The sequence below is a fragment of the Nocardioides immobilis genome, assembly GCF_003515065.1.
GTDB lineage: Bacteria > Actinomycetota > Actinomycetes > Propionibacteriales > Nocardioidaceae > Nocardioides > Nocardioides immobilis.
The window spans coordinates 107,414-194,804 of sequence record NZ_QXGH01000017.1; the positions used below are offsets into that span (position 1 = coordinate 107,414).

The window sequence follows — 87,391 nt, forward strand, 5'->3', positions numbered from 1 at the left end:
GACACAGCTATCGGCGGCTCGGGTCCTGCGCCCACCGGCATCGGTTGCGACATGACCGGCGGGTCGAGCGGCGGTTCGTGGCAGATCGGCTGGGGCGGATCCAGCGGAGCCTCCCCCGGCTTGATCAACGGCCACAACGACTACAAGTACACGAGTAGCCAGCCGCTGGCGATGTACTCCCCGTACTTCGACACCCTGGCCAACACCGTACGCTGCGCGATCCAGCCGCGAGGGTCGACCGGCTGCCCCGCATAAGGAGGAACTCCACCCAGGAGTGGGGCGGCATCGGGGCCGTCCCACTCCTGCATGCGTTGAGCACCTGCGCGGCATGGCGAGCGAACTGCAGATGGCACCCGTCGAGGACCAGGTCGCGCTGACCCTGCAGAGCGACACCCGCCGCGGCGCCGTACTCCAGGAGGTCGCGCGGCTCGAGCCCGAGCTGAAGCGCTTCCTGGTCAAGGTCGTCCGCACCGAGCTCTCCAAGCCCTACGTGCGCCGCGCGACCGACTTCGACATGGCCGAGCTCATCGACGACGCCTGGCCCGGGATATCCGCGGTCATCCTGCCGCGCGGCCCGGAGGACCGGGTCGCCCTACCGGAGCCGACCTCGCCGCGCCACGTCGAGTCCTGACCGTCCGGCGCCGAACTACTCGCCAGTCACCCCTCGCGTCATCGGGTTCGCCGTCCTAACGTCGAAGACATGACCACTCTCGATGCTCGTGACACCGCCATCAGGCCGGAGCCGCCGCTCGCCGGAGACGAGACGGAGACTCTGCTCGGCTCTCTCGAACGGCAGCGAGCAACGTTCGCCTGGAAGGTCGGCGAGCTCGACGACGAGGCGCTCGGCCTTCGGCTGGGTCCGTCGGCGATGACGCTCGGTGGCCTCATCAAGCACCTTGCGCTGATCGAGGACCAGGTCTTCACGCACGCCCTCCTCGGTCGCCCGCTGCCGGCGCCGTGGGACGCGGTCGACTGGGAGAGCGACGTGGACTGGGAGTGGCAGAGCGCCGCGACCGACTCTGCCGCCCAGCTCTACGCACAGTGGCGGACGTCGGTCGAGCGGTCGCGCGCCGCCGTACGACGCGCGCTGGGTGACGGCGGTCTCGAGCACTCCGCCGACGTGGTGCTCGCCGGCGGTCCGCCGAGCCTGCGGCGGCTGCTCGTCGACGTGATCGAGGAGTACGCCCGGCACACCGGTCACGCCGACCTGATCCGGGAGTCCATCGACGGACTGGTCGGCGAGGATCCACCGGCGCACAACCCGACCTGGCCGGCTCCGAGGGCGTGACGGCCGTGGTCGAGCAGATCACCGGCGAGCAGTTCCTCGCAGCAGACGGGGTCGACGACTGGCGCGTGCTCGACAGCGGGGAGGTCGGCGCCGTCTTCGATACCGGGTCCTTCGCCAAGGGCGTCGACCTGGTGTCGCGGATCGGCGCGCTGGCCGACGCCGCCAACCACCATCCCGACGTCGACCTTCGCTATCCGAGTGTCACCGTGCGGATCTCCACCCACGAGGTCGGCGGCCTCAGCGAGCGGGACGTCGCGCTCGCGCGCGAGATCTCGGCTGCCGCGTCCGAGCTGGGGATCGAGGCCGACGCGGGCTCGGGCTGAGGTCACAATCGTGCACGGTGCACGGGAGTGACGACTCAGGCGGTCCAGCTGCGGTCCTAACCTTGCGAGATGCATGGTTCTGACGACTGTCTGCAGTTCCGGCGCGCAGTCGCGGCCGACCTGGAGGAACTCGTCGCCTTCCAGGAGGAGGCGGCGGTCGTCGGTCTCGCCAACATCTTCCCGCAGGACCAGCACCCGTTCCCGCGGGCAGCGATCCTGGCGCGGTGGCGCGAGGAGATCGCTAACCCGGGCATCGCCGTCTACGTCTCATCCACGTCCGACAATCAGCTCACTGGTTTCGCCGCCCGCCGCGGCGACGAGGTGCTCCACTTCGGCACTGCCCTCGCGACGTGGGGCTCGGGGATGGCGTCCGAGCTCCACGAGGCGCTCGTTGCGACCTTCCCGCCCGAGGTCGGCAGGATCAGGCTGCTCGTTTTCAAGGAGAATCATCGGGCGCGCCGGTTCTGGGAGAAGCACGGCTGGGAGGCCACTGGCGAACGGATGAGATCGACGTATCCGCCGTACGCCGTGCTGCTGCGCTACGAACTCATGCTCGCCGACCGCACGCCCGGCTCTTAGCCCACGCTCAGAGAAGGCTGTCACTCTCCGATGACATGACAGCTCCCGAACAACGTCGGCCGAGCCAGCGCCGTACGGTCCTCGTCACCTCCGCGTCGAGCCCCGACGTCAGCGTCAACATAGATCCGGCGAAGGCGTGACCTACCCGGCCGTGTGACCCTGATCGACGGTCAGGATGCTGCCGTGCACGGCTGACGCCTCGTCCGAGGCGACGAACGCGACGACCTGCGCGACCTGCTCGGCCGACATGAAGCCGCGCAGCGCGGCGACGCGCATGATCAGCTCCCAGTCCGCACCCTCGGGTACGTCGATGGTGTGGGCCTGCGGCGTGTCCATGCCGCCGGGACAGACGCAGTTGATCCGGACCGGTGTCCGCGCGTACTCGACGGCGAGCGCCTTGGTCATCCCGACCACGCCGTGCTTCGCCGCGGTGTACGCCGCCGAGTAGGCCTCGCCGAGCACCCCCGCGACGGAGGCGACGTTGACGACATTGCCGCTGCTCTCGAGGAGATGACGGAGTGCGGCCTGGCTGGTGAAGAAGACGCTGTCGAGGTTGACGGCGAGATCGCGCGACCACTGGTGTGGTGTGACGTCCGTGGTTATCCGGAAGTCGTGCCGGCCTGCGTTGTTGACCAGGACGTCGAGCCGGCCCAGCGCGTCGACGCATGCCGACACCGCCCCTGCGCACTGCTCCGGATCCGCCAGGTCGGCCACGTGGGTGGTCACGCCGCCTTCCGCGCTCGCGGCCACCGCGGCCAGGCGTTCCTTGTCGCGCGCCACCGCGAAGACCTGCGCCCCCTGGGCGCAGAAGAGTCGCGCGCACGCGGCGCCCAGACCTGACGACGCGCCGGTGACCAGCACGACCTTGCCTGCGAATCGATCCACCGTCCGCACAATAACGTGTTCTAGTTCCGTCGGCCGGCCAGCAGGACGGCCAGAAGAGGAGTACCGTCAAAGGCGCACGACAAATCCCGAACGAGTTGGACCAGGCTCGACTGGTTGGTTCGGAGCGAGGCCCCAGTCCTTGGCAGCGCGACTCTTCACCGAGCGCCTACAGCCAGGAGCCCATGATGGGCAGTTATCAATACCCCTTCCGCCTTGCCGAACCCCCGATCGCCGTACTGGAGAATGACGCTGACCGATGCGTGGTGCGGCTGTGCGGCGAGCACGACATCTCGACCGAACCTGAGCTCCGGGGACTTCTGGATCGGGCCATGGGGCTTGGTGCACCGGCCGTCGTCGTCGATCTGGGTGGGGTGCAGTTCATGGACGCCTCGACCCTGCGAGCCATCGTCGACGCCAGCAACACGGCGCACATCAGGGGACGCGCGCTCACCGTCCGGGCCGCCGCCGGACCGGCGCTGCGTCTGATCACCATGTGCGGGCTGCACGCCCTCATGGAACGCGAGGTTGCCCGGCCCGCTTGATGGACCGCCTCCATCAGCGGCGCTCGGTCGGGCGAGTGATACTGAGCCATGACCGTGACCATCCGCGTCGGCCCCAGCCCCGGCGACCTCGGGCGCGTGCTCGAGCTGCACGGTCGGCTGTACGCCGAGGAGTTCGGCTACGACGAGGACTTCGAGTCCCATGTCGCCTCGGGACTGGCCGGGTTCGCCGCCGCCTTGAGCCGGCGCCGCGAGCGCCCGGCGCTGCCGGAGCCGGGGTGGTTGTGGATCGCCGAGGACGACGCCGTCGACGAGCTTCGCCCGGATGTCGTCGGGATGGTCGGGCTGACGGTCGAGGGCGACGGGATCGGGCAGGTGCGGTGGTTCCTGGTCGCTCCGCACGCGCGCGGCGGTCTCGGCCGCAGCCTGATGACGACCCTCCTGGTCCAGGCGCGGTCGGCCGGCCTGCAGCACCTGCGGCTGTGGACGGTCGACGGGCTCGACGCGGCGGCCCGCCTCTACGCCAGCCTCGGGTTCCGCCGTACCGAGGAGGTGCCCGGCCACCGCTTCGGCCAGGACCTGGTCGAGGTCCGCTACGACCTCGACGTCGCGAGCGCCGTCCGGTTGCTCGACGGCCGGTAGGGGCCGACAGGCTCGACCAGCTCGAGGCATGGGCCGCCGCGCTGCGGACCGTGCGCACCTGGCTGACCGGTCCGTCACTTCTCGCGGAGCACGGTCCTGCGGGCGCGGTAGTCCTCCTCGCTGATCTCGCCGGCGGCGTACATCTCTGCCAGCCGGGCCTCACCGGCACGCCGGGGCATGCCCTCGCAGCTGCGGCGGCGGAGGACCACGACGGCGGCGATGATCCCGGCGATCACCAGGAACCACAGGATCGGGAAGATCGGCCAGAACGCGGGCGGCCCGTCGCCGTCCCAGCGGTCGGCGGTAACGACGAGCGTGGTGATGCTGTCGGTGACAGACATGGTTGCCTCCTCAGGCTGGTTCGGATGACTCCACCGTCGCCCGAACCAGCGCGCCGCACATCGGACGGGAAGCGTCATCGCCGTACGACGAGAGGCGTACGCCGCCCCGACCCGACCCCGAGGCGTCCGGCCGGTCAGTCCGAGGCGGCCTCGACGTCGAGGGCGCGTACGGCGGCGATCAGCTCGTCGAGCGCGGACGCGGGAAGTGCGCCGGCCTGGCGGAACACCAGCTGGCCCTTCTTGAACGCCATCAGGGTCGGGATCGAGGTCACCTGGGCCGCCGAGGAGAGCGCCTGCTCCTCCTCGGTGTTGATCGACGCGAAGACCAGGTCCGGGTTGCTGGTCGAGGCTTCCTCGTAGATCGGAGCGAAGTTGCGGCACGGGCCGCACCACGACGCCCAGAAGTCCACGAGGACGATGTCGTTGTCGAGCACGGTCTGCTCGAAGGTCTGGGCGGTCAGGTCGATCGTGGACATGATGAGCCAACGGTCGCACGCGGAGCGCTATTCCAAAAGTCATCCTTGCGGACGATCACGGCGTCAGCGCCACCTCACGTTGACGTCGACCGGCCCGCTGATGCCGTCGACGGAGCCGGCGTCGGTCTGCTGCCAGATCCACCACGGCCGGTCCGGCCGCTGCCCGAGGCTCCGCACCCACTGGCGGTAGTCGCCGAGCTCGGCGGCGAAGCCGTACTCGGCCTCGAACTCCGGGTACAGGTAGACCACCGGCTCCCGCTCGGTAGCCGCCTCCACCTGCTCGAGGAATGCCCGCACCTCCGCCAGCAGTACGGCGCGCGGGGGTGGCGTCGTACAGCTCCCCGCCAGCTCGAGGTCGACGGCCGGCGGCAGGTGGCTGCCCGCGCTGATGGGCCCCAGCACCGAGGCGAAGTGCGCCGCCTGCTCGACGCCCGGGGAGCACAGCTGGAAGTAGTGGTAGCCGCCGACCTGGATCCCGTGGTCCTGGGCCGCGGCGCGATGCCCGGCGAAGGTCGGGTCCGTGTACGACGTACCCTCGGACGCCTTCAGGTAGGCGAACGAGACTCCGTCGCCCGCCACCGCCTGCCAGTCGATGGCGCCCTGGTGGTGCGACGCGTCGATGCCGCGCTGCCGCACCCGCTGCTTCTCCGGTTGCGGCGGCCGAGTCGTATCGGTGGTCGTCTGCGTGGTCGTCTGCGTGGTCGTCGACGGCAGCTCGGACGTGTGCGTCGACAGCGGGCTCTGCAGCGGGGTCTTCGGCGCATCTTCCGCCGGCCCGCAACCGGTCACGACGAGGAGGGCGGCAACGACGACCGGCGGCAGGAGGCGCCTCATCCCAGCGCCCGCTCCTGCGCGACCGGCACCATCGCGGCCGCCACGAGCCCGAACCCGGCGGCGAGCGCGAAGGCGGCGCCGTACCCCCAGGCCGTGATCACGATGCCGGCGACCGGCGGCACGGCGGAGGCGACGAGGTACTGGCCGGTGTTCTGGATGCCGAGCGCCCGACCGGACCAGAACGCGCCGGCGCGCTCGGCGACGGCGGCGTAGGCGAGGCCGTTGTCGGCGACGGTGACCGCGGAGGCGACGACGAGGAGGAGCACGGCGAGCCCGACGACGGCCGCCCCGGACCCTGATGCCGCGGCGCCGAGCGCCAGCATCGTCGCGGCGGCGGCCCAGGCGATCCACTGCATCGGCCGGGTGCGGCTGCGGACCAGGTCGGAGAGGTGGCCGGACCCGATCCGGCCGAGGGCGCCGATCAGCTGGGTGCCGGCGACGACGATGCCGGCGAAGCCGGCCGCCCAGCCGAGCTCGTCGACGAGCCAGGTCAGGCCGAACGTCCAGACGACGAACTGCGGGACGACGAGCAGCATCGAGGTGCCGTGCACGCGGGCCAGGTAGCGGTCCGCCCGGTACGGGTTGGGCGCTCCGGCGCGCTCGGCGGCCGGCGGCCGCGGCGGGTCGATCACCAGCGCCGCCACCAGGACCAGCGCCACGGCGGCCGCGACCAGCGGTACCCAGAGCGCGGCCGTGATGCCGTGCGCGTCCGCGAGGAACGCCATCGTCAGCGCGCCGAGCCCGACGCCGAGCGGCTGCGCGCACTGCCGGATGCCCATCGCCAGGCCACGCCGCTCGGGCGGGAACCAGCCGACGACGATCCGGCCGGACGCCGCGTTGGTGGCCGACGAGCAGGCGCCCGCCACGAAGAGCGCGGCCGCGACCAGCCACGGACCGTCGACGAGTACGGCGACCAGGCCCGCGAGGACGACGCCGGTGATGCCGGTCAGCAGCGCGAGCCGCTCACCGCGCCGGTCGACGACCAGGCCCCACGCGACCAGCGTGCACATCAGGCCCGCCATCGGCGCCGCGGCGACCAGCCCCGCCTCGGCGAGGGTCATCCCCTCGCGGGTGTGCAGCACCGGGATCAGGAACGCGGGCCCGTGCACCATCGTCGCGGACGAGGCCTGCGCCGCCGTGCTGACCGCGAGCATGGCCCAGCGTCGCCGTACCGAGACGGTGGCGGCGGGCGGCGCCGACTGCTCGTCGGCGCCCATCAGCGGGGTGGGCACCGGCACAGTCAACGCCTGCCACGCCCGGACCGCCGAAATGATCTCGTCAAACGAGGAGTGAGATCCGTCTCAACCAGCGGCGGCGTCGGGGATCGGCTGCTTGGGCAGCTTCTTCACCCGCGAGCGCCGCTTCGGGCGCTCGGGGATCATCGACCGCATCTCCTCGAGCCTGCCCCAGCACAGCAGCCGGTCGCCGTCCTCGAGGACGTGCCGCGGGCGGGGGTTCGGGATCACCAGCACGCCGCGGTGCAGCGTCAGCACGGTGATGTCGCGCTCGCTCAGGCCGGAGTCGCCGAGGGGCTTGCCCACCAGGTCCGCGTCGCCGTGGACGACGATCTCGGCGACGCCGTACCCGGTCGAGACGCTGAGCCGCTCGCGGACGTCGATGTGGGGGAACGCGACCTGGTTGTCGATGTAGTCGATGATCGCGCCGGCCACGTCGAGGTTGGTGGCGGCCTCGATGCCCTCGAGGCCGGGGGAGGAGTTGACCTCCATCACCAGCGGGCCGGCGTCGCTCTCGAGCATGTCGACACCGGCGACCTTGAGCCCCATGATCTGTGCGGCCCGGACCGCGACCGCCTCGAACGCCGGCTCGATGTCGACCTTCTCGACGCTCCCACCGCGATGGACGTTGGAGCGGAACTCGTCGCCCTGGGCGGATCGTCGCATCGCCGCGACCACCCGGTCGCCGACGACGAGCGCCCGGATGTCGCGGCCCTTCGACTCCTTGACGAACCGCTGGATCAGCACGTTCTGCCGCGTCGACTGCAGGGTCTCGATGATCGCCTCTGCCACCTTCAGCGACGGCGCGAGGATCACGCCGATGCCCTGGGTGCCCTCGAGCAGCTTGATCACGACCGGCGCGCCGCCGACGCGCTCGATCGCGGGGATCACGTCGGCGCGGTCCTGCACGAACGTGGTCGCGGGCATGGCGACGCCGTGCCGCGACAGGATCTGCGTCGCGCGCAGCTTGTCGCGCGAGTTGGTGATCCCTCCGGCAGTGTTGGGCGTGTAGACGTCCATCTGCTCGAACTGCCGCACCACCGCGGTGCCGTAGTAGGTGATCGAGTTCCCGATCCGCGGCAGCACCGCGTCGTACTGCGAGAGCGGCCGGCCGCGGAACTGCAGGTCCGGCTCGTCGCCGGAGAGGTCGATGCCGAACCGCAGCGTGTTGAGCACCTTGACCGCGTGGCCGCGTTGCGCAGCCGCCGCGCGCAGTCGCTGGGTGCTGTAGCTGCGGGGGGCGCGCGAGAGGATCGCCAGCTTCACGTCAAAAGCCTGCTCGGTCGGGGACGGGACATGCAGGCCAGGAGGAGAACGGCCTGCTTGGATGGGGGTTGTGCCGAGATCCCATCTAACCAGCGTCGCTGGCTGGCGCGAGTGGGTGAGTCTGCCCGACCTCGGGGTGGACTGGATCAAGGCCAAGCTCGACACGGGCGCGCGGACCTCTGCGCTGCACGCCTTCGACCTGGAGGAGCTCGAACGCGACGGGGCGCCCTGGGTGCGGTTCTCGATCCACCCGTGGCAGCGCAATGCGGAGGACGCCGTGACGGCGGAGCTCCCGGTCCACGACGTGCGACACGTCAAGAGCTCGTCGGGCCACGTCCAGGAGCGGTACGTCGTGCTCGTCGCGATCCGGATCGGCCTGCGCCGGGTCACCACCGAGGTCACCCTGACCCGGCGTGACGAGATGGGCTTCCGGCTGCTGATCGGCCGCGAGGCGCTGCGCCAGGGGTTCGTCGTCGACCCCGGCAGGTCCTACCTCGGCGGCCGGCCCAAGCGCGTCGTACGACGTCGCAACCGGGGGAAGGGCGGGGCCTCCTGATGGCCCGCGAGTCCTTCGCCATCGGCAACGTCCGAGTGCGCGCCGGCGCCGCCCGCGACGTCGAGCTGCCGATCACGCGGCTGGTCACCGGCGGCGACGTCAGCCTCCCGGTGCGGGTCGTGCACGGCCGCGAACCCGGCCCGGTGGTGTGGGTGAGCGGCGCGATCCACGGCGACGAGGTGATCGGGGTCGAGGTGATCCGCGAGCTGATCGCGGCCCTGGATCCCAAGAAGGTCCGCGGGACGCTGGTCGCAGTACCGGTCGTCAACGTGCTCGGCTTCATGGCCGGCGACCGCTACCTCCCGGACCGGCGCGACCTCAACCGCTCCTTCCCCGGCTCTCCCCGCGGGTCCCTGGCCAGCCGGATCGCCCACCTCTTCATGGCCGAGGTGGTCGCCAAGTGCGAGGTCGGCATCGACGTGCACACGGCCGCCGACAAGCGCGCCAACCTCCCGCAGATCCGCGCCGACCTCGACGACCCGCGCACCCGCGACCTGGCCGAGGCGTTCGGCGCCCGGGTCATGGTGCACGCGCGGCTCCGCGACGGATCGCTGCGACAGGCCGCGCTCGAGGTCGGTGCCAAGGTGCTGCTCTACGAGGCCGGCGAGGCCAACCGGTTCGACGACGAGTCGATCGCGACGGGCGTCGCCGGCATCCGGCGGGTGCTCGCGTTCCTCGACATGATCGAACCCGAGCCGGCAGATGACCTCCCGGCCCGCCTCGAGTCCCGCAGCACCGCCTGGGTCCGGGCCCGCAGCACCGGCATCCTCAACCTGGAGACCAAGCTCGGCGCGTTCGTCGAGGCTGGCGACCGGCTCGGCGGCCTCTCGGACACGTTCGGCCGGCGGGTGCGGCTGATCCACGCCGACCGCGACGGGATCGTCATCGGGCTCACCCGCGCCCCGATCGTCAACGCCGGCGACGCGCTCGTCCACATCGCCTCGGTCACGCAGTGACCACCGCCACAGAGACGGGCGCGCCCGCCGGCTGGTAATTACTACACCACTGTCAATAAATGAGAGGGGGCCGACATGGGACTCAACCCGGTCGGAGAGATCCTGAAGCGCGCGGACAAGACCTTGGCGAGCGCCAACGCGACCCTGACGACGGTCGGTGGCACGCTGACGACGGTCGAGGGCACGCTCGGCACCGTCGAGGGCACGCTCGCCAGCGTCGACCAGCGGATGACCACCGTCGACGCCACGCTGGCGGAGACCAAGGCGGTCCTGGGCGAGGTGCAGGGGCTGCTCGCCGAGCTCGCCGAGGAGATCGCGCTGGTGAAGCAGCTGCCGGAGATGAAGACCATGCTCGAGCAGATCCACGCGGCCGTCACGAACGCCTGAACGACAGCTGGGGCGCGCGTCGTACCTGAAGAAACGGCCCCGGAATGGCCGCAAAATGGGGCCGGAAGTTCAGGTACGACGACGCGAGCGCAGCGAGCCGCTACCGTCCGAGCATGATCCTCGCGACCCGGCTCAAGGCGGCGTACGCCGGCCTCGCCCTCCTCGACACCGCGCTGTCGGCGTCGACGCGGCCGGCCGCGCACCAGGCCCGGTTCCTGACGAAACCGCTGCTGATGCCGCTGCTGTCGGCCTCGCTGGCCACGACCCCGGGCTCGTCCTCGGCCCGGGTGCCGGTGCTCGCGGCGCAGGCCGCCGGCTGGGTCGGCGACGTCGCGCTCCTCAGCGAGGAGCGGAAGCCGTTCGTGGCCGGCACCACGGCGTTCGGGGTCGGTCACCTCGCCTACCTCGCAGCCTTCGTGCCGCGGCGTCGGCGCGAGCCGGCACTCGTCGCCGACCCGCGGGCCCGCACGCTGGCGGCGGTGTGGGCGGTGTCGTCGCCGATGGTCGCCTGGAACGCGCGCCGCAGCGGAATGGCGCCCGTGGTCGCGACGTACTCCGCGTTGCTCACCTCGATGGTCGTCGCGGCCACGCGTCTCGACCCGGCCCAGCCACCGGCCGGGCGCCGCCTGCTCGCCGCCGGCGCCCTCCTCTTCCTCGCGTCCGACTCGACGCTCGGCCTCCGGAAGTTCGTGCTCGACGACCCGAGCCCGTGGGTCGAGGGCGCGGTGATGGCGTCGTACACGTCTGCCCAGCTCCTGCTCAGCGAAGGCGCCGGCCGGCTCTGACGGAGCGTCTAGGCTGCCCGCATGACCGAGCCGACCGCCGTACCCGAGGGGCCCCTCTACCTCGACAAGGCAGCGCCGGAGATCTTCGCCGCGATGGCCGGCGTCTCGAAGATGATCGCCGCGGCTGCCGCCGATGCCGGGATCAGCCAGCAGCTGCTCGAGCTCGTCAACCTGCGGATCTCCCAGATCAACGGCTGCGCCTACTGTCTCGACGTCCACTACGAGAAGGCCGTCCGGCTGGGCGAGGACCCGCGCCGGCTCGCCGTGCTCCAGGAGTGGCAGGAGACCACGCTCTTCGACGACGCCGAGAGCGCGTCGCTCGAGCTGGCCGAGTGCATCACCCTCATCCCCGAACCGGCGGAGCGCTCGGAGATCGAGGACTGCGCGCGCGCCGTCCTCGGCGATGCCGGCTACGCCGTCGTCGCCTGGGCTGCGATCTCGATGAACGCCTTCAACCGGGTCTCGATCACCAGCCACCACCCGGTCAGCTGAGCACGCGCCACCCGAGTCGCTGCGCCGCCGCTCGGTCGAACGTGACGATGTCGGTCACGCCGAAGAGCTCCATCGCGCCATGGATCAGGGCGTCGGCGAAGTCGGCACCCTCTTCGGCCAGGCCCAACGCCCGCACCGCGCTCTCGCCGTCGTCGAACTCGAGCGTCGCGGTCGCGATGAGCCGGCGGACCACGGCCAGGCAGGTCTCGGTCGGATAGCGGTAGGTGCGCGCGAGCACCCAGTAGAACTCGGCCAGGGTGACCTGAGTGATGAATCCGGGTTCGTCGCGGGTGAGCGCCTCCAGAGCGGTCTCTGCCGCGGCGTACTGCTCCTCGTCGTCCCGGACGACGTAACGCACCAGGACGTTGGTGTCGATCCCGATCATCGACCCGCGCTCGGCAGGCCCTGTCGAGCGCTCTCCGCTGCCGCCTCGGCGATGCCGTCGTTGATCTCGTCGATGGTGAGCGGGCGCCGACCCGGCCTGTGCAGGATGCCTGCGAGGTCCTTCATCTGCCCGGTCCTGGCGACCAGCCGGTAGCTGCCGTCGCTCATCTTCACGAACAGCACGGACGAGCCCGTCTCGAGTCCGAGGTCGTCGCGGACCTCCTTGGGGATGGTGATCTGCCCCTTGCTGGTGACGGTCGACGCGGCCAACGACAATCCTTACTTCCGACGGGACTCCTTACTCAAGGGTAAAGGGCAAGGAGGCGACGCTCAAGCCGCGCGGTCGGACCGCCGCTACGGTGACACCCATGTCCCGGCCGGCCCGCAACCTGTTGCCGATGCGTCCCCGCGATCCGGAGGAGGAGGGGCGCTCGGCGAGCACGCTCGAGCTCTTCTTCGACCTGGTCTTCGTGGTCGCCGTCAGCGTGGCGGCGGGTTCGCTGCACCACCAGCTGACCCACGGGCACGTCGTCGACGGGGTGACGTCGTACCTGCTCGTGTTCTTCGCGATCTGGTGGGCCTGGATGAACTTCACCTGGTTCGCGAGCGCCTTCGACACCGACGACTGGCTCTACCGCGTGCTCACCGTGCTGCAGATGGGCGGCGTGCTGCTGCTCGCGGCGGGCGTGCGGGAGGCGTTCGAGGGCGGCGAGCTGGTGCTGGTCACGCTCGGGTACGTCGTGATGCGGGTGGCCATGGTGGCGCAGTGGCTGCGGGCGGCGCACGGCTCCCCACTCCGTCGTACGGCGCACGCCTACGCCGTGGGCATCGTCCTCGTCCAGGTCCTGTGGCTGCTGCGCCTGCTACTGCCGCCCGAGACCGACGTGGCGTCGTTCGTCGTCCTCGCGCTGGCCGAGATGGCGGTCCCCTTCGTGGCGGAGAAGGTCGGGGAGACGCCCTGGCACGCGCACCACCTGACCGAGCGGTACGGCCTGTTCACGCTGATCCTCCTCGGCGAGAGCCTGCTCGCATCGGCGAACGCCATCTTCGACGCGCTCGAGACCGGCGACCACGTGCCCGAGCTCGTCGCCCTGGCCGCGCTGGCACTGGTGGCCACCGCGGCCCTGTGGTGGATCTACTTCTGGGCGCCGCACCACCACGTCATCCGCAAGGCCAACTTCCTGTGGGGCTACGGCCACTACTTCATCTTCGCGGCCGCCGGCGCGTTCTCCGCCGGCATCGAGGTGCAGATCGACGCGGTCACCCATCACACGGAGCTGTCGGACGTCGAGGCGTCGTTCACGCTGACCATCCCGATCGCGGTCTTCGTGCTCGGCGTCTGGGCGCTCGCGGTCCGGCCGCACGCGGACCGGGTCGTGAACCTGGCCGTGCCCCTCGGCGCCGTACTGGTGCTCTGCGACCCGCTGATCCCGCTCCCGTCCACGGTCAGCGCGTTCGTGCTGGTGCTCGTGGTCGTCGTGCTCGTGCGGCACGATCCCCGCGAGGACCAACCCGGCGAGTCGGCCCCCGACGAGATCGTCTCGCCGTAGCTACCCGCCGTCGCCCGACGGAACGATCGCGGAGATCACCGTGCCGTCGGCGCGCTGGATGCCGGCCGGGTTGGGCGGGCCGCCCTCGAGCCTCGGACCCTGGTGCTCGAGGGGTACGACGACCGGCGGTCCGGGCTGCACCTTGACCTGCTCGCCGCGCACGTTGAAGCACAGCGGGCCGGGGCCGTCCTCGACGAACAGCTCCAGCTCGTCCGAGCGCACCGTGACCCGGACCCGGGTGCCGTGCAGCGTGATCCGGTAGACGAGCGAGGGCCACGACGCCGGCAGTCGCGGGTCGATCTGCCACTGGTCCTCGCCCTGGTCCGGGCCGTGGTCGCGGAAGCCGCCGAAGCCGCACACCAGCGCGCTCCACACACCGCCGGTCGACGCGACGTGCACCCCGTCAGCAGTGTTGTTGTGCCGGTCGTCGAGGTCGACGAAGAGGGCGGCGTGGAAGTAGCGGAGGGCGAGGTCGGCGTACCCGACCTCGGACGCGATGATGGACTGCACCACCGCCGACAGCGTCGAGTCGCCGGTGGTGATCGGGTCGTAGTAGTCGAAGTTGGCGCGCTTCTCCTCGGCGGTGAAGTCGTCGCCCTGCAGGAACAGCGCGAGCACCACGTCGGCCTGCTTGAGCACCTGGAACCGGTAGATCACCAGCGGGTGGTAGTTGAGCAGCAGCGGCCGCTTCTCAAGCGGCGTGTTCTCCAGGTCCCACATCTCGCGCTCGAGGAAGTGGGCGTCCTGCGGGTGGATGCCGAGGAAGTCGTCGTACGGGATGAACATCGACTGGGCGCACTCGGCCCACTCGTCCGGCTCGTCGGGCTCGAGGCCGGTGCGGCGCACCATCTCGACGTACGCCGCGGGGTCGTCGCGCTGGATCTGCCACACCTCGTGCGCCGCGATGCGCAGGTTCGCCCGCGCGAGCACGTTCGTGTAGAGGTTGTCGTTGACGACGGTCGTGTACTCGTCCGGGCCGGTGACGCCGTGGATGTGGAACGTCCGGCTGCCCCCGGGGCCCGCGCCGTCGTCGCGCCAGAAGCCCAGGTCGGCCCACAGCCGGGCGGTCTCGACCAGGATGTCGATCGCCTCGCGGGTGAGGAAGTCGTCGTCGCCGGTGGCGCCGACGTACTGGGCGAGGGCGTACGCGATGTCGGCGTCGATGTGGTACTGCGCGGTGCCGGCCGCGTAGTACGCCGACGCCTCGTGGCCGTTGATCGTGCGCCACGGGAAGAGGGCACCGCGCTGGGAGAGCTCGCGGGCGCGGGACCGGCCGGAGTCGAGCAGTGAGTAGCGGAACCGCAGGGCGTTCCGGGCCGCCCACGGCATCGTGTACGTGAGGAACGGCATCACGTAGATCTCGGTGTCCCAGAAGTAGTGGCCGCCGTACCCGGACCCGGTCACGCCCTTCGCCGCGATGCCCTGGCCCTCGGCGCGCGAGGCCGCCTGGCAGATCGAGAAGAGGTTCCAGCGCACGGCCTGCTGCAGGTCGGGGTGACCGGGGATCTCGACGTCGCAGCGCGACCAGAAGTCCGCCAGCCACTGCCGTTGCTCGGTGCGCTGGTGCTCGACGCCCTGCTCGTGCGTCCGGTCGAGGGTCCGCTCGCAGCGGTCGATCAGCTCGCGCGGCGGCACCGAGACGGCGGTGTGGTAGCTGACCAGCTTGGTCAGCCGGATCGGCACCCCCGGCTCCGCCGACACCCGGTAGATGACCTTGGCCATGTCGTCCTCGGAGTGCACCTGCAGGGAGTACGGCGAGGCCGTCTGCAGGTCGTGATCGGCCACCACGCCGATCGTCATCCCGCTCTCGGCGGTGCGGTAACCGAGCGCGATCCGGCCCGGGCGGCCGCCTGAGCCGGTGCCCTCGGCGGAGTGCAGGTCCGGCTCGAGCACCCGACGGTTGAACCGCTCGGCCTTGCGCGGGTCGGTGGCCCCGGGCTCGCTCATGATCAGCTCGACGGCGGCGTCCTGCCGGTTGAGCAGCTGGGAGGAGATCGCGACCGACGCCTTCTGGTCGAGCAGGGTGACCTCGAACGTGATGATCGCCAGGTGCCGCTGCGCGAGCGGCACCATCCGGGTGCTCTTGACCCGGACCTCCTTGCCGCCGGGCGTGCGCCAGACCAGGTCGCGCGAGAGCATCCCGCTGCGGAAGTCGAGCGCCCGCTCGTACTCGAGCAGGTCCGCCAGGGACATCTGGAACGGCTCGTCGTCGACGTAGAGCCGGATCACCTTGGCGTCGGGGGCGTTGACGATGGTCTGGCCGACCCGCGCGAAGCCGTAGGCCTCCTCCGCGTGGAGGATCGGCCAGGTCTCGTGGAAGCCGTTGATGTAGGTGCCGTCGACGTGGGCGTCGCGGCTCTCCGAGTAGTTGCCGCGGAGGCCGAGGTAGCCGTTGCCGACGGAGAAGAGCGACTCGGTGGTGCCGAGGTCCGAGGCGTCGAAGCGGGTCTCCACCAGGCGCCACTCGTCGACCGGGAACCGGCTCCGGTCGAGCGGGTCGGCGACCGGGGGAGCGACGTGGGACGGGCCGTCCGGCGGCGGCGCGTTCATGAGGACACCTCGCCCTGGCCGTCGCCCGCGTCGTCGGGGAGCAGCTCGACCAGGTCGGTGACGACCACGTCGGCCCCGGCCTCGGTGAGCGCGTTCGCCCCGGCGCCGCGGTCGACGCCGACCACCAGTCCGAAGTCACCGGCACGGCCCGCCTGCACGCCGCTGATCGCGTCCTCCAGCACGACCGCGCGGTCGGCGGTCGCGCCGAGGGTCTCGGCGGCGGCGAGGAACGTGTCGGGGGCCGGCTTGCCGGCGAGGTGCCGCTCGGCGGCGATCCCGCCGTGCATCACCGTCTGGAAGTAGTCGGTGACCCCGGCCGCCGCCAGGACCGCCGGGGCGTTGCGGGACGACGACACGATCGCCATCGGTACGCCGAGCTCGCGGAGCGCGTCGAGCAGCCGCACCGACCCCGGGTAGGGCTCGACGCCCTCGTCGGAGAGCACCTTGGCGAAGTAGTCGTTCTTGCGGTTGCCGAGGCCGATCACCGTCTCCGCCTCGGGCCCGTCCGTCGGCTCGCCCTCCGGCAGCGGGATCCCGCGCGCCAGCAGGAAGGTGCGCACCCCGTCGTACCGCGGCTTGCCGTCGACGTAGTCGAAGTAGTCCTGGTCGGTGTACGGCGGCTGCCCGGGGATCGATGCGAGATGGTCGTTGAACATCGCCGCCCAGGCGCGCATGTGCACCTCGGCGGTCGGCGTCACCACGCCGTCCAGATCGAACAGCGCGGCGTCGTACCGGTCCCAGAACACCTCGGCCACGGCATCAGCGTAACGACGCCCGCCCGCGGCGGGCATCAGGGAAGCCTCGGGGACGACTCCGGGTCGGCTAGGTACGAATACTCACGCGCAGGGCTGGGGGTGTCTGGTGGAATGGCGCCCATGGTTCTCCCCCTGGATCTGCTCGCTCCGGTCAAACGCCGGATCGGCCGGTTCCTCCTCGAGCGGACGATGCGCGACGGCATCGATCTGCGGAAGCTGCGCTTCCTCCCCGACTCCTTCACGCTTCCGATCAAGCGCGACGGTCTCGACCCGCTGCCCGCACTGATGACGGCGCAGACCGACGAGCCGGTCAAGAAGCTCGCCACCATGTTCGGGCGGGGCATCTGGCTGGTCAGTGGCTACGACGAGGCCCGCGAGGTCCTCGCGGGCGACCCGGCCGTCTGGTCCAACGACCTCGGCCAGTTCGTGTCGCAGGACGGGCGCGGCGAGGAGGAGCAGATCGGCGGCCTCGGCATGATCGACCCGCCTCTCCACACCCAGCTGCGGAAGTACCTCACCCCCGAGTTCACGATGCGCCGGCTGGCCCGGCTCCAGCCTGGCATCGAGGCGATCGTGCGGTCGCGACTGGACGCGATGGAGGCCGCCGGGCCGGAGGTCGACCTGGTCGAGGAGTTCGCGTTCGCCGTCCCTTTCGACGTCATCTGCGACCTGCTGGGCCTGCCGGTCGAGGACCGGGCCCGGTTCCTCGACCTCGGTGTGGCGCGCTTCGACCTCAGCGAGGGCGGCGCCGGCGCGTTCGGCGCGCAGGCGCACACCCGTGACTTCCTCATCAACGCCGTCCGCGAGCAGCGCCAGGACCCCGGCGACGGCCTGATCGGCGCGCTCCTCCGGGAGTACGGCGACGAGCTCGACGACGTCACGCTCGGCGGCATCGCCGACGGGGTGTTCCTCGGTGGCTACGAGACCAGCGCCAGCATGCTCGCGCTCGGCACCTACCTGATCGCGACCACGCCCGACGCCGGACGGATGCTGCGCTCGGACCCCGACTCGGTGAACAAGGTGGTCGAGGAGCTGCTGCGGCACCTGGCCGTCGTCCAGCTCGCCTTCCTGCGGTTCGCGAAGCAGGACGTCGTCGTCGGCGGCGTCACCATCCGCCAGGGCGACGCCGTGGGCGTGTCGCTGCTGGCCGCCAACCGCGACCCGCGGCTCGGGGCCGACCTCGACACCTTCGACCCCACCCGGGAGCCGGTCCGCCACCTCTCGTTCGGCTGGGGCATGCACCGCTGCGTCGGCGCCGAACTGGCCCGGATGGAGCTGCGCACCGCGCTCCGGATGCTGGCCGAGCGCTACCCCGACCTGTCGATGGCGGTCGCCATCGACGACCTCGACTTCCGCAAGCTGTCCGCCGTCTACGGCGTCGAGACGCTGCCGGTGATGCTGTACGGCGAGCTCGAGGAGACCGCGTAGGTCACTTGCTCGTCGACAGCCGGTACTGACGGGCCGAGAGCGGGGCGAAGACCGCGACGATCGCGATGACCCAGAGCAGGGTGTAGACCTCCGGGTTCTGCATCGCCCACGAGTCCGGCACGGCGATGCTCGGGTCGATGTTGCCGAACCGCTCGCGGCAGGCGAGAGCCACCGTCGACACCGGGTTCCACTCGACGAAGGTCTGCAGCACGCCGCTGAACTGCTCCTGCGGCACGAACGCGTTGGACACGAACGTGAGCGGCATGATCACGATGAACGACGCGTTGTTGACCACCTCGACGCTGGGCACCAGCAGCCCGACGTACGCCATGATCCAGCTGATCGCGTAGGCGAAGACCAGCAGGAGCAGGAACCCGAGCGCAGCGTCGAGGACCCCCTCGCGGATCCGCCACCCGACGAGCAGTCCGGTCAGGGCCATGATCACCAGCGAGATCACGTTGTAGGCGACGTCGGACGTCGTCCGGCCCACCAGCACCGCCGAGCGCGCCATCGGCAGCGACCGGAACCGGTCGATGAGGCCCTTCTGCATGTCGTCGGCCAGCCCGTAGCCGGTGAAGGTCGCGCCGAACACCACCGTCTGGGCGAAGATGCCCGGGACCAGGAACTCCTTGTAGTCCACGTTGCCGGGGACGTCGATGGCGCCGCCGAACACGTAGGCGAACAACAGCACGAACATGATCGGGCTGATCAGGACGAAGACCAGGATGTCCGGAACCCGCTTGATCTTGATCAGGTTGCGCTGGGCGACGACCCAGCCGTCGCCGAGGGCCTGGACCGCGTTGCTCATTGGGCCATCTCCTTCTCGCTGTCGTCGCTCTCGCCATCACTGGCTTCGGCCGCGTGGCCGGTGAGGGCCATGAACACGTCGTCCAGGGTGGGGCGGCGCAGGCCGACGTCGAGGACGGTGACCGTCTCGCGCTCGAAGCCCTGCAGCACCCGCAGCAGGTCACCGGTCGCGCTCCCGCTCACCGCGGCCGTCAGCTCGCGGCCGTTGTCGCTCACCCGCACCGTGTCGACGGCGACCTCGGCCAGCACGCGCACGGCGGCCTCGCGGTCCTCGAGATCGGCGAGGACCACCTCGATCCGCTCGCCGCCGGTCCGCGCCTTGAGCTCGTCGGCGGTGCCGTGCGCGATCTCGCGCCCGTGGTCGATGACCAGGATGTCGTCGGCGAGGCGGTCGGCCTCCTCGAGGTACTGCGTCGTCAGCAGCAGGGTCGCGCCGCCGGCGACCAGCTCCTTGATGACGTCCCACATCTGCTGGCGGCTGCGCACGTCGAGGCCGGTCGTCGGCTCGTCCAGGACCAGCACCGGCGGCTCGGCGACGAGCGCGCCGGCCAGGTCGAGGCGACGGCGCTGGCCGCCGGAGTAGGTCTTGGCCGGGCGGTCCGCGAACTCGGTCAGGTCGGAGCGCTCCAGGAGCTCGCGGGCCCGCTCCTGGGCACGCGCCTTCCCGAGGTGGTAGAGCCGGCCGATCATCACGAGGTTCTCGTAGGCGGTGAGGTGCTCGTCGACCGCGGCGTACTGCCCCGACAGGCCGATCTTCGCGCGCACCCCGGCGGGGTCGGCCAGCACGTCGACGCCGGCCACCTCCGCGGAGCCGGCGTCCGGCTTGATCAGGGTGGTGATGCACTTGACCGCCGTTGTCTTGCCGGCACCGTTGGGCCCGAGCAGCGCGAGCACCTTGCCCTCGGGCACTGAGAGGTCGAGACCGGCCAGGGCCTCGACGTCCTTGTAACGCTTCACCAGTCCGCTCGCGCGGATCATGTCCGTCATCGATGCTCCCTCGTTCGTAGCCCGCCGACCGTTGCCCCCCGACCCGTCACCACCAACCTAGAGACCGCCACCGACAGTCTGATTCATCGCCGGATCTACCCAAAGTCTGGCCGAAAACAGGAACCTGTTCCATCCTGTGCGGATGGGTTCCGAACCGACCACCGCGCGCTACGTCCCCGGCGGTGGCGCCGCGTGGCGGGACCCGTGGCCGTCGTACGCCGCCCTCCGCGAGCACGAACCGGTCCACCACGTCGTCCCTCCGGCGCATCCCGAGCACGACTACTACGTGCTCTCGCGCCATGCCGACGTGCTGGCGGCCGCGGTCGACGCCGCGACGTTCAGCAGTGCCCGCGGCCTCACCGTGACGTACGACGAGCTCGCCCGGATCGGGCTCGAGGACAACCCGCCCTTCGTGATGACGGACCCGCCGGTGCACACGGCGTTCCGGCGCCTGGTCGCGCGGGGGTTCACGCCGCGCCAGGTCGCCGAGCTCGAGCCCGCCGTCCGCGCCTTCGTCGTCGAGCGGCTGGAGCGGCTGCGCGCCGACGGGGGCGGGGACATCGTCGCGACGCTCTTCAAGCCGATGCCGAGCATGGTGGTCGCCCACTACCTCGGCGTGCCCGAGGACGACCGGCCCCGCTTCGACGAGTGGACCAACGCGATCGTCGCGGCCAACGCGGCCGAGGGCGTGGGCGGGGCGGTCGGAGGTGCGGCGGCCGCGACGGTCGAGCTGATGGGGTACTTCTCGGCGCTGATGGAGCGTCGCCGTACCGAGCAGGCCGCCGGCGTGATGGGCGAGGACACGGTCTCCCACCTGGTGGCGGCGGCCGGCGACGGCTCTGCCGACCCGGCGGCCCGCACCGACGCGATGGCGATCCTCGGGTTCGTCTTCACCATGGTCACCGGTGGCAACGACACGACGACCGGTCTGCTCGGCGGCAGCATGGAGCTGCTGGCCCGCCACTCCGACCAGCTCGAGGACCTGGCCGAGATGCCCGGGCTCGTGCCCGACGCCGTCGAGGAGCTGCTGCGGCTGACCTCCCCGGTCCAGGGCCTGGCCCGCACCACCACCCGCGACGTCGAGGTCCACGGCACCGTGATCCCGGCCGGGCGCCGGGTGCTGCTGCTGTACGGCGCGGCCAACCGCGACTGGCGCAGGTACGGCGCCGACGCCGAGCAGCTCGACATCCGCCGCCGGCCCACCCAGATCCTCACCTTCAGCCAGGGCCACCACCACTGCCTCGGTGCGGCCGCTGCCCGGCTCCAGGCCCGGATCGCGCTCGAGGAGCTGGTACGCCGGATCCCTCGGTTCACCGTCGACCCCGACCAGATCGTGTGGGCGCCCGGCGCCTACGTGCGGCGGCCGATGAGCGTCCCGTTCACGGTCGACTGAGGACGCCGCTGGTTGGCCCACCTGGGCGCGACGGCCCGGCGATGAAACCCGCCCCGTCAGACGGTCAGAACCCGCATGAACACTGAGAAGCACGGAGTCGGGCCACTCGACATCACGTTCACCGAGACCCTCCAGCTCAGTCCCGCCAAGGGCGGCTGGACCTACATCGTCTGGCCCGAGTCGGCCAGCTACTTCGGCACCCGCGGCCGGGTGAAGGTGCGCGGGACCATCGACGGCGAGCCGTTCGAGACTTCCTTCATGGCGCTCGGCGACGGCAACCACAAGCTCCCGGTCGCCAACGCGCTGCGGGTCGAGAGCGGCAAGCAGGCCGGCGACGAGGTCGTCATCCACCTGTCCGAGCGGATCGCTTGACCTCAGGCCACTGCCGGCCGGGCGAGCCGGTAACGCCAGAAGACCGGGATCGCGACCGCCGCCGCAGCGGTGAGTACGACGACCAGGACCCCTCCGCCGGCAGCGGCGGCCGCCGTACCGACCATTGCCGCGGTGGCGCCGTGGGCGACGTCGGCGATCCGGGGACCGCCGGCCACCACGACGATGAAGATGCCCTGCAGCCGGCCGCGGACCTCGTCGGCCGCCGACGACTGCAGGATGCTCTGCCGGAACGCCGCCGACGCCATGTCGGCGGCACCGCCGACGATCAGCATGACCACGGCCGCGGTGAGCATCCACGGGACCGCGCCGGGGACGTCGTCGGCGACGGCCACCGCCACGCCGAACGCCGCCATCGCCACGCCCCACACGACGATGCACCACACGACGGCCTTGCCCTGGGCGTCGATCCGCGACACCCACCCGGAGAAGACGCCGCCGATCACGGCGCCGGCCGGGATGCCGGCGAAGAGCAGCGCGAAGGCCAGTCCGCCCTCCTCGGGACCGGAGAAGCTCGCGTGCGCGATCTCGGGGAAGAGCGCGCGCGGCATCCCGAAGACCATCGCGATGATGTCGACGAGGAACGACATCATCAGAACCGGGTGTCCCCGCAGGTAGCCGATGCCTTCGATCACCGAACGCAGGCCGGGCGGCCGGCCGCTGGCACCCTCGACCCGGAGCGGAGGCAGGCGGAGCACCGCGCCGAGCGTCGCGAACAGGCAGAACGTGTCGATCAGGTAGAGCCACGAGAAGCCGATGAACGGGATCAGCGCACCGGCGACCAGCGGCCCCGCGATCGCGCCGGCCTGGAAGACCGTCATGTTCAGCGAGTTGGCGGCTGGCAGCAGGTCGTCGGAGATCAGCTTCGGCAGGATCGCGCTGCGCGTGGGCTGGTTGATCGCGAAGAACGCCTGCTGCATAGAGAACAGGCCGAGCAGCAGCCACACGTTGCCGCCGCCCGCCGCCGCCTGCAGCCAGAACAGCGCGCTGGTCCCGATCAGGCCGGTCGTGGTGACCACCAGGAGCGTGCGGCGGTCGAAGTGGTCGGCGAGCGCGCCACCCCAGAGGCCGAACACGACCAGCGGCACCAGGCCGAAGACCCCGGTGAGCCCGACGTACGCCGACGAGCCGGTCTCGGCGTAGATCTGCGCGGGCACCGCGACCACCGTGAGCTGGGCGCCCACGACGGTGATGATGTTCGCCGTCCACAGCCGGCGGAAGTGCGGGTTGGACAGCGGCCGCGTGTCGGCCAGCAGCCCCCTCATCCGTCGTACGGGACGTGCGGGGTCCAGTCGTCGTCGGCCCGCGAGACCGCCGTCCACATCGCCGCGGCGATCGGCGGCGGCGCGAAGGGCCCCTCCTTGCCGAGCACGCCGTTGATCTGCACGGCGACGGCGCGGATGCCGTCGAGCGCGAGGGTCGCGTCGAGGCTGGTGACGAGGTTGCGGACGGCCGCCTTCTGCACGCCGAGCGAGGCCGCTGCCGCCGACGGCTTGTCGGCCGCCGCGCTGCCGGTCACGAGCACCCGGGCGCCCGCCGACAGGTACGGCCGGGCCGCCTGGACCGCCGGCAGCAGCGCACCGGCGCCGAAGGCGACGTCCTCGAGCAGCTCCGCGACAGTGAGGTGCAGCGGGTCCTTCTCCCGCCACGCGCTCGGGTTGAAGTGGAGTACGTCGATCCGCCCGTGCCGCTCGCCGATCCCCGCCACCACGGCGGTGATGTCGTCCGGGTCCGTGAGGTCGACCCCCACGCCCTCGGCCTGGTGGCCCTCGTCGCGCAACGTCGCGGCCAGTCGCTCGGCGTCATCCGTCGTGCGCGTGGCGAGCGCTGCGACGTACCCCTCCTCCGCGAAGCGGCGGGCGACCGCGAGCCCGAGACCCGGGCCGGCGCCGAGGACGACGTAGACACGCTCGCTCATGGGCGCCAGCCTAGGCTGGCGCGCCGTCACTGGATCGGCGGCCAGCAGTACCGGTAGTGGGGCAGGTCCTTGAGCGGCTCGTCGCCGTACTCGCCGTCGACGAAGGAGCCGACCGCTTCGGCGGTCCGCACCAGCGTGCCGAGGACGCCGCGATCGAGGGCACTCTGCCTGTCGACCGGCTCGCGGATCGCGACCCGGTGCGAGAGTGACGCCTGCAGCACGTCGCGTTCGTACGCCGCCCATCGCTCGCGGCCCGCGCCGTACTCAGGACTGTCGCGGTAGGCGACCACCACCCGGGACCCGCCCCGGAACCGCTTGCGGGACTTCCCGTCGGCTGCGGTCTCGGACTCCGCGCTCGTGCTGGTGACGTGCGCCGAGCCGCCGAGGATGTTGCTCGGCTGGTCGATCGTGACCTGCGCGCCGTAGCAGTCCGAGGGCTGCACGCCGACGATCGCGAGGTAGGACTCCAGCAGCTCGGCTCCGGTGCTCGGCAGGTAGGGGAACGGCGACGGCACGAGGAACCGCTTGTCCGGGCGGGGCGCGACGACCCGGCGGATGTCGCCCCAGTTGAGGACCGCGATGTGGACGTCGGGTGCGGGCAGCACCTGCAGGGGCTTCTGCGTCTCCATCCGGGCGGCGACGCCGGCGCCGCGCCCGGACGGGTGCAGCACGACCAGTCCGGTGACGCCGATGACGACGTAGGGGTCGCTGCCGCCCTCGGCGGAGCCGGACGATGCTTCCACTTCTGGCACCCGCGCGATGCCGAGGCACTGCTCCGGCCCGAGGTCCGCCGCGCGGAGGTAGTCCAGGCCCAGGTCCTCGTCCAGGATCGACGGCTCACCCGGCCGCCTCGCGGCCCAGCGCTCACGGGCGTGGAAGACGGCGCCGTACGCCGGCGGCGCGGCCGGCATCCCCGGCGCCGCCGCGTGCACGACCTCCCACTCGACCACCCCAGCCCGGTTGATGCCCCACTTGCCGACGACGTGGTCGGGCACCCGGTAGAGCCCGTAGACGAGGTCGGGGCGCGCGGCGAGGCCGGCGGTGCCGAGCCAGGTCGCCAGGTCCTGCACGTGGTTCTTGCGGTCGAGCGCGAGCCGGGTCATCACGACCGGCGACCGGTCAGGGGCGAGGTACGGCGTCCGCGCCTCGTCCCGCTGCGCGCGCTCGTGCGCGTGCTGCCCGTCGCGGTCAGCGCTCACCCCCGGCGTGGGAGGCGGGGGCGGCGGGGCCTTGCGGCCGAGCGGGTTGCGCAGGGTGTCCATGAACTCGGCCTTGGACGCCTCCCACTGGCTGCGGAAGCTGATGTCGGTCAGCCGCTCCCGGTCGGGCATCGGCCCGTAGAGGTAGTCACCCGCCGGGCCCCACAGAACGCGACGGGCGCGCTCGGCCTCGATCATCTGGTCGGCGTTGGCCGCCATGCTCTCGCGCGCCTGCTGCATCTGGGCCTCGTACTGAGCCCGCTGCTCCGGCTTCCAGCCCGCCATCTGCTCCTCGGTGAGCTGGCCGCCGTTGGCCATCGACTGCTTGCTCAGCTCGATGCCCCGCTTGATGCTGGCCGGGCTCATCGCCTGTGCGGCCAGCTTGAACTTCTCGAACACTCATCGAGTCTCGACGTGTCAGCACCTCCGCGAGGGGTTTCGACAGAAATGTTGTGGCAGGTTGTCGTATCGAGGGGGGAGCGTTCGTAGTGAGGGTGAGAGGCGGTCGTCAGGGCCGCCCGACATGAGGAGAACATCCATGACGCACTACCTGCTGTCCGTCCACGGCCCGGCCGAGATGGAGGAGTTCGGCGGCTACCCCTCGCGGGAGGCGATGGAGCAGTCGTTCGCCGACACCGGCCGGTTCAACGACCAGCTCAAGGCCGACGGCTACTGGGTCTTCGCCGGCGGCCTGCAGTCCGCCACGACGGCGACCTTGGTCGACGGCCAGGGCGAGACGCCGGTGGTGACCGACGGTCCCTACCTGGAGACCAAGGAGTACATCGCCGGCTTCTGGGTGATCGACGCCCCCGACCTCGACGTCGCGCTCAAGCTGGCCGCCGAGGGGTCGAAGGCCTGCCGGGGCGTGGTCGAGGTCCGGCCCTTCGACGGCCTTGCCTGAGTCACTACCGTCTCAATCCACACCACCTACGAGGAGATCGACATGACGCAGTACCTGCTCGCCGTTCACGGGAACGAAGAGGACTTCGCCGACATCGCGCCCGAGACGATGCAGGAGATGTTCGAGTCGGTCGACCGGTTCAACCAGAAGGTGCGCGACGCCGGCATCTGGGTGTTCGCGGGCGGCCTCGAGCCGGCCGGGACGGCGACCGTCGTCGACGGCCAGGGCGACGCCCCGGTGATGACCGACGGTCCCTACCTGGAGACCAAGGAGCACCTCGGCGGCTTCTGGATCATCGACGTGCCCGACCGCGACGCCGCGCTCCAGTGGGCGGCCGAGGGCTCGAAGGCCTGCCAGGGCCGGGTCGAGGTCCGGCCGTTCCAGGCAGAGCCCGAGGCCTGAGTGTCCGCGACCTCCTCGACCACCGCTCAGGCGATCGAGCGGGTCTTCCGGGAGGAGTACGGCCGGCTGATCGCCTCGCTGGTCCGCCGCTTCGGTGACATCGACATCGCCGAGGAGGCGGCCGGCGAGGCGCTGGTCGCCGCGCTCGAGAAATGGCCGCAGCAGTATCCGGATTCCGGCGTACCGCCCAACCCCGGCGCCTGGTTGACGACCACCGCCGGCAACCGGGCGATCGACAGGCTCCGCCGCGAGAAGCTGCGGGACGACAAGCACCGACAGGCAGTCGACATGTACGACGACACCCCCCACGAGTCGCTCGGAGTCTTCGAGAGCAACGAGGACGACCGGCTGCGGCTGATGTTCACGTGCTGCCACCCGGCCCTCGCGCCGGAGGCGCGGATCGCGCTGACGCTGCGGCTCCTGGGCGGCCTGACGGTCGAGGAGATCGCCCAGGCCTTCCTCGTCCCGGAGACGACGATGGGGCAGCGGATCACCCGCGCGAAGAAGAAGATCGCCGCCGCCAAGATCCCCTACCGGGTGCCCGCGCCCGAGGACCTGCCCGCGCGGGTGGCGACGGTGCTCGCCGTGCTGTTCCTGGTGTTCAACGAGGGGTACCTCGCGAGCGGCGACGGGGAGCCGGTCCGCTCCGAGCTGACGGGCGAGGCGATCCGGCTGGCCCGGATCCTGCACGGGCTGATGCCCGGCGAGCCCGAGGTGACCGGTCTGCTGGCCCTGCTGCTCCTCACCGAGGCGCGGCGCGAGGCGCGGGTGCGGCACGGCGAGCTGGTCCGCCTCGACGACCAGGACCGTGGCGGCTGGGACCGCGCGCTCATCACCGAGGGCCACGCGCTGGTGCGGGAGTGCCTCGCCATCAACCGGCCCGGGCGCTACCAGCTCCTCGCCGCGATCAACGCGGTCCACACCGACGCCCCGACCGCCGAGACCACCGACTGGTCCCAGGTCGTCGCGCTGTACGACCAGCTCCTGACCGTCGACCCCTCGCCGATCGTGGCCCTCAACCGCGCGGTCGCGATCGCCGAGCTCGACGGCCCCGAAGTGGCGCTGGCCCAGGTCGACCGCCTGGTCGAGACGGCACCCGTCCTGTCGTCGTACCACGCCTTGCACGCCACCCGCGCCGACCTGCTCCGCCGGCTCGGCCGCAGCACCGACGCGCGCGAGGCGTACGACGCCGCGCTCGCCGTCTGCGACAACACCGCCGAGCGCGCCTACCTGACGAGGCGGCGCGGGGAGCTGGTCTGACTGACCGGCCCGTCAGTCGCTGGTCAGTGCCTGCGGCTTCGGCAGCCACAGCACGAACGTCGTCCCCGGCGCGGTGCGGTCCAGCGAGAGGTGGCCGCCGGACAGCTCGGCCAGCTCGGAGGCGACAGCGAGCCCGACGCCGTGGCCGCCGTCGGACTCACGCGACGTCACGCCGCGGCGGAAGACATCGTTGCTGAGGTCGGTCGCGCCCTCGTCGGAGACGGCGATCTCCAGGTGCGTGTCCGCGTCGCGGGTGCGCACGGTGATCCGCCCCGCCCCGTGGATCCGGGCGTTGTCGACCAGCACGTCGAGCACCTGGATCACGGGTCCCGGGATCACCCGAGCGGGGACGACGTCCGCGCCGTCGACGACCAGCTCGCGGCCGGCCGCGCGGAGCCGGGCCCGCCAGCGACCGGCGGTGTCGGCGGCGAGAGCGGCGAGGTCGACGTCGAGCTGCTGGCCGTGCCGCTGACCGCGGGCGAGCCCGAGCAGGTCGTCGATCGAGCCGCTGAGCCGGTCGAGCTCGACGAGACCACGATCGAGCTGCTCCCGGAGCGCCGGGGTCGTCTCCGTCCAGAGCGCGAGGTCCTCGAGCTGGAGCCGCAGCGCCGTGATCGGCGTACGGAGCTGGTGCGACGCGTTCGCCGCGAACTCCCGCTCCCGGCGCACCAGCTGGTCGAGCTGGCCCGCCGTCCGGCGCAATGAGGTCGCGATCGCGTTCGCCTCCGGCACTGAGTACGACGGCACGTCGATGTCGAACCGGCCGTAGCCGAGCAGGCTGGCCGTGTCCGCGAGCTCGCGGAACGGGCGCGACATCCGGCGGGCGAGCACGAAGCCCAGCGCCGCCGAGAGCGCCGCCAGTGCCAGCCCGAGCACCACCAGCGGTCGGAGTGCCTCCCAGACATCCCCCTGCACGCTCGCGGAGGACGTGGTGAGGACCAGCCGGTTCCCGTCGGCCAGGTCGCGGGTCACGGTCACGGCATCTTCGTCGTTCCGGTGGGGGTCGCCGACCGTGACGGCCGCGCCGTCGGCCGGCAGGTAGGTGACGCCGTCCGCGGCCGACAGCCCGTGCCGCTGGAGCGCGGCATCGACGGTGCCGCCGGTGGCGACCCGTTCGCGGGCGAGCGCGGCGAGGACGGTCGAGGTGTCGTCGAGCTGGTCCTGCTCGTTGTCCCGCACCAGGTCGGCGAGGAAGTAGGCACGAGGTACGCCGTACAGGCCGATCACCGCGATCGTCAGTCCGACCAGCGTCGCGACCAGGCGCTCACGCATGACCGGGTGCGTCCTCCAACCGGAACCCGACTCCGCGCACCGTGGTGAGCGCGACCGGCGCGTCCTGGTCCTGGAGCTTCTGCCGGAGCCGGCCGATGGTCGCGTCCAGGGTCTTGGTGGAGCCGAACCAGTTCTCGTCCCAGACCTCGGCCATCAGGGTCTCCCGGCTGACCACCGCGCCGCGCCGCTCGTCCAGCAGCACGAGCACGTCGAACTCCTTGGCCGTGAGGCCGAGCTCGACGGAGCCGACCCAGGCCCGCCGGGCCTCGGCCTCGACGCGGAAGGCAGGGCCAGCCGGTGCAGTGGCGGGGACCGGTGGGGTCGGGCCGCCGGTCGGGGCGGGTGCCACGGCCGGCTCGGTCGTGACTCTGCCGCTGCGGCGCAGCAGGGCGCGGACCCGGGCGAGCAGCTCGGAGAGGCTGAACGGCTTGGCGAGGTAGTCGTCGGCGCCGACGTCGAGTCCCACCACCCGGTCCAGCTCGCCCGAGCGGGCCGTGAGGATCAGGATGCCGCCGTCGTACCCGCCGTCGCGGAGCCGGCGGCACACCTCGAGCCCGTCGATGTCGGGTGGCCGAGGTCGAGCAGCACCAGCGTGACTCCGCCGAGGCTCACCCGGTCGAGGGCCTCGCCCCCGGTGGCGACGCGGCTGACGTCGTACCCCTCGCGCTCGACCGCGCGTACCAGCGGTGCCGCGATGGCGTCGTCGTCCTCGACGATCAGCAGGGACACAGGCACTCAGAGAGCATAGGGCGGCGCCGGGTCCGGTTCGCGGGAGCGCGCACGGAGTCGGCCGTCGACCACGACCAGCGCCACGATCGTGGCTGCGAGGATGGTGATCGCCGCGTGCGAGAGGTCGAACGGCTCGCGCCCTTCGCCCGGCGGTCCGACGGTCACGACCAAGGCCACCGCGACGAGGTCGAGAACGCAGACGACGACAGCCGTGAGCCGCGCCCCGAACCGGTTGCCGCGGGCCATGCCGACCGCCGCGGCGAGGAGCACGCTGCCCAGCAGCAGGCTCGTTCCGCTCTCCGCGGGGTCCCCGGTTGCGAGGGCGGCGCCGAGAAGGTGAACCCCCGCGAGCACCGCGGCGCACAGCACGGCGGCACGCGAGGCGCGTGTGGTGGGCGTCATCAGAACTCCCGGTCCGTGGTACCGGTCTCGGTGACCGGTGCGGTCGAGCAGGCGAATCCGTCGGCCGTCCGGGCTGCGGAGGACGGGGTCCAGACGAGGGCGGAGGTCAGGCTGACCGTACGCAGGCTGCTGTTGGTGCCGGACGCACGGGCGCCGATGGTCAGCGTGACGACGGTGTGCTCGACGCCGTTCACGGTGACGGTGGCGGCGGTCAGGGTGGCGTTGAAGGTGACCGTCTTGCCGGACTTCAGGTAGTCCTCCTTGAGGTTCACGGAGCCGAGGTTGAGCGTGGTCGTCCCGATCCGCACGTCGAGGGTATCCCCCTTGGTGCCCGTGCCGAGGCCGGCGACGGTGCCGTCGCGGAACCGGGCGGTGACGGCGAGCGAGCCGCCCGTCCACCCGGTCGCGACCGTGCCCGGCGCCACCGTCCGGCTGTAGGTGAACGTCACCGTGTCCCCGCTGGTGATCTTGCCGGCCGTGCCACCGCCGTTGGTGGTCTGCACGTCGACGCCGCGGAGCGGGGCGTTGTCGACCTGGCGACCGGCCATCGTGGTGGAGATGGTCTGCGTGCCCGCCCCGTCGGTCACCACCGCACGGAGGTCATAGAGGCCATCGGCGACGGCGGTGGTGTCCCACGCGCAGGAGTACGGCGCGCCCGTGTCGGTGCACAGGTCGGTCCACGTCGAGGATCCGGCCGGCGCCCGTTGGATCCGGACCGAGGTGATCCCCGAGGTCGAGGTGGCGTTCGCCTGCACCGTGACCGTGCCGGTCAGGAACGCACCGGGATCCTCCACCGAGACGGACGAGACGGTGTTGTCGACGATCCGGCCGGTGACGGCGGCGGAGGTCGCGGAGTTGCCGGCGTTGTCGGTCGCCACCGCGCGGAAGCTGTAGCTGCCGTCGGCGATCGTGGTGGTGGCGAACCGGCAGGAGTACGGCGGCGTGACGACGACGCAGGCGGTGGCGTAGGTGCCGGTCGCGGTGGGTGCGTACTGGAGCACGACCTGGGCGATGCCGGACTCGTTCTCGCCGACGGTCGTCGAGGCGGCGAGGGTGACGGTGCCGCGCAGTGGGGTGCCGGGGTCGGTCATCGTCACCCCGGGTGGGGTGTTGTCGACCAGCACGTCGGCGACCACGGCGGAGGTGTAGGAGCCGCCGAGGGTGGGACGGGCGACGGCGCGCAGGTCGTAGTAGCCGTTGGCGATGGTGCCGTTCGTGCTCCACGTGCAGGCGACCTGGCCGTTGAGGAAGGCCGAGCTCGTGCACGCGGTGCGCCACTGGGTGGTGCCGGAGGCGGCGTACTCGATGGTGACGTTCCAGGTGAGCGACGAGCCACCGTGGATCGTGGCGGTGAGCGGGACGTTGCCCCGGACGAAGTCGCCGGGTGAGCCCAGCACGACCACCACGTTGTTGGCAACCACGGTGCGCACCTGGTCGGAGATCGTGGTGTAGTCGGCGTTGTCGACGGCCACCGCGCGCAGGTCGTACTGACCGTCGGCGACGGAGCTCGTGCTCCACGCACAGGAGTACGGCGCTCCGGTGTCGGTGCAGATCGTCGTCCAGTCGTCGGCGCCAACGGCCTGCTGCTGGATCCGGACCGACGCGACGCCGGACTCCGCGTCGGACGCGGTGGCGCTCAGCGTCGTCGTACCGGTCACGGCGCCGCTCGGGGCGACCATGGCGACCGTCGGTGGCGTCCAGTCCGACGCTGCCTGCACCGTCGCGGTGGTCGCGCTCGTCGTGACGAACGCGGCCGACGAGAACGAGGACGAGCCGGCGGCGGTGGCGACGGCGACAGCCGCGAGGAGGAGCAGGGTCAGGGTCGCCGGGATGCTGCGACTCATCGTGCCTCCTCCAATTGGGTCGCCAGTTGTGTCGCGGTGGCTGCGCGTCGTCCTCGACGCTAGCGAGCGAGGCCCCACGGGAGATCGACGCGACCTCTACGGGATCTCCACAGTTCGGAACCGCGCGCGGGCAGGGACCACCCACGCACGCTCCGCCGGGCTGGGCCCGACGGAGCGTGCGCCCCCCTTCAGAGGGGTCCCGCCGTCACGACCGTGGTCCCCGCAGGCGGTCGGAGGCGGGACCGGAGTGCGCCGACCAGCTGGCCGAGACTGACCAGCCCCACAAGGCCGGCAGGCACTCCGATGACGAGCATCCGCGTGTCCCGGTCGGCCAGCGCGATGAGCGCGTAGCCGACGTACGGGACACTGACCTGCACCACGGCCTGCTCGTCGTCTGTGAGGGTGAAGCGCCACGGATCGGGATCCGGGTTGGCGTCACCCTGGGTGCGGAGGACCTGGCGTCCGACGTCATCGCGGCCGATCCGCACGATGCGGTGCGTGACCAGGGTGGTCACCCCGCTCTCAGCAGGCGGCTGGTAGGTGATGACGTCCCCCACACGCAGGTCCTCCGCAGGCACGGCTCGTGAGAAGACGACGGAGCCGCGTTCGATCGCGCCTGACATCGACCCGCCCGTGATGACGTACCGCTCGTAGCCGAGGAGCGACGGCACGAGGTACGCCGCCGCCGTCAGCGTGACGGCGACCAGCATCAGGTTGACGGCCAGGGTCGTCAGGCGCTTCGACCTCACTGGTCGATGGTCTCGCCGTCGAGCTGGATCGCGTCCCACTTGTAGGCGGCGGTGGCGGTCTTGCCCTGGTCGCCGTTGCCGGTGGCCTGCGCGAGCTGGACCGAGAAGCGGTACGTCGCCGCCGCGCCGGGCTGCATCGTGCCGAGGGCGGTCTTCGTGCCGTCCACGAGACCGCCGAAGCTGCCGGTGTAGACCGTGGCGCCGCTGGTGGTGTTCGTGATCGTCAGGCTGAGGTTGTCGCCGGTGAAGCCGTTGCTCGAGCTGGTCTCGGTCAGGCTGAACGCGGCCGGCAGGGTGCCGGTGTTGGTGAGCGTGAGCGTCCCGTTGACGGTGTCGCCCGGCTTCATCGTCGGCAGGTTGAAGACGGCCTGGTCGGCCTTGGAGTTCGTGTGCGTCAGCGAGCCCGACGTCACCGAGCTGATCGTGTTGTTGGACTCGGAGGTGAAGGTCGCTCCCGATCCGATGGCGATCGCGCCGGCGGCAGCCAGCGTTGCGAGAGGGACGAGGATCTTGGTTGTGCTCTTCATGGTGCGTCGTGCTCCTTGGTTGTCGCATTCGGTTCCCGTTGTGAGGATGACGAGAACGCTAGGGAGCCGCGCCCCACACGGTTTCGACACGAGATCCACGTGCGAGCAACAGTTCGGCACGGCTGGTCGTCGGGACCACACGTCGTCCACAGCCGGACACGGCAGCGCCGCTAGGAGGCTCCTCGGGCGTCTCCTAGGCTGCGTGGGGTGACGCTCACGCCTCTTTCCCTGCCCTCGTCCGACGACGCCCCGACCTGGGGTGAGTGGGTGCGGTCCCGGTCCTCCGCCGAGCTCGACCGGGCCCGCGAGCTCGTCTCCACCATCCGCACCGCGTCGCCGCAGGCCGCACTCGAGGTGCTCCGCGCGTGGGACCGGGCGACCGGCCACCTCGGGAACGCGGCCGCCCTCGGTTCGTTGTTCGGCAACGTCCACCCCGACGAGAGCGTGCGCGACGTCGCCGACGAGGCCGAGCAGGAAGCCCAGCGGCTGTCGACCGCGTGGAGCCTCGACCGCGGGCTGTACGACGCGTTCGCCGCCCTCGACGCCACGGTCATCGCCGGCGATCCACTGGCGACCCGGCTGCTGGAGAAGGTCCGCAAGGACTTCCGCCGCTCGGGCGTCGACCGCGACGAGGAGACCAGGGCGCGGATCTCGGCGATCCGGGACCGGCTGACCGAGCTCGACCAGGAGTTCAGCAAGATCGCCCGCGACGACGTCCGCAGCATTCGCGTCGCCGCCGAGCGGCTCGCCGGCCTGCCGGCGGACTGGCTCGAGGCCCACCCCGCCGGCGACGACGGGCTGGTCACGGTCACGACCGACTACCCGGACGCGATCCCGGTGCGGGTGTTCGCGCATGACCAGGGCGTCCGCCGCGAGATCGTCACCGCGTTCCTGCAGCGCGGCTGGCCGACCGCCGAACCCGTCCTCGAGGAGATGTTCGCCCTCCGCCAGGAGCTCGCGTCGCTGGTCGGCTACCCGGACTGGCCGTCGTACGACACGGACGTGAAGATGATCGGCACCGGCGCGGCCATCCCGGAGTTCATCGAGAAGATCGCGGCTGGGGCCGAGGAGCCGATGCGGGCCGACCTCGGCGTGCTCCTCGAGCGCTACCGCCACGACTTCCCGGATGCCACGGAGGTCCCGCTCTACGACTCCTTCTACTACCAGGAGAAGGTCCGGCAGGAGCAGTACGACGTCGACGGCCAGCGGGTGCGCACCTACTTCGAGTTCCCCAAGGTGCGGCAGGGCCTGCTGGACGTGACCGGCCGGCTGTTCGGGCTGCGCTACGAGCCGGTCGACGTACCCGTGTGGCACGAGGACGTCGCGGCGTACGACGTCTTCCGTTCCGACGGCGATGAGTCTCTCGGCCGGATCTTCCTGGACCTGCACCCGCGCGACGGAAAGTACAAGCACGCCGCGCAGTTCACGCTCACCGACGGCGTGGCCGGCGAGCAGGTGCCGGAGGGCGTGCTGGTGTGCAACTTCTCGCGTGGCCTGATGGAGCACGACCACGTGGTGACGCTGTTCCACGAGTTCGGGCACCTGCTGCACCACGTGCTCGCCGGCCACGGCGAGTGGTACCGCTTCGCCGGCATCGCCACCGAGTGGGACTTCGTCGAGGCGCCGAGCCAGATGCTCGAGGAGTGGGCGTGGGACCCGGCCGTACTCCGCAGCTTCGCCACCGACGCCGCCGGCGAGCCGATCCCGGACCAGCTGGTCGAGGCGATGCGCCGGTCCGACGACTACGGCAAGGGCATCTACGCGCGGACCCAGATGTTCTACGCCGCGATCTCGTACTGGTTCCACGCCGACGAGGCGCGCCGCGCCGCCGGTGAGGAGGTCGCGTCGCTGACCGACCGGATGATCACGTTCCAGAAGAAGTACGCCGCGCTGCCCTACCTCGAGGGCACCCACTTCTTTGCCGCGTTCGGCCACCTCGGCGGCTACAGCTCGGCCTACTACACCTACATGTGGTCGCTGGTGATCGCGAAGGACATGTTCAGCGCCTTCGAGGCCGAGGGAGCAGGCGACCCGTTCGCCCCTGGCAGTCTGGCCGTCGCCACCCGCTACCGGGACCGGGTGCTCGCGCCGGGCGGCACACAGGACGCGGCCGACCTGGTCGCCGACTTCCTGGGTCGCCCGTACTCGTTCGACTCGTACGCCGCCTGGCTCGCGCGATCGACGCGGCCTTCGTCGTAGGCGCCCGCCCGGGTGCCCGCGCGGGGGCGCGCGCCCCGAGGGCTGTAACTCGGTGTGCAGTTCGCTCCCACGGAGATCCGTGCGCTCCCTCGGTGCTCTGACCGGTCAGAACACCGAGGGAGCGTGCCGACCGCCCGGCGAGCGTTCTGGACACTGAGTTACTCCCGCCTTGTGCGGCGCGACCTTCACCGATAGAGTAGCGATATATCGCGACATGATTCCGAAGGTCGCGAGGGAGGAGAAGGCCGTGACCGGCTTCAACAAGCACTTCGGCCCGTTCTGGGCCGCGATGGGGGACTGCGGTCCCCAGCACCAGCACCGCCCCGGCCCGTGGGGCAACCCCTGGGAGCGCGGCGCGCACCACCGCGGTGGCGGTCCCGGCGGACCGCCGCCCTGGCTCGCCGGCCTGCTCGGGATGGGGCGACCGGAGGGGGCGCGCGGCGCTCGGGTACGACGCGGCGACGTCCGCTCGGCGATCCTCGACGTGCTCCGCGCCGCCCAGGAGCGGGACGAGTCGATCAACGGCTACCAGGTGATCCAGCAGATCACCGACCGCAGCGGCGGGGCCTGGCGGCCCAGCCCGGGGTCGGTCTACCCGACCATCCAGCAGCTCGAGGACGAGGCCCTCGTCGAGACCGACGACGAGCGGGGCAGGCGAGCACTGCGCCTGACGGACGCGGGTGCGACGTACTGCACCGAGCACGCCGAGGAGCTGGCCGCCGTCTGGGCGCCGTTCGAGCGCGCCGAGGCCGAGTGGCCGGGCGAGCACGCCGACATCAAGGCGGAGATCCCGCAGGTGATGGGCGCGGTCTGGCAGATCGTCACCGGCGGTGACGACTCCCAGCGCCGCGCCGCCGTCGAGGTGCTGGTCGACGCCCGGCGCAAGCTCTACGGAATCCTCGCCGACGGCCCGGCCGCCGACGAGTCCACCGACGACGAGTGACCGCCAACTGATTCGGCACCCGCGGCAGCCACCATTGGTCTGACGGCGCGAGCGTGTCGCATACGGCGCTCGCCGCCCGGGCCCTCGCACGCTCGGCCCAGGGGCTTCGCGCCGTGCGGCTTCGCCGCCGTGCGCCACGCTGCCGCGCACTAGGCTGCCGCGGGTGAGGACCGTCGCCCGCGCAGCCGCCGTCGCCGCGCTCGCGCTCGGCGTGGGCGCGTGGACGCCGTACGGCGCTGCCGGCGCCGAGCCGGTCGATCTCGGTGGCCAGCCGGTCGCCGGCGGCACCGGCAGCACGGATCGCAACGAGCCGACGTCGCTCACCGCCGGGCTGTGGCGCGACACGCTCGGCACCGGGACCGACGACGAGCACTACTTCGTCTACGAGCGCCAGATGCGCGAGAGCACGGTCCACGTGGGTCTGGTCGGCGTATCCCAGGACCCGGCCGGCGACGGGATCGGTCTTCAGGTGCTGGCCGGCGAGACCGACTGCGGGAGCAACACCGACGACCCCGGCTCCTACGCGGCCCACAGCGTGTTCGGGATCGCCGTGGACGTCGGACCGGCCGACATCGGCGACCATCAGAGCGAGTGCCTGCGCGCCCCGAGCCTGGCGATCATCGTCAATCGCGGCTACTCGTCGAGCACCCAGGACCTGCCGATCGCGATCAAGATCGTGGAGGAGGCGCCCGTCGTCGAGCTCGATCCCGAGAACCCGGGCCTGCCCGAGCCTGACGACGTGCTCAGCTACCCGCCGCCGAGCGGCGCCAGCCCCGAAGACCTGGCCGGCGGCTCCTCCTTCGATGACGCGCCGGCGATCGACCCGACCGCGGATGGTGTGACGGTGACGACGACGGTCGCCGAGGGCAGTGAGGTGCTCTACCGGGTGCCCGTCGACTGGGGCCAGCAGGTGGTCGCGACGGCCCGGGTCCCCGCGATGGACCCGGCCACCCAGGAGCGGACCGGCGGCAGCGGCCCGTACGTCGACCTCCGCATCATCGACCCCCTCCGCGCCGTCGTCGGTGAGGCGGACGCCGAGGCGACGACCACCGGCTCCTACGGCACCGAGCGCGCCGAGCTCAGCCGCGGCACCTACCCGCTGCGCTACCTCAACCGGTTCGCGGACCAGTCGCCCCTGGTGCCCGGGGACTTCTGGGTCGCCTTCGCGGTCCAGGCGCTGCCGGCCGACGCCGGTCGCGACGCCCTCGACGTACCGGTCGAGGTGACGATCGCGGTGGTCGCGGGCGCAGGCGAAGGGGCGCCCGAGCACCAGGCCACCGTCCAGGCCCCGGGGGGCGGCGCCGGGCCGGACGGCTACGCGGCGGAGACGCCGTACCTCGTCGGCGACGGTGAGTTCTCCGCCGTCGCCTCGGGCAACCCGTTCACGCCGGAGATGGACGACGAGGCCTGGTGGGGTCCGCGTCGGGGCCTCGGGGTCGGCGTGGGTGTCATCAGCCTCGCCTGTTGCGCCGTCGGAGCGGTCTGGCTCACCCGGCGCCGGGCGCGCTGACGCCACGGGATCCGGGCTCAGCCCAGCAGCAGCCAGCCGCTGACGACCAGTCCGAGCAGGCCGATGACCAGCAGCAGCACCGGCGCCAGCACGCCCGGCCGCGCCGGACTCGGGACCAGCTGGTGCAGCGTCTCCTCCTGGGTACGTCGCGGCGGCGCGGGTGGCGGCGGGATCGTCGGGGCCGACGACGGCCCGGTCGGCGGGGGCGGCGGGTACGCCGCGGTCGCGCGCGCCACGGTGCCGCCGCCCGCGGCCACCGGCAGCGGCGGGAAGACGTCGGTGACGGTGATCGGGTCGGCCGGGTCGGCGGGCAGGTCCAGCAGCCTCCGGAGCGCCGGCAAGGCGCGGAGCTCGGTCGCGCTCGGGCGTGCCTCCGGGTCGTACGCCGTCGCCGCCGCGATCAGGTCCACCACCGCATCCCGGGCGGGGTCGCCGTTGCGCAGCGGGGCCGGGTCGAACGGCGCGGCCTCGCGGGGCGGCCGGGTCGCGGTGAGCATCTCGAGCACCACCATGCCGAGGGCGTAGATGTCCGCGCTGGGGTCGGGGTCGGCGCCGAGCTGCTGCTCGGGCGGCATGTAGCCGGGCGTCCCGATGACCATGGCGACATGGGTGAGCCTGGCCTCGTCGGTCGGCACCGCGATCCCGAAGTCGGTGAGCCGGAGGTGCGGTACGCCGCGACCGGTCGGCTCGAGCAGCAGGTTGCCGGGCTTCACGTCGCGATGCACGATGCCCGCCGCGTGCACGGCCTCCAGCGCCTGGAGGGTCTGGTCGACGAGTCGGCCGATCCAGCGCGGCGGGAGCGCGCCGTACTTCCGCATCAAGGTCGACACCGACCCGCCGGCGACCAGCGGCATGGTGAACAGCACCCGGTCGTCGACGCCGGCCCACGACTGCGGCGTGACGATGTGGGTGTGGTCGATCCGCAGCGACTGCTCCCGGACGAACCGGAGCAGCATCGCGGCGTCGCTCTGGTTGAGCATCTTGGCCGCCTTGACCTGGCCGTCCATCCGGTCCAGCACCCGCCACACGGTGCCCATGCCGCCCGAGGCGATCGGGTCGATCAGCTCGTACCGACCGGCGAAGACCTCACCCATGCCGTGAGCCTAGCTGCGTCGTACCTGAAGAAACGGCCCCGGATCGGCCGAATCTGGGGCCGAAAGTTCAGGTACGACGCAACTCAGACGAGGTCGATCGCGCGGTTGACCCAGACCGCCTCCGGGACCATCCCGACCCGCTCGTAGAGCGAGAGGGCACCGGTCCGCGAGTCGGTGGCGAGGCACGAGCTCGCGGCGCCCCGCTCCCGGCCGGCCGCGAAGGCGGCGACCAGCAGCGCCTGGGCGAGGCCGCGGTTGCGGTGGTCACGGTGCACCGCCAGCCGGGACACGTAGGTCTCGCGCTTGCCGTCGAGGTTGCTCACCGTCGTGAACACGGCACCGGCGATGGCGCCGGTGGGCACGACGACCACCTGCAGGTTCCACGGCTCGAAGCCGGGGCGCTGCCACACCTCGGCGGCGAAGTCCTCGAAGGAGTCCTTGTGGCGGTCCGACCACTCGAGGAACGCGTCCTCGATGACGTGCCACACCTGCTCGTGGTCGGCCTCGGTGGCGATCCGGATCGCGTACCCCTCCGGGAGCGGTCGCTCCTCGATCGTCCGCCCGGCCGGCAGCCGGAGCACCCAGCTCGTCCACCGCACCCGGTAGCCGAGGGCGGCGAGCAGCCGGTCGCCCGCCGAGCCCTCCGGCACCGGCATCCCGACCACGGTCGAGCCGCGCGACCTGGCGAGCTCGCGCACCCACGCGGCGAGCCAGGTGCCGATCCCGCGGCCGCGGACGTCGGGATGGACGGCGACGTCGTAGCGGTCGGCGCCCATCAGCTCGGCGTACGCCACGATCCGGTCGCCGTCAGCAGGGTCGAGGACCGCGACGGAGCTGCCCGCCAGGTCGTACGACGGCCGCTGCCACTCCGCGATCAGGTCCTCCTCCTCGATCTCGACCGTCCCGACGTCGTGGAGCTCCTGGGCCGCCATCAGCGCATGCACAGCGCCGGAGTCGGACGGATCCAGCGGCCGCGTGGTCAGGCCGGGAGGTAGCGAAATGTCAGGCACCCGGGGGAGTTTGCTCCACCCGGGTGTCTGTCGCGAGCGAATAACTCAGCTCGTGCTACTCAGCTGTTGCGAATGGCAGAGATGTCGAACTCGAGCTTGATCTTCTCCGAGACGAGGATGCCGCCGGTCTCGAGCGCGGCGTTCCAGGTGAGGCCCCAGTCCTTCCGGTTGACCGTCGTCTCGCCCTCGAACCCGGCGCGGAGGTTGCCGAACGGGTCCTTCGCGGAGCCGCCCTCCTCGAACACGATGGTCACGGGGTGGCTGACGTCCTTGATGGTCAGGTCGCCGGTGATGGTCCACTCCTCGCCGTCACGGCTGACGGCGGTGGAGGCGAACGTCCACTCCGGGAAGTTCTCGACGTCGAAGAAGTCGGCGGACTGGAGGTGACCGTCGCGGTCCGCGCTGCCGGTGCTGACGCTCGCGGCCTTGATCGTCAGGGTGACGGACGACGCGGCCGGGTTGGCGGTGTCGATGTGGGCGGTGCCCTCCCAGTCGGCGAACGAGCCGCGGACCTTGGTCACCATCGCGTGCCGGGCGACGAAGCCAAGCCGGCTGTGGGACGTGTCGATGGTGTAGTCGCCGCTGATGTCGGTGAGTGCCGGGGTGATGGTCTCGGTCATCGTTCCTCCTGGGGTAGCGGGCGTCGGGCCCGATTGGTTGAAGTCTCAACTACTCCAGCAAAGCGGACCGCGGTCCTATTCCGCAAGGATGGGAAAAGGTCGAAAAAGACCGAAGGGCCGCGTCCTGGTGGACGCGACCCTTCGGGAGCTCGGCAGTCAGGCGGCGTGGTGCACGGTCGCCGGCGGCGCGGTGCTGGCCTGGGTGCTGGCGGCGGTGCCGGCCTCGATCCACACGGCCTGCGGTCGGGTGCGGCCCTGCTCATCGGTCACCGGAACCCACCGCATCTCGAGACGCGGCCGGTCGGCCGTCAGTACGTCACGCATGGGCTACCTCCTGTTCATGTTCTGTTCACCAAGATACCACGGCCCCCACTGGTGGTCTGAAGTTCGACCGATTTCGGTGGCCGACACTCCACTTCGGCCCTTGGTTCCGGCTCCGTGGCCACCGATCTCCTCCACCTGAGCGCCGTTCCCGACGTTCTGCCCGATTTCGGGCAGGAAGTTGGCAAACGTCGCCATTGGCGCGCATCATCGAGGTGTGCCCGCCGATCCGCGCCTCGTCCGCCACGTCGTGGCCACCACCGCGCTGGCGCCGACCGAGGCGACCCGGGTGATCGAGGACGTGCTGGCGTTCCACCAGGAGCCGGTGGAGGCCTACGTCCGACGCCGGCACGGCGAGCTAAAGCTCCGCGGCGCCAAGAACGCCGACATCTTCGGCACCCTGCGCGACGAGCTGGCCGACCGCCCGGTCGCCGCGCCCGACCTGTCCGAGCGCCAGCTGCGCCGGATGATCTACGGCTAGGAGCTCCCATGTGCGGCATCGTCGGATACCTCGGCACCCACCAGGCGGCGCCCCTGCTCCTCGAGGGGCTCGGGCGGCTCGAGCACCGCGGCTACGACTCGGCCGGCGTTGCCGTCCTCGGACCGTCCGGGATCCGGGTCGCCAAGCGAGCGGGCCGGGTGCGCGACCTCCGGGAGGCGCTGCCGAAGCGGTTCGCGGGCAAGGTCGGCATCGGCCACACCCGGTGGGCGACCCACGGCCCCGCCAATGACGTCAACGCCCACCCGCACAGCGACAGCAAGGAGCTGGTCGCGGTCGTGCACAACGGCATCATCGACAACGCCGCGGCGCTCCGCGACGACCTCACCGAGGCGGGCGTCGACCTGGTCTCCGACACCGACACCGAGGTGCTCGCGCACCTGGTCGCCCTCTCCGAGGCCGACACCCTGGAGGGCAAGGTCGCCGAGGCGCTGGGCCGGATCCACGGGACGTACGGCGTCGCGGTGGTCCATGTCGACTTCCCCGACCGGATCGTGGTGGCCCGCAACGGCAGCCCCCTCATCATCGGTGTCGGTGACAAGGAGATGCACATCGCCTCGGACCTGGCCGCGCTGGTGCGCTACACGACCACGGTCGCCCACCTCGCCGACGGCGAGATGGCCACCGTGACGCCGACCGGGTTCACGACGTACCGCCTCGACGCGAGCGGGCTCGCCGCCACCAACCGCCGGGCGAAGACGGTCGACGTCGACCCCGCGGCGTACGACCCCGGCGAGCACGAGTCGTTCATGCACAAGGAGATCCTCGAGCAGCCCGCCTCCGCGGGGCGGGTGCTGCGCGGCCGCCTCAACGGCCGGTTCGCGACCGGCCACCTCGGCGGGCTCAACATGGACGCCCGTGAGCTGCGCGCGATCCGGCGGGTCAAGATCCTCGGCTGCGGCTCTGCCTACTACGTCGGCGAGATGGGCGCGACGCTGATCGAGGAGCTCGCGCGGATCCCGGCCGATGCCGAGGCCGCCTCGGAATTCCGCTACCGCAACCCGATCATCGAGCCGGACACCCTCTACGTCGCGGTCAGCCAGTCCGGCGAGACCATCGACACGCTGCTGGCCGTGCAGGAGGTCAGGCGCAAGGGGGGCTACGTGATCGGGCTGGTCAACGTGGTCGGCTCGGCGATCGCGCGCGAGGCCGACGGCGGCATCTACCTGCACGCCGGGCCCGAGGTCGCGGTCGCGTCGACCAAGGCGCTCACCAACATGTTCCTGGGCTTCGCCATGCTGGCCCTGCAGCTCGGCCGGGTGCGCGACCTGTCGATCGCCGACGGGCGCCGGCTGATCGCGGGGCTCGAGTCGTTGCCGGGCAAGATCGAGGAGGTCCTCGCCACCGAGGAGCGGCTCGTGGCGGTGGCCGAGCGGCTCGCCGCGGCCGAGAGCCTGTTCTTCGTCGGCCGGGTCCGGGGCTTCCCGGTCGCGCGCGAGGGCGCGCAGAAGTTCAAGGAGATCAGCTATCGCCACGCGGAGGCCTACCAGACCTCCGAGCTCAAGCACGGGCCGCTCGCGCTGATCAGCCCGGACGTGCCGACGATCGCGATCGTCCCGCTCGACGAGCTGGTCGAGCGCAACGTGGCCGCCCTGCACGAGATCGCCGCGCGCGGCGGGCCGCTGGTCGTCGTCACCCACGAGGAGGTAGACCTGCAGGGGCTCGAGGCCGAGCGGATCGTCGTACCCCGAGCTGAACGGGAGCTGGACCCGATCCTGCTCACCATCCCGCTGCAGCTGCTCGCCTACCACGCCGCCAAGCAGCTCGGCCACGACATCGACAAGCCGCGCAACCTCGCGAAGTCCGTCACCGTCGAGTAGGTGACCCAGCGCACCGCCGCGAGGAATGCGCCGGATGTTGCGTCCGCCACTACCGTTGTCGGGTGGATGACGTAGCACCTGACCCTGCCCCGGCCGACAGCGCCCCCGATGCGGGCCTCGCAGGCTTCAGCGAGCTCGGCCTCGGCGCGAAGGTGCTGAAGGCGCTCTCGGACGTCGGCTACGAGTCGCCCTCCGCGATCCAGACGCAGACCATCCCACACCTCCTCGAGGGACGCGACGTGATCGGCCTGGCCCAGACCGGCACCGGCAAGACCGCAGCGTTCGCGCTGCCGATCCTCGACCGGCTCGACCTGTCCCAGAAGTCACCGCAGGCACTGGTGCTGGCACCGACCCGCGAGCTCGCGCTCCAGGTCTGCGAGGCGTTCGAGAAGTACGCCGCCACCACCAAGGGCGTCCACGTGCTGCCCGTCTACGGCGGCCAGGGGTACGGCGTCCAGCTGTCCGCCCTGCGCCGCGGCGTGCACATCGTGGTCGGCACCCCCGGCCGGATCATGGACCACCTCGACAAGGGCACCCTGGACCTGTCGCAGCTGCGGTTCCTCGTGCTCGACGAGGCCGACGAGATGCTCAACATGGGCTTCGCGGAGGACGTCGAGACGATCCTCGCCGACACCCCGGACACCAAGCAGGTCGCGCTCTTCTCGGCGACCATGCCGAAGCAGATCCGGAACCTGTCGCAGAAGTACCTCAACAACCCGGTCGAGATCTCGATCGAGCGGAAGACCCGCACCGCCGAGAACATCGCGCAGCGCTACCTGATCTGCAGCTACCCGCAGAAGGTCGACGCCCTCACCCGGATCCTCGAGGTCGAGAACTTCGAGGGGATGATCGTCTTCGTCCGCACCAAGAACGAGACCGAGACCCTCGCCGAGAAGCTGCGCGCCCGTGGCTTCGGCGCCACCGCCATCAACGGCGACGTGCCGCAGGCGGTGCGTGAGCGGACCGTCAACCAGCTCAAGGCCGGCAAGCTCGACATCCTCGTCGCCACCGACGTCGCGGCCCGTGGCCTCGACGTCGAGCGGATCACCCACGTCGTCAACTACGACATCCCGACCGACACCGAGTCCTACGTGCACCGGATCGGCCGCACCGGCCGCGCCGGCCGCAGCGGCGACGCGATCTCGTTCGTGACCCCGCGTGAGCGCTACCTGCTCAAGCACATCGAGAAGGCCACCCGCCAGCCGCTGACCCAGATGCAGCTGCCGAGCGTCGACGACGTCAACGCCACCCGGCTCGCGCGCTTCGACGACCGGATCACCGCCGCGCTGGAGTCGCCGCAGATCGGCTTCTTCCGCGACGTGGTCGGCCACTACGTCAAGAACCGCGACGTCCCCGAGGCCGATGTCGCCGCCGCGCTCGCGATCGTGCTGCAGGGCGACACGCCCCTGGTGCTCGAGGAGGAGCCGCAGCGCCCGAAGCGGGAGTACGACGGGTCTGAGGGGCGCGGCCGCCCCGACCGCGACGGCGCCGGTGCTGGCAGGGCCGAGCGTGGCCCGCGTCGTACCAGCGACAAGCCGATGGCGTCGTACAAGATCGCGGTCGGGAAGCGGCACCGCGTCGAGCCGCGCCAGATCGTCGGCGCGCTGGCCAACGAGGGTGGCCTCGGCCGCAACGACTTCGGCCGGATCACGATCCGACCGGACTACTCGATCGTCGAGCTGCCGGCGAAGCTGCCCGGCCCGGTGTGGGAGAAGCTCAAGGAGACCCGCATCAGCGGCAAGCTCATCGACCTGCAGCGTGACTACGGCCCGCCGAACAAGGGTCCGCGCAAGCCGCGCGACTCCTGATCAGGCGGCGTCGGCGTCCACCGGGGCGGGACCCTGGTGCACGTCCACCCTCAGCATCCGGGCCGCGAGGTCGACGAGCGGCCCGAGCAGGACGATGACCGCGATGGTGCCGGCGCCGATCGTGGCGCCGAGCAGCCAGCCGACCAGCGCACCGCCGCCCTGGACCGCGCTGTAGCTCCACTTGAACGGGACCGGCGGGTCCCACGCCAGACCGGCCGCCTCGGCAGGACCGGCGCCGGTGCGGCTGCCGAGGTACGCCGCGATCCCCACCGCGAGCACCGGGAACGCCGCCACGAGCAGGGCGATCCGCGCCGGCCACCCGTCGGGTGTCGAGAGCAGCTCGAGCCCGACGGAGACGGTCGCCCCGACCAGCGCGACCTGCACGACGGTGCCGATCCCCGGGTAGACCTTCCGGGCCGCCGCGAGCGCCACAAACACCACGCCCACGACGAGGTTGGCGACCACGAACGGCAGCCCGAACGACAGCGCGATGCCGTTGACCAGCGTGGAGTAGCCGTCCGAGCCGAGGTCGGCCGTGAGCAGCAGCGCGACCCCGATCCCCAGGACGATGCAGCCCCCGAGCAGGAGGGTCAGGCGACCGAGCGAGGGCACGCGATCACTATCGCAGGAGGCACGAAACGCTTTTCTGGGTCACAATGCTCCGATGGGGGGAATGAGGCTGGGCCTGGGTGCCGCGCTTTTCGCGGTCGTCCTGAGCGCCTGTACGGCCCCCGCGCAGGCGCCGGCGGAGCCCAGCGCGGCGCCGTCGGTGACCGAGCCGCAGGACCGCGCCGAGCGCACTGAGCGCGACGTCCGCGGGGACCGCAAGGACCGGATGTCGCGCGGGAACGAGGGCGGCGCCCGCTTCGACGTACCGGACGCGGTGATCCTCGAGCAGCTCCGGCGCACCGCCGAGCGGATCGCGCAGAACTACACCGCGCCTCCCACGCCGACCCCTGCCGACGTTGACCCGGGCACCAACCGCGCACTCGGCTACCAGCTGATGCTGGACTTCGGGTTCCCCGAGGACCAGTGGAGGTTCCTGGACGCCCTGTGGCACCGCGAGTCGGGCTGGAACCACCTGGCGGACAACCCCACGTCCAGTGCCTACGGCATCCCGCAGTCGCTGCCCGGCACCAAGATGGCCGTCGTCGGCCCCGACTGGCGCACCAACCCCGAGACCCAGATCCGGTGGGGCCTGGCCTACATCGCCGCCCGGTACGGCAGCCCTGAGGCCGCCTGGCAGCACTCCGAGCGCGTCGGCTGGTACTGACCCGAGCCGGCTGCGTCACGCCGTCGGCGGCACCAGCGACTTCACGAGCGCGACGACGTCGTCGGCGATGCCGCGCACGCCCGGGATCCGGGTCGCGCGGAGCAGCTTGTCGAGGATCGGGACCGCCTGCCGAACGAGCTGCCGCGTCCGGGTGCGGCCGGGGGAGGCGTCGTACACCCAGAACAGGACCATGCCCATCTGCACCAGCCACAGCAGGAGCGGCAGCTCCTCACGGAGGGCCGGGGCCACCTTGAGGTCCGAGCCGGCCACGACCCGGCGCATCAACGCGATCGCGCCGTCGCGGGTCGGCGCGGACTCCGGGCTGAAGACCGACAGCGGGCTGGTCGGCTCCGCGGCGTGCTTGAAGAACTTCCCGGCGAACTCGTGGGAGGACTCCGCGACGTCGATCCAGATCTCGAGTACGGCGGACAGCCGCTCGACGAACCCGGTCTCGGTCGCCAGCACCCGCTCGCAGCCGGCGAGGTGCGCCGCGAAGATCTCGTCGTAGAACGCGAGGACGAGGTGCTCCTTGGACCCGAAGTAGTAGTAGGCGTTGCCCACCGAGACCCCGGCCTCCTTCGCCACCGCGCGCATCGTGGTGGCGTCGTACCCCCCGGTCCGGAACAGCTTGGTCGCCGCCGCGACGATGGCGGCGCGGGTCTGCTGGGCCTTGGACGTCGTGGGGTCGGGAGGCGGCGCGGTCACGGTCGCCAACGTAACCATGACTAGATGGCCTGCCGCTGCGCGGCTGCCCAGGCGTCGAGCTGGGTCTCGTAGGCCCGGGTGCGCTGGCTGTCGACGACGTGGCGGCGTCGCATCCCCGAGAAGGCCTTGACGTTGATGACGTGGATCAGCCCCAGGACCAGCAGGACCACGCCGACCTTGACGCTGAGCGACTCGACCAGACCCACCGCGGTGTCGGCGTCGCCGCCCACCCGCAGGTAGAGCAGCACGAAGCCGACGTTGAGCAGGTAGAACCCGACGACGAGCAGCCGGTTGGTCGCCGTCGCCACCGCCGCGTCGCTGAAGACGTCGGCCAGGAACACCTGGCCGTTGCGGGCGAGGGTGCGGCCGACGGCCACGACGACGGGCAGGCAGACGGCGAGGTACAGCAGGTGGTTGGCGAGGGTCCAGTTCATGGCAAGCTCCTTGAGTTGAACATGTTCAACATTCGCGGACGCCCAAGGTATGCCAATTATTGAACAAGTTCAAACCTGTGGTCAGGCAGGGACCGGGAGTCCGTTGTCGGTGGCCGCGAGCTCGCGGTCGCAGGCCGACGCTGCGAGCTGGCCGCCGGCAGCCGCGATGAGGACGGACGCCATCGGCATCGGCAGCCCGGGCGGCTGGGCGATGTCTCCGGCCGCGTAGACCCCGGGCCGGCTGGTGCGGCCGAAGGCGTCCACCAGGATCGCGCCGAGGGGCGAGCGGTCGAGGTCGAGCTGCTCCGCGAACGGTGCGGCCTGCTCCCAGCGTGGCCCGACGAACAGCCCGCCGAGCTCGACGGGGGGTCCGCCGTCGACGTCGACGGTGATCCCGAGCGGGCTGCGGCCGACGCCGCGCACCGGCTCGGTACGGACCTCCACGTCCATCCGCTTGAGCACTCCCGCGGTGTCCTCGTCGAGGTGGGCGCCGTCAGTGAGCACGACGGTGCGGGTCGCGATCCGCTCGAGCATCGCCGCGCGCAGCGGCACGCTGGCGTCCGCGCCGAGGATGCCGACCGGCGTGCCCGTGAACTCGTGGCCGTGGCAGTAGGGGCAGTGCGCGACGAGGTCGCCCCAGAGTGCGTCGAGGCCGGGTACGTCGGGCAGCGTGTCCGCGACGCCGGTCGCCAGGAGCACCCGCCGCGCCGTCACGGTGCCGCCGTCGGCGGTGCGCAGGGTGAAGGAGCCGGCGTCCCCGTCGATCGTCCGGACCTCCTGGTCGCGCAGCTCGACGGTCGGGTAGCGCTCGAGGTCGGCCCGTGCCGCCGCCCGCAGCGCCGCCGGCGGCGTGCCGTCGTGGGCGAGGAAGTTGTGCATCTCGGCCGCGGGGTCGTTGCGGTAGCGGTCGGTGCCGAACACCACCACCGGCCGCCGCATCCGGCCCAGGGTGAGGGCGGCCTGCAGTCCGGCGGAGCCGGCGCCGACCACGGCCACGTCGTACGCCATGTGGTTGGGGTTGCTGTTCATCGTTACTCCTCTGGCTGAAGTCCTTGTGCTGGTCAGAAGCCTGTGGCTTCATGTCAACATGAAGTCAAGTCGCACGGAGATCCGCTGGACCGTCGGTGAGCTCGCGGACCGGTTCGAGCTGCCCACGCACGTGCTGCGCCACTGGGAGTCGATGGGCCTGCTCGCGCCCGAGCGCGACAGCGCGGGGCGCCGGCGGTACCGCGAGGACGACGCCTACCGGGTGGCCGTCATCGTGTCGAGCAAGGCGGCAGGGATGAGCCTCGACCAGATCCGGTCCCTGCTCGACGCGGGCGCGGCCGATCGGCACCGGATCCTGACCGACCACCTCGAAGACCTGGCCGGCCGGATGGCGGAGATGGAGCGGTCCCGCCACCTCACCGAGCACGCGCTCGAGTGTCGCGCCCACGACATCGCGACCTGCCCCGGCTTCCGGTCCCACGTCGCCGACCTCGTCGCCGGCACCAAGCGAGGGTTCATGCCGGCGGGTGCGCGCGTTCACACGAATCCTGGTCACGATGTGTCCGGCCATGCTTGAGTGACCTGCGTCACATTGGTACGGCCCGTACCCCGGGCCGGCTTCCTCAGGGGAAGGTCACCCATGCCTGTACTCGCACGCTCCCTGCCCGTCGGCAACCGACTCCGCCTGTTCCTGGCGGCGGTCCTCCCGGTCCTCGCGGCGCTCGTCCCGCTGGGCGTACCGGCGCCCGCCCACGCGGCGCCGTCGTACGTCGCACTCGGCGACTCCTACGCCTCCGGCGTCGGCACCCGCAGCTACATCAGCGACGGCACCAGCTGCCAGCGCTCGACGTACGCCTATCCGTACCTGCTGGCCCAGCAGAAGGGCTACGCCCTCAACTTCAAGGCCTGCTCGGGAGCGACCGTCTCGACGGTCACGAGCTCCCAGCTGAGCGCGGTGACCTCGACGACGAAGTACGTCACGATCTCGGTCGGCGGCAACGACGCAGGCTTCTCCAGCGTGATCACCGAGTGCGCCCAGCCGGGCTGGATGTCCGACTGCAACGGCGCGGTGGACGGCGCCCAGGCCTACATCAACAACACGCTCCCCGGCCGGCTCTCGACGCTCTACGCCTCGATCAGGTCCCGGGCGCCGAGCGCGGTCGTGGTCGTCACCGGCTACCCGCGCCTGTTCCAGGGCGAGGACTGCAACGCCGGCACCTGGTTCTCCCCGTCGGAGGAGACCCGGCTCAACCAGACCGCGGACCTGCTCAACGCGAAGCTGTCGGCGGCCGCTGCTGCCCGGGACTTCAAGTTCGCCAACCCGACCAGCCGGTTCATCGGGCACGCGGTCTGCGACGACGTCGAGTGGCTCAACGGGCTGTCCAACCCGGTCAGCGAGAGCTACCACCCCAACCGGCTCGGCCAGTCCTCCGGCTACACGCCGCTGGTCAGCCCGCTGCTCGTCGGGGCCGTCTGACCCCGACGGACACTCCGGCTCAGTCGACGGGGCGGTAGACCAGGATCGCCCCGTCGACCGGCTCGCCGCGGAGGTCGACCAGCGACAGGCCGTAGGCCTGACCGGGCCACAGCAGCGTGTCCAGCGAGCTGCCGCCGTTGTCGCCGTCGAGGCCGGTGCCTTCGCGGACGGGGCCCTTCTCGGGCTGGATCCGGAGCCAGGTGCCGTCCTTCGAGCCGAGGACGAAGCCGACCAGCCGCGGGCCGTCCGCCTCCAGGTGGTGGGTGCGACCGTCGACCGCCTCCAGCTCGAAGAGCCGACCGTCCCACTCGGTGAGCTCGGGGATCTCCTCGCCGAGGACCGGGCGACCCGGGCGGGCGTCGTACGCCGCGCTGCCGGCGAGCACGCCGGGGAACGGCACGACCTTCTCGGAGAACTGCCGGTCGGTGGTCCACATCCGGACGTGGTGGACGCCATGGGTGCTGGCGCCGCTCGACGCCCAGCCGCCGCCGGCCGGGTCCTCGTCGAAGGTGCCGAGGTCGTCGCACCGGCCGCTCTGGAAGACGCCGTCATCGATGGCGACGACGTAGAAGACCCGCGCCCCGTTGCTGTCGCAGTAGTCGGACACCCGGATCTCGTCGAGCCGCCCGCGCACGGTGAACGACGCCTCACCGGTGGCGGGGTCGACCCACGCGCCGCCGACCAGGCTGCGGTCGGCCACGTGGTCGCGGAAGACCACGGTGCCGCCCGGGTCCGTGAGGCCGGGGGCCAGCTCGTCGGTGCGTTCGTACGTCGCCAGCCCGACCCGGGTCTCGTCGGACCCGCCGGACACGGTGAGGGTGAGCGTGCCTTCGTCCCGGCCGACCAGCAGCGGGTCGTCGAGCTTGCTCGGCCCCACGACGCGGGCCAGGAGCGCGCCGTCCTCGGTCAGCGTCACGGTGGCGCCCGCCGGCAGGTCATCGACCGCGACGGCCACGGCGCGGCGTCGGTCGGAGTCGCCGAGCTCGAGCTCGAGCGTCGCGTCGCCGCGCTGCGACTCGGCGCTGGCCACGAACCGGAACGGGAAGTCGAGGATCTCGATCTCGCGAGGAACCACGTGACCGGCGACCTCGAGCTGCTCGTCCGCCGGCGTCCGTGGGTCGTCACTGAGCGCCGGTAGCACCCCGAACCCGACGATGGCCGCGAGTGCCGCAACGCCGGCGACGGCACCGGCGCGGCGCTGGCGCCGGATCGCGCGGATCTTGCCGTCGACGCCGGCGGCGCGGGCGGTGTGCGGGACCCCGTCCACGCTGGACGCGTCCGCCGCGAGGGTCGCCTTCAGGTCGTCGATCGTGTTCATCGCAGCTCTCCCGCCTGCTCGTCGTGCTCGTGGGCCAGCGCGGGGTCGATCCGCAGCTTGGCCAACGCCTTGCTCAGCTGGCTCTTGACGGTGCCGCGGGAGCACCCGAGCATCTCGGCCGTCTCGGCCTCGGACAGGTCTTCGAAGTAGCGGAGCACGACGACCGCGCGCTGCCGCTTCGGCAGTCGGCCGATCGCGTCCGAGAGGTCGTGCCGAGCGTCGACGGCTGAGGTTCCGTCGTGACCGCCCTGCTCGGGCAGCTCGTCGGTCGGCCGCTCGCCGTTCCACTTCCGCCGCCACCAGCTCGCGTAGGTGTTGACGAGGATCTTGCGGACGTAGGGCTCCGGTCGGGTCTCCACCTTCTGCCAGGAGAACCACGCCTTGCTGAGCGCGGTCTGAAGCAGGTCCTCGGCCAGGCCGTGGTCGCGGGTCAGCAGGTAGGCCGTGCGGAGGAGTGCCTGGGAGCGGGCCGCGACGAAGTCGTCGAAGTCGGCGCGAGCTGCGTGGTCAGGCACCCGGCCTCCTCGTTCCGCGGTCATGGTGGTCATGCAGGTCTGGACCGGCGGGGCTGGGTGATCGGTTGCCTGCGTCGCCCGAGTTTCTCCAGCCGGCTGGTAGAACCGTCGCATGCGTCGGATCTCGGTGGCTCTGCCGATCTGCCTGTTGGTGCTCGCTGGGTGCAGCGACGACCCCGACGAGCCGGACGACGACGACGCTCTGCGGCTCGTCGAGAAGCTGGCGGACGCCATGGTCGAGGCCGCCGGCGACGACGTTCCCGCTGCCGACACCGCGTTGGCGGAGCTGCCGTTCGCAAGCCGGGAGGGGGCGGAGCGGGCGCTGGGCTACGACGCGATCGTCGAGGGCATGGACGGCATCGCGCCGACCATCGAGGTGGGCGACGTCGAGGAGTCGAAGGGGCTCACGACCGTCGACCTCACCTGGTCCTGGCCGGTCGTCGAGTCGGCGGAGCCATGGACCTACGAGACGCACGTCGAGCTCGTCGAGAAGGAGGGCGACTGGGCAGTGGTCTGGGCGCCGACCGTCGTGGAGCCGAGCCTCGCGAAGGACGAGGTGCTCGACGCGACCACGATCCCCGCCACCCGGGGCGAGATCCTCGGGGCGGAGGGGGCCGTGCTCGTCACGGACCGGCCGGTGCTGCGCTTCGGCATCGACCGGGTGCGGGTGCGCGAGGCCGCGGCCGCCGACTCGGCACGGGCGCTCGCGGAGCTGGTGGGCGTCGACGTGGCGCCGTACGTCCGCTCGGTGCGTGAGGCAGGCGACCGCGCCTTCGTCGAGGCCATCTCGTTCCGCCGGCAGGAGGTGCCGGCCGACGTCCTGGCGGCGTACGAGGGCATCCCTGGTGCGGTCGCGCTGGCCGACGAGATCTCGCTGGCGCCGACCCGCGAGTTCGCCGCGCCGATCCTGGGCCGGGTCGGTCCGGTCACCGCGGAGATGATCGAGGAGGACCCCGACCGCTACCGGGTCGGCGACATCGCCGGCGTCAGCGGCCTGCAGGCGCGGTACGACGAGCAGCTCGGCGGGTCGCCCGGCCGGGTGGTCGAGGCGGTGTCGGCAACCGACCCGGGCCCCTTCCGGGACCTGTTCCGGGTCCAGGAGGCCGACGGCGACCCGCTCGAGCTGACCCTCGACCCCCACCTGCAGGAGAGCGCGGAGGCGCTGCTCGCCGGGATCCCGTCCGCGAGCGCGCTGGTCGCGCTCCGGCCCAGTGACGGCGCGATCCTCGCGGCGGCCAACGGGCCCGGCACCGAGGGCCAGAACTTCGCCACCTACGGCCAGTTCCCGCCGGGGTCGACCTTCAAGATCGTGAGCAGCCTGGCGCTGCTCCGCGCGGGGCTCACGCCCGACAGCACGGTCACCTGCCCGTCGACGCTCACGGTCGACGGCAAGGAGTTCGGCAACTACAGCGACTACCCGACCTCGGCCCTGGGCGACATCCCACTCCGCACCGCGGTCGCCGAGTCGTGCAACACCGCGTTCATCGGCGCCCGCGACGAGCTGGGCGACGGCGACCTGGCCGACGCCGCCGCGAGCCTGGGCCTCGGTGTCGACCACGACCTCGGCTTCCCCGCCTACTTCGGCAGCGTCGCGCCGCCGGCCACCGAGACGGAGGCGGCCGCGGACCTGATCGGCCAGGGCACGATCCTGGCCTCGCCGATGACGATGGCGGCCGTCATCGCGTCCGTGCAGGAGGGGGCGCTCGTCGTACCCCGGCTGGTCGGGCAGGTCGAGGTCTCCGACCACGACCACACGCCGCTGACGGAGGAGGAGGCCGCACAGCTGCAGGAGATGCTGCGCGGGGTGGTCACCGCCGGCAGCGGCTCGCAGCTGGCCGACGTGCCGGGCGAGCCGGTGATCGCGAAGACCGGTACGGCCGAGTTCGTCGGTGCCGAGGGGGCCGTGCAGACCCACGCCTGGATGGTGGCCGCGCAGGGCGACCTCGCCGTCGCGGTGTTCGTCGAGATCGGGGAGTCCGGCTCCCGCACCGCCGGGCCGATCCTGGAGGAGTTCCTCCGCGCGGCGGGCTGAGGCAGCGGAAAAATCAAGCAGGCCCCTGGTCGCATGGGGTCAACGCAGGGGCCTGGTCGTGTTCGTTGGTGCTCCCTCCGAAACGACGCCCTCACCATAACTCCCGGACGGCCGTCGCACACAGGATTCGCGCGAACAATCTCGACATCGGCACGCCGGCTGGGGAGGCGAAGTTTCGGCGGCGGTGCCACAGTGGCCCCATGAGCCACGATCCGTTGCACATCGACCGACGTCAGCTCTTCATCGGAGGGGAGTGGAGACCGGCTTCGGGAGGCGGGCGGTTCGACGTCATCGACCCGGCCGACGGCTCGGTGCTGACCGACGTCGCCGACGGGACCGTCGACGACGCGATGGCCGCCCTCGACGCAGCCGTGGATGCGCAGCAGGAGTGGGCCGCGACCGCGCCCCGGGAGCGCGGCGAGATCCTGCGGCGGGCGTTCGAGCTGGCAACCGCCCGGGCCGACGACCTGGCCCTGCTGATGAGCCAGGAGATGGGCAAGACCGTGGCCGAGGCGCGCGGCGAGGTGACGTACGGCGCGGAGTTCCTCCGCTGGTTCTCCGAGGAGGCGGTCCGGATCCACGGCCGATGGATGGAGGCCCCTGCGGGCGGCACCCGACTGCTCACCCTGAAGAAGCCGGTCGGCCCGTGCCTCTTCATCACGCCCTGGAACTTCCCCCTCGCGATGGGCACCCGCAAGATCGGCCCCGCCGTGGCCGCCGGCTGCACGATGGTCGTCAAGCCCGCCGGGCAGACCCCACTCACCATGCTGCTGCTGGCCGACCTGTTGACCGAGGCGGGCCTGCCGGCCGGCGTGCTCAACGTCGTGACGTCGCGCAGCTCGGGCAAGGTCGCCGAGACGCTGATGGCCGACCCCCGGCTGCGCAAGGTCAGCTTCACCGGATCCACCGAGGTCGGCAAGGTGCTGGTGCGGCAGTCCGCCGACCAGCTGCAGAGGGTCAGCATGGAGCTCGGCGGCAACGCCCCGTTCCTGGTCTTCGCCGACGCCGACATCGACGCGGCCGTCGACGGCGCCATGGTCGCGAAGATGCGCAACATGGGCGAGGCCTGCACGGCCGCCAACCGGTTCCTCGTGGAGGGGTCGGTCGCGGAGGAGTTCGCCGGCAAGCTGGCCGAGCGGATGGGTGCGCTCCGGCTGGGCCGGGGCCAGGACGACGGTGTCGACGTCGGCCCGCTGATCGACGACAAGGCGGTCGCCAGCGTCACCGCGCTGGTCGAGCAGGCGGTGTCCGCCGGCGCCCGGGTCGTCACCGGCGGCAGCGCCCCGGACGGGCCGGGCTACTTCTTCAGTCCCACCGTCCTCGCCGACGTGCCACCGGACGCCGACGTGAACACCCAGGAGATCTTCGGCCCGGTCGCCCCGATCACGACGTTCGCGTCCGAGGAGGAGGCGGTCGAGCGGGCGAACGCGACGGAGTACGGGCTCACGGCGTACGTCTACACGCGCGACCTGGCCCGCACCGTCCGGCTCGCGGAGTCGCTCGACTTCGGCATGGTGGGCGTCAACTCCGGCCTGGTCTCCAACCCCGCGGCGCCCTTCGGCGGCGTCAAGGCGAGCGGGTTCGGCCGCGAGGGCGGGTTCGAGGGCATCGAGGAGTACCTCGACACGACGTACGTCGCCCTGCCGGGCGGCTGACCGGCCGACGGACGGACCGATCGGCCCGAAACGGCCGATTGCCCGCCTCCTGAGTCACACCGGCCCCTCGCGTCCCGAATGGTCCGTCCGGCGGCCGACACCCGGCGGGCGCGGGTCAGGCCTGGGGCTGCTCCTCGGTCTCGCCCTCGACGACCGGCCCTCCCGGCGCGGCGACGGCGTTGTTGACCGATTTGTGGATCAGCGACTCGAGGTCGATGCCGGTCGCGGTCTTCAGCATCTGCAGGGTCTGGGCGACGTTGTCGACGACCTGCTTCGGCATCGCGCCGGCGCCGTCGGTCGAGAGCACCGTCAGGTTGTCGATCGCGCTGATCGGCGCGGCGACCTCCTTGGCGATCTGGGGCAGGACCTCGATCAGCATCTGCAGCACGGCCGCGTCGTTGTAGTGCGCGAACGCCTCGGCGCGCTTGTCCATCGCCTCGGCCTGGGCATGGCCGACGGCGAGGGTCGCGGACGCCTCTGCGTCACCCTCGGCCTTGACCGCCTCGGCCTCGGCGACACGGCGAGCCTTCTCGGCCTCACCGCGCTTGGCGCCCTCGATCGCCTCGGCCTCGGCGAGCGCGGCACGCCGCGCCTTCTCGGCCTCACCGGACAGCCGGGTCTCCTCGGCGTGCGCCTCGGCGGCGGCGATGGTGGCGGCCTTGCGCGCCTCGGCGGCCGCGATCTCGGCGGACCGCTTCGCGTTGGCCTCCTGCTCGACCCGGTAGCGCTCTGCGTCCGCGGGCTTGCGGACCTGGGTCTCCAGCTGGCGCTCGGTCAGCGCCGCCTGCCGTACGGCGACCTTCTCCTGCTCGGTGAAGATCGCCTGGTCGCGCTCGGCCTGGGCGAGCGGGCCGGACGCTGCGGCCTGGGCGGCGGCGGCGTCGGTCTCGGCCTTGATCTCGGCCTGCTTGAGCGCGAGCGTGCGCTGCGCGATCGCGATCTCCTGCTCGGCGGCGATCCGGGCCTGCTCCGCGGCCTGCCTCGCGTTGGCCTCGGCGATCGAGGCCGCCTGCTGGATCCGCGCGGCCTCCGGCCGGCCGAGGTCGGCGAGGTAGGTGCCGTCGTCGGTGACGTCCTGGATCTGGAACGCGTCGAGGATCAGGCCCTGGCCGGTCAGCGACGCCTCGGACTCGTCGGCCACCCGCTGCGCGAACGCCGCCCGGTCCCGGATGATCTGCTCGACCGTCAGGCCGCCGACGATGGAGCGCAGCGCACCTGCGAGGACCTCCTGGGTGAATGCCTCGATGTCCGCCTGCTGGCTGAGGAAGCGCTGCGCGCCGAGCCGGATCTGGTCGGCGTTGCCGCCGATCTTCACGATCGCGACGCCGTCGAGGTTGAGCTTGATGCCCTGGCCCGACACGGCACCGCGGATCTGCACCGAGATCCGGCGGCTGGAGAGGTCCATCGTGGCGAGCTTCTGGATGAACGGGACCACGAAGACGCCGCCGCCGAGCACGACCTTCTGGCCGGAGAGGTCGGTGGTGAGCTGCCCGGTCTCCGGGTTGAGCACCGCCTTGCCCTTGCGACCGGTGACGATGAACGCCTGGTTGGGGCCCGCCACCTTGTAGCGGCTGGTGACGAGCAGCACCAGCAGCACGAGGAGTACGACGACGCCGATGATCGGCCCCACGACATTGAGATCCATTGAGTCCGGTTCCTTAGCTCTGGGTGGTCATGACTGGGGATTCCAGACCGGGGCCACGGTGACCGCGGTGGGTGACAGGACTCCGGTGATGCTGACCTCGGCGCCCGCCTCGATGGCGAGCAGAGAGCTCGCGTTGCACTGCATGACGTGGCCGCCGACGCTGACTCGGACGACGCCGTAGCTGTCGCCGCCGGGGATCGCCCTCAGCACCTTGCCGACCTGGCCGACCGTGTCGCTGATGGAGACGGTGCCGTCGCTGGGCCCGTCCTTGACCAGCCGGGTCAGCCACCAGGCGAACCAGCCGACCACCACACCGCTGGCTCCGCCGATCACCAGCGCCAGAGGCGTCGGGAGGCCGCCGCCGTCGGCGGCCGCCGCGCCGAAGCCGAACGCGGACACGAAGCCGCCGATGACCGCCGTCGAGAACACGTCGCCCTCGAGCGCGTTGAAAGCGCCACCGAAGGCCGCCTCGAGGTGGTCGCCGACGAGCAGCGACACCAAGACGAGCGCCAGGCCGACGAAGCCCAGCACCAGGAAGACGGTCACGTGTTCTCCGGATGAAGTAGCGATGGGACTCGGATCGTATCCGGCGGTGGTGCGGCCAAACCAGGATCGCGACGTGCCGGGGCATCCGGGCTTGACCTCAAGTTAACTTGAACTTGTTCACTGGAGCCATGAGAGCCATCCGCCTGCATGAGTTCGGTCCCGCTGACAACCTGGTCCTGGAGGACCTGCCGGACCTCGAGCCGGGCCCGGGACAGGTCCGGGTCGCGGTCGCCGCGGCCGGCGTCCACCTGGTCGACACCACCCTCCGCCGGGGCGAGCCGGGGCCGATGCCGGCGCCCCCGCTGCCGACCATCCCCGGCCGCGAGGTCGCGGGTGTCATCGACCGCGTCGGCGCGGGCGTGCATGAGGGGTGGATCGGCCGGCGGGTCGTGGCCCACCTCGGTCCGGTGCCGGGTGGGTACGCGGAGCAGGCGGTCTGCGACGTCGACCTGGTCTACGAGGTCCCGGACGAGGTCGGCCTGGCCGATGCGGTCGCCGCGGTCGGCACCGGCCGGACCGCGCTCGGCGTCATCGAGCTGGAGCCGCCGGCGGCCGACGACGTCGTACTCATCCCGTCAGCCGCGGGCGGCCTGGGCTGGCTGCTCGCACAGGCCGCGCTCGAGGTCGGGGCCGAGGTGATCGTCGCGGCCCGCGGCCGGGAGCGCGTCGCCCGGCTGGCCGAGCTCGGCGCCCACCTGGTCGTGGACTACGGCGCGGAGGGCTGGGAGGAGCAGGTGCGGGCGTCGTACGACGGCGTCTCCCTGGTGTACGACGGCGTGGGCGGTACCGTGGGCCGGTCGTCCCTCGAGCTGCTCCGGCCGGGCGGCCGGTTGGTGATGTTCGGCTACTCGTCCGGGGCGCCTACCGAGCTCACCACGGGCGACCTGGTGGGGCGCGGGATCACCGCGGGCCGGTCGCTCGGGCCGCGGATGGCGGCGTTGCCGGGCGGCATCCCGGGGCTCGCGTTCCGGGCACTGGAGCGGGTGGCGGCCGGGCGCTGGCGGCCACTCGTCTCGACGTACCCTCTCGCCGACACCGCCCGTGCACACGCCGATCTCGAGAACAGGCGAGCGTTGGGGAAGGTCGTGCTGGAGCCCGCGATGAAATCGATGGCCACTGTCGGTCCTCATCGCCAGACTGATCTCGAGGAGACCCCATGACCGACCAGCTCACGACGCCGACGCCGGCGCCCGAGAGCCCCCAGCCGCCCTCGGTGCGGCGGCTGCCGCGCGCGCTCTCGCCGTTCCGGCACGTCGCCTACCGCCGGCTCGGGTCCGCGCTGGTGCTCGGCACGTTCGCCGGCGGTGTGTGGGTCGTCGCCCTGGTGTGGGAGGTCATCCGGATCGGCGGCGGCGCGAGCCAGCTGTCCGTGGTGTCGACCGCGGGCGCCGTCGGCGTACTCCTCCCCGCCCTGCTGGGTGGCGTAGTGGCGGACCGGGTCCCGCAGAAGCTGATCCTGCTCGCCGTGGCCGGCCTCGAGCTCACCGGCATGGCGATCGTCGCGCTGCTGTCGTGGACCGACCAGACCCAGGTGTGGCACCTCGCGGTCGTGTCGTTCGCGACCGGCATGGGGCTGGCGTTCTACTACCCGGCCTACTCCGCGTGGCTGCCGGCGCTGGTGCCCGAAGAGGACCTGATGGCGGTCAACGGCTTCGAGGGCATGGTCCGGCCGACGGTCGGCCAGGCGCTCGGTCCCGGCCTCGCCGGCGTGGTGGTCGGAGCCGTCTCGACGTCGGCCGCGCTCGGCCTGGCGGCCGGCTTCCACCTGGCCGGGCTGCTGGTGCTCGCGACGGTGCCGTTGACCGCCGTACGACGTGAGCGCGCCGACGACGAGACGGCAGCCGACGCCCACCCGATCGCGACCGCGCTGTCCGACATGCGCGAGGGCTGGGTCTACATGGTGCGGACGCCCTGGTTGCTCGCCACGCTGCTGTTCGCCTCGATCATGATCCTGGCGATGATGGGCCCGTTCGAGGTCCTGATCCCGTTCCTGATCAAGGACAAGCTGGGCGGTGGCCCGGGCGACCACGCCGCGGTGATGGCGGCGTTCGGCATCGGCGGCGCCGTCGGCTCGATGGCGATGGCGTCGATGCGGATGCCCCGGCGCTACCTGACCTGGATGAACCTGATGTGGGGCGTCGGCGCCCTGCCGCTCCTGGTGATGGGCTTCGCGACCGAGGTGTGGATGGTCGCCGTGGCGGGCTTCTTCCTGGGCGCGTTCTTCTCGGCGCCGATGGTGATCTGGGGGACGCTGCTCCAGCGCCGCGTGCCGCCCCACCTGCTCGGCCGGGTGGCCTCGCTGGACTTCTTCGTGTCGGTCAGCCTGATGCCGGTGTCGATGGCGATGGCCGGCCCGGTGTCGGAGTGGCTCGGCCTGCGCACCACGTTCGCGATCGCCGCGATCGTGCCCGGCGTCGCCGCGGCCCTCGCGATCTGGCTGGCCAAGCTGCCGGCCGACGAGCTCGCCCACCCGTTGCGGGACGAGCCGGAGCCGGAGCCGACGCCGGAGCCGGAGCCGACGCCGGTCGGCTGATGAACCTGCGCGCCGCGCGACCGGCTCAGCCCTCCAGATCCGCCAGCACCTCGGCGTTGTGGCGGTAGCCGTGCACCTCGTAGCCGAGCACCGTGACCCACGGCGCGACGGAGAGGGCGAGCAGGCACCAGGTGACGTCGACGTGGCCGGCGGCCATGACGACCGGCACCACCAGCGCGACCACGGTGCCGGCGATGAGCAGCAGGTGGAAGGGATCGAGTGACTTGCTGACGACCGCGTAGAAGGCGTAGAGCGCGATCAGGTAGAACCCGAGCGGCACGGCGACGGTGAGCACGGTGCCGACCTCGTGCAGCTGGGTGTGGCCGTGGCCCTCCAGGTAGTACGCCGCCGCGTGCAGGCCGGCGCCCACCGCGACGATCGCGCCGAAGAGGGGCATGTGCCCGTAGCCCCAGGCGAAGGAGCGGTCTCTTCGGTGATGCAGGATCTCGCCGTGCGGGATCACGAAGTAGGTCCACCACATCCCGAACGTCACCGCCGTGCCGGCTGCGGCGAGCACCGCGACCTCGAGGGTCAGCCCGTCCTCGGACAGCACGGTGAGGCTCGCCATCGTGCCGATCATCCCCTCGCCCAGCGCGATGATGACCATCAGGCCGTAGCGCTCCGCGACGTGGTGGGCGTGCCAGGGCGTGCCGCCGTACTTGCGCTCGGCGACGAACGGACCTCCGGTCTCGATGAGCAGAGGCACGCACATGACGAGGAAGGTCGTCGTGACGGGCAGGTCGACGACGGCCAGCACGCACCACATCGCCTGCGACACCAGGATGCTGACGATGTAGACCCCGTGCACCGTGCGGCGGTCGGGGTCGTGCCGGTTGGCCCGCCACCACTGGAAGAGCATGGCGACCCGCATCACGACGTAGCCCCACACCATGACGTCGTTGTCGAGGGTGTCGCCCTCGTAGATCGACGTGAACATCTTCGGCAGGCCGAGCGCGAAGACCAGGACGCCGACCATCTGCACCATCGTGGTCAGCCGGTAGAGCCAGTCGTCGGTGTCGTACGCCGACGCGAACCAGGTGAAGTTGATCCAGGCCCACGAGATGCCGAAGGTCGCGAACGCGAAACCGATGATCCCGGCGACGATGTGGTCCTCGACGAGTGCGTGCGACAGCTCGTACGCCGCGGTGCCGAACGCGACCACGAAGGTCAGGTCGAAGAGCAGCTCGAGCGTGGTCGCGGCTCGGTGCGGCTCGTGCGGATCGCGTCCGCGCATCTGCCGGGTGCGGTGGCGCAGGGTGGCGTCAGACATGCCGGGGAGTCTAGGAGGAGTACGACGCCCGTCTGCCGAGCAGCGCGAGCAGCCGCCGCTCGGGGCCGGCGTCGGCGGGTACCGGCACCGGGGGCCCGAACTCGCCGTCGTGCTCGAGCGCGAGGGCCAGCGCTGTCGGCATCAGCGCCTCGGCCAGCGCGTCGGGGACCGGTAGGCCGGCGCCCGTCGTACGGCCGACGTCCCAGCCGTGGACCGTGATCTCGACCGCTGCCAGCCGGGCGATGGTGCCGACCGGCATCGGCCGGCCACCGACCTCGACGACCGGCGTGGTCGCAGCCGCCCACGCGCCCAGCAGGGTGCAGGCCTTGGACCGCAGCGTGTCGAGCCGCGCTTCAAGCGGCGCGGGTGCCGCGCTCCGGAGGCTGATCGCGCCGCCGGCTCCCTCGGCGAAGGCGTCGAGGGAGTCCTCCATGTGGGCGAGCAGGTCGCCGAGGCGCCAGTGGTTGCACGGCGTTGGGAGGCAGAGGTGGGCCGGCGTGACGGTGGCGAGCGCGCTCCGGGTGTAGCCGAGGGCGCGCTCCAACAGCTCGACCCCCGGGTCCGGCGAGCTGGGCGGGGGACCGGGGAGGGCGGTCATCGGATCAGCCGGTGGGGGCCTGGTCGACGGCGGGGGCGGTGTCGGGCTGCCAGTCGGCCGGCAGCCGGTCCGGCAGGCCGAACCGCCGGAAGTGCTCCACGCCGAAGAACGCGGTGACGTGACGGACCTTCGTTCCGGCCACGTCGAGCACCTGCATGTGGAACGGCTCGAAGTGGCCGTCGGGCTGGCGCATGTAGAGGCCGAACGCCGGCTGGCCGTTGGCAACGGTCGACAGCATCGGCATGTCGTGGACGCCGCCGGGGCACTGGGTCGCGATGAGCCTGCCGATGTTGTCGGCGCCGCGGTAGTGGTTGAGGAACGGGGGCATGTCCCACGTCGCGTCGTACTGGAGCAGCTGGACGATCCGGTCGATGTCCTTGGCCCAGAACGCCTCGAGGTAGGCGTTGAGCATCCGGCGCTGGGACTCGTCGAGGTCCTGCTCGACCGTGTCCGGAGTGAGGCCGCGGTCGTCCAGCTGCGCGTGGGCGCGCTGGAGGGCGGAGTTGACCGCGGCGGTGGTGGTGTCGAGGGCGGTCGCGGTCTCGGCGGCGGACCAGCGCAGCACGTCGCGCAGGATCAGGACGGCGCGCTGGCGGGCGGGCAGGTGCTGGAGGGCGGCGACGAAGGCGAGCCGGATGGTGTCGCGCTCGGCGACCTCGACGGCCGCATCGGGGATCGGCTCCAGCCACGGGATGTCGGCGTCCTGCTCGAGCGCGTCACCGGCGATCGAGTCGGCGGTGCCGAGCCCGGTCGGCAGAGGGCGCCGCGGCCGGCCCTCGAGGTTCGTGAGGCAGACGTTGGTGGCGATCTTGTAGAGCCAGGTGCGCACCGAGCTGCGGCCCTGGAAGTTCGCCGACGCCTTCCAGGCACGCAGGAACGTCTCCTGGACCAGGTCCTCGGCCTCGTGCACCGACCCGCTCATGCGGTAGCAGTGCGCCATCAGCTCGCGCTGGTAGCGGCCGGTCAGTGTGTCGAAGTCCGCGAGCTCGTCGTTCGTCGTCGCCGTGGCCTCGGTCATGGTGCCCGTTCCCATCCCTCGCTCCATCCCCTCGTCGAGTCTGCCTGATGAGTGGACAGGGGCCAACCGGAAAACTCATCGGCCGACCGCGCAGGAACCCCCGGTCGACCGGGGATTCCTGCACTTGTCGGGCAATGCAACGCCCGACAAGCGCCAGTTTCACCGGTCGACCGGGGATTCCTGCACCAGCTCCAGCGCCCGCTCCGCAGCAGGTACGGCGAGCGCCCGGTCGGCCGGGACCAGCCCGACCCGGGTCCGGCGGTCGAGGAGGTCGGCGACGTCGGCAGCGCCCTCGTGGGTGACTCCGAAGACCAGCTCCGCGAGGGTCACCGGGATGGACTCGGCGATGGGGGCGAGCAGGTCCTCGTCGGGCAGGCCGGTCACCGTGCGGGCGGTGTCGAGGACGAGCGCGGCGTCGGTGCCGAAGCGGCGTGCCAGCCGCGCATGGCCGGGTGTCTCGGCGCGCTCGATGAGCTCGGCCAGCTGCACGCGCGGGGCGGCGCCGGCGAGCGGGAGGGTGGCGGTGACACAGGGTCCGGCGTACAGGCCGGCGTGGGCGACCGCCGCGTCGACGGCGTCCTCGGCCATCCGGCGGTACGTCGTGAGCTTGCCGCCCACGATCGTCACCACCCCGTCGGGGCTGGTGAGCACGGCGTGCTTGCGGGAGAGGTCAGCAGTCGCGTCGTCGCCCGTGTCGAGCAGCGGACGGAGACCCGCGAACGCTCCCACCACGTCGCTGCGGCGCAGCGGCCGCGAGAACGATGCCGCGACCACGTCGAGCAGGAAGCCGATCTCGACCTCGGTCGGCTCGGCGACGTCGGGCACCGGGCCGTCGGCGGGCTCGTCGGTGAGGCCGACGTAGATCTGGCCGTCCGGCTGCGGCAGCACCAGCACGTAGCGGTTGCGCTCGCCCGGGATCGGCGCGAACACCGCGACGTTGAGACCCGGCAGCACGTCGCCGCGCAGCACCACGTGCGTGCCGCGGGAGGGACGGAGCCGGATGTCGCCGGCGACGTCGCCCGCCCAGACCCCCGCTGCGTTGATCACGGTCCGGGTCCGCACGGTGCGGGTCTCGCCGGTGAGCTCGTCGCGCAGCTCCACCGACGTACCCGCCGCCGCGAGGACGCGGGCATGCGTGTGCACGGCAGCACCGCGGGCGGCCGCCGTACGGGCGATCGTGGTGACCAACCGGGCGTCGTCCTCGAGCTGGCCGTCCCAGCCGAGTACGGCGCCGCGCAGCCCGTCGGCCCGCAGCGTCGGTGCGAGGCGGCGGGTCTCCGCGGCGGTCAGCCGGCGCGGCTTCGGCAGGGTGTCGGCGCTGGTGCCGGCCGCTCGTCGCAGCAGGTCTCCACCGAACAGCCCGGCCCGGGTGAGCAGTCCCATCGGGCGGGTGACGCCGGCAGCGAGCGGCACGATCGTCGGGAGCGGACGGGTCAGGTGCGGTGCGGTCGTCTCCATCAGGATGCCGCGCTCCACCGCGCTCTCGTGGGCGATGCCGACCTGTCCGCTCGCGAGGTAGCGCAACCCGCCGTGCACGAGCTTGGACGAGAACCGGGACGTGCCCCAGGCGAGGTCGAACGCGTCGACCGCGAGCACGCTGAGACCACGGCTGGCGGCGTCGAGGGCGACGCCTGCGCCGGTCACGCCGAGGCCGACGACGACGACGTCGACGGAGTCGGGTACGCCGGACAGGCCGGGGGTGATCGTGCGGGGAGCGTTCATCGGGGGTCACCTTCGGCAGACAGGGCGGGGGTCAGGGTGCGGGTGACGAGGAGTCGCAGCTCCTCGTCGAGGTCGCCGAGCGCGACCGTGTCGTCGGTCATCGTGTGGGCCGAGAGGACGAAGCCGTGGGACGCCAGCACCACCGCGCGAGCGAGGGCCACGGGGTTGCCGTCGCGGACGGTGCCCGTGGCCTGGCCGGCCTCGATCACCGCGGCCAGCAGGCCGAGGATCAGCTCCTGCGAGCGGCCGCGGCGCGCGAGCAGGTAGGGGAGGATCAGCTCGGGGTCGAGCTCGACGATCCGGACGAACAGCTCGTTGTCACGGAGTACGGCGACCGCGCGCAGCACGCCGTCCGCGATCTGCCCGGGGGTGGGGCCGGTCTCGTCGTCGTACCCCAGTGTCGGCTGGGTCGACGCCACCAGCTCGCCCCACTCGCGCGTCATCAGGTCGCCGAGCAGCTCCTGCATGTCCGACCAGGTGCGGTAGATCGTCATCCGCGAGACCCCGGCCCGACGGGCCACCTCGGTGAGGGTCGTCCGGCGCCAGCCGACGTCGAGGATGCACGCGCGAGCGGCGTCCAGATAGGCGTCCCGCGACTCGGGGTTGTGACGATGTGACGACATATGTAACACTGTAACGCATGACCGAGATCAAGCACGACCTGCTCCAGCCCGAGATGCCGCCCACGCGGTGGGGCGACCCCGCCCATGCCGGCCCGCTCCCGGAGGCCGTGCGCGACCTCGTCGGCCTGGTCTTCGAGCTCTCGGACACCCCCGCCGCGGCCGACGTCGCGGTGCCGGCGCCGCAGCTCCCGGCCGAGCTGGTGACGGGGCTGCGCGCGGTCGTGGGCGAGGAGCACGTCGTGCTCGACGACGCCTCCCGTCGCCAGCGCACCCGCGGCAAGTCGACGCCCGACCTCCTGCGCCAGCGGGCCGGCGACCTCTCCGACGCCCCCGACGTCGTCGTCCGCCCCGGCGACCACGACGACGTGCAGGCGGTGCTCGACTACGCCCAGCAGCACCGGATCGCGGTCGTCCCGTTCGGCGGCGGCACCGCGGTGACCGGCGGCCTGGTGGCCGAGCGCGAGGGCTTCGCCGGCGTGATATCCCTCGACCTCGGCCGGATGCGCAGCCTGCTCGCGCTCGACCCGGTCTCCTCGACCGCGACCCTCGGCCCCGGCCTCCGGGGCCCGGAGGCGGAGGCGCTGCTGGCCGAGCACGGGCTGATGCTCGGTCACTACCCGCAGAGCTTCGAGTTCGCGACGATCGGCGGCTTCGCGGCCACCCGGTCCAGCGGCCAGTCCAGCGCTGGCTACGGCCGGTTCGACGCGATGGTCGTCGGGCTGCGCGTCGCCACCCCCCAGGGCGAGGCGAGGCTCGGCGGCACCTCCCCGTCCAACGCCTCCGGCCCCGACCTGCGCGAGCTCTTCCTCGGTTCTGAGGGCGCGTTCGGCGTCATCACCGAGGTCACCGTGCGGGTCCGGCCTAGACCTGCGGTCAAGGAGTACGAGGGCTGGCAGTGGTCGTCCTTCGCGGCCGGCGCCGACGCGATGCGCACGCTCGCGCAGTCGGACCTGCTGCCCACGGTCATCCGGCTCTCCGACGAGAACGAGACCGCGATCAACCTGGCCCGGCCGGACGCCATCGGCGGCGAAGGCTCGGGGGGCTGCCTGATGATCGTCGGCTACGAGGGCACCCCGGCCGCGGTCGCGGCGAAGAAGGCCGCGGTCACCACCGCCCTCACCGGGCTCGGCGGCACCCCCCTTGGGGCCGAGCCGGGTGAGGCGTGGGCGGCGGGCCGGTTCAACGCCCCCTACCTCCGCGACTCGCTCCTCGACGTCGGCGTCCTCGTCGAGACCCTCGAGACGGTGACCTTCTGGTCCAACCGGGAGCGGCTCTACGCGGCCGTGAAGTCCGCGCTGGAGGAGGCGCTCGGCGAGGGGACGATGGTGCTCTGCCACATCTCGCACGTCTACGCGACCGGCTGCTCGCTCTACTTCACGATCGCCGAGGCGGGCGGGGAGGACCGGCTCGAGCGGTGGCTGAAGGCCAAGGCCGCGGCCAACGACGCGATCGTCGCGGCCGGCGCGTCGATCACCCACCACCACGCGGTCGGCACCGACCACCGCGGGTGGCTCACGCCGGAGATCGGCGAGGTCGGCGTCGCCGTACTCCGGGCCGTGAAGCGGGAGCTCGACCCGGCCGGGATCCTCAACCCGGGGGTCCTGATCCCGTGACCCGCGCGTTCACGTTCCTCGTCAACCCGAACTCGGGCGGCGGCGCGGCCCCCAAGGTCGTCGTACCGCTGGCGCGGCGGCTGCGCGAGGCCGGCGCCGAGGTCGAGGTCAGCTACACGTCCTCGCCGGCCGTCGTACCCGACCTGGTCAAGATCGCCGTGGCCGCCGGCCGGGTGGTGGTGTCGGTCGGTGGCGACGGGATGCTGTCCTCGGTCGCGGGTGCGGTGGTGGACGCCGGCGGCGAGCTGGCAATCATGCCGGCCGGTCGCGGCAACGACTTCGCGCGGATGCTCGAGGTGCCCGCGGACGAGGACGGCCAGGTCGCGCTCCTGCTCAGCGGTACGCCGACGCCGGTGGACCTGCTGTCGGTCGCGATGCCGGGCCGCCCCACCGCGTTGGTCGCGGGATCCGTCTACGCCGGGGTCGACGCGCGCGCCGGCGAGATCGTCGACCGGTCGCACTGGCTGCCGGGCAGGCTGCAGTACCCGGTCGCCGCCGTCCGCGCAATCGCCAGCTACCGACCGATCGCGCTGACGGTCGAGGTCGACGGGGTGCGCTCCGAGCACCGCGCCGCCAACGTGGTCGTCGCCAACTCCCGCTACTACGGCAAGGGCATGGCGATCGCGCCCGACGCCTCCGTCGACGACGGTGAGCTCGACGTGATCGTCATCGAGGCCGCCGGTCGGCTGGACCTGATCCGCGCCCTGCCCAAGGTCTACGAGGGCGCCCACGTCGAGCTCGACGCGGTCAAGGTGCTGCGTGGCTCCCGGGTCACCGTGTCCGGCCGGTACGACGGCACGGGTGCTCCGGTGCCCATTGGCGCGGACGGCGAGGGGCTGGGTGAGCTGCCCGCTGCCGGCGCGGAGCCGCTGACCGTGGAGATCCGGCCCGGGGCGGTCAAGATCCTGTGCTGACCAAGGCGGTGCCGTCCGCGAGACTGGTGCGGTGGACATCGAGGTGGAGGGCGTCGAGCGCCTCCGCCACGCCGACGGGTCGCCGGTCCGGGCCGCGTCCGCGCTGGCCCCGCTGGGGGACGGGTTCCTGGTCGTGCAGGACGACGCCGCGCACGGGGCGTGGTTCCGCGCGGGCTCGGCGAGCGCCGTACGGCTCCTCCCGCCGGTCGACGGCCACGACCTGTTCGACGAGGCCTCCGGGACCAAGCACCTCAAGCCCGACCTCGAGGCGGCCTGCGTGGTCGAGGTCGACGGATCGCCGGCGGTGCTGATGCTGGGCTCCGGGTCGCTCGCGGCGCGGATGCGATGGGCGCTGGTCCGGCTGGTCGACGGGCGACCCACGGTCGCGGTGGCCGACATGGCGCCGCTGTACGCCGCGGTCGGGGACGCGCTGTCGGTCCCGTCCGAGGCACTCAACCTGGAGGGCGCCTGCCTGCTCGGAGGAACGCTGCGGTGGTACCTCCGCGGCCTCCCGTCCGCCGGTCTGCCGCCGGGGAGCGTGGACCTGGAGCCGGCGGCGGCCCTCGCCGCCGTGCTCGGCCGGACCGCGCCGGGAGCCGTGGCCGTCACCAACGCCCGGCACTACGACCTCGGAGAGGTGGCCGGCGTCGGGCTGGCGATCACCGACGCCGTGACGCTCCCGGACGGCGCGGTACTCCTCAGCGCGGCCGCCGAGGACAGCCCCAACGTCCGCGACGACGGGCCGGTCGTGGCCTCGGCACTGGTGCGGCTCGACGGCCACCACGTCGACGACATCACGCCGCTCCCGCGCGTCGACGGCCGGGTCAGCAAGGTCGAGGGCCTGATGGTGCTCGACGCGGACGCTGAGGCCGACGGTGGCCACGTCCGACTGCTGGCCGTCATCGACGTCGACGACCCGGGGGTGCCGTCGGAGGCGCTGCGCCTCCGGGTCAGCTGGTGAACGACCAGACGAGCAGCTCCGTCGGCGCCCCGGCGGTGACCTCGCGGTGCGGCTCGTCGACGAAGCAGAACGCATCGCCCGCCTCCAGCGGTGCGGCGAGCGACGACCGCGCCAGGGCACCGGAGGCCACGTAGACGTGGAGCCGCCGGGCCACGGGCAGGATCAGCTTCTCGCCGGCGGCCAGCCGGGCGACGCCGTACGACGCACCGGCGACGCCGACCTCGATGGCGACCGGCACCAGGCCGGCGCCGGGGACCGCGGCGGCCGCCGACCCGCGCCGGTAGGCGGGAGTGGTGCCGACCTCGTCCGGCCGGAGCCAGACCTGGACGAACCTGGCTGCGCCGGCATCCGACGCGACCTCCTGGTGCTGGACTCCGGAGCCCGCCGAGAGCACGGCGACCTCGCCCGCGGTCAGCTCACCGTCGGTGCCCAGCGAGTCCCTGTGCATCAGGGTCCCCGCGACGACGTACGTCACGATCTCCAGGTCGGAGTGCGGATGGTCCTCGAAGCCGCGACCCGAGCTGAGCAGGTGGTCGTCGTGGCACACCATCGGCCCGAACGACAGCCACTCCGGGTCGTAGTGCGCTCCGAACGAGAACGCGTGGTGGGTACGACGCCCCGGCTCGCGGTCGACGAACCGGTCCGAACTCCTGCGGATCTGTACGGTCACAAGGCAGGATTGTGCCGTGACAGCGGGGGAGCGCGGACCAGGGCTGCCCGCAGACTTCCGGTTCGGCACCAGCACCTCGGCGTACCAGATCGAGGGCGCGGTGGCCGAGGACGGCCGCGGACCCAGCGTGTGGGACACGTTCGCCGCTGAGCCGGGGCGGATCGCCGACGGCACCACCGGCGCTGCCGCCTGCGACCACTACCACCGCGTCGACGAGGACGTCGCGCTGCTCGGGGACCTGGGCGCGCACGGCTACCGGTTCTCGATCGCGTGGCCACGGATCCAGCCGACCGGGCGCGGCCCCGTCAACGCCGTGGGCCTCGACTTCTACGACCGGCTCGTCGACAAGCTGCTCGCAGTCGGCGTGCAGCCGATGGCGACGCTCTACCACTGGGACCTGCCGCAGGCGCTCGAGGACGACGGCGGCTGGCTCAACCGGGCCACGGTCGAGTGCTTCGCCGACTACGCCGCGATCGTCGGCGACCGGCTCGCGGACCGGGTCACGGAGTGGGTTCCCGTGCACGAGCCGAGCGTCGTGACGACCCTGGGCTACGTGGCGGACCTGCACGGACCGGGCCGGGCGATGATGTTCGACGCGATGCCGGCCGCCCACCACCTGCTGCTCGCGCACGGCCGGGCCGCGATCGCCCTGCGCGCCGCCGGCGCCGAGAGCGTCGGGTGCTCCAACAACCACGCGCCCATCTGGCCGGCGTCCGACGACGATGCCGACGTGGGCGCGTCCAAGCTCGTCGACGCGATCTGGAACGGCCTGTACATCGAGCCGATGCTGCTCGGCCGCTACCCGGTCGACCTCGACCTCCTGCTCGACGGAACGATCCACGACGGCGACCTGGCGACGATCCGGCAGCCGCTCGACTTCTACGGCGTCAACTACTACCGGCCGTTCCGGATCGGGGCCGCGCCGGAGGAGGCACTGATGCCGTTCGAGTTCCGCGAGGTCGTCGGCTACCCGACGACCGACGTGAACTACCCGGTGGTGCCGGACGCCCTGCGGGAGTGGCTGATCATGTTCCGCGCCCGCCTCCGCGCCGCCCTCCCGCCCCTCTACATCACCGGGTCCGGTTGTGCCTACGGCGTCGGCCCGGACGCGGACGGCGTCGTCGACGACCAGGCCCGGATCGACTACCACGCGGCCCACATCGCGGCGGTCGCCGATGCGGTGCGGATGGGGGTCGACGTCCGCGCCTACTACGCGTGGACGCTGCTCGACGGCTTCGAGTGGGCGGAGGGCCACCGCGCGCGGTACGGGCTCGTCCACGTCGACCACGAGACCCAGCAGCGCACCAAGAAGCGCTCGTTCCAGTGGTACGCCGACCTGGTGGCCGCGACTCGCGCGAGCAACGATTGAGCGCCGCGTCGTACCTGAACTTCCGGCCCCGATCGGGCGTGAATCGGGGCCGAAACTTCAGGTACGACGGCCGGTCAGGCCAGCGCCTTCGCCATCCGGCGCACGATCTCGGTGAGCCGCTCAGGGCTGGTGGCGATGTTGAGGCGGACGTGGCCGGGCAGCCCGGGCTGGTAGTCGTGGCCGGGCGAGAGCCGTACCCGGCCGTGCTCGAGCGCGACCGCCGCGGGGTCGTCGTGGCCGTAGCCGCGGAGGTCGATCCAGGCGAGGTACGTCGCCTCGAGGGGCCGCATCCTGGCCTCGGGCAGGTGCTCGGCGAGCAGGTCGACCAGCAGGTCCCGCTGGGCGGAGAGCCGGGCGCGGAGGGCGTCGAGCCAGTCGTCGCACTCGGTGTAGGCGGCGATGGCTGCCGTCACCCCGAGCGGTGACCACGAGTCGTTGCGCGCCATCGGTACGTCGCGGAGCAGGTCGCGGGTGGCGGGGTCGGGCGCCAGGATCTGCGCGCACTTGAGGCCCTGGGTGTTGAACGCCTTCGATCCCGCGACCACGGCGACGGCGTGGTCGGCGGTGCCGTCGAGCGAGAGGTACGGCGTGTGCGGCGGCGAGCCGTCGAGGACCAGCGGCGCGTGGATCTCGTCGGAGACGACGCGCGCCCCGTGGCGTCGTACGACGTCGCGGATCCCCTCGAGCTCGGAGCGGGTGAACACCCGTCCCCACGGGTTGTGCGGCTGGGTGAGCAACAGGGTGAGGGCGCCGTCGGCGAACAGCCGGTCGAGGGCGTCGAGGTCGATCTCGGCGCGCTCGGCATCGGGGTCGACGACCAGGTCGACCCGCTGCCGTCCGGTGACCTGCGCGATCGAGAGCTGCGGCGGGTAGCCCGGGATCGGCATGATGACCGGCCCCGGCTCGGACAGGATGTCGAGGGCGAGCCGGACGCCGGCGGTGACGTCGGCCGTGGGGATCACCGCGGCCGGGTCGACCTCGTGGCCGAACTGACGGAGCGCGAAGCCGGCGTACGCCTCGCCCAGCGCGCCGCCCACCTCGAAGTCCGGGTAGCCGGTGAGCCCGCGCGCCACGGCGTCGGCCAGTGCGGCGGCGATCGGCGGCGCCCAGGCGTAGTCGCTCTCGGCGACCCACGCCGGGAGGACGTCCTCCTCGACCAGGCCCCACTTGCAGGGCAGTGCGTACCGGAGCTCCTCGTCGGTGCGGTCCACGATCACGAGACCCAGCCTAGGAGCGAGGTCTAGTGGATTCCGAGTGCGCCGTCGACGAGGTGGTGGATCTCGGTCATCGTGTCCCGCAACGGGGCGATCGACTTCTCCGCCTGGCAGAGCGCGATCGCGCCCTCGATCGCGGCGACGATGAACAGCCCGAGGCGAGGGGCGCGCCCGGGGTCGATGCCGGCGTCCGTGAGTACCTCGGCGAGGCTCGTCTGCCACGACTCCAGCACCTCGGTCGCGACCACGCGCAGCGCCTCGTCGTCGGCGGTCGCGACCGCGAACACCGGGCACCCCGTGAGGAACTCCGTGTCCTCGAGGAGGGTGCGCCACTCGTCGCCGAAGGCGTCCAGGGCGGCGACCGGACCGCGCTCGCGGGCGACGTCGAGCCGCCGGGTGACGGCGCTGCCGATGGCGCGGATCGCCTCCTCGATCAGCTGCTGCCGGCCTCCGGGGAAGTGGTGGTACGTCGACCCGATCGGCACGCCGGCCTCCTTGGCGAGGTCGCGCAGGCTCATCGCACCGACGCCTCGGGTGCCGATCATCCGAGCAGCGCCGTAGATCATCCGGGTCCGGGTGTCGCGTGCCACAGCACAATCCTATTGCCTCGACTATGACAGGCGTCATAGCATCTCGCCATGAACTATGACACTCGTCATAATCGGAGGCAAGCTGTCGTCGCCGACGACGGCCGTGCGCTGCCGATCACCACGTTCGAGCCGGCTGACGGAGAACCCCGCGGCGTCGTGCTCGTCGTACCTGCCATGGCGACGCCGTCGTCCTACTACGCCCCTTTCGCCACCCACCTCGCCGCGAGCGGATGGCGGGCGGTGACCTTCGACTACCGCGGGATGGGGAGCCGGGCGGAGATGAAGGCGGAGACGGGCGACGTCGACCGCTGGTTCGCCGACGTCCGGGCGATCCTCGATGTGGTCGCGGACGACGCCGACGGCCTGCCGGTGACCTGGGTCGGGCACAGCCTCGGCGGCCAGATGGTCCCGTTCGTCGAGCACACCCGGCTCGCGTCGGTCATCACGGTCAGTGCCGGCGACGGGCACTGGCGGCGCAACCAGCCGGGCGTGCGGTGGATCGCTCCGGTCCTGTGGTCGGTCGTCGCGCCACTGGCGATCCGGGTCGCGGGCTACTACCCGGGCGACCGGCTGAAGATGATCGGCGACCTACCCGGTGGCGCGATGCGGCAGTGGGCGCGGTGGTGCCTGCACCCGGAGTACCTCCAGGCCGATCACCCCGAGGCTCCGGCCCTCTTCGCCGAGGTCAAGGCGCCGATGATGTCGCTGTCGTTCACCGACGACGAGCTGATGAGCGCCGACAGCATCCAGCACCTGCACGCCTGGTACTCGTCCGCCGTCATCGTCCGCCAGCGCTTCAGTCCCGAGCAGCTCGACGGCCGCCGGCTCGGCCACCACGGCTACTTCCGCTCGGCCAACGCCGACCTGTGGGACGAGCTGGTCGTGCCCTGGCTGGCCGGCTGAGGCGCGTCCTACCTGAACTTTCGGCCCCAGATCTCGCGATTTCGGGGCCGAAAGTTCAGGTACGACGAAGCCTCAGAGCGCCGCGGCGACCTCGGTGCCCTGCTTGATCGCCCGCTTGGCGTCGAGCTCGGCGGCCACGTCGGCGCCGCCGATCACGGTCCGCCCGGGAGCGACCAGGTCGCGCACCGACTCCTGGCCGGCGCACAGCACGACGTGGTCGACCTCGACCACCTCGGTGGCGCCGTCGACGGTCAGGTGGAGGCGCAGGCGGTCGCCGGAGGCGGTCGGCTCGATCCGGTCGTACGACGCTCCGCTGATCTGGCGCACCTCCGACTGCTTGAGCACGGCCCGGTGCGCCCAGCCGGAGGTCTTGCCGAGGCCGATGCCGATCGGCGTGGTCTTGCGCTGGATCAGGGTGACCTCGCGCTGCGGGGCCCGCGGCTTGGGCTCGGTGAGCCCGCCCCGGTGCAGGCTCGGGTCGGCGACGCCCCAGTGCGCCATCCACTCGTCGGGCGTCTCGCCCACGTCGTGGGTCAGCCACACCGACACGTCGACGCCGATGCCGCCGGCGCCGATCACGGCCACCTGGCGGCCAGGGACGACCTCGCCCGACAGCACCTGGTCGTAGCGCAGCACGCGGGGGTGGTCGACGCCCTGGATCGCCGGGATCCGCGGCTTCACGCCGGTGGCGAGCACGACCTCGTCGTACGACGCGAGGTCGGCCGGGGTCGCCTCCGTCTTCAGGCGCACGTCGACGCCGAGCACCTCGAGCCGGCGCCGGTAGTAGCGGAGCGTGTCGCGGAAGTCCTCCTTGCCCGGCACCTGCATCGCGAGCTTGAACTGGCCGCCGAGGTCCTCGGCCTTCTCGAACAGCGTGACGTCGAGCCCGCGCTCCGCGGCGGACACCGCGGTGGCGAGGCCGGCGGGGCCGGCGCCGACGACCGCGACGGACCTCTTCGCCCGGGTCGGGCGGAGGACGAGCGTGGTCTCGTGGCAGGCGCGCGGGTTGACCAGGCAGGACGCCTTCTGGTTCTTGAACACGTGGTCGAGGCAGGCCTGGTTGCAGGCGATGCAGGTGTTGATCTCGTCGGCACGGCCGGCCGCGGCCTTGTTCAGGAAGTCGGCATCGGCGAGGAGCGGCCGGGCCATCGAGACCAGGTCGGCCTTGCCGGACGCCAGGATCTCCTCGGCGGCCTCGGGCGTGTTGATCCGGTTGGAGGCGCAGACCGGCACCGACACCTCGGCCTTGAGCCGCGCGGTGTAGTCGACCCAGGCGTTCCGCGGGACCTGGGTGATGATCGTCGGCACCCGCGCCTCGTGCCAGCCGATGCCGGTGTTGAGCACGGTGACGCCCGCGTCCTCGAGCAGGTGGGCGACCTCGACGACCTCCTCCCAGGTCTGGCCGTCCTCGACCAGGTCGAGCAGCGAGATCCGGTAGATGATCGGGAAGTCGCCGCCGACCAGCTCCCGGGTACGGCGCACGATCTCGACCGGGAAGCGCATCCGCTTCTCCGTCGTACCGCCCCAGGCGTCGGTGCGGTTGTTGGTGCGCGCGGCCAGGAACTGGTTGATGAGGTAGCCCTCGGACCCCATGACCTCGACCGCGTCGTACCCGGCCTTCTGCGCGAGCGAGATCGCGCGGGCGAAGTCGGAGACGGTCTGGTCGACGGCCTTGGTCGACAGCGCGCTCGGCTTGAACGGCGTGATCGGCGACTTCCGGTTGGAGGCGCTGACGCTGAACGGGTGGTAGCCGTAGCGACCGGCGTGCAGCACCTGCATCGCGATCGCGCCGCCCGCGGCGTGCACCTCTCCGGTGATCTCGCGGTGGCGCATCGCCTGCAGCCGGGTGGTCATCTCGGAGGCGAGCGGCTTGAGCCAGCCGCGCTTGTTGGGGGAGTAGCCGCCGGTGATGATCAGGCCGGTGCCACCGCGCGCCCGCTCGGCGAAGTACGACGCGAGCTTCGAGGTGTTGAACGGGCTGTCCTCGAGACCGGTGTGCATGCTGCCCATGACCAGGCGGTTGCGCAGGGTGAGCGAGCCGAGCTTCATCGGCTCGAGCAGGTGGGGGTACGCCGTGGCGTGGCCGTTCGATGCGGTCGGGGTGCTCACTGGTGTGCCTCCAGGTATTCGGTCAGCCACGCGATCCACGTCTCCTCCATGAGGATGCCGCCGCGCAGCACGAGGTACTGGTCGAGCTCGAGCCCGGCCAGGACGGTTCTGCCAGGGGGTTCGGGGTAGTCCCGCTTCATCAGCTGTCGGTAGTGGTCGAGCCGCGTGTGGTGGTCGGCCAGCCGGCTCCGCACCACGTCGAGGACCGCCCCGCGGTCGCCGAACGAGGCGCCGCGGAGCTTCACGGCCAGGTCGCTGCGCAGGGGAGAGTCGGGGGTGGGCTCGGCGAGCCAGGTCGCGAGCGCGGCCTGGCCGGCCGGCGTGACGTCGTACACCTTCTTGTCGGGACGGCCCTGCTGGGCGACGGTCTCGACGCGGACCCAGCCGTCGGACTCCATCCGGCCCAGCACCCGGTAGATCTGCTGGTGCGTGGCGCTCCAGAAGAAGCCGATGGAGCGGGAGAAGCGCTTCGCGAGCTCCAGCCCCGAGGCCGGCTGCTCGCGCAGCGCGACGAGAAGGGCGTGCTCGAGGGCCATGGCCCGATTGTGACCTACCTATGCAACGAGTTGCAAGCCCACGTGACCGGCGTCTCCCGACACCGGCGGCACGGACCCGTCTCCTACGATCGCCCCATGACGACCGCCCACGGGCAGGCGACGTACGACGTCCGCCTCGACTGGGGCCCGACCGGCGGTGCGGCGGTGGCCCGTGGGGCCGACGTCGCGGTGGTGGTCGACGTGCTGTCGTTCACGTCGACGCTCGGGATCGCGGTGGCGAGGGGGACCCGGGTCCACCCGTTCCCGTGGAAGGACGAGCGGGCCGCGGCGTTCGCGGCCGAGCGGGATGCGGTGCTGGCGGTGGGACGGTTCGAGGCGGCCGGTCTCGCGGACCCACCGCCCTCGCTCTCACCCGCCCAGCTGCTGTCGTCGACGCCCGTCGAACGACTCGTCCTGCCGTCGCCCAACGGCTCCACGATCTGCGCGGCGCTGGCCGGCCCGGTCGTCGTCGGCGCCTCCCTCCGCAACCGCACCGCCGTGGCGCGCTGGCTGCGCCCGCACCTCGACGCGGGCGCGGTGGTCGCGTTCGTGCCGGCAGGGGAGCGGTGGCCGGACGGCTCGCTCCGGCCCGGGCTCGAGGACCTGTGGGGCGCGGGGGCGGTACTGGCTGCGCTTGATCTGACGGACCGGTCAGTCAGTCCTGAGGCGCGGCACGCCGCGGCGTCGTACGCCTCGGTGGCCGGCGACCTCCGGAACGCGCTCGCGGACTGTGCGAGTGGCCGGGAGCTGGCGGAGGGCGGCTACGCGGCTGACGTCGAGGCGGCGGCCGACATCGACGCCGAGGACGTGGTGCCGGTGCTCACCGACGACGGGTTCGTCGCCGGCTGACGGTGCCTACCTCCGACCGAAGGTCTGCGTCCACCACGTGTGTCCGTGGCTGTCCACGACCAGGCCGACACCGGTGTGCTTGAAGCTGCACCGGAGGATGTTGCGGCGGTGGCCCCGGCTGGCCATCCAGCCTGCGACGACCGCCTCGGGGGTCGCGTAGTTGTAGGCGATGTTCTCGCCGATGCGCCTCCAGTTCCGGTAGCCCGCCCGCGTGATCCGGGTGCCGAGCGAGGGCTCACCGGGCAGGTCGTGACTGAGCGTGTGCGCGTTGCCCATCCGCCGCGAGTGCTTCTGCGCGGCGCGGCCGAGGGCCGCGTTCCTGCGCAGCGGGTTGCATCCGCGGTTCTCGCGCCGGGCGTTGACCAGGGCGATCACCTTGGCCTTCGGGGAGACCTGAGCGGCCCGCTCGCTCTGCACGGTCCGGTCATCGCTCGGCGCCACCGCGGCGGTCGGCGCGGGGGCGACCAACAGGGAACTGGCCAGCGCCGCGAGGACGGCAATTGTTATGCGCATGACAAACGATTGTGACGCCGGTCGCCCCGGTTGTCTTGGATCGATCGGACTAAATGCAGGCCCGGAAGGACTAGCCGCGCTCAACCTCCCGTGTCGGACCGGCTGCGCCGGGGCGAGCAGGGCGAGTCGGACGTCCGGTAACACGCGTTGTCTAGGCTCGCTCCTGTGAGCATCCTCGACGACGCCCGCGAGGGCATGGACACCGACATCCGGCCGCAGGACGACCTCTTCGGCTACGTGAACGGCCGCTGGCTGGTGGAGACGGAGATCCCGTCGGACCGGTCGAGCTGGGGTCCGTTCGTGCAGCTGGCCGACATCTGCGAGCAGCAGGTCCGCGACATCATCACCGAGCTTGCCGACGGAGTCTCGGCAGACGGTGGCGGCTCGACCGACGAGGCCGCGGTGGCGGACCGGGAGAACGCCCGCAAGATCGCCGACCTCTACAACTCGTTCATGGACACCGAGCGGATCGCGACCCTCGGCCTCGGCCCGGTCCGCGCGCTGCTGGAGGCCGCATCGGGCCTGCGCGACGTCCGCGACCTGGCCGCGTTCCTCGGCGAGTTCGAGCGGGTCGGTGGCTACGGCGTCTTCGGGTCGTACGTCGACACCGACGACCGCAACTCGGACCGCTACCTGTTCCACATCGTCCAGGGCGGGCTCGGGCTGCCGGACGAGAGCTACTACCGCGACGAGAAGTTCGCCGAGATCCGCGAGGCGTACGTCGGCTACCTCACGAAGCTGCTGACCCTCGGCGAGCACGCCGACCCCGCGGGCGCCGCGCAGCGGATCCTGGAGCTCGACACCGAGCTCGCCAAGGGCCACTGGGAGCGCGCCGAGACGCGCGACGTGCAGAAGACCTACAACCTGCGCACCGCCCACGAGCTCAAGGCGATGTGCCCGGCGTTCGACTGGGACGCCTACGTCACCAACCTCGGTGGGCACCTGACCGGCGAGCACGCGACCATCGCGGAGGTGTGCGTGCGGCAGCCGTCGTACCTCGAGCACCTCTCGACCGTCCTCGCCACGGTGCCGATCGAGGTCTGGCGCGACTGGATGTACAGCCGGGTGCTGCGGTCGGCAGCGCCGTACCTCCCGGACGACTTCGTCGAGACCAACTTCGACTTCTACGGCCGCACCCTCTCCGGCACGCCGGAGCTGCGCGCCCGCTGGAAGCGCGCGGTGTCGTTCGTCGAGGGAGCGGTCGGCGAGGCCGTCGGCAAGGAGTACGTCGCCCGCCACTTCCCGCCCGAGTCCAAGGCGATGATGGACGACCTGGTCGCGAACCTGCTCGCCGCCTACCGGGTCTCGATCGAGGCGCTGGACTGGATGACCGAGGCGACCAAGCAGCGCGCCTACGAGAAGCTCGCGACCTTCCGGCCGAAGATCGGCTACCCCGACGAGTTCCGCGACTACTCCGGGCTGCCGGTCGTCGCGCACGACCTGGTCGCCAACGCGCAGGCGTCGGCGGCCTTCGAGACCGACCGGCACCTGAAGAAGATCGGCTCGCCGGTCGACCGCGACGAGTGGTTCATGCTGCCGCAGACGGTCAACGCCTACTACAACCCCGGCACCAACGAGATCTGCTTCCCGGCGGGCATCCTGCAGAAGCCGTTCTTCAGCCCCGACGCCCACCCGGCGGAGAACTACGGCGGCATCGGTGCCGTGATCGGGCACGAGGTCGGCCACGGGTTCGACGACCAGGGCGCCCAGTACGACGGTGCCGGGAACCTCAACGACTGGTGGACGCCCGACGACAAGGCGGCCTTCGAGGTGAAGTCGAAGACCCTGGTCGAGCAGTACGACGGCTTCGCGCCACGCGCCATGCCGGACGAGAAGGTCAACGGCTCGCTCACCGTGGGCGAGAACATCGGCGACCTGGGCGGGCTGACGATCGGGCACAAGGCGTTCGTGATCGCCGAGGAGGCGGCCGGCCGCGAGGCGTCGGTCGAGGACCGCCGCCGGCTGTTCATGAACTGGGCCTATGTGTGGCGCACGAAGCGCCGTAGCGAGCTCGAGCGGCAGTACCTCACCACCGACCCGCACAGCCCGCCGGAGTTCCGGGCCAACATCGTGCGCAACCTCGACGAGTTCCACGAGGTGTTCGGCACGACGCCGGGCGACGGGCTGTGGCTCGACCCGGGTGAGCGGGTCCGGATCTGGTAGCCGCCTCTGCCCTCCGGCGGACCGGAAGTTCTGACCGTGGGCAGATGCGCTCGGGGCCGTTGTCGAGTTCTCATGGAGACATGAGCCAGACACCGACCAGCTTCGAGCCCTACACGCCCGGGCGGCCGGGCCCCGAGGCGCCGTGGCGCCCGAGTGACGCGGTGGAGCAAGAGTCCGCGTCCGTCGTACGACCGGAGGCCTCGCACCACCGGCGGTACGGCGGAGCGCCCGACTGCCTCGTCATCGCGTCGATCGTGTGCGTCGTGGTGTGGGCGACGTCCGGCGGCGGCTACTTCTGGCCGATCTGGGTGCTGTTGCCGACGTTCCTGCCGGTCGTGCTCGGCCGGCAGCGGTCGTGGTGCCGTCCCAGGTCTCGCCATGGCCGGAGGGCGTGAAAAAGCAAAGAGCCGCCGCAGGCGTCTCGGGTCACCTGCGGCGGCAAGACAGAAGTTAGTCGCGCTCGTGGTCGTCCGCTCGCGATTCCGCGATCTGGGTGAAGTTTTTACTTTCCGGACTAGACCGCACCGCCGACACCGGGCCTAGAGCAATGATCGGCTGTCGAGCTCGGTGACCTCGGCGACCGCGTCGAAGTCGGCGTCACGGTGGAGCAACGGCACGCCGTGCCGGATCGCGACCGCCGCGATCAGGCAGTCGGTGATCGATCGGGGCGTGCGGCCCGATCGGCGCACTGCCCTGAAGATTGCTGCGGCCGCATCGAAGTCATGCACAGGCTCCAAGGCGAGCGAGGGCACGCTCTCCAGCACCCTCTCGACCCGGCGCACCCCGAGCTCGTCGGTCGGACCGGCGAGCAGCTCCATCGAGATCGGAGGAGTGGTCGCAATCGAACCGATCGCCGTGTCCTTCAGCCGGCTCAACGCTCGATGCCCCGGGCCGTCCCCGCCGCGCATGTAGTCGACCCACACCGACGTGTCGACGAGGATCACCACTCGGTCGCCGGGTCGTTGCGGATCTCCTCGAGGTCGCCATCCCAGCCGATGCCCTCGATCGACTCGAGGAGCTCCTTGGTCAGCACCGGGCCGGCGGCCTTGCGCAGCGCGAGGTCGACGGCCTCCCGCTTCGTCTTGAGCCCGTACTTCTTCATGACGCGGTCGACCAGTTCGTCATCGATGTCGATGTTGGTGCGTGTCATACACATAACGTACACCTCACGCTCGATGCCTCGGTCTGGTCAAGGTGCGGTCGGATCCCTGTGGACAACCCGGGTCCGCCGCCCCTTGGGTCGGGGGGCGCTGGTAGACACGACGCATGACCACCGTCACGGACGTCGATGCCACTCGCGCCCGCGCCGAGCAGCACCTGCAGGCGCTGGTGGGGAGCAGCGACGCCCAGCTGTACGACGACCAGTGGGCGGCGATCGAGGCCCTCGTCGTCGACCGGCGTCGGTCGCTCGTCGTGCAGCGCACCGGGTGGGGCAAGTCGGCGGTCTACTTCGTGGCGACCCTGCTGCTCCGCGAGGAGGGCAGCGGGCCGACGGTGATCATCTCTCCGCTGCTGGCCCTGATGCGCAACCAGATCGCCGCCGCCGAGCGGGCCGGCATCCGGGCGGTCACGATCAACTCCACCAACATGGAGCAGTGGGAGCAGACCCAGGGCGCGATCCAGCGGGGCGAGGTCGACGTCCTGCTGGTGAGCCCGGAGCGGCTCAACAACCCGGGCTTCCGCGACGAGGTGCTGCCGCGGCTGGCCGCCACCTGTGGCCTGCTGGTGATCGACGAGGCGCACTGCATCTCCGACTGGGGTCACGACTTCCGTCCCGACTACCGCCGGATCCGCACCCTGCTGGCCGAGCTGCCCGACGGGATCCCGGTGCTGGCGACGACTGCGACGGCCAACCAGCGGGTGACCGACGACGTCGCGGAGCAGCTGGGCTCATCGGTGGTCGAGGAGGCCGGTCACGGCCGTCGCGAGACCCTCGTCCTGCGCGGCAGCCTCGACCGCGAGACCCTGCGGCTCGGAGTGGTCCGGCTGACGACGGCCGAGCAGCGGCTGGCCTGGCTTGCCGACCACCTGGCCGAGCAGCCCGGCAGCGGCATCGTCTACTGCCTGACCGTCGCTGCGACGCAGCAGGTCGCCGACTACCTGAGGTCCCGTGGCCACAAGGTCGCCGCCTACTCCGGGAAGACCGAGCAGACCGAGCGGCTCGCGCTCGAGCAGGCGCTGCTCGACGGCGAGGTCAAGGCACTCGTCGCCACCAGTGCGCTCGGCATGGGCTTCGACGCGTCGCTCGGCTTCGTGGTCAACCTCGGGGCGCCGAGCTCCCCGGTGGCCTACTACCAGCAGGTGGGCCGCGCCGGCCGCGGTACGACGAGCGCGGCGTCCGTCGTACTCCTGCCGGCGATCGAGGACCGTGACATCTGGGCCTACTTCGCGTCGCTGGCGTTCCCCCGCGAGGAGCTGGTCCGGGAGACGCTGGCCGCGCTCGCCGAGTCCGGCGGCGTGATGAGCACGCCGGCGCTCGAGGCGCGGGTCGACCTCAGCCGCAACCGCCTCGAGACGATGCTCAAGGTGCTCGACGTCGACGGTGCCGTGCGGCGGGTCCGCGGTGGTTGGGAGGCCACCGGTCAGGAGTGGACCTATGACGCCGACCGCTACCGCCGGGTCGCCGAGGCCCGCGAGCGGGAGCAGCGGGCGATGCTCGACTACCTGACGACCGACCAGTGCCGGATGTGGTTCCTGCGTCACCAGCTCGACGACCCTGCCGCTGGCGACGGGTGGACCTGCGGCCGGTGCGACAACTGCGGCGGCCTCGAGCTGCCGGACGACGTCTCGCCCAAGGCGGTGGCGGAGGCCGCGGACCGGCTGTCGCGGCCGGGGGTGCCGATCGAGCCGCGCAAGCTGTGGCCGACCGGGCTGTCGGCGCTCGGCGTCGACCGGTCCGGGCGGATCAAGCAACCGGCCGAGGAGGGCCGGGCGATCGCGCGGCTCACCGACCTCGGCCACGGGACGGCGCTGCGGGAGCTCTTCCGGGCCGGTGACGACGCACCGGCCGCCGTCCCGGTCCCGCTGGTGCACGCCGTGGTGGCGATGCTCGCCGACTGGCGGCCCGCTCCCGACGTGATCGTGGTGACCGAGTCCGAGACCCGCGGCGCGATGGTGGCCGACCTGGCCGACGGGCTGTCGCGCTACCTGCAACGGCCGATCGTCGGGCGGTGGGCGATCACGGACCCGTCGGTCCTCCCGGGGCAGGGCGCCACCAACTCCGCCCAGCGGGTGGCGGCCGTGACCCGCCGCCACGGACTTCAGCTGACCGATCCGGAGGCGGTGCGGGGCAAGCGGGTGCTGCTCGTCGACGACCTGGTGGCGACCGGGTGGTCGCTCACGCTGGCGGCCGACGCGCTCGTCAGCGCGGGCGCCGAAGCGGTGCTGCCGCTCACGCTCGCCGTGTCGGCCTGAGGGCCGTAGGTCCACAGGATCGGCCGCCGGAACCCGTACCGTCGAACCATGACCGAGGACGCTCCTTCCACCGGCTCCGGCACTCCCCACGGCAGGCCGAACGACCCGCCCGCGGTCGCTCCCGCTGACACGACCGGCGACCGGCCGCGGACCGAGGGCCCGGCGCCGGCGCCGCCCCCGCCGCCCGCCGAGACCGCGATCGCCGGTGCGCCTCCGCCGCCGGGCGGTACGACGACCGCGGTGATGGATCCGCCGCCCCCGCCGTCGACGCCCACGGCGCCGAAGGAGTCGGGCCGTCCCGGCCTGGGGATGCTCCCGATCGCGCTCGGGGTCGGCTTCCTGGCCGCCGCGATCATGACGTCGGCCTACCGCAGTCGTTCCGACGGCGACCTGGACTGGTCGAACTACACCGTCGGCCTCGGAGCCACGGCGGTGCTGCTGCTCGTCGCGCTGGCTGTGGCGGTCCGCGGCAGCGGCCGGGTCCGCGAGGAGCTGGTGACCTGGACCGGCTCGATCGGAATCCTCGGGGCCGGCATCATGCTCGGCGTCGGGCTGGAGGAGATCGACGGGAGCGAGGACTGGCTCGCCTACCTGGTGGGCGGCGTCGTCGTACTGCTGTCGGTGGTCGGGTACGCCGCCATCCGTCGCGGTGCCTTCGTGGTGACGGCCATCCTCGGTGCCGGCATCGCCTACATCCAGCTCGCCGACGACGTGATCGTCGACATCGGGGACGAGGACGACCAGGCGATCATCGCTGCCGCGACGGTCGCGGTGTTCGTGCTCGCCGTGACCGCGATCGGCTGGCTGCTGCGCACCCGCGCGCTCAGCGGGGTGGTGGCGGGCGTGATCGGCGTGGTCGGCATCAACATCGTGCTGCTGGTCCTCGTCTTCCAGCAGGTCTTCGCGTCGTTCTTCGGCGACCTCGAGATGCTCGGGAGCGACGGGAGCGACGGGAGCGACGGGAACGATGGCGGGACGAACGGCTCTGCGCCGCCCGATTTCGACACCGACGTCTACGTGATCCTCGCCATCGCCGCCGTCCTCACCCTGGTCTGGGCGCTCGCGGCATCGCTCACCAGGCACTCCGGGTTCACGGTGCTCGCGATCGCGATGCCCGCAACCGTGGTGCCGACCTCGACGTTCGTGCTCATGGTCGAGCACCCGACCTGGTGGGGCGTGGGCTTCGCGGCAGCCGGCTCGTTGCTGCTCGCCGCGGTCGGGCTGAAGCAGGTGCTCGCCTCGAAGCGGCCCTCCTCGTCTCCTGTCGGCCCCACCCGTTAGCGTCGAGGTCCCCGGGGATTCGAGGCTCGGCTTTTAGCGCCTCGCACCTCCACCACCGGGGCCGCTCCGATCGCTCCTGGGAGGCTGCGTGAGCTTCGTGCCCGTCACCGGTCCGGCCACCTTCCGGCCGGCCGACCCACCCCGGGACGGCACGATCGAGTTCACCGACGACCGGCGCACGATCGCGCTGCCGATCAGGGCCGCGCTGCCGGTGCTCAGCCGGGCCCGGACCCAGCCCGACATCCATCCCAGCGTCGCCCTGCTCGGCGGCGCCGCGCTGCTGGCCGGGCGCTTCGTCGCCGCAGGCAAGCTCGTCCCGACCGTCGGCCCGGGCCGGCCCGGCTGGCGGATCGACGGCCTCGACGAGCGCGATCGCGACAGCGTCGCCCAGCTCGCCCGGGCCCGGGCGTACGACGACCTCGACCCGGGCGCCGCTGCCTCGGTGGTCGCGCAGGTGCTCGATGCCGTCGCCGACGCGCTGCCGCGGGCGGCGCCCGTCGGGACCCGGGGCGGGGCTGGAGAACGGCGTACCTCGACCTCCTCGACCGATGGCGACGCCGACTTCGCCGACCGGGTCCGGCGGCGGGCGGCGGAGCGGGCGCGGGCAGAGAGCGCGGCGGTGGCGCTCGCCGAGCTGGTGCGGGTCTCGCTGCGGGTGGAGGCCGACGAGGAAGAGCTCGTCGCGGGCTCGGTCCGGGTCGTGCTCCAGGTCCACGACGAGCGCGATCCGCTCCACGTCTGCAATGCCGCGCTGCTCTGGACCGACGACGCCGAGGCCCACGGGTTCGGGACCCGGGCACGGGTGCACGCCAGCATCGCGCTCCGCTCGGCAGCCGAGGTCTGGCCGGTGCTCGACCGGCTACTGGCGCTGTCGGTGCCCGACCAGCTGACCCTCGACGGAGCCGAGATCGGGAGCCTGCTCGAGCACGTGGGCGCGCTGCGCGACGCCCGGGTCGACGTCCACTGGCCGCGGTCGCTGGGTCGGGACCTGACCACCCGGGCCGTGCTCGAGCGGCGTGCCGGTGCGGGCGATCACGACCCGCGGAACCCGGAGCTCCCCCTCCAGGACAGCCCGTTCGCGGCCGCCGGCCTGTTCGCGTTCTCCTGGCAGGTCGCCCTCCACGGCGATCCGCTCACGGACGATGAGATGGAGCAGCTCGCGACGGCGGCAGCGCCGGTCCTCAAGCTGCGCGGTGCGTGGACGGTTGTCGACCCGGCGACCGCCCAGCGCGCCCGGAAGCGCCTGATCCGCAAGGCGACCGGCGCCCAGGCGCTCGCCGCGGCCCTCACCGGCGTCGCCGAGCTGCCCGACGCGGCGACCGAAGCCCCGGGCGCGACCGAGCAGGTCGTCGTGGGCGCCAGCCTGCTGAAGGTCCGCGAGCAGCTGCTGGCCGCGCCGACCCGCGACCCGCTCCCGGCCCCGGCCGGGCTGCGCGCCGAGCTGCGCGACTACCAACGCCATGGCCTGACCTGGCTCGCCGATCTCACCGGCCTCGGGCTCGGCGCCTGCCTCGCCGACGACATGGGCCTCGGCAAGACCATCACCCTGATCGCGCTCCACCTGCACCGGCTCGAGCAGGGTGCCTCCCAGGGCGGGCCGACGCTCGTGGTCTGCCCCGCCAGCCTGCTCGGCAACTGGGAGGCCGAGATCCACCGCTTCGCGCCGGACCTGTCGGTCCGCCGGTTCCACGGCACCGCTCGCGAGCTGGGGGGTCTCGACGGGGGGTTCGTGCTGACGACGTACGGCACGATGCGCCGCGACCATGCGGCTCTGGCCGCGGTGCCGTGGGACCTGGTCGTCGCCGACGAGGCGCAGCACGTCAAGAACTCCCGCTCGTCCACCGCCCGGGCGCTCCGGCAGGTCCCGAGCCGGGGGCGCGTCGCCCTGACTGGCACCCCGGTCGAGAACGACCTGACCGAGCTGTGGTCGATCCTGGACTGGGCCATCCCGGGGCTGCTCGGCAGCCGTCAGGCGTTCCGCCGGGTGTGGGGTGCGCCGATCGAGTCCGGTGCCGAGCCGACCAAGGCCCGGCAGTTCGCCGACCTGATCGGGCCGTTCCTGCTGCGCCGCCGCAAGTCCGACCCCGGCATCGCTCCGGAGCTGCCCCCGAAGACCGAGACCGACCACCTGCTCGGCCTCACCCGCGAGCAGGCCGTGCTCTACGAGGCGTTCGTGCGCGACACCATGGAGCGGATCGAGCGGCTGCCGGCCGACGACCCGCAGCGCCGCGGCCTGGTGCTGGCGCTGCTCACGGGCCTCAAGCAGATCTGCAACCACCCGGCCCAGTTCCTCAAGCAGTCGGGGGCGGTTCGGCTCACCGGGCGGTCGGAGAAGCTGGAGCTGCTCGACGAGCTGCTCGGCACCGTGGTGGCGGAGGACGGAGCCGTCCTGGTCTTCACGCAGTACGTCGCCATGGCGCGGCTGATCGAGCAGCACCTCGGCGCGACCGGCCTGCCCCACCAGTTCCTCCACGGCGGCACGCCGGTGGCGGCGCGCGAGGCGATGGTCGACCGGTTCCAGGCCGGCGAGGTGCCGGTGTTCCTGCTCAGCCTCAAGGCTGGTGGGACCGGGCTCAACCTGACCCGCGCCGATCACGTCGTCCACGTCGACCGCTGGTGGAACCCCGCAGTCGAGGAGCAGGCCACCGACCGCGCCTACCGGATCGGCCAGACGAAGCCGGTGCAGGTGCACCGGATGGTCACGAGGGGCACGATCGAGGAGCGGGTCGCGGCACTGCTCGACCGCAAGCGCGCGCTCGCGGACGCCGTACTCGCGCGCGGCGAAGCCGCCCTCACCGAGCTCAGCAACGAGGACCTGCGCGATCTCGTGACGCTGCGCAAGGACGCGCGCCGCGAGGCCTACCTGACCGAGCTCGAGCGGGAGCGCTGAGCGTGGCCGGGCAGCCCGGAAGGGTCACCCACGGCCGGCTGGTCGCGCCGCGCACCGGGATCCGGTCCTGGTGGGGCAAGGCCTGGCACCGCGCGGTCGAGGAGGCGGGGCGATGTCTAACGAACGTCGCGAATCCCTCCGGAAGGGATCCGCATGCCCAGGCACGCATGGAACAAGTCGTCGCTTGATGTGAAGCGCCGCTACTTCGAACTCATCCGGCAAGGCCTCAGCGGTT

At 71.9% G+C, this 87,391-nt stretch carries 90 protein-coding genes (1 of these 90 only partly in view); 43 read left to right on the forward strand and 47 right to left on the reverse strand.

The genetic code is table 11. The features are described from left to right. The 5 genes from D0Z08_RS14155 to D0Z08_RS14175 form a co-directional block, all read left to right on the forward strand. A protein-coding gene (locus D0Z08_RS14155; protein WP_147381430.1) for a trypsin-like serine peptidase crosses the window boundary here: on the forward strand, positions 1–255 show its 3' portion. 681 nt of this gene lie to the left of the window's left edge; the window shows 255 of its 936 coding nt (coding positions 682–936); the start codon falls outside the window, past its left edge; it ends in the stop codon at positions 253–255. A 73-nt stretch (positions 256–328) separates the two neighbouring features. Further along, positions 329–631: a hypothetical protein gene (locus tag D0Z08_RS14160; protein WP_118925885.1), complete on the forward strand. Its 303-nt coding sequence runs from the start codon at positions 329–331 to the stop codon at positions 629–631. Positions 632–700: 69 nt separating this feature from the next. Further along, positions 701–1,288, forward strand: a complete 588-nt coding sequence (locus D0Z08_RS14165) for a mycothiol transferase (RefSeq protein WP_118925886.1) — start codon at positions 701–703, stop codon at positions 1,286–1,288. Next, complete coding sequence (locus tag D0Z08_RS14170; protein WP_220454177.1) at positions 1,285–1,611, forward strand: 4a-hydroxytetrahydrobiopterin dehydratase; 327 nt, start codon at positions 1,285–1,287, stop codon at positions 1,609–1,611. The genes D0Z08_RS14165 and D0Z08_RS14170 overlap by 4 nt, the downstream gene beginning before the upstream one ends. A gap of 69 nt (positions 1,612–1,680) precedes the next feature. After that, positions 1,681–2,190 (forward strand): GNAT family N-acetyltransferase, encoded by a 510-nt coding sequence (locus tag D0Z08_RS14175; protein ID WP_118925887.1) that lies wholly within the window; start codon positions 1,681–1,683, stop codon positions 2,188–2,190. A gap of 141 nt (positions 2,191–2,331) precedes the next feature. On the opposite strand, the gene D0Z08_RS14180 is transcribed toward D0Z08_RS14175, so the two are convergent. Next, positions 2,332–3,075, reverse strand: coding sequence for an SDR family NAD(P)-dependent oxidoreductase (locus D0Z08_RS14180; RefSeq protein WP_118925888.1), 744 nt, complete (start codon positions 3,073–3,075; stop codon positions 2,332–2,334). A 182-nt stretch (positions 3,076–3,257) separates the two neighbouring features. On the opposite strand from D0Z08_RS14180, the gene D0Z08_RS14185 reads away from it, so the two are divergent. Together D0Z08_RS14185 and D0Z08_RS14190 are read left to right on the forward strand one after the other, a co-directional pair. Beyond that, a complete protein-coding gene (locus D0Z08_RS14185) occupies positions 3,258–3,617 on the forward strand; it encodes an STAS domain-containing protein (RefSeq protein WP_118925889.1) in 360 nt (119 codons plus the stop codon). A 48-nt stretch (positions 3,618–3,665) separates the two neighbouring features. Next, entirely contained in the window at positions 3,666–4,217 is a 552-nt protein-coding gene (locus D0Z08_RS14190) for a GNAT family N-acetyltransferase (RefSeq protein WP_118925890.1), read from the forward strand. A gap of 74 nt (positions 4,218–4,291) precedes the next feature. On the opposite strand, the gene D0Z08_RS14195 is transcribed toward D0Z08_RS14190, so the two are convergent. The 5 genes from D0Z08_RS14195 to rimK form a co-directional block, all read right to left on the reverse strand. Continuing rightward, entirely contained in the window at positions 4,292–4,558 is a 267-nt protein-coding gene (locus D0Z08_RS14195; protein ID WP_118925891.1) for an SHOCT domain-containing protein, read from the reverse strand. 134 nt (positions 4,559–4,692) lie between these two features. Beyond that, the gene (gene trxA, locus D0Z08_RS14200; RefSeq protein WP_118925892.1) at positions 4,693–5,034 is read right to left on the reverse strand and encodes a thioredoxin; all 342 of its coding nucleotides are present in this window, start codon (positions 5,032–5,034) and stop codon (positions 4,693–4,695) included. A gap of 63 nt (positions 5,035–5,097) precedes the next feature. Next, entirely contained in the window at positions 5,098–5,868 is a 771-nt protein-coding gene (locus D0Z08_RS14205) for a glycoside hydrolase family 25 protein (protein ID WP_118925893.1), read from the reverse strand. Continuing rightward, the gene (locus tag D0Z08_RS14210; RefSeq protein ID WP_245993948.1) at positions 5,865–7,100 is read right to left on the reverse strand and encodes an MFS transporter; all 1,236 of its coding nucleotides are present in this window, start codon (positions 7,098–7,100) and stop codon (positions 5,865–5,867) included. The genes D0Z08_RS14205 and D0Z08_RS14210 overlap by 4 nt, the downstream gene beginning before the upstream one ends. 69 nt (positions 7,101–7,169) lie before the next feature. Beyond that, positions 7,170–8,369: a 30S ribosomal protein S6--L-glutamate ligase gene (gene rimK / locus D0Z08_RS14215; protein WP_118925894.1), complete on the reverse strand. Its 1,200-nt coding sequence runs from the start codon at positions 8,367–8,369 to the stop codon at positions 7,170–7,172. 61 nt (positions 8,370–8,430) lie between these two features. Between rimK and D0Z08_RS14220 the strand changes: the two genes are divergently transcribed. The 5 genes from D0Z08_RS14220 (at position 8,431) to D0Z08_RS14240 (ending at position 11,545) form a co-directional block, all read left to right on the forward strand. Next, a complete protein-coding gene (locus D0Z08_RS14220; RefSeq protein WP_118925895.1) occupies positions 8,431–8,925 on the forward strand; it encodes an ATP-dependent zinc protease family protein in 495 nt (164 codons plus the stop codon). Continuing rightward, on the forward strand, positions 8,925–9,881 hold the full coding sequence (locus D0Z08_RS14225; protein WP_118925896.1) for a succinylglutamate desuccinylase/aspartoacylase family protein: 957 nt from the start codon (positions 8,925–8,927) through the stop codon (positions 9,879–9,881). Before D0Z08_RS14220 ends, D0Z08_RS14225 begins: the two co-directional genes overlap by 1 nt. Before the next feature lie 75 nt (positions 9,882–9,956). After that, a complete protein-coding gene (locus tag D0Z08_RS14230; protein ID WP_118925897.1) occupies positions 9,957–10,268 on the forward strand; it encodes a hypothetical protein in 312 nt (103 codons plus the stop codon). 113 nt (positions 10,269–10,381) lie between these two features. Next, a complete protein-coding gene (locus D0Z08_RS14235) occupies positions 10,382–11,053 on the forward strand; it encodes a lysoplasmalogenase (protein WP_118925898.1) in 672 nt (223 codons plus the stop codon). A 21-nt stretch (positions 11,054–11,074) separates the two neighbouring features. Next, on the forward strand, positions 11,075–11,545 hold the full coding sequence (locus D0Z08_RS14240; protein WP_118925899.1) for a carboxymuconolactone decarboxylase family protein: 471 nt from the start codon (positions 11,075–11,077) through the stop codon (positions 11,543–11,545). Here the strand turns inward: D0Z08_RS14240 and D0Z08_RS14245 are convergent. Together D0Z08_RS14245 and D0Z08_RS14250 are read right to left on the reverse strand one after the other, a co-directional pair. After that, entirely contained in the window at positions 11,538–11,930 is a 393-nt protein-coding gene (locus D0Z08_RS14245; RefSeq protein WP_118925900.1) for a type II toxin-antitoxin system VapC family toxin, read from the reverse strand. The genes D0Z08_RS14240 and D0Z08_RS14245 overlap by 8 nt on opposite strands. Beyond that, entirely contained in the window at positions 11,927–12,199 is a 273-nt protein-coding gene (locus tag D0Z08_RS14250) for an AbrB/MazE/SpoVT family DNA-binding domain-containing protein (RefSeq protein WP_118925901.1), read from the reverse strand. The genes D0Z08_RS14245 and D0Z08_RS14250 overlap by 4 nt, the downstream gene beginning before the upstream one ends. 98 nt (positions 12,200–12,297) lie before the next feature. Here D0Z08_RS14250 and D0Z08_RS14255 point away from each other — a divergent pair, with 98 nt between their 5' ends. Further along, positions 12,298–13,479: a low temperature requirement protein A gene (locus tag D0Z08_RS14255; protein ID WP_182481298.1), complete on the forward strand. Its 1,182-nt coding sequence runs from the start codon at positions 12,298–12,300 to the stop codon at positions 13,477–13,479. On the opposite strand, the gene D0Z08_RS14260 is transcribed toward D0Z08_RS14255, so the two are convergent. Next, positions 13,480–16,029, reverse strand: a complete 2,550-nt coding sequence (locus tag D0Z08_RS14260) for a glycoside hydrolase family 65 protein (protein ID WP_118925902.1) — start codon at positions 16,027–16,029, stop codon at positions 13,480–13,482. It lies immediately after the preceding gene. Then, entirely contained in the window at positions 16,026–16,775 is a 750-nt protein-coding gene (locus D0Z08_RS14265; protein WP_245993970.1) for an HAD family hydrolase, read from the reverse strand. Before D0Z08_RS14265 ends, D0Z08_RS14260 begins: the two co-directional genes overlap by 4 nt. A gap of 129 nt (positions 16,776–16,904) precedes the next feature. On the opposite strand from D0Z08_RS14265, the gene D0Z08_RS14270 reads away from it, so the two are divergent. Further along, positions 16,905–18,212, forward strand: a complete 1,308-nt coding sequence (locus tag D0Z08_RS14270) for a cytochrome P450 (protein WP_118925904.1) — start codon at positions 16,905–16,907, stop codon at positions 18,210–18,212. Position 18,213: 1 nt separating this feature from the next. Here D0Z08_RS14270 and D0Z08_RS14275 read toward each other — a convergent pair whose 3' ends face one another. Both D0Z08_RS14275 and D0Z08_RS14280 read right to left on the reverse strand, forming a co-directional pair. Then, positions 18,214–19,020, reverse strand: a complete 807-nt coding sequence (locus D0Z08_RS14275) for an ABC transporter permease (protein WP_118925905.1) — start codon at positions 19,018–19,020, stop codon at positions 18,214–18,216. Next, entirely contained in the window at positions 19,017–20,006 is a 990-nt protein-coding gene (locus D0Z08_RS14280) for an ATP-binding cassette domain-containing protein (RefSeq protein ID WP_118925906.1), read from the reverse strand. Before D0Z08_RS14280 ends, D0Z08_RS14275 begins: the two co-directional genes overlap by 4 nt. A gap of 142 nt (positions 20,007–20,148) precedes the next feature. Between D0Z08_RS14280 and D0Z08_RS14285 the strand changes: the two genes are divergently transcribed. After that, positions 20,149–21,399 (forward strand): cytochrome P450, encoded by a 1,251-nt coding sequence (locus D0Z08_RS14285; RefSeq protein ID WP_118925907.1) that lies wholly within the window; start codon positions 20,149–20,151, stop codon positions 21,397–21,399. A gap of 75 nt (positions 21,400–21,474) precedes the next feature. Next, positions 21,475–21,771, forward strand: a complete 297-nt coding sequence (locus tag D0Z08_RS14290; protein ID WP_118925908.1) for a DUF1905 domain-containing protein — start codon at positions 21,475–21,477, stop codon at positions 21,769–21,771. Positions 21,772–21,773: 2 nt separating this feature from the next. On the opposite strand, the gene D0Z08_RS14295 is transcribed toward D0Z08_RS14290, so the two are convergent. The 3 genes from D0Z08_RS14295 to D0Z08_RS14305 are packed head-to-tail and all read right to left on the reverse strand — an operon-like array spanning position 21,774 to position 25,305. Beyond that, on the reverse strand, positions 21,774–23,054 hold the full coding sequence (locus tag D0Z08_RS14295; protein ID WP_118925909.1) for an MFS transporter: 1,281 nt from the start codon (positions 23,052–23,054) through the stop codon (positions 21,774–21,776). Continuing rightward, positions 23,051–23,707, reverse strand: coding sequence for an SDR family NAD(P)-dependent oxidoreductase (locus D0Z08_RS14300; protein WP_118925910.1), 657 nt, complete (start codon positions 23,705–23,707; stop codon positions 23,051–23,053). The genes D0Z08_RS14295 and D0Z08_RS14300 overlap by 4 nt, the downstream gene beginning before the upstream one ends. A gap of 26 nt (positions 23,708–23,733) precedes the next feature. Next, the gene (locus D0Z08_RS14305; protein WP_118925911.1) at positions 23,734–25,305 is read right to left on the reverse strand and encodes a hypothetical protein; all 1,572 of its coding nucleotides are present in this window, start codon (positions 25,303–25,305) and stop codon (positions 23,734–23,736) included. Between the two features lie 139 nt (positions 25,306–25,444). Here D0Z08_RS14305 and D0Z08_RS14310 point away from each other — a divergent pair, with 139 nt between their 5' ends. From D0Z08_RS14310 to D0Z08_RS14320, 3 genes are read left to right on the forward strand one after another with little or no spacing between them, the layout of a single operon-like run. Beyond that, positions 25,445–25,807 carry a YciI family protein gene (locus tag D0Z08_RS14310; RefSeq protein ID WP_118925912.1) on the forward strand — a complete coding sequence of 121 codons (363 nt, stop codon included), beginning with the start codon at positions 25,445–25,447 and terminating at the stop codon, positions 25,805–25,807. Between the two features lie 42 nt (positions 25,808–25,849). Continuing rightward, the gene (locus tag D0Z08_RS14315; RefSeq protein WP_118925913.1) at positions 25,850–26,209 is read left to right on the forward strand and encodes a YciI family protein; all 360 of its coding nucleotides are present in this window, start codon (positions 25,850–25,852) and stop codon (positions 26,207–26,209) included. Continuing rightward, entirely contained in the window at positions 26,210–27,469 is a 1,260-nt protein-coding gene (locus tag D0Z08_RS14320) for an RNA polymerase sigma factor (protein WP_118925914.1), read from the forward strand. It abuts the gene before it with no gap. Positions 27,470–27,481: 12 nt separating this feature from the next. Here the strand turns inward: D0Z08_RS14320 and D0Z08_RS14325 are convergent, their stop codons facing one another. The 7 genes from D0Z08_RS14325 to D0Z08_RS14350 all read right to left on the reverse strand — a co-directional run bounded on the left by D0Z08_RS14325 (position 27,482) and on the right by D0Z08_RS14350 (position 32,992). Next, positions 27,482–28,741 (reverse strand): sensor histidine kinase, encoded by a 1,260-nt coding sequence (locus D0Z08_RS14325; protein WP_118925915.1) that lies wholly within the window; start codon positions 28,739–28,741, stop codon positions 27,482–27,484. Beyond that, on the reverse strand, positions 28,734–29,288 hold the full coding sequence (locus D0Z08_RS14330; protein WP_245993950.1) for a response regulator transcription factor: 555 nt from the start codon (positions 29,286–29,288) through the stop codon (positions 28,734–28,736). The genes D0Z08_RS14325 and D0Z08_RS14330 overlap by 8 nt, the downstream gene beginning before the upstream one ends. After that, positions 29,243–29,476, reverse strand: a complete 234-nt coding sequence (locus D0Z08_RS33730; RefSeq protein ID WP_245993952.1) for a response regulator — start codon at positions 29,474–29,476, stop codon at positions 29,243–29,245. Before D0Z08_RS33730 ends, D0Z08_RS14330 begins: the two co-directional genes overlap by 46 nt. Beyond that, positions 29,477–29,872 carry a hypothetical protein gene (locus D0Z08_RS14335; RefSeq protein ID WP_118925916.1) on the reverse strand — a complete coding sequence of 132 codons (396 nt, stop codon included), beginning with the start codon at positions 29,870–29,872 and terminating at the stop codon, positions 29,477–29,479. Further along, a complete protein-coding gene (locus D0Z08_RS33410) occupies positions 29,872–31,716 on the reverse strand; it encodes an Ig-like domain-containing protein (RefSeq protein WP_118925917.1) in 1,845 nt (614 codons plus the stop codon). The genes D0Z08_RS14335 and D0Z08_RS33410 overlap by 1 nt, the downstream gene beginning before the upstream one ends. A 188-nt stretch (positions 31,717–31,904) precedes the next feature. Continuing rightward, positions 31,905–32,465, reverse strand: a complete 561-nt coding sequence (locus tag D0Z08_RS14345) for a signal peptidase I (protein WP_220454178.1) — start codon at positions 32,463–32,465, stop codon at positions 31,905–31,907. After that, a complete protein-coding gene (locus tag D0Z08_RS14350) occupies positions 32,462–32,992 on the reverse strand; it encodes a TasA family protein (RefSeq protein ID WP_118925918.1) in 531 nt (176 codons plus the stop codon). The genes D0Z08_RS14345 and D0Z08_RS14350 overlap by 4 nt, the downstream gene beginning before the upstream one ends. A 207-nt stretch (positions 32,993–33,199) precedes the next feature. Between D0Z08_RS14350 and D0Z08_RS14355 the strand changes: the two genes are divergently transcribed. The 3 genes from D0Z08_RS14355 (at position 33,200) to D0Z08_RS14365 (ending at position 37,644) form a co-directional block, all read left to right on the forward strand. Further along, positions 33,200–35,191, forward strand: a complete 1,992-nt coding sequence (locus D0Z08_RS14355; RefSeq protein WP_118925919.1) for a M3 family metallopeptidase — start codon at positions 33,200–33,202, stop codon at positions 35,189–35,191. Between the two features lie 247 nt (positions 35,192–35,438). After that, positions 35,439–36,134 carry a PadR family transcriptional regulator gene (locus D0Z08_RS14360; RefSeq protein WP_220454179.1) on the forward strand — a complete coding sequence of 232 codons (696 nt, stop codon included), beginning with the start codon at positions 35,439–35,441 and terminating at the stop codon, positions 36,132–36,134. 163 nt (positions 36,135–36,297) lie between these two features. Further along, positions 36,298–37,644, forward strand: coding sequence for a hypothetical protein (locus D0Z08_RS14365; RefSeq protein ID WP_118925921.1), 1,347 nt, complete (start codon positions 36,298–36,300; stop codon positions 37,642–37,644). A 17-nt stretch (positions 37,645–37,661) separates the two neighbouring features. Here the strand turns inward: D0Z08_RS14365 and D0Z08_RS14370 are convergent, their stop codons facing one another. The 4 genes from D0Z08_RS14370 to D0Z08_RS32130 all read right to left on the reverse strand — a co-directional run bounded on the left by D0Z08_RS14370 (position 37,662) and on the right by D0Z08_RS32130 (position 40,692). Further along, positions 37,662–38,738, reverse strand: coding sequence for a serine/threonine-protein kinase (locus tag D0Z08_RS14370; RefSeq protein ID WP_118925922.1), 1,077 nt, complete (start codon positions 38,736–38,738; stop codon positions 37,662–37,664). An 83-nt stretch (positions 38,739–38,821) separates the two neighbouring features. After that, positions 38,822–39,748, reverse strand: a complete 927-nt coding sequence (locus tag D0Z08_RS14375; protein ID WP_245993954.1) for a GNAT family N-acetyltransferase — start codon at positions 39,746–39,748, stop codon at positions 38,822–38,824. Between the two features lie 59 nt (positions 39,749–39,807). Beyond that, a complete protein-coding gene (locus D0Z08_RS14380) occupies positions 39,808–40,368 on the reverse strand; it encodes a YceI family protein (protein WP_118925924.1) in 561 nt (186 codons plus the stop codon). A 156-nt stretch (positions 40,369–40,524) separates the two neighbouring features. Beyond that, complete coding sequence (locus D0Z08_RS32130; RefSeq protein ID WP_182481299.1) at positions 40,525–40,692, reverse strand: hypothetical protein; 168 nt, start codon at positions 40,690–40,692, stop codon at positions 40,525–40,527. Positions 40,693–40,906: 214 nt separating this feature from the next. Here D0Z08_RS32130 and D0Z08_RS14385 point away from each other — a divergent pair, with 214 nt between their 5' ends. From D0Z08_RS14385 to D0Z08_RS14395, 3 genes are all read left to right on the forward strand, one after another. Beyond that, on the forward strand, positions 40,907–41,170 hold the full coding sequence (locus D0Z08_RS14385; RefSeq protein WP_118925925.1) for a hypothetical protein: 264 nt from the start codon (positions 40,907–40,909) through the stop codon (positions 41,168–41,170). Between the two features lie 8 nt (positions 41,171–41,178). After that, entirely contained in the window at positions 41,179–43,008 is a 1,830-nt protein-coding gene (gene glmS, locus D0Z08_RS14390; protein WP_118925926.1) for a glutamine--fructose-6-phosphate transaminase (isomerizing), read from the forward strand. Between the two features lie 62 nt (positions 43,009–43,070). Next, positions 43,071–44,816: a DEAD/DEAH box helicase gene (locus tag D0Z08_RS14395; RefSeq protein WP_118925927.1), complete on the forward strand. Its 1,746-nt coding sequence runs from the start codon at positions 43,071–43,073 to the stop codon at positions 44,814–44,816. Here the strand turns inward: D0Z08_RS14395 and D0Z08_RS14400 are convergent, their stop codons facing one another. Beyond that, complete coding sequence (locus D0Z08_RS14400; protein ID WP_118925928.1) at positions 44,817–45,428, reverse strand: YczE/YyaS/YitT family protein; 612 nt, start codon at positions 45,426–45,428, stop codon at positions 44,817–44,819. A gap of 52 nt (positions 45,429–45,480) precedes the next feature. Here D0Z08_RS14400 and D0Z08_RS14405 point away from each other — a divergent pair, with 52 nt between their 5' ends. After that, positions 45,481–46,089: an aggregation-promoting factor C-terminal-like domain-containing protein gene (locus D0Z08_RS14405; protein WP_118925929.1), complete on the forward strand. Its 609-nt coding sequence runs from the start codon at positions 45,481–45,483 to the stop codon at positions 46,087–46,089. A gap of 15 nt (positions 46,090–46,104) precedes the next feature. Here D0Z08_RS14405 and D0Z08_RS14410 read toward each other — a convergent pair whose 3' ends face one another. The 3 genes from D0Z08_RS14410 to D0Z08_RS14420 all read right to left on the reverse strand — a co-directional run bounded on the left by D0Z08_RS14410 (position 46,105) and on the right by D0Z08_RS14420 (position 48,257). Continuing rightward, positions 46,105–46,794 carry a TetR/AcrR family transcriptional regulator gene (locus tag D0Z08_RS14410; protein ID WP_245993955.1) on the reverse strand — a complete coding sequence of 230 codons (690 nt, stop codon included), beginning with the start codon at positions 46,792–46,794 and terminating at the stop codon, positions 46,105–46,107. A 20-nt stretch (positions 46,795–46,814) separates the two neighbouring features. After that, positions 46,815–47,228: a hypothetical protein gene (locus D0Z08_RS14415; protein WP_118925931.1), complete on the reverse strand. Its 414-nt coding sequence runs from the start codon at positions 47,226–47,228 to the stop codon at positions 46,815–46,817. An 81-nt stretch (positions 47,229–47,309) separates the two neighbouring features. Then, positions 47,310–48,257: an NAD(P)/FAD-dependent oxidoreductase gene (locus D0Z08_RS14420; protein WP_118925932.1), complete on the reverse strand. Its 948-nt coding sequence runs from the start codon at positions 48,255–48,257 to the stop codon at positions 47,310–47,312. A 58-nt stretch (positions 48,258–48,315) separates the two neighbouring features. On the opposite strand from D0Z08_RS14420, the gene D0Z08_RS14425 reads away from it, so the two are divergent. Both D0Z08_RS14425 and D0Z08_RS14430 read left to right on the forward strand, forming a co-directional pair. Beyond that, a complete protein-coding gene (locus tag D0Z08_RS14425; RefSeq protein ID WP_118925984.1) occupies positions 48,316–48,792 on the forward strand; it encodes a helix-turn-helix domain-containing protein in 477 nt (158 codons plus the stop codon). A 63-nt stretch (positions 48,793–48,855) separates the two neighbouring features. Then, entirely contained in the window at positions 48,856–49,692 is an 837-nt protein-coding gene (locus tag D0Z08_RS14430) for an SGNH/GDSL hydrolase family protein (RefSeq protein ID WP_118925933.1), read from the forward strand. Between the two features lie 19 nt (positions 49,693–49,711). On the opposite strand, the gene D0Z08_RS14435 is transcribed toward D0Z08_RS14430, so the two are convergent. Next, positions 49,712–51,010, reverse strand: coding sequence for a hypothetical protein (locus tag D0Z08_RS14435; protein WP_118925934.1), 1,299 nt, complete (start codon positions 51,008–51,010; stop codon positions 49,712–49,714). Then, positions 51,007–51,525 carry a SigE family RNA polymerase sigma factor gene (locus tag D0Z08_RS14440; RefSeq protein ID WP_245993957.1) on the reverse strand — a complete coding sequence of 173 codons (519 nt, stop codon included), beginning with the start codon at positions 51,523–51,525 and terminating at the stop codon, positions 51,007–51,009. Before D0Z08_RS14440 ends, D0Z08_RS14435 begins: the two co-directional genes overlap by 4 nt. Positions 51,526–51,637: 112 nt before the next feature. Between D0Z08_RS14440 and D0Z08_RS14445 the strand changes: the two genes are divergently transcribed. Both D0Z08_RS14445 and D0Z08_RS14450 read left to right on the forward strand, forming a co-directional pair. Next, complete coding sequence (locus D0Z08_RS14445) at positions 51,638–53,557, forward strand: penicillin-binding transpeptidase domain-containing protein (protein ID WP_118925935.1); 1,920 nt, start codon at positions 51,638–51,640, stop codon at positions 53,555–53,557. 200 nt (positions 53,558–53,757) lie between these two features. Beyond that, the gene (locus D0Z08_RS14450) at positions 53,758–55,212 is read left to right on the forward strand and encodes an NAD-dependent succinate-semialdehyde dehydrogenase (RefSeq protein WP_118925936.1); all 1,455 of its coding nucleotides are present in this window, start codon (positions 53,758–53,760) and stop codon (positions 55,210–55,212) included. 115 nt (positions 55,213–55,327) lie between these two features. Here D0Z08_RS14450 and D0Z08_RS14455 read toward each other — a convergent pair whose 3' ends face one another. Both D0Z08_RS14455 and D0Z08_RS14460 read right to left on the reverse strand, forming a co-directional pair. Then, entirely contained in the window at positions 55,328–56,857 is a 1,530-nt protein-coding gene (locus D0Z08_RS14455) for a flotillin family protein (protein ID WP_118925937.1), read from the reverse strand. Between the two features lie 27 nt (positions 56,858–56,884). Next, complete coding sequence (locus D0Z08_RS14460) at positions 56,885–57,403, reverse strand: hypothetical protein (RefSeq protein WP_118925938.1); 519 nt, start codon at positions 57,401–57,403, stop codon at positions 56,885–56,887. Between the two features lie 128 nt (positions 57,404–57,531). On the opposite strand from D0Z08_RS14460, the gene D0Z08_RS14465 reads away from it, so the two are divergent. Both D0Z08_RS14465 and D0Z08_RS14470 read left to right on the forward strand, forming a co-directional pair. After that, positions 57,532–58,563 (forward strand): zinc-binding dehydrogenase, encoded by a 1,032-nt coding sequence (locus D0Z08_RS14465; protein WP_118925939.1) that lies wholly within the window; start codon positions 57,532–57,534, stop codon positions 58,561–58,563. Further along, complete coding sequence (locus D0Z08_RS14470) at positions 58,560–59,936, forward strand: MFS transporter (RefSeq protein WP_118925940.1); 1,377 nt, start codon at positions 58,560–58,562, stop codon at positions 59,934–59,936. The genes D0Z08_RS14465 and D0Z08_RS14470 overlap by 4 nt, the downstream gene beginning before the upstream one ends. Before the next feature lie 25 nt (positions 59,937–59,961). Here D0Z08_RS14470 and D0Z08_RS14475 read toward each other — a convergent pair whose 3' ends face one another. The 5 genes from D0Z08_RS14475 to D0Z08_RS14495 all read right to left on the reverse strand — a co-directional run bounded on the left by D0Z08_RS14475 (position 59,962) and on the right by D0Z08_RS14495 (position 65,167). Next, the gene (locus D0Z08_RS14475) at positions 59,962–61,206 is read right to left on the reverse strand and encodes a low temperature requirement protein A (protein ID WP_118925941.1); all 1,245 of its coding nucleotides are present in this window, start codon (positions 61,204–61,206) and stop codon (positions 59,962–59,964) included. A 10-nt stretch (positions 61,207–61,216) separates the two neighbouring features. Further along, entirely contained in the window at positions 61,217–61,804 is a 588-nt protein-coding gene (locus D0Z08_RS14480) for a TIGR03086 family metal-binding protein (protein ID WP_118925942.1), read from the reverse strand. 4 nt (positions 61,805–61,808) lie between these two features. Beyond that, on the reverse strand, positions 61,809–62,837 hold the full coding sequence (locus D0Z08_RS14485) for a sigma-70 family RNA polymerase sigma factor (RefSeq protein WP_245993959.1): 1,029 nt from the start codon (positions 62,835–62,837) through the stop codon (positions 61,809–61,811). 144 nt (positions 62,838–62,981) lie between these two features. Further along, positions 62,982–64,544: a glycerol-3-phosphate dehydrogenase/oxidase gene (locus tag D0Z08_RS14490; protein ID WP_118925943.1), complete on the reverse strand. Its 1,563-nt coding sequence runs from the start codon at positions 64,542–64,544 to the stop codon at positions 62,982–62,984. Then, positions 64,541–65,167, reverse strand: a complete 627-nt coding sequence (locus tag D0Z08_RS14495; protein WP_118925944.1) for a TetR/AcrR family transcriptional regulator — start codon at positions 65,165–65,167, stop codon at positions 64,541–64,543. Before D0Z08_RS14495 ends, D0Z08_RS14490 begins: the two co-directional genes overlap by 4 nt. A 17-nt stretch (positions 65,168–65,184) precedes the next feature. Here D0Z08_RS14495 and D0Z08_RS14500 point away from each other — a divergent pair, with 17 nt between their 5' ends. The 3 genes from D0Z08_RS14500 to D0Z08_RS14510 are packed head-to-tail and all read left to right on the forward strand — an operon-like array spanning position 65,185 to position 68,655. After that, complete coding sequence (locus tag D0Z08_RS14500) at positions 65,185–66,780, forward strand: FAD-binding oxidoreductase (protein ID WP_245993961.1); 1,596 nt, start codon at positions 65,185–65,187, stop codon at positions 66,778–66,780. Further along, positions 66,777–67,694, forward strand: coding sequence for a diacylglycerol/lipid kinase family protein (locus D0Z08_RS14505; protein WP_118925945.1), 918 nt, complete (start codon positions 66,777–66,779; stop codon positions 67,692–67,694). The genes D0Z08_RS14500 and D0Z08_RS14505 overlap by 4 nt, the downstream gene beginning before the upstream one ends. A 31-nt stretch (positions 67,695–67,725) precedes the next feature. Further along, positions 67,726–68,655, forward strand: coding sequence for a DUF6910 family protein (locus tag D0Z08_RS14510; protein ID WP_118925946.1), 930 nt, complete (start codon positions 67,726–67,728; stop codon positions 68,653–68,655). On the opposite strand, the gene D0Z08_RS14515 is transcribed toward D0Z08_RS14510, so the two are convergent. Beyond that, positions 68,645–69,325, reverse strand: a complete 681-nt coding sequence (locus D0Z08_RS14515; RefSeq protein ID WP_182481300.1) for a pirin family protein — start codon at positions 69,323–69,325, stop codon at positions 68,645–68,647. The two genes, D0Z08_RS14510 and D0Z08_RS14515, sit on opposite strands and share 11 nt — an antisense overlap. A 16-nt stretch (positions 69,326–69,341) precedes the next feature. On the opposite strand from D0Z08_RS14515, the gene D0Z08_RS14520 reads away from it, so the two are divergent. Beyond that, the gene (locus D0Z08_RS14520; RefSeq protein WP_118925948.1) at positions 69,342–70,694 is read left to right on the forward strand and encodes a GH1 family beta-glucosidase; all 1,353 of its coding nucleotides are present in this window, start codon (positions 69,342–69,344) and stop codon (positions 70,692–70,694) included. A 74-nt stretch (positions 70,695–70,768) separates the two neighbouring features. On the opposite strand, the gene D0Z08_RS14525 is transcribed toward D0Z08_RS14520, so the two are convergent. Both D0Z08_RS14525 and D0Z08_RS14530 read right to left on the reverse strand, forming a co-directional pair. Next, positions 70,769–71,911, reverse strand: coding sequence for a MalY/PatB family protein (locus D0Z08_RS14525; protein WP_182481301.1), 1,143 nt, complete (start codon positions 71,909–71,911; stop codon positions 70,769–70,771). Positions 71,912–71,934: 23 nt separating this feature from the next. Continuing rightward, positions 71,935–72,498, reverse strand: a complete 564-nt coding sequence (locus D0Z08_RS14530) for a TetR/AcrR family transcriptional regulator (RefSeq protein ID WP_118925950.1) — start codon at positions 72,496–72,498, stop codon at positions 71,935–71,937. Positions 72,499–72,546: 48 nt separating this feature from the next. Between D0Z08_RS14530 and D0Z08_RS14535 the strand changes: the two genes are divergently transcribed. Further along, positions 72,547–73,401, forward strand: coding sequence for an alpha/beta hydrolase family protein (locus tag D0Z08_RS14535; protein WP_118925951.1), 855 nt, complete (start codon positions 72,547–72,549; stop codon positions 73,399–73,401). A 72-nt stretch (positions 73,402–73,473) separates the two neighbouring features. Here the strand turns inward: D0Z08_RS14535 and D0Z08_RS14540 are convergent, their stop codons facing one another. Next, entirely contained in the window at positions 73,474–75,450 is a 1,977-nt protein-coding gene (locus D0Z08_RS14540; protein ID WP_118925988.1) for an NADPH-dependent 2,4-dienoyl-CoA reductase, read from the reverse strand. Between the two features lie 56 nt (positions 75,451–75,506). Further along, complete coding sequence (locus D0Z08_RS14545; protein WP_118925952.1) at positions 75,507–76,046, reverse strand: PadR family transcriptional regulator; 540 nt, start codon at positions 76,044–76,046, stop codon at positions 75,507–75,509. 96 nt (positions 76,047–76,142) lie between these two features. Here D0Z08_RS14545 and D0Z08_RS14550 point away from each other — a divergent pair, with 96 nt between their 5' ends. Next, positions 76,143–76,895 (forward strand): 2-phosphosulfolactate phosphatase, encoded by a 753-nt coding sequence (locus tag D0Z08_RS14550; protein WP_118925953.1) that lies wholly within the window; start codon positions 76,143–76,145, stop codon positions 76,893–76,895. 6 nt (positions 76,896–76,901) lie between these two features. On the opposite strand, the gene D0Z08_RS14555 is transcribed toward D0Z08_RS14550, so the two are convergent. Beyond that, the gene (locus D0Z08_RS14555; RefSeq protein ID WP_118925954.1) at positions 76,902–77,408 is read right to left on the reverse strand and encodes a CAP domain-containing protein; all 507 of its coding nucleotides are present in this window, start codon (positions 77,406–77,408) and stop codon (positions 76,902–76,904) included. Between the two features lie 165 nt (positions 77,409–77,573). On the opposite strand from D0Z08_RS14555, the gene D0Z08_RS14560 reads away from it, so the two are divergent. After that, positions 77,574–79,571, forward strand: coding sequence for a M13 family metallopeptidase (locus tag D0Z08_RS14560; protein ID WP_118925955.1), 1,998 nt, complete (start codon positions 77,574–77,576; stop codon positions 79,569–79,571). 80 nt (positions 79,572–79,651) lie between these two features. After that, positions 79,652–79,966 carry a hypothetical protein gene (locus D0Z08_RS14565; protein WP_118925956.1) on the forward strand — a complete coding sequence of 105 codons (315 nt, stop codon included), beginning with the start codon at positions 79,652–79,654 and terminating at the stop codon, positions 79,964–79,966. A 144-nt stretch (positions 79,967–80,110) separates the two neighbouring features. On the opposite strand, the gene vapC is transcribed toward D0Z08_RS14565, so the two are convergent. After that, positions 80,111–80,518 (reverse strand): type II toxin-antitoxin system VapC family toxin, encoded by a 408-nt coding sequence (gene vapC, locus D0Z08_RS14570; RefSeq protein WP_118925957.1) that lies wholly within the window; start codon positions 80,516–80,518, stop codon positions 80,111–80,113. Next, complete coding sequence (locus D0Z08_RS14575) at positions 80,512–80,721, reverse strand: type II toxin-antitoxin system VapB family antitoxin (RefSeq protein WP_118925958.1); 210 nt, start codon at positions 80,719–80,721, stop codon at positions 80,512–80,514. Before D0Z08_RS14575 ends, vapC begins: the two co-directional genes overlap by 7 nt. A gap of 116 nt (positions 80,722–80,837) precedes the next feature. On the opposite strand from D0Z08_RS14575, the gene D0Z08_RS14580 reads away from it, so the two are divergent. The 3 genes from D0Z08_RS14580 (at position 80,838) to D0Z08_RS14590 (ending at position 87,156) form a co-directional block, all read left to right on the forward strand. After that, the gene (locus D0Z08_RS14580; protein WP_118925959.1) at positions 80,838–82,985 is read left to right on the forward strand and encodes a RecQ family ATP-dependent DNA helicase; all 2,148 of its coding nucleotides are present in this window, start codon (positions 80,838–80,840) and stop codon (positions 82,983–82,985) included. Between the two features lie 48 nt (positions 82,986–83,033). Further along, on the forward strand, positions 83,034–84,266 hold the full coding sequence (locus tag D0Z08_RS14585) for a hypothetical protein (RefSeq protein WP_118925960.1): 1,233 nt from the start codon (positions 83,034–83,036) through the stop codon (positions 84,264–84,266). An 88-nt stretch (positions 84,267–84,354) separates the two neighbouring features. After that, on the forward strand, positions 84,355–87,156 hold the full coding sequence (locus D0Z08_RS14590; RefSeq protein WP_118925961.1) for a DEAD/DEAH box helicase: 2,802 nt from the start codon (positions 84,355–84,357) through the stop codon (positions 87,154–87,156). Positions 87,157–87,391: the final 235 nt, after the last annotated feature.

Excerpts from the sequence above, each read along its gene's own strand:
- D0Z08_RS14160 (WP_118925885.1), top strand. The coding sequence starts at position 329 with ATGGCGAGCGAACTGCAGATGGCACCCGTCGAGGACCAGGTCGCGCTG.
- D0Z08_RS14165 (WP_118925886.1), top strand. The coding sequence starts at position 701 with ATGACCACTCTCGATGCTCGTGACACCGCCATCAGGCCGGAGCCGCCG.
- D0Z08_RS14175 (WP_118925887.1), top strand. The coding sequence starts at position 1,681 with ATGCATGGTTCTGACGACTGTCTGCAGTTCCGGCGCGCAGTCGCGGCC.
- D0Z08_RS14185 (WP_118925889.1), top strand. The coding sequence starts at position 3,258 with ATGATGGGCAGTTATCAATACCCCTTCCGCCTTGCCGAACCCCCGATC.
- D0Z08_RS14190 (WP_118925890.1), top strand. The coding sequence starts at position 3,666 with ATGACCGTGACCATCCGCGTCGGCCCCAGCCCCGGCGACCTCGGGCGC.
- D0Z08_RS14195 (WP_118925891.1), bottom strand. The coding sequence starts at position 4,558 with ATGTCTGTCACCGACAGCATCACCACGCTCGTCGTTACCGCCGACCGC.
- trxA (WP_118925892.1), bottom strand. The coding sequence starts at position 5,034 with ATGTCCACGATCGACCTGACCGCCCAGACCTTCGAGCAGACCGTGCTC.
- D0Z08_RS14205 (WP_118925893.1), bottom strand. The coding sequence starts at position 5,868 with ATGAGGCGCCTCCTGCCGCCGGTCGTCGTTGCCGCCCTCCTCGTCGTG.
- D0Z08_RS14220 (WP_118925895.1), top strand. The coding sequence starts at position 8,431 with ATGGGGGTTGTGCCGAGATCCCATCTAACCAGCGTCGCTGGCTGGCGC.
- D0Z08_RS14225 (WP_118925896.1), top strand. The coding sequence starts at position 8,925 with ATGGCCCGCGAGTCCTTCGCCATCGGCAACGTCCGAGTGCGCGCCGGC.
- D0Z08_RS14230 (WP_118925897.1), top strand. The coding sequence starts at position 9,957 with ATGGGACTCAACCCGGTCGGAGAGATCCTGAAGCGCGCGGACAAGACC.
- D0Z08_RS14235 (WP_118925898.1), top strand. The coding sequence starts at position 10,382 with ATGATCCTCGCGACCCGGCTCAAGGCGGCGTACGCCGGCCTCGCCCTC.
- D0Z08_RS14240 (WP_118925899.1), top strand. The coding sequence starts at position 11,075 with ATGACCGAGCCGACCGCCGTACCCGAGGGGCCCCTCTACCTCGACAAG.
- D0Z08_RS14245 (WP_118925900.1), bottom strand. The coding sequence starts at position 11,930 with ATGATCGGGATCGACACCAACGTCCTGGTGCGTTACGTCGTCCGGGAC.
- D0Z08_RS14255 (WP_182481298.1), top strand. The coding sequence starts at position 12,298 with ATGTCCCGGCCGGCCCGCAACCTGTTGCCGATGCGTCCCCGCGATCCG.
- D0Z08_RS14260 (WP_118925902.1), bottom strand. The coding sequence starts at position 16,029 with ATGAACGCGCCGCCGCCGGACGGCCCGTCCCACGTCGCTCCCCCGGTC.
- D0Z08_RS14270 (WP_118925904.1), top strand. The coding sequence starts at position 16,905 with ATGGTTCTCCCCCTGGATCTGCTCGCTCCGGTCAAACGCCGGATCGGC.
- D0Z08_RS14275 (WP_118925905.1), bottom strand. The coding sequence starts at position 19,020 with ATGAGCAACGCGGTCCAGGCCCTCGGCGACGGCTGGGTCGTCGCCCAG.
- D0Z08_RS14280 (WP_118925906.1), bottom strand. The coding sequence starts at position 20,006 with ATGACGGACATGATCCGCGCGAGCGGACTGGTGAAGCGTTACAAGGAC.
- D0Z08_RS14285 (WP_118925907.1), top strand. The coding sequence starts at position 20,149 with ATGGGTTCCGAACCGACCACCGCGCGCTACGTCCCCGGCGGTGGCGCC.
- D0Z08_RS14290 (WP_118925908.1), top strand. The coding sequence starts at position 21,475 with ATGAACACTGAGAAGCACGGAGTCGGGCCACTCGACATCACGTTCACC.
- D0Z08_RS14295 (WP_118925909.1), bottom strand. The coding sequence starts at position 23,054 with ATGAGGGGGCTGCTGGCCGACACGCGGCCGCTGTCCAACCCGCACTTC.
- D0Z08_RS14300 (WP_118925910.1), bottom strand. The coding sequence starts at position 23,707 with ATGAGCGAGCGTGTCTACGTCGTCCTCGGCGCCGGCCCGGGTCTCGGG.
- D0Z08_RS14310 (WP_118925912.1), top strand. The coding sequence starts at position 25,445 with ATGACGCACTACCTGCTGTCCGTCCACGGCCCGGCCGAGATGGAGGAG.
- D0Z08_RS14315 (WP_118925913.1), top strand. The coding sequence starts at position 25,850 with ATGACGCAGTACCTGCTCGCCGTTCACGGGAACGAAGAGGACTTCGCC.
- D0Z08_RS14325 (WP_118925915.1), bottom strand. The coding sequence starts at position 28,741 with ATGCGTGAGCGCCTGGTCGCGACGCTGGTCGGACTGACGATCGCGGTG.
- D0Z08_RS14335 (WP_118925916.1), bottom strand. The coding sequence starts at position 29,872 with ATGACGCCCACCACACGCGCCTCGCGTGCCGCCGTGCTGTGCGCCGCG.
- D0Z08_RS33410 (WP_118925917.1), bottom strand. The coding sequence starts at position 31,716 with ATGAGTCGCAGCATCCCGGCGACCCTGACCCTGCTCCTCCTCGCGGCT.
- D0Z08_RS14350 (WP_118925918.1), bottom strand. The coding sequence starts at position 32,992 with ATGAAGAGCACAACCAAGATCCTCGTCCCTCTCGCAACGCTGGCTGCC.
- D0Z08_RS14370 (WP_118925922.1), bottom strand. The coding sequence starts at position 38,738 with ATGGGTGAGGTCTTCGCCGGTCGGTACGAGCTGATCGACCCGATCGCC.
- D0Z08_RS14380 (WP_118925924.1), bottom strand. The coding sequence starts at position 40,368 with ATGACCGAGACCATCACCCCGGCACTCACCGACATCAGCGGCGACTAC.
- D0Z08_RS32130 (WP_182481299.1), bottom strand. The coding sequence starts at position 40,692 with ATGCGTGACGTACTGACGGCCGACCGGCCGCGTCTCGAGATGCGGTGG.
- glmS (WP_118925926.1), top strand. The coding sequence starts at position 41,179 with ATGTGCGGCATCGTCGGATACCTCGGCACCCACCAGGCGGCGCCCCTG.
- D0Z08_RS14405 (WP_118925929.1), top strand. The coding sequence starts at position 45,481 with ATGGGGGGAATGAGGCTGGGCCTGGGTGCCGCGCTTTTCGCGGTCGTC.
- D0Z08_RS14415 (WP_118925931.1), bottom strand. The coding sequence starts at position 47,228 with ATGAACTGGACCCTCGCCAACCACCTGCTGTACCTCGCCGTCTGCCTG.
- D0Z08_RS14420 (WP_118925932.1), bottom strand. The coding sequence starts at position 48,257 with ATGAACAGCAACCCCAACCACATGGCGTACGACGTGGCCGTGGTCGGC.
- D0Z08_RS14425 (WP_118925984.1), top strand. The coding sequence starts at position 48,316 with ATGAAGTCAAGTCGCACGGAGATCCGCTGGACCGTCGGTGAGCTCGCG.
- D0Z08_RS14430 (WP_118925933.1), top strand. The coding sequence starts at position 48,856 with ATGCCTGTACTCGCACGCTCCCTGCCCGTCGGCAACCGACTCCGCCTG.
- D0Z08_RS14435 (WP_118925934.1), bottom strand. The coding sequence starts at position 51,010 with ATGAACACGATCGACGACCTGAAGGCGACCCTCGCGGCGGACGCGTCC.
- D0Z08_RS14445 (WP_118925935.1), top strand. The coding sequence starts at position 51,638 with ATGCGTCGGATCTCGGTGGCTCTGCCGATCTGCCTGTTGGTGCTCGCT.
- D0Z08_RS14450 (WP_118925936.1), top strand. The coding sequence starts at position 53,758 with ATGAGCCACGATCCGTTGCACATCGACCGACGTCAGCTCTTCATCGGA.
- D0Z08_RS14455 (WP_118925937.1), bottom strand. The coding sequence starts at position 56,857 with ATGGATCTCAATGTCGTGGGGCCGATCATCGGCGTCGTCGTACTCCTC.
- D0Z08_RS14465 (WP_118925939.1), top strand. The coding sequence starts at position 57,532 with ATGAGAGCCATCCGCCTGCATGAGTTCGGTCCCGCTGACAACCTGGTC.
- D0Z08_RS14470 (WP_118925940.1), top strand. The coding sequence starts at position 58,560 with ATGACCGACCAGCTCACGACGCCGACGCCGGCGCCCGAGAGCCCCCAG.
- D0Z08_RS14475 (WP_118925941.1), bottom strand. The coding sequence starts at position 61,206 with ATGTCTGACGCCACCCTGCGCCACCGCACCCGGCAGATGCGCGGACGC.
- D0Z08_RS14480 (WP_118925942.1), bottom strand. The coding sequence starts at position 61,804 with ATGACCGCCCTCCCCGGTCCCCCGCCCAGCTCGCCGGACCCGGGGGTC.
- D0Z08_RS14485 (WP_245993959.1), bottom strand. The coding sequence starts at position 62,837 with ATGGGAACGGGCACCATGACCGAGGCCACGGCGACGACGAACGACGAG.
- D0Z08_RS14490 (WP_118925943.1), bottom strand. The coding sequence starts at position 64,544 with ATGAACGCTCCCCGCACGATCACCCCCGGCCTGTCCGGCGTACCCGAC.
- D0Z08_RS14495 (WP_118925944.1), bottom strand. The coding sequence starts at position 65,167 with ATGTCGTCACATCGTCACAACCCCGAGTCGCGGGACGCCTATCTGGAC.
- D0Z08_RS14500 (WP_245993961.1), top strand. The coding sequence starts at position 65,185 with ATGACCGAGATCAAGCACGACCTGCTCCAGCCCGAGATGCCGCCCACG.
- D0Z08_RS14535 (WP_118925951.1), top strand. The coding sequence starts at position 72,547 with ATGAACTATGACACTCGTCATAATCGGAGGCAAGCTGTCGTCGCCGAC.
- D0Z08_RS14540 (WP_118925988.1), bottom strand. The coding sequence starts at position 75,450 with ATGAAGCTCGGCTCGCTCACCCTGCGCAACCGCCTGGTCATGGGCAGC.
- D0Z08_RS14545 (WP_118925952.1), bottom strand. The coding sequence starts at position 76,046 with ATGGCCCTCGAGCACGCCCTTCTCGTCGCGCTGCGCGAGCAGCCGGCC.
- D0Z08_RS14550 (WP_118925953.1), top strand. The coding sequence starts at position 76,143 with ATGACGACCGCCCACGGGCAGGCGACGTACGACGTCCGCCTCGACTGG.
- D0Z08_RS14555 (WP_118925954.1), bottom strand. The coding sequence starts at position 77,408 with ATGCGCATAACAATTGCCGTCCTCGCGGCGCTGGCCAGTTCCCTGTTG.
- D0Z08_RS14565 (WP_118925956.1), top strand. The coding sequence starts at position 79,652 with ATGAGCCAGACACCGACCAGCTTCGAGCCCTACACGCCCGGGCGGCCG.
- D0Z08_RS14575 (WP_118925958.1), bottom strand. The coding sequence starts at position 80,721 with ATGACACGCACCAACATCGACATCGATGACGAACTGGTCGACCGCGTC.
- D0Z08_RS14580 (WP_118925959.1), top strand. The coding sequence starts at position 80,838 with ATGACCACCGTCACGGACGTCGATGCCACTCGCGCCCGCGCCGAGCAG.
- D0Z08_RS14585 (WP_118925960.1), top strand. The coding sequence starts at position 83,034 with ATGACCGAGGACGCTCCTTCCACCGGCTCCGGCACTCCCCACGGCAGG.